105 protein-coding genes and 1 pseudogene are annotated in these 106,748 nt (G+C 35.5%); 65 read left to right on the forward strand and 41 right to left on the reverse strand.

What is annotated here, in order from left to right:
- Positions 1 to 347 precede the first annotated feature (347 nt).
- The 9 genes and pseudogenes from ilvA to ilvD form a co-directional block, all read right to left on the reverse strand.
- Positions 348 to 1,616 (reverse strand): threonine ammonia-lyase IlvA, encoded by a 1,269-nt coding sequence (gene ilvA, locus HMPREF2603_RS01980; protein ID WP_057510853.1) that lies wholly within the window; start codon positions 1,614 to 1,616, stop codon positions 348 to 350.
- Between the two features lie 12 nt (positions 1,617 to 1,628).
- Positions 1,629 to 2,210, reverse strand: coding sequence for a 3-isopropylmalate dehydratase small subunit (gene leuD, locus HMPREF2603_RS01985; protein ID WP_070501890.1), 582 nt, complete (start codon positions 2,208 to 2,210; stop codon positions 1,629 to 1,631).
- Positions 2,203 to 3,585: a 3-isopropylmalate dehydratase large subunit gene (gene leuC, locus HMPREF2603_RS01990; RefSeq protein WP_002481741.1), complete on the reverse strand. Its 1,383-nt coding sequence runs from the start codon at positions 3,583 to 3,585 to the stop codon at positions 2,203 to 2,205. The genes leuD and leuC overlap by 8 nt, the downstream gene beginning before the upstream one ends.
- 15 nt (positions 3,586 to 3,600) lie before the next feature.
- Complete coding sequence (gene leuB, locus HMPREF2603_RS01995; RefSeq protein ID WP_070501892.1) at positions 3,601 to 4,641, reverse strand: 3-isopropylmalate dehydrogenase; 1,041 nt, start codon at positions 4,639 to 4,641, stop codon at positions 3,601 to 3,603.
- On the reverse strand, positions 4,638 to 6,170 hold the full coding sequence (locus tag HMPREF2603_RS02000) for a 2-isopropylmalate synthase (RefSeq protein ID WP_060804012.1): 1,533 nt from the start codon (positions 6,168 to 6,170) through the stop codon (positions 4,638 to 4,640). The genes leuB and HMPREF2603_RS02000 overlap by 4 nt, the downstream gene beginning before the upstream one ends.
- A 25-nt stretch (positions 6,171 to 6,195) precedes the next feature.
- The gene (gene ilvC / locus HMPREF2603_RS02005; protein ID WP_002481738.1) at positions 6,196 to 7,200 is read right to left on the reverse strand and encodes a ketol-acid reductoisomerase; all 1,005 of its coding nucleotides are present in this window, start codon (positions 7,198 to 7,200) and stop codon (positions 6,196 to 6,198) included.
- Positions 7,201 to 7,258: 58 nt separating this feature from the next.
- Positions 7,259 to 7,732, reverse strand: a complete 474-nt coding sequence (ilvN, locus tag HMPREF2603_RS02010) for an acetolactate synthase small subunit (protein ID WP_002481737.1) — start codon at positions 7,730 to 7,732, stop codon at positions 7,259 to 7,261.
- On the reverse strand, positions 7,729 to 9,456 hold the full coding sequence (gene ilvB, locus HMPREF2603_RS02015; protein WP_037556616.1) for a biosynthetic-type acetolactate synthase large subunit: 1,728 nt from the start codon (positions 9,454 to 9,456) through the stop codon (positions 7,729 to 7,731). Before ilvB ends, ilvN begins: the two co-directional genes overlap by 4 nt.
- A 21-nt stretch (positions 9,457 to 9,477) precedes the next feature.
- Positions 9,478 to 11,168: pseudogene (ilvD, locus tag HMPREF2603_RS02020) on the reverse strand (dihydroxy-acid dehydratase).
- A 460-nt stretch (positions 11,169 to 11,628) separates the two neighbouring features.
- Between ilvD and tsaE the strand changes: the two are divergent.
- Genes tsaE through tsaD form a run of 4 tightly spaced genes read left to right on the forward strand, consistent with a single transcriptional unit; the run spans position 11,629 to position 14,201 of the window.
- Positions 11,629 to 12,102: a tRNA (adenosine(37)-N6)-threonylcarbamoyltransferase complex ATPase subunit type 1 TsaE gene (gene tsaE, locus HMPREF2603_RS02025; protein WP_070501894.1), complete on the forward strand. Its 474-nt coding sequence runs from the start codon at positions 11,629 to 11,631 to the stop codon at positions 12,100 to 12,102.
- Positions 12,071 to 12,736, forward strand: a complete 666-nt coding sequence (gene tsaB, locus HMPREF2603_RS02030) for a tRNA (adenosine(37)-N6)-threonylcarbamoyltransferase complex dimerization subunit type 1 TsaB (RefSeq protein WP_060804009.1) — start codon at positions 12,071 to 12,073, stop codon at positions 12,734 to 12,736. The genes tsaE and tsaB overlap by 32 nt, the downstream gene beginning before the upstream one ends.
- Positions 12,737 to 12,756: 20 nt before the next feature.
- The gene (gene rimI / locus HMPREF2603_RS02035; RefSeq protein ID WP_096754679.1) at positions 12,757 to 13,176 is read left to right on the forward strand and encodes a ribosomal protein S18-alanine N-acetyltransferase; all 420 of its coding nucleotides are present in this window, start codon (positions 12,757 to 12,759) and stop codon (positions 13,174 to 13,176) included.
- On the forward strand, positions 13,176 to 14,201 hold the full coding sequence (gene tsaD, locus HMPREF2603_RS02040; RefSeq protein ID WP_060804008.1) for a tRNA (adenosine(37)-N6)-threonylcarbamoyltransferase complex transferase subunit TsaD: 1,026 nt from the start codon (positions 13,176 to 13,178) through the stop codon (positions 14,199 to 14,201). The genes rimI and tsaD overlap by 1 nt, the downstream gene beginning before the upstream one ends.
- A 57-nt stretch (positions 14,202 to 14,258) precedes the next feature.
- Here tsaD and HMPREF2603_RS02045 read toward each other — a convergent pair whose 3' ends face one another.
- Together HMPREF2603_RS02045 and HMPREF2603_RS02050 are read right to left on the reverse strand one after the other, a co-directional pair.
- Positions 14,259 to 15,854, reverse strand: coding sequence for a MutS-related protein (locus HMPREF2603_RS02045; protein WP_070501896.1), 1,596 nt, complete (start codon positions 15,852 to 15,854; stop codon positions 14,259 to 14,261).
- Between the two features lie 339 nt (positions 15,855 to 16,193).
- The gene (locus HMPREF2603_RS02050; RefSeq protein WP_057510847.1) at positions 16,194 to 18,119 is read right to left on the reverse strand and encodes an ABC-F family ATP-binding cassette domain-containing protein; all 1,926 of its coding nucleotides are present in this window, start codon (positions 18,117 to 18,119) and stop codon (positions 16,194 to 16,196) included.
- Positions 18,120 to 18,682: 563 nt separating this feature from the next.
- Between HMPREF2603_RS02050 and HMPREF2603_RS02055 the strand changes: the two genes are divergently transcribed.
- Positions 18,683 to 19,324, forward strand: coding sequence for a redox-sensing transcriptional repressor Rex (locus HMPREF2603_RS02055; RefSeq protein ID WP_060804006.1), 642 nt, complete (start codon positions 18,683 to 18,685; stop codon positions 19,322 to 19,324).
- Positions 19,325 to 19,374: 50 nt separating this feature from the next.
- On the opposite strand, the gene HMPREF2603_RS02060 is transcribed toward HMPREF2603_RS02055, so the two are convergent.
- A complete protein-coding gene (locus HMPREF2603_RS02060) occupies positions 19,375 to 19,599 on the reverse strand; it encodes a sulfurtransferase TusA family protein (RefSeq protein WP_002481726.1) in 225 nt (74 codons plus the stop codon).
- Between the two features lie 55 nt (positions 19,600 to 19,654).
- Positions 19,655 to 20,743 carry a YeeE/YedE family protein gene (locus tag HMPREF2603_RS02065; RefSeq protein WP_070501898.1) on the reverse strand — a complete coding sequence of 363 codons (1,089 nt, stop codon included), beginning with the start codon at positions 20,741 to 20,743 and terminating at the stop codon, positions 19,655 to 19,657.
- Between the two features lie 235 nt (positions 20,744 to 20,978).
- Here HMPREF2603_RS02065 and HMPREF2603_RS02070 point away from each other — a divergent pair, with 235 nt between their 5' ends.
- Positions 20,979 to 22,463 carry a GH32 C-terminal domain-containing protein gene (locus HMPREF2603_RS02070; RefSeq protein WP_002481724.1) on the forward strand — a complete coding sequence of 495 codons (1,485 nt, stop codon included), beginning with the start codon at positions 20,979 to 20,981 and terminating at the stop codon, positions 22,461 to 22,463.
- Positions 22,464 to 22,537: 74 nt separating this feature from the next.
- Here HMPREF2603_RS02070 and agrA read toward each other — a convergent pair whose 3' ends face one another.
- The 4 genes from agrA to HMPREF2603_RS02090 are packed head-to-tail and all read right to left on the reverse strand — an operon-like array spanning position 22,538 to position 25,313.
- Positions 22,538 to 23,254, reverse strand: a complete 717-nt coding sequence (gene agrA, locus HMPREF2603_RS02075) for a quorum-sensing response regulator AgrA (protein WP_002481723.1) — start codon at positions 23,252 to 23,254, stop codon at positions 22,538 to 22,540.
- Positions 23,255 to 23,256: 2 nt separating this feature from the next.
- Positions 23,257 to 24,558: a quorum-sensing sensor histidine kinase AgrC gene (gene agrC / locus HMPREF2603_RS13800; RefSeq protein ID WP_070463420.1), complete on the reverse strand. Its 1,302-nt coding sequence runs from the start codon at positions 24,556 to 24,558 to the stop codon at positions 23,257 to 23,259.
- A 39-nt stretch (positions 24,559 to 24,597) separates the two neighbouring features.
- On the reverse strand, positions 24,598 to 24,735 hold the full coding sequence (gene agrD, locus HMPREF2603_RS02085) for a cyclic lactone autoinducer peptide AgrD (protein ID WP_023015908.1): 138 nt from the start codon (positions 24,733 to 24,735) through the stop codon (positions 24,598 to 24,600).
- Entirely contained in the window at positions 24,735 to 25,313 is a 579-nt protein-coding gene (locus tag HMPREF2603_RS02090; RefSeq protein WP_060804003.1) for an accessory gene regulator AgrB, read from the reverse strand. Before HMPREF2603_RS02090 ends, agrD begins: the two co-directional genes overlap by 1 nt.
- 311 nt (positions 25,314 to 25,624) lie before the next feature.
- Between HMPREF2603_RS02090 and HMPREF2603_RS13315 the strand changes: the two genes are divergently transcribed.
- Positions 25,625 to 25,789, forward strand: coding sequence for a delta-lysin family phenol-soluble modulin (locus tag HMPREF2603_RS13315; protein WP_158257062.1), 165 nt, complete (start codon positions 25,625 to 25,627; stop codon positions 25,787 to 25,789).
- A 304-nt stretch (positions 25,790 to 26,093) separates the two neighbouring features.
- Here HMPREF2603_RS13315 and HMPREF2603_RS02095 read toward each other — a convergent pair whose 3' ends face one another.
- Positions 26,094 to 26,894, reverse strand: a complete 801-nt coding sequence (locus HMPREF2603_RS02095) for a carbon-nitrogen family hydrolase (RefSeq protein WP_060804002.1) — start codon at positions 26,892 to 26,894, stop codon at positions 26,094 to 26,096.
- Between the two features lie 220 nt (positions 26,895 to 27,114).
- Here HMPREF2603_RS02095 and HMPREF2603_RS02100 point away from each other — a divergent pair, with 220 nt between their 5' ends.
- A complete protein-coding gene (locus tag HMPREF2603_RS02100) occupies positions 27,115 to 28,578 on the forward strand; it encodes an SdrH family protein (protein ID WP_060804001.1) in 1,464 nt (487 codons plus the stop codon).
- Between the two features lie 88 nt (positions 28,579 to 28,666).
- Here HMPREF2603_RS02100 and mroQ read toward each other — a convergent pair whose 3' ends face one another.
- Positions 28,667 to 29,410 (reverse strand): intramembrane glutamic endopeptidase MroQ, encoded by a 744-nt coding sequence (mroQ, locus tag HMPREF2603_RS02105; protein WP_060804000.1) that lies wholly within the window; start codon positions 29,408 to 29,410, stop codon positions 28,667 to 28,669.
- A gap of 216 nt (positions 29,411 to 29,626) precedes the next feature.
- On the opposite strand from mroQ, the gene groES reads away from it, so the two are divergent.
- Together groES and groL are read left to right on the forward strand one after the other, a co-directional pair.
- A complete protein-coding gene (gene groES / locus HMPREF2603_RS02110; protein WP_002481716.1) occupies positions 29,627 to 29,911 on the forward strand; it encodes a co-chaperone GroES in 285 nt (94 codons plus the stop codon).
- Positions 29,912 to 29,949: 38 nt separating this feature from the next.
- On the forward strand, positions 29,950 to 31,569 hold the full coding sequence (groL, locus tag HMPREF2603_RS02115) for a chaperonin GroEL (protein WP_002481715.1): 1,620 nt from the start codon (positions 29,950 to 29,952) through the stop codon (positions 31,567 to 31,569).
- Between the two features lie 103 nt (positions 31,570 to 31,672).
- On the opposite strand, the gene HMPREF2603_RS02120 is transcribed toward groL, so the two are convergent.
- Together HMPREF2603_RS02120 and HMPREF2603_RS02125 are read right to left on the reverse strand one after the other, a co-directional pair.
- On the reverse strand, positions 31,673 to 32,698 hold the full coding sequence (locus tag HMPREF2603_RS02120) for a threonine aldolase family protein (RefSeq protein WP_002481714.1): 1,026 nt from the start codon (positions 32,696 to 32,698) through the stop codon (positions 31,673 to 31,675).
- A 388-nt stretch (positions 32,699 to 33,086) separates the two neighbouring features.
- Positions 33,087 to 34,382, reverse strand: coding sequence for an aminotransferase class I/II-fold pyridoxal phosphate-dependent enzyme (locus HMPREF2603_RS02125; protein ID WP_070463423.1), 1,296 nt, complete (start codon positions 34,380 to 34,382; stop codon positions 33,087 to 33,089).
- Positions 34,383 to 34,574: 192 nt separating this feature from the next.
- On the opposite strand from HMPREF2603_RS02125, the gene HMPREF2603_RS02130 reads away from it, so the two are divergent.
- From HMPREF2603_RS02130 to pmtD, 6 genes are all read left to right on the forward strand, one after another.
- The gene (locus tag HMPREF2603_RS02130) at positions 34,575 to 34,766 is read left to right on the forward strand and encodes an SE1626 family protein (protein ID WP_002481712.1); all 192 of its coding nucleotides are present in this window, start codon (positions 34,575 to 34,577) and stop codon (positions 34,764 to 34,766) included.
- A 164-nt stretch (positions 34,767 to 34,930) separates the two neighbouring features.
- Positions 34,931 to 35,311, forward strand: coding sequence for a PSM export ABC transporter transcriptional regulator PmtR (gene pmtR, locus HMPREF2603_RS02135; RefSeq protein WP_002481711.1), 381 nt, complete (start codon positions 34,931 to 34,933; stop codon positions 35,309 to 35,311).
- The gene (gene pmtA, locus HMPREF2603_RS02140; RefSeq protein WP_060803979.1) at positions 35,308 to 36,198 is read left to right on the forward strand and encodes a phenol-soluble modulin export ABC transporter ATP-binding protein PmtA; all 891 of its coding nucleotides are present in this window, start codon (positions 35,308 to 35,310) and stop codon (positions 36,196 to 36,198) included. Before pmtR ends, pmtA begins: the two co-directional genes overlap by 4 nt.
- Positions 36,195 to 36,875, forward strand: a complete 681-nt coding sequence (gene pmtB / locus HMPREF2603_RS02145) for a phenol-soluble modulin export ABC transporter permease subunit PmtB (RefSeq protein WP_060803978.1) — start codon at positions 36,195 to 36,197, stop codon at positions 36,873 to 36,875. The genes pmtA and pmtB overlap by 4 nt, the downstream gene beginning before the upstream one ends.
- A 22-nt stretch (positions 36,876 to 36,897) precedes the next feature.
- Positions 36,898 to 37,785 (forward strand): phenol-soluble modulin export ABC transporter ATP-binding protein PmtC, encoded by an 888-nt coding sequence (gene pmtC / locus HMPREF2603_RS02150; RefSeq protein WP_002481708.1) that lies wholly within the window; start codon positions 36,898 to 36,900, stop codon positions 37,783 to 37,785.
- Positions 37,782 to 38,510: a phenol-soluble modulin export ABC transporter permease subunit PmtD gene (gene pmtD / locus HMPREF2603_RS02155; RefSeq protein WP_060803977.1), complete on the forward strand. Its 729-nt coding sequence runs from the start codon at positions 37,782 to 37,784 to the stop codon at positions 38,508 to 38,510. The genes pmtC and pmtD overlap by 4 nt, the downstream gene beginning before the upstream one ends.
- A gap of 50 nt (positions 38,511 to 38,560) precedes the next feature.
- Here the strand turns inward: pmtD and HMPREF2603_RS02160 are convergent, their stop codons facing one another.
- Positions 38,561 to 39,124 carry a thioredoxin family protein gene (locus HMPREF2603_RS02160; RefSeq protein WP_002481706.1) on the reverse strand — a complete coding sequence of 188 codons (564 nt, stop codon included), beginning with the start codon at positions 39,122 to 39,124 and terminating at the stop codon, positions 38,561 to 38,563.
- 221 nt (positions 39,125 to 39,345) lie between these two features.
- On the opposite strand from HMPREF2603_RS02160, the gene HMPREF2603_RS02165 reads away from it, so the two are divergent.
- The 3 genes from HMPREF2603_RS02165 (at position 39,346) to HMPREF2603_RS02175 (ending at position 41,373) form a co-directional block, all read left to right on the forward strand.
- Entirely contained in the window at positions 39,346 to 39,831 is a 486-nt protein-coding gene (locus HMPREF2603_RS02165) for a hypothetical protein (protein WP_226956295.1), read from the forward strand.
- Between the two features lie 148 nt (positions 39,832 to 39,979).
- A complete protein-coding gene (locus tag HMPREF2603_RS02170; RefSeq protein ID WP_002481704.1) occupies positions 39,980 to 40,540 on the forward strand; it encodes an HAAS signaling domain-containing protein in 561 nt (186 codons plus the stop codon).
- Positions 40,537 to 41,373 (forward strand): DUF4097 family beta strand repeat-containing protein, encoded by an 837-nt coding sequence (locus HMPREF2603_RS02175; RefSeq protein WP_060803976.1) that lies wholly within the window; start codon positions 40,537 to 40,539, stop codon positions 41,371 to 41,373. Before HMPREF2603_RS02170 ends, HMPREF2603_RS02175 begins: the two co-directional genes overlap by 4 nt.
- A 77-nt stretch (positions 41,374 to 41,450) precedes the next feature.
- Here HMPREF2603_RS02175 and HMPREF2603_RS02180 read toward each other — a convergent pair whose 3' ends face one another.
- The 3 genes from HMPREF2603_RS02180 to HMPREF2603_RS02190 all read right to left on the reverse strand — a co-directional run bounded on the left by HMPREF2603_RS02180 (position 41,451) and on the right by HMPREF2603_RS02190 (position 44,537).
- On the reverse strand, positions 41,451 to 42,131 hold the full coding sequence (locus HMPREF2603_RS02180) for an ABC transporter ATP-binding protein (protein WP_060803975.1): 681 nt from the start codon (positions 42,129 to 42,131) through the stop codon (positions 41,451 to 41,453).
- Between the two features lie 18 nt (positions 42,132 to 42,149).
- Positions 42,150 to 43,199: an ABC transporter permease gene (locus HMPREF2603_RS02185; RefSeq protein ID WP_060803974.1), complete on the reverse strand. Its 1,050-nt coding sequence runs from the start codon at positions 43,197 to 43,199 to the stop codon at positions 42,150 to 42,152.
- Between the two features lie 294 nt (positions 43,200 to 43,493).
- The gene (locus HMPREF2603_RS02190) at positions 43,494 to 44,537 is read right to left on the reverse strand and encodes a C45 family autoproteolytic acyltransferase/hydrolase (RefSeq protein ID WP_002481700.1); all 1,044 of its coding nucleotides are present in this window, start codon (positions 44,535 to 44,537) and stop codon (positions 43,494 to 43,496) included.
- A 406-nt stretch (positions 44,538 to 44,943) separates the two neighbouring features.
- On the opposite strand from HMPREF2603_RS02190, the gene HMPREF2603_RS02195 reads away from it, so the two are divergent.
- Positions 44,944 to 45,120 (forward strand): hypothetical protein, encoded by a 177-nt coding sequence (locus HMPREF2603_RS02195; protein WP_096754678.1) that lies wholly within the window; start codon positions 44,944 to 44,946, stop codon positions 45,118 to 45,120.
- A gap of 72 nt (positions 45,121 to 45,192) precedes the next feature.
- Here HMPREF2603_RS02195 and HMPREF2603_RS02200 read toward each other — a convergent pair whose 3' ends face one another.
- A complete protein-coding gene (locus tag HMPREF2603_RS02200) occupies positions 45,193 to 45,603 on the reverse strand; it encodes a YolD-like family protein (RefSeq protein WP_023015882.1) in 411 nt (136 codons plus the stop codon).
- 167 nt (positions 45,604 to 45,770) lie between these two features.
- Here HMPREF2603_RS02200 and HMPREF2603_RS02205 point away from each other — a divergent pair, with 167 nt between their 5' ends.
- Both HMPREF2603_RS02205 and HMPREF2603_RS02210 read left to right on the forward strand, forming a co-directional pair.
- Positions 45,771 to 46,805, forward strand: coding sequence for a 6-phosphogluconolactonase (locus tag HMPREF2603_RS02205; protein WP_002481697.1), 1,035 nt, complete (start codon positions 45,771 to 45,773; stop codon positions 46,803 to 46,805).
- A gap of 256 nt (positions 46,806 to 47,061) precedes the next feature.
- Positions 47,062 to 48,624 (forward strand): SLC13 family permease, encoded by a 1,563-nt coding sequence (locus HMPREF2603_RS02210; RefSeq protein WP_002481696.1) that lies wholly within the window; start codon positions 47,062 to 47,064, stop codon positions 48,622 to 48,624.
- Between the two features lie 65 nt (positions 48,625 to 48,689).
- On the opposite strand, the gene HMPREF2603_RS02215 is transcribed toward HMPREF2603_RS02210, so the two are convergent.
- The gene (locus HMPREF2603_RS02215; protein WP_002481695.1) at positions 48,690 to 49,808 is read right to left on the reverse strand and encodes a glycosyl hydrolase family 28-related protein; all 1,119 of its coding nucleotides are present in this window, start codon (positions 49,806 to 49,808) and stop codon (positions 48,690 to 48,692) included.
- A gap of 119 nt (positions 49,809 to 49,927) precedes the next feature.
- Here HMPREF2603_RS02215 and HMPREF2603_RS02220 point away from each other — a divergent pair, with 119 nt between their 5' ends.
- From HMPREF2603_RS02220 to HMPREF2603_RS02230, 3 genes are all read left to right on the forward strand, one after another.
- Positions 49,928 to 50,479, forward strand: a complete 552-nt coding sequence (locus tag HMPREF2603_RS02220; RefSeq protein WP_060803973.1) for a cysteine hydrolase family protein — start codon at positions 49,928 to 49,930, stop codon at positions 50,477 to 50,479.
- Between the two features lie 75 nt (positions 50,480 to 50,554).
- Positions 50,555 to 51,481 (forward strand): manganese-dependent inorganic pyrophosphatase, encoded by a 927-nt coding sequence (locus HMPREF2603_RS02225; RefSeq protein WP_002481693.1) that lies wholly within the window; start codon positions 50,555 to 50,557, stop codon positions 51,479 to 51,481.
- A 218-nt stretch (positions 51,482 to 51,699) separates the two neighbouring features.
- Entirely contained in the window at positions 51,700 to 53,076 is a 1,377-nt protein-coding gene (locus HMPREF2603_RS02230; protein WP_023015878.1) for an aldehyde dehydrogenase, read from the forward strand.
- Between the two features lie 93 nt (positions 53,077 to 53,169).
- Here the strand turns inward: HMPREF2603_RS02230 and HMPREF2603_RS02235 are convergent, their stop codons facing one another.
- On the reverse strand, positions 53,170 to 53,976 hold the full coding sequence (locus HMPREF2603_RS02235; protein WP_060803972.1) for a prephenate dehydratase: 807 nt from the start codon (positions 53,974 to 53,976) through the stop codon (positions 53,170 to 53,172).
- A gap of 31 nt (positions 53,977 to 54,007) precedes the next feature.
- A complete protein-coding gene (locus HMPREF2603_RS02240; protein ID WP_002481690.1) occupies positions 54,008 to 55,087 on the reverse strand; it encodes a nitric oxide synthase oxygenase in 1,080 nt (359 codons plus the stop codon).
- Positions 55,088 to 55,337: 250 nt separating this feature from the next.
- On the opposite strand from HMPREF2603_RS02240, the gene HMPREF2603_RS02245 reads away from it, so the two are divergent.
- The 11 genes from HMPREF2603_RS02245 (at position 55,338) to HMPREF2603_RS02295 (ending at position 67,811) form a co-directional block, all read left to right on the forward strand.
- On the forward strand, positions 55,338 to 56,807 hold the full coding sequence (locus HMPREF2603_RS02245; protein ID WP_060803971.1) for a nicotinate phosphoribosyltransferase: 1,470 nt from the start codon (positions 55,338 to 55,340) through the stop codon (positions 56,805 to 56,807).
- Entirely contained in the window at positions 56,800 to 57,645 is an 846-nt protein-coding gene (gene nadE / locus HMPREF2603_RS02250) for an ammonia-dependent NAD(+) synthetase (RefSeq protein WP_002481688.1), read from the forward strand. Before HMPREF2603_RS02245 ends, nadE begins: the two co-directional genes overlap by 8 nt.
- Before the next feature lie 90 nt (positions 57,646 to 57,735).
- The gene (locus HMPREF2603_RS02255; RefSeq protein ID WP_371099748.1) at positions 57,736 to 58,275 is read left to right on the forward strand and encodes a DUF2179 domain-containing protein; all 540 of its coding nucleotides are present in this window, start codon (positions 57,736 to 57,738) and stop codon (positions 58,273 to 58,275) included.
- The gene (locus HMPREF2603_RS02260) at positions 58,265 to 58,438 is read left to right on the forward strand and encodes an NETI motif-containing protein (protein WP_002481686.1); all 174 of its coding nucleotides are present in this window, start codon (positions 58,265 to 58,267) and stop codon (positions 58,436 to 58,438) included. The genes HMPREF2603_RS02255 and HMPREF2603_RS02260 overlap by 11 nt, the downstream gene beginning before the upstream one ends.
- A gap of 212 nt (positions 58,439 to 58,650) precedes the next feature.
- Positions 58,651 to 59,949, forward strand: a complete 1,299-nt coding sequence (gene purB / locus HMPREF2603_RS02265; protein ID WP_002481685.1) for an adenylosuccinate lyase — start codon at positions 58,651 to 58,653, stop codon at positions 59,947 to 59,949.
- A gap of 115 nt (positions 59,950 to 60,064) precedes the next feature.
- Complete coding sequence (locus HMPREF2603_RS02270) at positions 60,065 to 60,367, forward strand: YerC/YecD family TrpR-related protein (protein WP_023015874.1); 303 nt, start codon at positions 60,065 to 60,067, stop codon at positions 60,365 to 60,367.
- Between the two features lie 130 nt (positions 60,368 to 60,497).
- Positions 60,498 to 61,187, forward strand: coding sequence for a heptaprenylglyceryl phosphate synthase (locus HMPREF2603_RS02275; protein ID WP_060803970.1), 690 nt, complete (start codon positions 60,498 to 60,500; stop codon positions 61,185 to 61,187).
- Position 61,188: 1 nt separating this feature from the next.
- Positions 61,189 to 63,384, forward strand: a complete 2,196-nt coding sequence (pcrA, locus tag HMPREF2603_RS02280) for a DNA helicase PcrA (RefSeq protein WP_060803969.1) — start codon at positions 61,189 to 61,191, stop codon at positions 63,382 to 63,384.
- 3 nt (positions 63,385 to 63,387) lie between these two features.
- Positions 63,388 to 65,391 carry an NAD-dependent DNA ligase LigA gene (ligA, locus tag HMPREF2603_RS02285; RefSeq protein ID WP_002481681.1) on the forward strand — a complete coding sequence of 668 codons (2,004 nt, stop codon included), beginning with the start codon at positions 63,388 to 63,390 and terminating at the stop codon, positions 65,389 to 65,391.
- A 19-nt stretch (positions 65,392 to 65,410) separates the two neighbouring features.
- Positions 65,411 to 66,610, forward strand: coding sequence for a CamS family sex pheromone protein (locus HMPREF2603_RS02290; RefSeq protein ID WP_002481680.1), 1,200 nt, complete (start codon positions 65,411 to 65,413; stop codon positions 66,608 to 66,610).
- Between the two features lie 157 nt (positions 66,611 to 66,767).
- A complete protein-coding gene (locus HMPREF2603_RS02295) occupies positions 66,768 to 67,811 on the forward strand; it encodes an NAD-dependent formate dehydrogenase (protein ID WP_060803968.1) in 1,044 nt (347 codons plus the stop codon).
- A gap of 105 nt (positions 67,812 to 67,916) precedes the next feature.
- On the opposite strand, the gene putP is transcribed toward HMPREF2603_RS02295, so the two are convergent.
- A complete protein-coding gene (gene putP / locus HMPREF2603_RS02300) occupies positions 67,917 to 69,455 on the reverse strand; it encodes a sodium/proline symporter PutP (RefSeq protein ID WP_060803967.1) in 1,539 nt (512 codons plus the stop codon).
- Positions 69,456 to 69,841: 386 nt separating this feature from the next.
- Between putP and gatC the strand changes: the two genes are divergently transcribed.
- The 5 genes from gatC to rlmD all read left to right on the forward strand — a co-directional run bounded on the left by gatC (position 69,842) and on the right by rlmD (position 75,553).
- Positions 69,842 to 70,144 carry an Asp-tRNA(Asn)/Glu-tRNA(Gln) amidotransferase subunit GatC gene (gene gatC / locus HMPREF2603_RS02305; protein WP_002481677.1) on the forward strand — a complete coding sequence of 101 codons (303 nt, stop codon included), beginning with the start codon at positions 69,842 to 69,844 and terminating at the stop codon, positions 70,142 to 70,144.
- On the forward strand, positions 70,144 to 71,601 hold the full coding sequence (gene gatA, locus HMPREF2603_RS02310) for an Asp-tRNA(Asn)/Glu-tRNA(Gln) amidotransferase subunit GatA (RefSeq protein ID WP_002481676.1): 1,458 nt from the start codon (positions 70,144 to 70,146) through the stop codon (positions 71,599 to 71,601). Before gatC ends, gatA begins: the two co-directional genes overlap by 1 nt.
- 12 nt (positions 71,602 to 71,613) lie before the next feature.
- On the forward strand, positions 71,614 to 73,041 hold the full coding sequence (gatB, locus tag HMPREF2603_RS02315) for an Asp-tRNA(Asn)/Glu-tRNA(Gln) amidotransferase subunit GatB (RefSeq protein WP_060803966.1): 1,428 nt from the start codon (positions 71,614 to 71,616) through the stop codon (positions 73,039 to 73,041).
- 165 nt (positions 73,042 to 73,206) lie between these two features.
- A complete protein-coding gene (locus HMPREF2603_RS02320; protein ID WP_002481674.1) occupies positions 73,207 to 74,127 on the forward strand; it encodes a diacylglycerol kinase in 921 nt (306 codons plus the stop codon).
- Positions 74,128 to 74,194: 67 nt separating this feature from the next.
- Positions 74,195 to 75,553, forward strand: a complete 1,359-nt coding sequence (gene rlmD / locus HMPREF2603_RS02325) for a 23S rRNA (uracil(1939)-C(5))-methyltransferase RlmD (protein ID WP_060803965.1) — start codon at positions 74,195 to 74,197, stop codon at positions 75,551 to 75,553.
- A gap of 120 nt (positions 75,554 to 75,673) precedes the next feature.
- Here the strand turns inward: rlmD and HMPREF2603_RS13320 are convergent, their stop codons facing one another.
- Positions 75,674 to 75,820 carry a hypothetical protein gene (locus HMPREF2603_RS13320; protein ID WP_156423341.1) on the reverse strand — a complete coding sequence of 49 codons (147 nt, stop codon included), beginning with the start codon at positions 75,818 to 75,820 and terminating at the stop codon, positions 75,674 to 75,676.
- A 268-nt stretch (positions 75,821 to 76,088) separates the two neighbouring features.
- Between HMPREF2603_RS13320 and dinB the strand changes: the two genes are divergently transcribed.
- Entirely contained in the window at positions 76,089 to 77,159 is a 1,071-nt protein-coding gene (gene dinB, locus HMPREF2603_RS02330; RefSeq protein WP_002481671.1) for a DNA polymerase IV, read from the forward strand.
- A 44-nt stretch (positions 77,160 to 77,203) separates the two neighbouring features.
- Here the strand turns inward: dinB and HMPREF2603_RS02335 are convergent, their stop codons facing one another.
- Positions 77,204 to 77,761, reverse strand: a complete 558-nt coding sequence (locus HMPREF2603_RS02335) for a 3'-5' exonuclease (protein WP_060803964.1) — start codon at positions 77,759 to 77,761, stop codon at positions 77,204 to 77,206.
- Positions 77,762 to 77,925: 164 nt separating this feature from the next.
- Between HMPREF2603_RS02335 and HMPREF2603_RS02340 the strand changes: the two genes are divergently transcribed.
- Both HMPREF2603_RS02340 and HMPREF2603_RS02345 read left to right on the forward strand, forming a co-directional pair.
- A complete protein-coding gene (locus HMPREF2603_RS02340) occupies positions 77,926 to 79,242 on the forward strand; it encodes a lipid II isoglutaminyl synthase subunit MurT (protein ID WP_060803963.1) in 1,317 nt (438 codons plus the stop codon).
- On the forward strand, positions 79,239 to 79,958 hold the full coding sequence (locus tag HMPREF2603_RS02345; RefSeq protein ID WP_023015863.1) for a lipid II isoglutaminyl synthase subunit GatD: 720 nt from the start codon (positions 79,239 to 79,241) through the stop codon (positions 79,956 to 79,958). Before HMPREF2603_RS02340 ends, HMPREF2603_RS02345 begins: the two co-directional genes overlap by 4 nt.
- A gap of 82 nt (positions 79,959 to 80,040) precedes the next feature.
- Here HMPREF2603_RS02345 and HMPREF2603_RS02350 read toward each other — a convergent pair whose 3' ends face one another.
- Positions 80,041 to 81,027 carry an FUSC family protein gene (locus HMPREF2603_RS02350; RefSeq protein ID WP_002481667.1) on the reverse strand — a complete coding sequence of 329 codons (987 nt, stop codon included), beginning with the start codon at positions 81,025 to 81,027 and terminating at the stop codon, positions 80,041 to 80,043.
- Positions 81,028 to 81,246: 219 nt separating this feature from the next.
- On the opposite strand from HMPREF2603_RS02350, the gene map reads away from it, so the two are divergent.
- From map to HMPREF2603_RS02375, 5 genes are all read left to right on the forward strand, one after another.
- Positions 81,247 to 82,011 (forward strand): type I methionyl aminopeptidase, encoded by a 765-nt coding sequence (map, locus tag HMPREF2603_RS02355; protein ID WP_060803962.1) that lies wholly within the window; start codon positions 81,247 to 81,249, stop codon positions 82,009 to 82,011.
- Between the two features lie 115 nt (positions 82,012 to 82,126).
- Entirely contained in the window at positions 82,127 to 82,522 is a 396-nt protein-coding gene (locus tag HMPREF2603_RS02360) for a hypothetical protein (RefSeq protein ID WP_002481665.1), read from the forward strand.
- A gap of 15 nt (positions 82,523 to 82,537) precedes the next feature.
- On the forward strand, positions 82,538 to 83,239 hold the full coding sequence (liaF, locus tag HMPREF2603_RS02365; RefSeq protein ID WP_002481664.1) for a cell wall-active antibiotics response protein VraT: 702 nt from the start codon (positions 82,538 to 82,540) through the stop codon (positions 83,237 to 83,239).
- Positions 83,236 to 84,279, forward strand: a complete 1,044-nt coding sequence (locus HMPREF2603_RS02370; RefSeq protein WP_002481663.1) for a sensor histidine kinase VraS — start codon at positions 83,236 to 83,238, stop codon at positions 84,277 to 84,279. The genes liaF and HMPREF2603_RS02370 overlap by 4 nt, the downstream gene beginning before the upstream one ends.
- Positions 84,269 to 84,898 carry a response regulator transcription factor VraR gene (locus HMPREF2603_RS02375; protein WP_002481662.1) on the forward strand — a complete coding sequence of 210 codons (630 nt, stop codon included), beginning with the start codon at positions 84,269 to 84,271 and terminating at the stop codon, positions 84,896 to 84,898. The genes HMPREF2603_RS02370 and HMPREF2603_RS02375 overlap by 11 nt, the downstream gene beginning before the upstream one ends.
- A gap of 70 nt (positions 84,899 to 84,968) precedes the next feature.
- Here HMPREF2603_RS02375 and HMPREF2603_RS02380 read toward each other — a convergent pair whose 3' ends face one another.
- The 4 genes from HMPREF2603_RS02380 to HMPREF2603_RS02395 form a co-directional block, all read right to left on the reverse strand.
- The gene (locus tag HMPREF2603_RS02380) at positions 84,969 to 85,547 is read right to left on the reverse strand and encodes a beta-class carbonic anhydrase (protein ID WP_002481661.1); all 579 of its coding nucleotides are present in this window, start codon (positions 85,545 to 85,547) and stop codon (positions 84,969 to 84,971) included.
- A 207-nt stretch (positions 85,548 to 85,754) separates the two neighbouring features.
- Positions 85,755 to 86,831: a YihY/virulence factor BrkB family protein gene (locus HMPREF2603_RS02385; protein WP_002481660.1), complete on the reverse strand. Its 1,077-nt coding sequence runs from the start codon at positions 86,829 to 86,831 to the stop codon at positions 85,755 to 85,757.
- 130 nt (positions 86,832 to 86,961) lie between these two features.
- Positions 86,962 to 87,252, reverse strand: a complete 291-nt coding sequence (locus HMPREF2603_RS02390; protein ID WP_002481659.1) for a hypothetical protein — start codon at positions 87,250 to 87,252, stop codon at positions 86,962 to 86,964.
- Between the two features lie 7 nt (positions 87,253 to 87,259).
- Positions 87,260 to 87,724, reverse strand: coding sequence for a low molecular weight protein-tyrosine-phosphatase (locus HMPREF2603_RS02395; protein ID WP_023015860.1), 465 nt, complete (start codon positions 87,722 to 87,724; stop codon positions 87,260 to 87,262).
- Between the two features lie 223 nt (positions 87,725 to 87,947).
- On the opposite strand from HMPREF2603_RS02395, the gene HMPREF2603_RS02400 reads away from it, so the two are divergent.
- From HMPREF2603_RS02400 to HMPREF2603_RS02410, 3 genes are read left to right on the forward strand one after another with little or no spacing between them, the layout of a single operon-like run.
- Complete coding sequence (locus HMPREF2603_RS02400; RefSeq protein WP_002481657.1) at positions 87,948 to 88,154, forward strand: DUF1128 family protein; 207 nt, start codon at positions 87,948 to 87,950, stop codon at positions 88,152 to 88,154.
- Positions 88,155 to 88,190: 36 nt separating this feature from the next.
- On the forward strand, positions 88,191 to 89,429 hold the full coding sequence (locus HMPREF2603_RS02405) for an aminopeptidase (RefSeq protein WP_023015859.1): 1,239 nt from the start codon (positions 88,191 to 88,193) through the stop codon (positions 89,427 to 89,429).
- A gap of 58 nt (positions 89,430 to 89,487) precedes the next feature.
- Entirely contained in the window at positions 89,488 to 89,985 is a 498-nt protein-coding gene (locus HMPREF2603_RS02410) for an acyl-CoA thioesterase (RefSeq protein ID WP_031262747.1), read from the forward strand.
- A 68-nt stretch (positions 89,986 to 90,053) separates the two neighbouring features.
- Here the strand turns inward: HMPREF2603_RS02410 and yfkAB are convergent, their stop codons facing one another.
- A complete protein-coding gene (yfkAB, locus tag HMPREF2603_RS02415; RefSeq protein WP_002481654.1) occupies positions 90,054 to 91,205 on the reverse strand; it encodes a radical SAM/CxCxxxxC motif protein YfkAB in 1,152 nt (383 codons plus the stop codon).
- 172 nt (positions 91,206 to 91,377) lie between these two features.
- Between yfkAB and HMPREF2603_RS13325 the strand changes: the two genes are divergently transcribed.
- From HMPREF2603_RS13325 to HMPREF2603_RS02445, 7 genes are all read left to right on the forward strand, one after another.
- Positions 91,378 to 91,545: an SE1561 family protein gene (locus tag HMPREF2603_RS13325; protein WP_096754677.1), complete on the forward strand. Its 168-nt coding sequence runs from the start codon at positions 91,378 to 91,380 to the stop codon at positions 91,543 to 91,545.
- A gap of 116 nt (positions 91,546 to 91,661) precedes the next feature.
- Positions 91,662 to 92,189 (forward strand): type 1 glutamine amidotransferase domain-containing protein, encoded by a 528-nt coding sequence (locus HMPREF2603_RS02420; protein ID WP_002481652.1) that lies wholly within the window; start codon positions 91,662 to 91,664, stop codon positions 92,187 to 92,189.
- 179 nt (positions 92,190 to 92,368) lie between these two features.
- Positions 92,369 to 93,181, forward strand: a complete 813-nt coding sequence (gene sgtB, locus HMPREF2603_RS02425) for a monofunctional peptidoglycan glycosyltransferase SgtB (RefSeq protein ID WP_060803961.1) — start codon at positions 92,369 to 92,371, stop codon at positions 93,179 to 93,181.
- Between the two features lie 176 nt (positions 93,182 to 93,357).
- On the forward strand, positions 93,358 to 94,161 hold the full coding sequence (recX, locus tag HMPREF2603_RS02430; RefSeq protein WP_023015857.1) for a recombination regulator RecX: 804 nt from the start codon (positions 93,358 to 93,360) through the stop codon (positions 94,159 to 94,161).
- Positions 94,154 to 94,468: a YfhH family protein gene (locus HMPREF2603_RS02435; protein ID WP_002481649.1), complete on the forward strand. Its 315-nt coding sequence runs from the start codon at positions 94,154 to 94,156 to the stop codon at positions 94,466 to 94,468. The genes recX and HMPREF2603_RS02435 overlap by 8 nt, the downstream gene beginning before the upstream one ends.
- A gap of 15 nt (positions 94,469 to 94,483) precedes the next feature.
- Positions 94,484 to 96,010 (forward strand): ATP-binding cassette domain-containing protein, encoded by a 1,527-nt coding sequence (locus HMPREF2603_RS02440; RefSeq protein ID WP_060803960.1) that lies wholly within the window; start codon positions 94,484 to 94,486, stop codon positions 96,008 to 96,010.
- 10 nt (positions 96,011 to 96,020) lie between these two features.
- Positions 96,021 to 96,860, forward strand: coding sequence for a hypothetical protein (locus HMPREF2603_RS02445; protein WP_060803959.1), 840 nt, complete (start codon positions 96,021 to 96,023; stop codon positions 96,858 to 96,860).
- An 88-nt stretch (positions 96,861 to 96,948) separates the two neighbouring features.
- Here the strand turns inward: HMPREF2603_RS02445 and HMPREF2603_RS02450 are convergent, their stop codons facing one another.
- Positions 96,949 to 97,932 (reverse strand): metal-dependent hydrolase, encoded by a 984-nt coding sequence (locus HMPREF2603_RS02450; RefSeq protein WP_002481646.1) that lies wholly within the window; start codon positions 97,930 to 97,932, stop codon positions 96,949 to 96,951.
- 119 nt (positions 97,933 to 98,051) lie between these two features.
- Here HMPREF2603_RS02450 and mutY point away from each other — a divergent pair, with 119 nt between their 5' ends.
- From mutY to HMPREF2603_RS02465, 3 genes are all read left to right on the forward strand, one after another.
- Positions 98,052 to 99,098: an A/G-specific adenine glycosylase gene (gene mutY, locus HMPREF2603_RS02455; protein WP_060803958.1), complete on the forward strand. Its 1,047-nt coding sequence runs from the start codon at positions 98,052 to 98,054 to the stop codon at positions 99,096 to 99,098.
- Between the two features lie 72 nt (positions 99,099 to 99,170).
- Positions 99,171 to 99,713 (forward strand): nucleoside tri-diphosphate phosphatase, encoded by a 543-nt coding sequence (locus HMPREF2603_RS02460; RefSeq protein ID WP_002481644.1) that lies wholly within the window; start codon positions 99,171 to 99,173, stop codon positions 99,711 to 99,713.
- Between the two features lie 158 nt (positions 99,714 to 99,871).
- Positions 99,872 to 101,608: an ABC transporter ATP-binding protein gene (locus tag HMPREF2603_RS02465; protein WP_002481643.1), complete on the forward strand. Its 1,737-nt coding sequence runs from the start codon at positions 99,872 to 99,874 to the stop codon at positions 101,606 to 101,608.
- Between the two features lie 50 nt (positions 101,609 to 101,658).
- Here HMPREF2603_RS02465 and HMPREF2603_RS02470 read toward each other — a convergent pair whose 3' ends face one another.
- On the reverse strand, positions 101,659 to 102,759 hold the full coding sequence (locus HMPREF2603_RS02470; protein WP_002481642.1) for an FUSC family protein: 1,101 nt from the start codon (positions 102,757 to 102,759) through the stop codon (positions 101,659 to 101,661).
- Between the two features lie 107 nt (positions 102,760 to 102,866).
- Positions 102,867 to 104,156, reverse strand: a complete 1,290-nt coding sequence (locus tag HMPREF2603_RS02475; RefSeq protein ID WP_060803957.1) for a glutamate-1-semialdehyde 2,1-aminomutase — start codon at positions 104,154 to 104,156, stop codon at positions 102,867 to 102,869.
- Positions 104,157 to 104,237: 81 nt separating this feature from the next.
- On the opposite strand from HMPREF2603_RS02475, the gene bcp reads away from it, so the two are divergent.
- The 3 genes from bcp (at position 104,238) to perR (ending at position 106,195) form a co-directional block, all read left to right on the forward strand.
- Positions 104,238 to 104,693 carry a thioredoxin-dependent thiol peroxidase gene (gene bcp, locus HMPREF2603_RS02480; protein ID WP_002481640.1) on the forward strand — a complete coding sequence of 152 codons (456 nt, stop codon included), beginning with the start codon at positions 104,238 to 104,240 and terminating at the stop codon, positions 104,691 to 104,693.
- Positions 104,694 to 104,698: 5 nt separating this feature from the next.
- Positions 104,699 to 105,649 carry a phosphoglycerate dehydrogenase gene (locus tag HMPREF2603_RS02485; protein ID WP_023015853.1) on the forward strand — a complete coding sequence of 317 codons (951 nt, stop codon included), beginning with the start codon at positions 104,699 to 104,701 and terminating at the stop codon, positions 105,647 to 105,649.
- 93 nt (positions 105,650 to 105,742) lie between these two features.
- Positions 105,743 to 106,195 carry a peroxide-responsive transcriptional repressor PerR gene (gene perR, locus HMPREF2603_RS02490; protein ID WP_060803956.1) on the forward strand — a complete coding sequence of 151 codons (453 nt, stop codon included), beginning with the start codon at positions 105,743 to 105,745 and terminating at the stop codon, positions 106,193 to 106,195.
- Positions 106,196 to 106,748 lie beyond the last annotated feature (553 nt).

Here is a 106,748-nt window from a genome sequence, read left to right on the forward strand (position 1 = left end):
AAATTTACTTACTATCTAGTTTTGAATGTATAATCCGTATATTATATATTTTGGATGCGATGAGCCGCATTGAGATCTCAGGTTTGAGGTCTTTTTTTTATGATTTTTTATAAGAGAAATTGATATAGTTCATAAGATACATATAAAACATTACATACTGTTTTAAATAGGTATATAGAAAGCATTTTTAATCAGCATTAGTTAAAGACTCATTCAATAAACGAGAATTTAGCTTAAGATGTGTAAGTGGAGAAGCTGTGCGGAAAATTAAGAGGCATATGTATATAAAGAAAAAGCAGGAGAAACCATAAGTCATTTTAGAATTATGGCATCTCCTGCTTTTTAGATTAAATCAATAATGAATACAACATTTTGTTTTCATTAATATAGATATTTGATGGATCAAACTCATGTACTTTTTCTTTCAAACGCGTTAAGTCATCATGGTTATTTAATTGAATACCTATGATAACTGTACCTGTGTTTTGAGAAGATTTTTTCAAGTACTCGAATTTAGTAATATCATCATTTGGTCCTAATACTTCATTTACGAACTCTCTTAACGCACCAGGACGTTGAGGGAAGTTGAAAATGAAGTAGTGTTTCATTTCTTCATATAAAAGTGAGCGTTCTTCGATTTCTTTCATACGGTTGATATCGTTGTTACCACCGCTGATAATACAAACTACTGTTTTGCCTTTGATTTGATCACGATATTGTTCTAGAGCTGAGACGCTTAATGCACCTGCAGGTTCTGCGACAATGGCTTGTTTAGAATACATATCTAAGATTGTAGAACATACAGCACCTTCATCGATTTGAAGATAATCATCAACGACTTTTTTCGCAATTTCAAATGTAATTTTGCCGACTTGTGCAACAGATGCACCGTCTACAAACTTATCAATTTCTGGTAATTTCACTCTGTGATGTTCTAAGACAACTGAAGTATACATACTTGCAGCACCTTTAGGTTCAACACCTACAATTTTTGTTTGAGGAGACTTCTCTTTAAAGTAAGTACCTACACCAGAAATTAATCCGCCGCCACCAATTGCGGCAAATAGATAATCTACATCGATATTGCTTTCTTGTGCTTCTTTTAAAATTTCCGCTGCGATTGTACCTTGACCTGCAATTGTATTGACATTGTCAAATGGGTCAATAAAGTTCATCGCATGTTTTTCAGTATATTCTAGGGCTTCTTTTAAACAATCATCAAATGTATCACCAACCAAGATTACTTCAACATTTTCTCCACCAAAGAATTTAACTTGATTAATTTTTTGAAGGGGAGTTGTCACAGGCATAAAGATGACTGCTTTTAATCCTAATCGTTGTGCAGTAAATGCGACACCTTGTGCATGGTTGCCGGCACTCGCACATGTAATACCTTTTGCTTTTTCGCTTTCGCTCAATACTTGAATTGCGTTATAAGCACCTCTTAGTTTAAAAGAACGTACCCATTGCAGATCCTCTCTTTTTAAATATACATTACAGTCATACTTTAAAGATAAATAATGATCTTTCTCTAAAGGCGTTTCTTTGACAATCGGCTGTAATGATAAAAAAGCCTCTTCTATGTCTTTAGCTGATACAGCAGTTTGTACAGTCATTTCGCTCACTCCTTAATTGTGTTGGTATTTCTGTTCGTATTGTTCAATTTGGTCTTCGTATGCCAATGTGACGGCAATATCATCTAGTCCTTGAACAAGTTTGTTCTTCCAAGTTGAATCAATATCAAAATGTAATTCGCGATCAGGTATTTTGATTACCTGATTCGGAAGGTCAATTTCGAGCTCTTTATATTTCGCAAGGAACTCGCGATCTTCTTTTTCTAGTGCGATAGGTAATAATGCATTTTTCGTGCAGTTCATGTAGAAAATATCACTGAAGCTGCCCGCAATAATAATATTGATGCCATAATCTTTTAATGCCCAAGCTGCGTGTTCACGACTAGAACCGCAACCAAAGTTATCACCTGTGATAAGAATTGAAGCACCTTTATATTGAGGTTGGTTTAATTCGAATTCAGGGTTATCTGAACCATCTTCTAGATAACGCCACTCATCAAAGGCGTAAGGACCAAGTCCTGTTTTAGAAACGCCTTTGAGATGGACTTTTGGGATAATTTGGTCTGTATCAATATTATCGTGAAATAAAATAGCAGTTTTACCTGTATATTGTGTAATCGGTTCGATTTTAAGCATGTTCAAGCGCCTCCCATTTTCTGACGTCTACGAAGCGTCCTTCAATCGCAGCAGCTGCTGCCATAGCAGGGGATACAAGATGTGTTCTTGCACCTTTACCTTGACGACCTTCGAAGTTACGGTTGCTGGTAGAAGCACAGTGGACACCAGCTGGTACTTGGTCAGGGTTCATACCGAGACACATTGAGCAGCCAGGTTCACGCCATTCAAAGCCTGCATCTTTAAAGATTTTATCAAGTCCTAATGCTTCAGCTTGATGTTTAACACTTCTTGAACCAGGTACAACAATTGCTGTGATATTTGGATGTACTTTATGTCCTTTAACAAATTTGCTTGCTTCTTGTAAGTCAGAAAGGCGCGCATTTGTACAAGAGCCTAAGAATACATAACCAAGTTCAATATCTTCAGCTTTTTCACCTGGTTTTAAATCCATGTAGTGATAAGCACGTTCGTCATTGACGTTTTGAATTTCTGGGAAAGGTGTATTGAAGCTTACACCCATTTCAGGACTAGTACCCCAAGTTACTTGTGGTTCTAGGTCAGATACATCTAACTCAATCACACGATCAAATTGTGCATCCTTATCACTATAAAGTGATTGCCAATATTCTGCAGTTTCCTCATCAATATCAGCGTAAGGACGACCTTTGACATATTCTAGCGTTGTTTCATCTGGTTCAACTAAACCATATTTTGCGCCGGCTTCAATCGCCATATTACAGATTGTCATTCTCGCATCCATTGATAGATTACGAATTGTAGAACCTGCAAATTCAAGCGCATAACCTGTACCGAAATCTACACCATATTGATTGATGAGGTGTAAGATAATATCTTTCGCATATACACCTTTAGGCAACTCACCATTAATATCAATTAAAAGATTCTTCGGTTTAGTTTGCCATAATGTTTGTGTCGCAAAAACATGTTCAACTTCACTCGTTCCGATACCGAAAGCAATGGCACCGAAAGCACCGTGTGTTGCTGTGTGAGAGTCACCGCAAACAATGGTTTTACCAGGTTGCGTTAATCCCATTTCTGGTCCAACCATATGTACGATACCTTGTTCTTCAGTACCATTATCAAACAGTCGAACCCCAAACTCTGCACAGTTCTTTTGAAGCGTCTTGATTTGTGTTGCTGCAATTTCATCTTTGATGTTGAAAATATCTTCTGTCGGTACGTTATGATCAATTGTCGCAAACGTTAAATCCGGACGTCTCAGTGGTCTGTGTTGAATTCTTAATCCTTCAAAGGCTTGAGGTGATGTCACTTCATGGATTAAATGCAAGTCAATGTATAATAATTGCGGTTCACCTGCATTTCCTGTGAGAACATGTCTATTCCATATTTTATCGAACAAAGTTTGTCCCATTTCAATCACCATCCTTTAAAGTTGTTGTAAAATTTTCTCGAAGATTTCTGAAGTATGTGCTTTTCCGCCTAAATCAGGTGTCGTAAAGCCTTCTTTCAGTAAACCATAAACAATCTTTTCTAATTCTTCTGCCGCTTCTGCTTGATTAAATGTTTCTCTGAAACACATTGCTAATGAAAGCACCATACCTGTCGGATTCGCAATATCTTGACCCGCAATGTCAGGTGCTGATCCATGAATTGGTTCATAAAGTTTTGTACCTTTTTGTCCATAGCTGACAGAAGGGGATACACCTAATGAACCTGGAATGACAGAAGCTTCATCGCTTAAAATATCACCGAATAAGTTTTCAGTTACAATCACATCAAATTGTGTTGGACGCGTAATCAAATGCATACTGCATGCATCAACAAGTAGATGTTCTACTTCCACATCAGGATATGAAGCAGATACTTTATCAACTGTTTTACGCCATAATTTACTTGATGCTAATACATTTTCTTTGTCCACTGAAGTTAATTTCTTACGTCTTGATTGTGCAAGTTTGAACGCTGCGTGTGCAATACGTTCAACTTCTGCTTTAGTATATGTTAATGAATCAATTGCATGATCTTCAGCTAATTCTTTCGGTTCACCGAAGTATAAACCGCCTGTTAATTCTCTGACAATCACTAAATCAGTACCTTGTACACGTTCTGCTTTAAGAGGAGAGAATTCAGTCGCGCCTTCAACTACAGCAGTAGGGCGGATATTTGCGAATAACTCTAAGTTCTTTCTTAAAGCAAGTAAGCCAGCTTCAGGTCGTTTTGGGCTGTTTGTCCATTTTGGACCGCCGATTGCACCTAAAAGAATCGCATCAGATTGTTTACAAGCTTCAAGCGTAGATGATGGAAGCGGGTCGCCATAGTTATCTATAGCGGCCCCTCCAAAATCATAAGTTTCTAATTCATAATCAATGTTATATTTTCCACTTAATTTTTCTAATATTTTCAAAGTACCTTCAAGTATTTCTGGACCTATACCATCGCCTGGGAGGGCAGTGATTTTATAACTCATGCGTTCACCTCATTATTAACTGATGCATCAGCAATATGATTAGAATAAGCTTCCACATAAGCTTTACATGAAGCAAGCAATACGTCATGGTCGATACCGATACCGTAGTAAGAGCGTCCATCAATGCTAAGTTCAACGTTAACTTGTGCTTGTGCATCTGAACCTTCAGTTACTGAAGAAATTTGATAGTTCAACAATTCAGATTCAGCATCGAAGATTAAGTCTACTGCATTGTATACTGCAAGAATAGAACCTGTTCCTGTTGCTGCTGATTGATATTGTTTGCCGTCATTATCACGAAGTTGAACGACTGCACTTTGTACACCTTCAGCCACAAATTGTAGTTGAAGATTTTCAACATGATAAGCAGCATTTGTTTCATGGTAATGACCTTGAACAAGGGCATGTACGTCATAATCAGAAACATTTTTCTTTTTATCAGCAATAGATTTGAACTGTTTGAACAATTCAACTTGTTTTTCTGGACTGATTTCGTAGCCAAGTTGTTTTAACTTTTCAGCGAAAGCATGTTTACCAGACAATTTACCAAGAGGCAATTCAGATGTTTGGATACCCACTAATTGTGGCGTCATGATTTCGTATGTTTCACGGTTTTTCAAGAAGCCGTCTTGGTGGATACCTGATTCATGACTGAATGCGTTTTGACCGATAACAGCTTTATTTCGAGGTACTGGAATACCAGCGAAACGAGAAATTAAATCAGAAGTTTCTTTAGTACGTCCAAGCTCAAGTCTTGTTTCAATACCATAGTGATTTTTACGTACGTATAAACCAAGCGCAACTTCTTCAAGTGCAGTATTACCAGCACGTTCACCGATACCGTTAATTGTACCTTCAACACGTTTTGCACCATTTTCGATGGCAGCCATACTGTTTGCAACAGCTAAGCCTAGGTCATCGTGGCAGTGTGCACTATAGATAATTTCTTGATCAGATTTAACATTTTCAAGCAATACTTTAAAGATATTTCCGAATTCAGTTGGATAGCTATAACCTACTGTATCAGGAATGTTGATAATTGTTGCACCTGCGTCTACAGCTGTTTGCACACTTTTGATTAAGAAATCTAAATCAGTACGTGTTGCATCTTCGGGTGAGAATTGTACAACATCGAATAAAGATTTGCCATAAGCAACATTTTCAGTAATTTGCTCTAGCACTTCTTCTTGAGTCATTTTCAATTTATGCTCTAAATGAATAGGGCTAGTAGCGATAAATACATGTAATTGCGGATATTTTGCTTCTTTAGTTGCTTCGTACACAGCATCGATGTCGCTTTTCTTACATCTTGCTAAGCCTACTACAGCAGTTTTAGTTAAAGCTTGTGAAATAGCTTGAACTGATTTAAAGCTACCTTCACTAGAAGCAGGGAATCCAGCTTCAATTACATCGACACCCCATTTTTCAAGTTGCTTTGCGATAGTCAGTCTTTCATCAAAGGAAAAACTGACTCCGGGCGTTTGTTCACCGTCTCTTAGTGTTGTATCAAAAATTTGAATATGACTCATAAATAATCAACCTCCTGATTTAGTATTATTCTTCAATAGTTTTATTTTCAACGAATGGCATCATTTCACGAAGTTTTTTACCAACTTCTTGGATTTGGTGACCTTGTGCTGCTTTACGTAGTTTGTAGAATTCTTCGAATCCATTTTCATTATCTTTAATGAAGTTGTTAGCGAATGTACCGTTTTGGATATCAGTTAATACAGCTTTCATGTTTTCTTTAACATCTGGTGTGATAACACGTGGACCTGAAACATAGTCACCGTATTCAGCAGTGTTTGAAATTGAATAACGCATAGTTTCCATACCGCCTTCGTACATTAAGTCAGCGATCAATTTCATTTCATGTAATACTTCGAAGTAAGCAAGTTCTGGTTGGTAACCAGCTTCAACTAATGTTTCGAAACCGTTTTGGATTAATTGAGTAACACCACCGCAAAGTACTGCTTGTTCACCGAATAAGTCTGTTTCAGTTTCTTCTTTGAATGTAGTTTCAATGACACCAGCTTTAGTTGCGCCGATACCTTTTGCATAGCTTAATGCGATATCAAAAGCGTTACCAGTTGCATCTTGGCCTACACCAAATAATGCAGGAACTGAGCTGCCTTCAGTGAATGTACGTCTTACAAGGTGACCAGGGCCTTTAGGAGCTACTAAGAATACATCTACGTCACTTGGTGGTTTGATTACATCGAAGTGGATGTTGAAACCATGTGCAAATGCTAATGCATTACCAGCTTCTAGGTTAGGAGCGATTTCTTCGTCGTATACTTTACCTTGGATTTCATCTGGTAATAATACCATGATTACGTCTGCTTGTTTTACTGCTTCTCCAACTGGATATACATCGAATCCATCTTTTTTAGCTCTGTCGAAAGAATGTCCTGGGCGGATACCGATTATAACGTCATAGCCGTTGTCTTTAAGGTTTTTAGCATGTGCGTGACCTTGAGAACCGTAGCCTAATACCGCGATTTTTTTACCTTCTAAAGCGTCTTTTTTCACTGATTCGTCATAATAAACTGTTGTCATAATAAATTCCTCCAAAAATTTGTTTTATTTTAAATTCTCAATTTTGTGAAAATTCAAATTATAATAATGCTGCAGTTCCTGTTCTAGAAACTTGTTCAATCTGTTGTGATGATAGTGCATGTAATACATCATCAAGTGCTTGTTGTGTACCTGATGCTTGTAAATAAGTATGACCATCTTCTTCTTTTAATACTGAAACTAGCGCATCACTGTGATTGATCAAGTTGTCTAATTCTGTTTTATCTGCAGGTGTTGCAATTTTAGCAAGTAATAATTCCACACTGTAGACGTTGTTATCTGTGATATTTTCTACAGAAAGTACATTAATTTGTTTTTCTAAATGGAGCATGAGTGATTGTACTTTTGATGCTTCATCTAACTCAGCTACGAATGTCATATCAGAAATACCAGGTTGAATACTTGGTGTAACACAAAGTGTTACGATATTAAACTGACGTCTTAAAAAGGTACTTGTCAGTCGGTTTAATGTACCAGATTTATCTAATACTTGCGTCTTGAATGTATATCTCATAGGACACCCTCCATTTCGTTGTTCGCTTTACCGCTTGGTACCATCGGTAAAACTGGTTCTTTAGGTGAAATTCTTACTTCGATTAAAGCAGGGCCTTTGTGCGCAAATGCTGCTTCTAAATCTGCTTCAAGTGTTTTAGGATCATCTACTAAGAATGCTTTCACACCATATGCTTCTGATAATTGTTGGAAATCTGGTTGGCCATTGAATACTGAATGAGAGAAACGTTGTTTAAAGAATTTATCTTGCCATTGTTTAACCATTCCTAGTGTGCCGTTATTGATAAGGACGATTTTGATATCTAAACCATACTCATTTAAGATTGCCATTTCTTGGTTGGTCATTTGGAAACCGCCATCTCCAACGAAACAAACAACTGTTTTATCAGGTTGTGCTAATTTAGCACCGATAGCAGAAGGGATGCCGAAGCCCATTGTTCCAAGACCACCGCTTGTTACTAATTGATTATCATGTTTGAATGGATAGAATTGCGCTGCCCACATTTGGTGTTGGCCGACATCTGTTGTAACTAGCGCTTCTCCATTTGTAATTTTACCGATATACTCGATGGCTTGTTGAGGTTTGATAAATACATCTGCTTCTTCATCTGTATATGCAAATGGATGAGATTTCTGATTATTCACACAATAGTCAACCCAGTCCTTATGTTGGTCGTAAGTATTAGTTTCTGTAAGCAATGCTTCAAGCATTAATTTACAGTCAGCTACTACGCCCAAATCTGTTTTGATGATTTTGTTGATTTCAGAAGGATCGATGTCTACATGAACAACCTTAGCGTTTTCTGCAAATTTATCTGGGTTACTTGCAAGGCGGTCATCGAAGCGGCTGCCAAAGTTGATAAGCAAGTCGCAATCAGAAAGTGCCATGTTGCTTGCGTAAGATCCGTGCATACCGCCCATACCTAAGAATAGGGGATTGCTGTAAGGAATTGTGCCTAACCCATGTAAAGTTGTGACTACTGGAATTTGATGGCGTTCAGCAAATGTAGTCAGAAGTGGACCTGATTCTGAATGTCTCACGCCTGCACCAGCTAAAATGACTGGTTTCTTCGCTGATTTCAACCATTCTAGCACAGTTTGTACATCTTGAGGGTTCGGTGCATCAGCTAAACGATATCCTGGTAAATCAAGCTCGTCACATACATCAACATCAGATTGTAGAATGCCGACATCTTTAGGGAAGTCGATGACTACTGGGCCTTTACGACCTGTATTTGCAATGTGAAACGCTTGATGTACCACTTCAGGAATTTCGTCTGGATGTTTAACTTGGAAGTTGTGTTTAGTGATAGGTGTTGTCATTGAAAGTAAATCCGCTTCTTGGAATGCATCTTTACCGATACCTGGTGTTGCCACTTGTCCTGTAAATACTACAAGTGGCAATGAATCACTAAATGCGTCTGCAATACCTGTAATAACGTTTGTTGCTCCTGGACCGCTGGTAACTACAACTACGCCAGGTTTGCCAGAAACTCTGGCATAACCTTCCGCAGCGTGTACAGCACCTTGTTCATGTCGTGCTAAGATATGTTTGATTTTACCATCGTAAAATGTATCATAGAGCGGTAGCACGGCACCTCCTGGATAACCGAAAAGCAACTCTGTGCCTTCTTTCAACAGTGCTTCTACCAACAATTCCGAACCGCTTCTACTCGTTTTCGTGGCTGCTTGTGTACTGTTTGCTTCTTCATTATGTTTAGTCATTTGTGGGTTAGACATAAAGCATCACTCCTCAATTAGATATTCTGGTACTCTCATAACACCGCCCGTATTTGCACTTGTAACAAGTGCTGTATAACGTGCTAAGTAACCTGTTTTCACTTTGGCTTTAAATGGTTTGACTTCTGTTTTACGTTTGTTCATTTCTTCTTCTGAAACATCTACATCTAATGTTCTGTTTGTTAAGTCGATGACGATTTCATCACCGTCACGAATTAATCCGATTGGTCCGCCTGATGCTGCTTCAGGTGAAATGTGTCCGACTGCGATACCTCTTGTTGCTCCTGAGAATCTTCCGTCAGTGATTAATGCAACATCTTTACCTAAGCCGCGACCTACGATAGATGAAGTAGGGGCTAACATCTCAGGCATTCCTGGTCCGCCTTTAGGGCCTTCATAACGAATAACTACAACGTGACCTTCACGTACAGTGTGGTTATCAATTGCTTCAACAGCTTCATCATGAGAGTCGAAACAAATGGCTTTTCCTTTAAAGACTTTGATTTCAGGATCTACACCGCCGACTTTGATAACTGCACCATTTGGAGCTAAGTTACCATATAAGATTGAAAGGCCACCTTCTTTATCGTACGGATTATCAAGTGGATGGATGACATCTGTGTTTTTGATTTCTTTGCCTTGGTTGTTTTCGCGAAGTGTTTTACCTGTAACAGTCACTCTGTCAGGGTGCAATGTACCTTCTTTTTTCATTAATTCATTGATGATAGCAGGAACACCGCCGGCTTCATGAACATCGTGCATAGAATAAGAAGAACTTGGTGCGATTTTAGATAAATAAGGTGTACGTTTAGCAATTTCATTGATACGGCTTAAGTCATAATCAACACCCGCTTCATTTGCGATTGCAAGTGTGTGAAGTACTGTGTTTGTTGAACCGCCCATCGCCATATCTAATATGAATGCATCATCTAATGCTTCTTTTGTAACGATATCACGTGGTTTCAAATCATTTTTAATATTGTCTACTAATTGGAAAGCGGCTTGTCGAATCATTTCTCGACGTTGGTCTGATACGGCTAATGCTGTACCATTATATGGAAGTGCTAGTCCTAATACTTCCATTAAACAGTTCATTGAGTTTGCTGTGAACATACCTGCGCAAGAACCGCAAGTAGGGCAAGCATTTTGTTCCATATCTAAAAATTCTTCTTTTGTCATTGAACCGCCTTTAAAGGCACCAACTGCTTCGAACATAGATGAAAGAGTTAAGGCTTTACCTGTTGTAGATAAACCAGCTTTCATCGGTCCGCCTGAACAGAAGATAGCAGGTACGTTTGTTCTAACTGCTGCCATTAACATTCCTGGTGTGATTTTGTCACAGTTTGGAATGTAGAAGACACCGTCGAACCAATGTGCGTTGATAACTGTTTCAGCTGCATCTGCGATGATTTCACGAGATGGTAATGAATAACGCATTCCAATGTGTCCCATTGCGATACCATCGTCAACACCGATTGTGTTGAATTCAAAATTGCGCCTGCTTCTCGGATAGCTTCTTTTGCAATATCTGCTAATTCTCTTAAGTGAACATGTCCTGGAACGATATCGATATAAGAGTTACAAATCGCTACGAATGGTTTGTTCATATCTGTTGGATCTTTGATTTGTCCTGTGGCATGAAGTAAACTTCTGGCCGGAGCCTGTTGGTCTCCTTTTTTGATTGTGTCGCTTCTCAATATAATTCCCCCCGAAGATTCAAATAAAAAAACGTCCCAATAATTATTGGGACGTCAATGGAAGTCCCATTCAATCGGAAATAGGACTTAAACATTTAGTAATGGTTTTTACTAAAGTTCGAGTCCTAGCAAATTAATAAAATGACTAAAATATTTGTTGTTGTCGGTAGAGTATTTGCTTGTGTTCTGTTAGTCATTTCAATTTGCTCCTTTCGAATGGTTTTATGAATAAATTTGAATTGTCTAAAAATTTGATAAACTTAATTTACTACATGTCCAGAGGGATGTCAACCGGATTTCTGAAAATTTTTTAATTTCACACATGAAAACGTTTTTAATAATTACATATTTTATTTTTAAAGCAAACAATCATTATAGTCAAAAGCAGTTGCATGCCATGTTACAATATAGAAGACGAAATTTCTGTACGCATACAGAATAGAAAATAGGAGACTTGAAAATGATAACAATCAACAATATTGATCAAATGAATCAATTTGCTGAAATACTGACAAAGCATTTACAACCCAAAGATCTAATTTTATTAAATGGTAATTTAGGTGCAGGAAAGACAACATTAAGTCAATTCATCGGTAAGCATTTAGGAGTGAAACGTACAATTAACTCTCCAACCTTCAATATTATTAAATCTTATAAAGGAACGAACATGAAATTTCATCATATGGATTGCTATCGCTTAGAAGATTCTGATGAAGACTTAGGGTTCGATGAATATTTTGATGATCATGCAGTAACCGTTATTGAATGGAGTACATTTATTCAAGACTTATTGCCAGATAATCATTTAACGATTAATCTTACTGCAGTAGATGAAAATAAAAGAGAAATTACAATAGAAGTACAAGGTGCGCATTATACACAACTGAAGGAGGACGTCACACGTGATTTACTTGCTGCTGGATACATCCAATAAGCCTATGTCGCTTGCAGTGATGCAAGATGAAAATATATTAGTAGAACATACCACAAATATTAAACGTAATCATTCTGTTCAACTGATGCCGGCGATTCAAAAAATCATTGAAGAAGCAGGTATCACTAAAAGAGATATTAATGCAATTATCGTTGCTAAAGGTCCTGGTTCATACACTGGATTAAGAATTGGTGTTACGACTGCTAAAACGTTAGCTTATGCATTAAATACAGAGTTATATGGCGTTTCATCTTTAGAAGCCTTAGCTGCAACTTTACCTGATACACAGACTGAACAGTTAATTGTTCCCGTGTTTGATGCAAGACGAGAAGCGGTTTATACAGGTGTTTATCAATACCAAGAAGGTCGACTTGTTAACTTATTAGAAGACCAATATATGTTGATTACAGATTTAAATGATTACCTGAATCAACAACAACAGCCACACGTTTTTGTCGGTCATGATTTAGAAAATATTACTGAGTTGCTAAATGGACCGATAATTCATCAACTTCCTAAAGCCGGCGTGATGCAAAGTTTAATTACGCAACCAGAAAATATCCATACCTTTAAACCAGACTATCTTAAACTTTCTGAGGCAGAACGCAATTGGTTAAAAACGCAACAGAATTAAATGGCTTGAATATACGATTGATGACTGTAGAGGATGTGCCGAAGGTCTTTGATTTAGAACGCTTGTGTTTTAATGATAGCTCTTGGACTATTGATGCTTTTTATCATGAAGTCGAACGTAATCAATTTGCACGTTATTTTGTGATGGAATATGAGCAAGAGATTATTGGTTATATCGGTATATGGACCGTCATTGATCAAGCACAAATTACGACAGTTGCGGTAACTGAAAAGATGCGCGGGTATGGATTAGGAAAGTTAATTGTGGAGTATGCGATGAATTTCGCTAGACAGACATGTGAGGTTATGAGTTTAGAAGTACGTATTGAAAACAGCATTGCGCGTCGTGTTTATGAATCATTAGGGTTCAATTACGGCGGCAAACGAAAAAATTATTATGGAGAAGGCGAGGATGCACTCGTAATGTGGGTGGATTTATAATGGAAAAAGATACATTAATTTTAGCAATAGAATCAAGCTGTGATGAAACAAGTGCCAGTGTGATTAAAAATGGCAAAGAAATCTTAAGCAATACTGTGCTGAGCCAAATTGAAAGTCATAAACGTTTCGGCGGCGTGGTCCCTGAAGTAGCGAGCCGTCATCATGTGGAAGGTATCACACAAACGATAGATGAGGCCTTAACAACAACGCATACAGATATGGAAGCAATAGATGCGGTTGCGGTGACAGAAGGTCCAGGCTTAATCGGTGCACTTTTAATCGGAGTCAATGCAGCAAAAGCATTAGCATATGCATATGATAAACCATTAATCCCGGTGCATCATATTGCAGGTCATATCTATGCGAATAATTTAGAAGAACCATTCGAGTTTCCGTTGATGGCACTGATAGTATCAGGTGGTCATACGGAGTTAGTTTATATGAAAGACCATTTAAACTTTGAAGTTATCGGTGAAACAAGAGACGATGCAGTCGGTGAAGCTTATGATAAAGTGGCACGTACAATCGGCTTGCCGTATCCCGGCGGACCGAAAGTCGATCAACTCGCAACAAAAGGGGAAGATGTCTACGACTTCCCACGTGTATGGCTAGAACCGGATAGTTTTGATTTTAGCTTCAGTGGTTTAAAAAGTGCAGTTATCAATAAGCTGCATAACTTGAAACAAAAGAATGAAGAAATTATTCCTGAAAATGTTGCGGCAAGTTTCCAAAATAGTGTCGTTGAAGTTTTAGTACACAAGGCGATTAAAGCATGTGAAACGTATCAAGTGAATCAGTTAATAGTCGCAGGTGGTGTCGCAAGCAACAAAGGTTTACGAAAAGCACTTAAAGAAGCATGTGCAGAACATCAGATTAAATTATCAATTCCAAGTCCGAAGTTATGTACTGACAATGCGGCGATGATTGGTGCAGCAGGTCATTATTTATATGAAGCTGGATTAAAAGCTGATTTAGATTTAAATGGTAAAAGCAGTATTGATATTGAAGAATTTTCAGTAGAATAATTGAATAAAAAGAAATATTGATAAAAGAAAAAGTAGAGAAGCGGTTATTTTGCTTCTCTACTTTTTTGTGTTTTTTAATGCATTTTGATAAACAGCATCAGGAAAGTGCATTAAGCGTAATAATTCAATTGCATTACGAGTATCTGCTTTACCTGGTTTGATTTTATAGTCAAAATAAATTTCATCATCTTTAATCGTTTCATTAAAATGATAATTCGCAAAATCCTGTTCAAGTAGTTGTGATAATTCAATATCATGCGTTGCCGCAATGATTCTGTATTTGGGATGTTCTGCAAGGTAATTTAAAACTGATTCAGAAGCAGCAATGCGCTCTGTTGTATTCGTTCCCTTAAATATTTCATCGATAAAGCAATAACAATAAGTGTTTGTTTGATCCATTAAGCGTAAGATAGATTTCAATTCTGCGATGAAGTAACTATCTCCGCTCAGTACATCATCTTGATTTGCCATAGAAGTTAAAATCATACCAGGCTTATATTTGAATTGAGTCGCTAATGCTGTATCAACAGTTTGCGCTAATACTAAATTGAGTGCTACAGCTTTCATGAACGTCGATTTACCTGATGCGTTCGAACCTGTCAGTAAGATGTTTCGCTGAATGTTTAAATCATTTGGGACAGGTGTCTCAAGTAAAGGGTGAACTAACGCGTTGAATTCTAATTCAGGTTGTTGTGTGACTTCAGGATGTGTATATGATTCTAAAGTTTCTTGCCATAAAGCAATCGCATAATGATTGTCAATTTCACTGACATAGTCATAACAAGCCATCAGTTCATCTTGATGCTTAGTAAAGGTATTTTGAACTGAATTGAAAATAACATAATCTAACATGAAAGCGAGTTTAATAAATTCTGCCATCGCACCGCCTTCGTTATCAGGTGAAACTTTACCTAGTAGGGGACTGAATCGTTTGGCTTTCGCGAAATGTTTGAAATTCACATCAAGTTCAGGTGCTTGTTCAAGTTGATGAATACGTTCAGCTTTTTTAATGACATTAACAGAATAAAAGGTTGCGTTGATATATTCAGAGTAGTGTTTGGATAATTTACCGCTTAGAAAGATATTCAACACAATCGTAAAGAGTAATATTAATAAGCCTGGGCCCTTTAGAATACGTACAAGTATCAAACCTATAATAGGAAGCAAAGGACATAGATAATAAATATTTTGCATTTTAATTGGTTTGATTTGATCCGGAAACATTGGATAAATTGTTTTGCCAATTTGTGATAAATGTACAGACACACTTTGACGAAATGTTTTATGATTTTTGAACTTGTTAATCAAACTTTGGTTGTTAACTTTAAACATGCCTCGAAGTGTTGCGTATAAGCGCATTTCACCAATTGCGGTGAAATTATAATTGAGTTGTTGAAACACGTCGTCTAAATTTAAATCGGACCATGTTTTATCATCGAGTGTATGTTCATTTTGCTGATGATATGTATCGTATTGATAGCGATAATGTTGATTGGGACGTATGAAGCTTTCAGATTTAGCGCGTGCATCCCATAATGAACGTATACGTTGTGCAGCGCGGTATTTTTGGTAGTAAGTGAGTATGATATAAAGCGCTGTAATCACTAGCCACATGAAGATTAAAAATAAGAAAATATTAAGTACACTATCCATGAATAATACCTCTCTATTTATATGAATTATTTATAGTATCTCATAATAATGAGCAGTCGCCAATTTTGATTGAGTTGTTGTTTTGTCAATAGCGAACATGCGTACTTATCAACAATAAGTGAATAACTTGTGGATAAGTGTGGGTAAATAGGTGAATAACTGTGGAAAGTGATGTGAATAGTCTTTAAAATGGTGTCTTTTTACCTGTGGATAAAGTGGATAACTCTGTGGATAGTTGATGTTAAGGGATTTTTAATGTTGATAATTTTGTTAAGGAATTGTAATAAAAGAGGACTAAAAATGAAGTGTTCATTTCTAGTCCTCGGTAACCTTTATGGTTTATATTATTTTTTCTTGTAATTCTTCCCACGTTTCCATAACTTGTTCGAGTTGGTGTTCGATAGTGTCTTTTTCTTCAGCTAACTGTGCAGCTTTTTCTGGATCATTAAATACTTCTGGTTGTGTTAATTGATGATCGATGGTTTCGATTTGTTCTTCGAACTTTTCAATTTCTGCTTCACAGTTTTCAATTTGGCGTTCTAACTGACGTAGTTCTCTACGCTGTGCTTTTTGATTTTCGTATGAATTCGTATTTTCTTCAGTCGAGATTTGTGCTGCTTGTTGTGCTTCATTTTTTGCGGCAATCGCGGCTTTCTCTTCAGTTTTATCTAAATAATATTGATAATTGCCTGCGTAAACAGTACCGCCATCTGGTTGCATATCGAAAACTTTATTTGCCAGTTGATTAATAAAGTAACGGTCATGTGAAACGAAGATTAAAGTACCTTCAAAATCTTGAAGTGCTTGTTCTAACATTTCTTTAGAATCGATATCTAAGTGGTTGGTAGGCTCGTCAAGAATTAAGACATTATTACGTTCTAACATCAATAATGCCAATTGTAAACGGGCTTTTTCACCACCTGATAAATCATTGATGATTTTTTTTACATCATCTTGAACAAATAAGAAACGACCTAATACTGCACGTACATCTTTTTCTGGCATGGTAGGGTATTGGTCCCATACATAGTCTAAAATGGTTTTATTAGATTTGAATTCTGCTTGTTTTTGATCGTAGTAACCGACACGTAAATTTGCGCCATGAATAATTTCGCCGCCTAATTTAGGAATACGGTCGGCTACAGTTTTAATGAATGTTGATTTTCCGATACCGTTCGGTCCAATGACTGCTAAATGATTTCCTTTAGTGATTTCCATTGTGATAGGTGCAATCACAGGCTCTGCATAACCGATTTCTAAGTTTCTAATATGGTATACGTCATTACCTGTATTACGATCAAAATCGAATTGGATATTAGCGCTGCGAGCATCTAACATCGGTTTATCGATACGTTCAATTTTTTCTAAAACTTTTCGACGACTTTTAGCCATTCCGCTTGTTGATGCACGTGTGATATTTTTTTCGACAAATGTTTCTAGTCGTTTAATTTCAGCTTGTTGACGTTCGTATTCTTGCATACGTTTTTGATAGTATTGATCACGTTGTGTGATAAATTTACTATAGTTGCCGACATAGTGTTGAACTGCACCGAGTGCGACATCGTAGATTTGGTTGACCGTTTTATCTAAGAAGAACCGGTCGTGACTGATAATAACGATAGCACCTTTAAAGTAATTCAAATAATCTTCGAGCCATTGTGTTGTTTCCATATCTAAATGGTTGGTCGGCTCATCGAGTAATAATAAATCAGGTTCACTCAATAACATTTGTGCAAGTGACAAACGCGTTTTTTGACCACCGCTGAAATCATTTACTGAACGATTGAAATCTTCTTCGTTAAAATCTAGTCCGTGTAAGACCGTTTTAATCTTGCTTTCAAATTGATACCCCTCTAAGCGTTCAAATTGGTTAGACAAAGCTTCATATCTTGCCATATGGTCTTTGAAAGTCTCAGATTCATATTCATCAGCATGATTGGCTAACCAATTAGTTTCCGCCTGCATCTCTTGTTCCATTTGTTTAAGATACGCAAAAGGTTTAGACATCTCTTCCCATACGGTATGGTCAGTATCTAAGGTCATTTGTTGTGTTAAATAACCGACTTTTAAATTTTTGATTTTCGAGACATTGCCGCTATCATAACCATCCACACCAGCAATGATTTTCATTAATGTTGATTTGCCAGCGCCATTTCTGCCGACAATGCCTATTTTTTCATGACTCTTTACTTCAAAGTGGACATCACTAAAGATTTCTTCCCCGTCGAAGGATTTTGAGACATTGTTTAGTTGTAGTAATATCATTCAAATTTATACGAGATTTGTCTATAAATATCTCGTAGTCCTCCTTCCTAAAAAGCGTCGCTTAGTTACTATTATAAGCGCAATTGACATGAATTCCTAACATATCACGCGAAATTAAAAGATTGAATATTTTATCAGAAATTTGTGTCAATACACATTTAATACAGACCATTAATTATTATTTGTTTAAAAAAATGTGTTCAAAACAAAATTCTAATCGTATAATAGTTAGTACATTGCTGTAATTTACAAATGCAATTATGGATGTTTTAGTGTAATAAAGAGCGTATTCACTAAAATGTTGATAATACAGTCATTCCAATTTCTGAAATCATACGGTATACTTAAATAATAAAAAATGATTCCAGAAACAAGCTGAGTATTGTTGTACAGCATTATTAACTATGATAATACTATAATCTGCTAATAGTCGATAAAATGACTACTTTTCACAACTCCATGGCTAAATTAACATAACTTCATACGATTAAAAGTATAGTTTTATTATGGTTGAACTGAATAAAGTTTGGGATAGTAGTTAGAAAGATTTGGAGGAAAATAAATTGGCTAATCAAAACAATAAAATTCCTCGCGCGACTTTGAAACGATTACCCTTATATTACCGATTCGTGAATACCCTTCAAGAAAAAGGGATAGATAGAGTGAATTCTAAAACAATCAGTGAAGCATTGGATATTGATTCAGCTACCATCAGAAGAGATTTTTCATATTTTGGTGAGCTGGGTAAAAAAGGTTATGGTTACAATGTGGAGAGTTTATTAGAATTCTTTAAAGGCGAAATCAGCGAAAGTGATGTAATTCGTATTGGTTTAGTCGGCGTAGGGAACTTAGGGAAAGCATTGCTTTCATATAACTTCTCAATCCACGATGATATGGTGATTACAGAAGCGTTTGATATTGACGCGGATGTAGTCGGTACGCAAATTGGAAAAGTTGAAGTTAAAGACATGGATGCCATTCATGATATTTTGAAAAAAGGCAATTTAGATGTAGTGATTATCACAACACCTGGAAGAGCAGCACAAGAAGTTGCTGATCAACTTGTCGCTAGTAACGTAAAAGGCATTTTAAACTTTACACCTTCACGTATCGATGTACCTGATAATGTATCAGTACATCATATTGATTTAGGGGTAGAATTACAGTCTTTACTCTTCTTTATGAATAATATGAATCGTAAATAAAGAAAAGGAGTTTGCTTGAATTTTCATTCAATGCAAACTCCTTTTTTAGTTTAGGCTTTTTGAACTGTTATTGTCCAAGAAGCATCTCCTAATTGTTCGTAATTTGTTACAGGGTAAGATTTTTCAGCTGCCCAGTTTGGGATAGCTTCTGTCGCTTGTGTGCAGTCAAAGTCAATTTTCAATTCGTCTCCGACTTCTAATTCTTCCATTTTCTTCTGTGCTTCGATAAGAGGGAAAGGACAAACCATTCCGACTGTTCCTAGTTCGTATACCATAGTTTCATTCTCCTTTGTTTAAAACTTTTAATTCGTTATGGCTATTTTAACTTAATTATGATTGTGTTGCAGGTCTTGAAGCAGTTGTTTTAGCAGGTGCTTTACGTAATGCTTTCATTGGTTTAATAAAGATAAAGTAACTCATTAACCAAGTACCTAAAATCATTGATGCAAGAGCAATCCAGCCTTGCCAAGATAATGCTGCTGTTGCAACTAAGCCGTTACCAATTGAGCAACCGCCGGCAACTGAAGCGCCGAATCCCATTAATGCACCGCCGATAACACTATTTCTTAAAGTCTTTTTATCTGGTAATCTCCAAGCAAATTCACGTGAACCTTTAGCTGCAATATAAGATCCGATGAAAATACCTAAGACTAAGAATACACCCCAGTCTAAGAATGATGTTTTACCTGTGATGATAAATTGTACTAAATTTGAAGAAGGTGTAGTGATACCTAAACCACCTTCACGGCCTGCTGAATAACTCATTGGCCAAGCAAGTAACGCAATTAATCCAACAACAATTGCTGCTACGAATGGGTGGAATTTCTTTTCAAAGAAGAAGTGACGTACACCTGTGAATTTTTGTTTTAATTTAGGGACTGCAATTTTCGGTTTAGGTTTACGTACTGTTTTAACCACAAAGAACACTGTAATTGCTGTAATGACAATGACCCAAACCCAAGCAGGAATACCTGTACTTGTTGACATATCTGCATTAACATTAGTTTTTGAATTAAGACCTTCCATCACTGGTTTTAACAATCCTGCTTTAGTAATAGCTGAGAATACTGCATAAGCAACTAAAGCTAACCAGCTGCCGATAAGACCTTCACCAGCACGGTAGTAAGTACCAGTGGCACAACCGCCAGCTAATACAATTTCAACACCGAAAACAAATGATCCAACAATTGTTCCGATAATTGGGAATGTTCCGTTATCTAAAGGTTTGCCAATTATCGCTGTGAAAGCTAATAAGCCAATTGCTTGAACAGAAATTGCAATGAGTAAAGCGTAAAACATTTTATTATTTTTTTGAACATACATATCTCTAAATCCGCCGGCTAAACAAAATCGTGTCCGCTGCATTACAAATCCTAGTAAACTCCCCACAATTAGACCGCTGATAATCATCCAAATCATTTAATCCCTCTTTTCCGATAATGTTGATAAGGTTTATCCTAATATACAATTGACCAAATTGCAAGGGTATAATTTTACCCTAAATTATTAATTGATTAAGCACAAGTATTATCTTATAAAATTGATATAAATGTCATAGATAGAAATCCGTATGAAAAAGAGGATAGGTGGGCGTATATAAATATGCTAAAATAAAAGAAATGATGATAAACGTTTAATTAGGAGGACATGGTTGATGCAAGATTGGATAAATGAAGTAGAAACGCAACGAATAGAACAACTACCAGCTGAAAGAATTGCTGAACTCAAAGACAAGTTCGCTTCTTCACCGTATAAACAAACATTCCATTTACAGCCGCCATTTGGTTCAGCGGGTAAACCGAATGGTCTATTATTTGATGGCAAGCATTATTTAATAAGTCATGTATGGTATCCATTTACGATTAATAATGGATTAAGCTATAGTTACGCATATCAAACTCCTGATTTAATACAAAATCCTACAGAACAGATTATGTTAAAACCAGACGGATTATTTGATGATGAGGGGATTAAAGGCGGCAGTGCGATAGAGATCAATCAGCAGACACATTTTATATACTCAGCAAAAAGTAAAGATGCTGTTATTGAAGCACCTTTCACGCAACTGCATGCAGTGAAAAATCATACAGGTGAAATCGAAAAATATGAGCAACCTATCAATTTTGAAGTGCCTGAAGGCTATGTTCAAAATGTACAAGACCCAAAAGTGTTTGAAAAAGATGGAGCACGTTTTGCATTGTTAAGTGCACAAACAGAAAAAGGACAAGGAAGATTATTAGCTTATCATGCTGACGATCTCAACCAATGGCAATTGATTGCACCCGTCCATACAAATCTTTCTCACTTTGGTGATTTTTGGCATGCATCTGATTATTTCACTATGAACGGTTATGACATTTTAACTTTTACAGCTGAAAATACGGAACACGCATTTAAAGCAGGTTACTTAATGGGGCATTTACATTTCCATAACTTTAAGATGAATCATGGCGATTTCAAATTGTGGGATGACGGCTTTGGTTTTGTCTTCCCTCAAACGTTCGAAGATGCTGAAGGTTCGCGTGTCTTAATTGGTTTATTAAAAACAGAAGGCGAATATGAACATTTGCCTGAAATTGCACAAGTTCCTTGTCTTTCTATTCCAAGACAACTTACTATGCACAACGGAAAGATATATCAAACACCACACTCCAGCTTAAAACAATTAAGATATAACGAAGAAACAGCATTAGGTTATGCCAATAAATTTGCGAAACAGCTCCACCCTTATGAAGGCGACAACTTTGAACTGCAGATTGAAATTTTGGAAAATGATGCGACTGAAATCTATTTTGAAGTAAAAGTCTCAAAATGGAATTCGACAAAAGTGACGTATAACACACATTCTCGTTTAGTGACATTAGATTGCAGTGAAAGTGGAGAAGTACCGCTTGCAAATGTTGAAACGAAATGTTCAGTACAATTGAGTCGAGATTTAGAGCATTTACAAATTTTTGTAGACCAGTCTAGTATTGAAGTTTTCTGTAATCATGGTGAGCGTGTTATGTCTTCACGCATTTTCCCTCCAGAGAATAGTAAAGGAATACGTGTAGGTACAGAATCAGGTCAAGCATATTTAAAATTCACGAAATATGATTTGCATGGTATATATGAAGTAGAAGATAACTCGGAGCAATAAATTATAAGTGGAAATATAAAAAGAATAAGTAGAAAAGAAGGGCTGAAATCAATTGCGATTTCAGCCCTGTTTGATTAGATTTTCTTTAAATTTCTTACTGAGATATAACAGTGTTCACCATTTTTAAAGTAGACCTCACGTTCTTTAGATATTACTTCTTCGATGTTATTGCGATTAATGACGTAACTATTGTGACAACGGAAGAAGCGGTCATCTAATTGGCTTAAATCTTTTAAGTTGCCATAAAATTCGATTTGACGATTGTCTAAATGCGCAATTAAGCGATGTGATTTTGCCGAGGATTCAAAGAACATGACATCATCGTAATTAACATAGACTGAGTTACTACCACGTTTTAACTCAATTGTTTCGAGACTAGATTCTTTTGAAAGCAACTGTAGTCTCGTCAATGCAGTTTCGATACAATCAATAATTCGAGATTTCATTTCTGAAGGGTCATCTTTAAAAATAAAGTCCATGGCTGCTACTTTATAAACGAAAGTAAGATAAGTGAGTTCACTGTGGCTAGTAATAAAGATAATACTGCCGACAGAATCATAGTTTCTAAGTTCGCTGCCAAGCTTAATACCGTTAATATCAGAATCTAACTGAATATCTAAGAAGTAACAACAAATCTCATTTGTAGCTTTAGCGAATTCTAATACCTCATAAGGATCACCCGTTGAGAGCGCCACTTCTAAAGGTTTTTCTTCAATCATAATATAATTTTCAATGATGGATTCAATGTGTTCACGCTGTTGTACATCATCTTCGCATATAATAATCTTCACGTTTATTTCACATCCTCGTGCTCTGTATTCATGATTTCAAGTTTTTGTATAAAGTAATGGTTTTCAATCACAGTATCTAATAAGACATTATCCGTTTGATCAATAATTTCTCTTAAAGTTGATAGCCCTAAACCTCGATTTGGACCTTTAGTAGAGAAGTTCTCTTTAAATAGTTCATGAACTTTAGGGATATCTTTAGCACACTTATTCATCACAATAATCATCACGGCATCCTTATTTTTCATAAAGCCGATTTGAATTAAAGGATCATCGATTTCAGTGGAAGCTTCAATTGCATTATCCAAAATAATCCCCATTACTCTCGATAAGTCAATCATGTCTAATGAAATATGATGTATCTCATCAGGTACTTCAACACTTACTCTGATATTATTTTCTTGTGCTTGAATAATTTTAGTCGTCAACAAACCTTTTAACTCTCGAATTTGTAAACGTTCAAGTCCATTGATTTTAAAAGAATTCGTCTGCATATTATCTTTAAGTGGAACAATATGCTCCTCAAAATAAGCTCTTAAACCAGGCATATCGTCATCACGAATAAACTCAGACATGGAAAGTAATATATTCACATAATCATGTCTGAACTTGCGCATGTCGTTATTAATCTTTTCAATACGTAAGGTGTATTTATAATAATTCTCTATTTCTTCAACTTGTCTCTTATACTTCATTTCTCGTAATACCGTGAAGCTGATTACTAACACTAAAACAACTACGGCAAGAATGAATGAAATGTATAATATGACCATCAACTGTAAGTTTTTAAAAGTACTAATATTTTTTGGCATAAATGTAAACAAGGAAATGAAGATACTAGCTAAAAAAATAGAGACAACTGACAAATAAAGCTTATTGGTTGATAAATAAGACTTCTTTAATTTTTGTATTATAAAACGGACCAAGTAAGCTAATATAAGTGATGTAACAGTAAATAAAAATAAGTATACTGCATAAACAATAATAATATTAGTTTTTTCTTGATCAAGTATTAAGAATGAAGAGATGGCAGAAAGGTTCCCTAAATAAATAATGAGAACACTTCCTACCATTGTTAAAATAGAATATAATTTTGTTTTTCGATAAAGATATATAGTGTCAATAAGAATGATAATGAACAACGTAAATCTGTTTAAAACAATATAAATTAGACCGCTAATAATAGTAATAAAGCCAATTGTCATCTTTTCTTTTGGTGTATATTTAAAGTTTAGTATGACTTTAGAGATAATAAATAACATCAATCCTTGATAGGACGATATTAAAATGCCGCTTAATAATTCCATGTTTAAACACACTCTCTATAACGATGAAATTTGAAGTTCTTATTTGTCTTCTTCTAATAATTCTTTCGGTACAGTTGGTTCATCTAAAAACCCTAGGCATGGGTTATACTTAGCTAAGTTTCCAATTTTCTCAAAGATAAAAGCGAATAATTTAAAGATACCATTTAATAAGTCCATTACAATACATCCTTTCTGTTTTTAGGGAAAAATATTGGCAATTGTGAACCGCCTTGTAATGTGATACCTAGCAAAATCATTTGTTGGTAAGCATTAGGAACAAGGAATGAAATTGCAAACATTAATGTTGCAAGAATGATTGCCGTGATTTTCTTTTTCTTAATCAGTCGTGTGGGAATTGGTTGCTTAACTGTAGCAGCAGGTGCATAAATACAAAGTAAAATGACTGCGATTGCTGCAAGAGTAATCATAATGTTGATTGGTACATGATACGTTGCTAAGAGCCATGGCAACATTACGAATAAAACAATACTTTCTATATAGCATGCAAGTGTTGATTTGGCATGCGCACCGTGTGCAAAGTGTCGGATAATAAAATAGCTTAAATGAACAGTTAGTGTGTATAAGAAAACATGGAATAGAAGAGCAAGTCCATAAACGACAATCGTTTTGAAAAGGTTATTGAAAAAGACTTCTAGGCCAAGCTTTATTTTTAAATAAGCGATACGGTCTAGATTGTTTCTTTTTTGAAGGGCTTGAGCCCAACGATCAACCTGCTTATAAAAAGCCTTTTGCATAGCCTCACTCTCCTCACTGACATTATACAACTAAAAAGGATATTTTATTGATTCATTGCCTAACTGTTCGTTTTTTATTCCAAACTGTAGAAAATCTACTATTATCGTCATTTTAACATATATTTATAGACAGTTATGATTGAAATATCATAAGTTAGGGATTATTTAACATTAACTTTAGAAATGATGTTTTAATGAAGATGTATCACAGAGATGTGATAAGAATTCAGGTAACACATTACATAAACATATCGTGTTTGAAGTCAATGTGGTTACCTTACTTCATCTTAATATTTCAAAGAAATTGGTTTATGGCATCGTTAATATTCTTCGTAGGTCTAACATGCCTTAGACTAACTGATCATCCTATATTGAAAAGAAAGGGGGCAATACACATGGCAGGAGATATCGTAGGCACTATCGGTGAATTCGTAAAATTAATCATCGAAACAGTTCAAAAATTCACTCAAAAATAATTCCTTATTTATTGTCCTTTGAGTATAAGCACTAAATTGTTTAATCCTTAAAGCAGGAATCGGTGTTTGTCCTTGCATTGATTCCTGCATCTCTCATATATGTATATCGGAAATGAAGCGTTCGGTATGCATATCATTGTAGTTAAATTATCGTGAGTAACATTAAATTTATCAAATATCGGTAAATTCACTAAATTTTTTTCATAATTAATAACATCCCCAAAAATAGATAGAAAAATAACTGTAAACATTCCCTTAATAATAAGTAAAACCCATGAGTTCCTCCCAAACTCATGGGTTATTTTTATTGATCATATTTATAAAGGTGAGGGCGTCTATTATCAAAGACAGGAATATTTTGTCGTTGCTGCTTAACTTCATCAAGATTAATATCTACAGTTAAGACTTCTTCTTCAGTTCCTGCTTCAGCTAAGATTTCTCCATTCGGATTAATCACAAGAGAATGACCCGCGTATTCTGTGCCACCATCTTTTTCAAAACCGCAAGTATTACAAGCGATAACGAAGATATCATTTTCAATCGCTCGGCTTTGGAGCAATGTACGCCAATGATTTAAACGTGCCATCGGCCATTCAGCTACATAGAATAAAATATCTGCACCTTCAATAGAAGGGTGTCGTGCAATTTCAGGGAATCGTAAGTCATAGCAAATGATTTGTGACGCACGCACTTGTTCATTAAGGTTAAAGACATAAGGAACAGTTTCACCGCCAGTTAAGTATAAATGCTCATCTAACATAGGAACGAGATGTACTTTATCGTATTGATAAATCAATTCGCCTTGTGCGTTAACTGTGAATGCAGTATTAAAAGTATTGCCTTTTTTCTTATTAGAAACTGATCCAGCAACAATTGTAACGTTATAAGCACGGCTTAGCTTTTGAATGAATGATAGACTCTCTTTTAAATCATCATCTGATAAAGTAGATAATTGTTCTAGTGCGTAACTGTTATTCCACATTTCAGGTAAAACAGCGACGTCTGTATCAGATTCAAGGTTTTTTGAAAATAGTGATTCAATCTTATCTTGGTTAGCTTTCGCATTACCATGTGCAAGATTGAATTGAAAAAGTTGAACTTTCATTGATAATCCTCTCCATTCTTTTATTAATATTACTGTACTAAAGTACGTTATGAATTTCCAATATTGATAATAATCTGATATTTAAGAGCTTTATTTGGATTATTACAAATTATTAAGTATATTAACACTTCTTTTCATTCTAATATACATATAGAATTTAAAGATAAGTTCTTATATACTTAAGTTGATTGCTATATTTGATAAAAGGAGGTGCGTTAAAATGAAAAAGAAAGTATACAAAAAATTAACATTGACCATCGCTGCAACTGGGCTGCTATTACCAAGTACAGTAACACATGCCGCAGAACAAGCACAAAATAATCAACAAGTACCTGTTTCAAAACAAACAGAAACAACTAAAACACAATCAGATGGTTTAAATAATCAAAGCGCGCCTGAAGAAGAAACGTTAACTCAAAGTCCGAGTGACACTTCAAATGAAAGTACTTCATCTAGTGTTCAGCCAAACCAACAGAGTGATACTACAATACAAAAAGAAGACCAAACAACAACACAATCAAATAATACATCGACAAATGAGGAGACAAATACAACACAAGAAGACACTTCACAAGATACGACAAAACCTCAACCAAACGATCAACCTGGAGGCAGTTCAACAGGTGCAGAAAGTTCGGACAACCCAAATGACAGCAGTAATAATACTGAAACCCAACCCGAACCTACAAATCCAGAAGAACCAAATCCAGAGGAACCAAAACCTGAAGAAACAAATCCAGAAGAAAAACCATCTTCAGGCGATAATACAGAAAAACCTGAAGATAATAGTGAAAATGATAAAGGACAAGGTGGCGGTACGATTCCACAAAGAGGAGAGGGCGGTTCACATCCAGTTGAACCATCACCTGAAAAACCTGTGCCAGACGAACCAACACCAGAGGAGCCTGAACCAGGAGAACCATCAATGCCAGATGGACCCACTACACCAGAAACACCAGAACAAGGCCCATCAGACAATAATTTACCAAGCAACAATAAATCTGGACAAAATTCATATCAACCGAATCAACAAGTCACGCCAACTTCAAGCTATCATCCATCAGCTGACTATATACCGAACAGTTCTAATTTCGCTTCGGCAACACCTTCTTTAAATGGAGGCTTAAATGAACAGCAAGCTTCGGATGAAGTAATGCCTTTTTCAAATTTAGGTTTAATTGGTGACCGTTATGGCCATTTGATTACAGGGTCATTTAGATATAATCCGTTTATTGTTCATCAAGTGGGTATGATCAGTGATGATACGCAGTCTACTGAAGATGATGTTCATGCAGTGTTGCAACCGCAAAATTTTAGTAATAATAGTAATTTAAATAATTTACAGCAAAGTACGGGCTATTTCAAATATCAGTATTTCAGTCCTATGAGAGCGCAACAATATTATGCAAATCTAGACTTGCAAATTTTAGGATTAGTAACAAGTGACTTAGGCTCAATGCCAGATTTAAAAGAAGTAAAACGAGATAAGCATGCTGAAGCTAAACAGACAACCAAACCTTCAGAAGATACAAAACAAAATGCAGATAAAGCGAAAAAGAAACAAGAAGAAAAAACAACTGATAATCAGAAATACCCACGCTTACTCAACACTTTGTTAATTGTATTCGGGGTTGCATTTATCTGGTGTATTGTATTAATGATTATGAAACGAAAGAAGCAATAATATAGTATTTAGATTAGTAACTATATTAATAGAACCTAATTCAAAAAAATCACGCAACAAGTTCGAGAGTAACCTGTTGCGTGATTTTTTAATATCCAATCATATGAAAAATAAATGATACAGATTCTTGCATTTTTTTAAGATCGTCTGCGAATAATAATTGAATGACGACCACGTAACTATTCATGAAGATATGAATTAAAATGGGTACGGCAATACGCTTGGTGTAAATATAAAAACCAGCTAAAATAAAGCCCATACCAAAATAAATTAAAATAAAGTTTGGGTCGTTATGTGCCATAGCGAATAATGCTGAGCTGACTGTGCCAGCAATGATAAAACGTATGACTTTATTACCTCTAAGAATATTGAAAATCTCACCGAAGATAACCTTTCTGAATACGAATTCTTCTAAGAAAGGTCCAGCAATTGCCACGAGTACAATAAAAATAGGTGCTTCTTGAATAATTTTCATAATGCCGGTTGTATTCGGGCTTGGCTGATCGATTTTAAATACAAAATGATTTAATAGAGAAGCAATAATTTGATATAACAGTACGACAATGAGCCCTACAATGGCCCAAAGAATGACATAACGTTTTTGGACTTTCGGTTGTAATTCTAAACGTGTTTTGTTTTTGATTTTATAATTCATCCACAAAATGACCAATGCTGCTAAAATCATTAAAATGACTTGTGTGTATGATGTCGTAAGCATAAGTTGCTTGCCTTTAAAATGATCAAACAAACCAGCACGATACAACATCTGTGGACCGAACAATGCAAGTCCATAAACGATCAAGGTTAGGAATGAAAACCATAGTCGTGACATAATGTAACTCCTCCATACTATCTAGTTGCTATATTCATTTTAAACTAAAAGTTTGTGCGAGGAAAATAAAATTCTAATTGCTTGATGTATTGACCAATTTTGATTAATATAGAAAGTGGATTAGCACTCAGGATATGAGAGTGCTAAACAAAACTTGATATGTAAATAAATCAAATATGAAATAAACAATTGCAACAGATTAGAGGAGGAACGACCATGCTTAAACCATTAGGGAATCGCGTGATAATTCAAAGAGTTGAAAGTGAACAAACAACTAAGAGCGGAATCGTATTAACTGATAAAGCGAAAGAAAAATCTAATGAAGGTAAAGTTATCGCAGTCGGACCAGGCAGAACTTTAGATAATGGTACTGTTATTACGCCTGAAGTTAAAGAAGGCGACACTGTGGTATTTGAACAATATGCCGGAAGTGAAGTACAAGTCGGTGAAGACAAATACCTTGTTATCAGTGAAGAAGAAATTCTAGCTATCGTACAATAATACATCAATCATAACAAATAACAGGAGGCTATAAACATATGGCTAAAGAAATAAAATTTTCTGAAGATGCACGTCAATCAATGCTTCGCGGTGTAGATCAACTTGCGAATGCAGTCAAAGTAACAATCGGACCTAAAGGTCGTAACGTGGTGCTAGACAAAGAATTTACTGCACCTTTAATTACAAATGACGGGGTAACGATTGCGAAAGAAATTGAACTAGAAGATCCATATGAAAATATGGGGGCAAAATTAGTGCAAGAAGTTGCGAATAAAACAAATGAAATTGCTGGGGACGGTACAACAACAGCTACAGTACTTGCACAAGCAATGATTCAAGAAGGATTAAAAAACGTAACAAGCGGTGCGAACCCTGTTGGTTTACGTAAAGGTATTGATTTAGCAGTAGGTGAAGCGGTACAAGCTTTGCATGATCAATCTCAAAAAGTTGAAAATAAAAATGAAATTGCACAAGTTGGTGCTATTTCAGCAGCCGATGAAGAAATCGGCCGATACATTTCAGAAGCAATGGATAAAGTTGGTAATGACGGTGTTATCAGTATTGAAGAATCAAACGGCTTCAACACAGAATTAGACGTAGTTGAAGGTATGCAATTTGATAGAGGTTACCAATCTCCATATATGGTAACTGACTCTGAAAAAATGGAAGCTGTATTAGAACGTCCATATATCTTAGTGACTGATAAAAAAATCAGCTCATTCCAAGATATTCTTCCATTATTAGAACAAATTGTTCAATCTAATCGCCCAATTTTAATCATTGCTGACGAAGTAGAAGGCGATGCTTTAACAAACATCGTATTAAACCGTATGCGTGGAACATTTACTGCAGTCGCAGTTAAAGCACCAGGTTTCGGTGATCGTCGTAAATCAATGTTAGAAGACATTTCAATTTTAACAGGTGCACAGTTCATCACTGATGACTTAGGTTATGACTTGAAAGATGCATCTATTGATATGTTAGGTACAGCAAATAAAGTGGAAGTTACTAAAGACAATACAACAATTGTTAACGGTGATGGAGATAAAAATTCTATCGATGCACGTGTATCACAAATCAAATCACAAATTGAAGAAACTAACTCAGATTTCGACCGTGAAAAATTACAAGAACGTTTAGCTAAATTAACTGGCGGCGTAGCAGTAATTAAAGTCGGTGCTGCAAGTGAAACAGAATTAAAAGAACGTAAATTACGTATCGAAGACGCATTGAACTCTACACGTGCAGCAGTAGAAGAAGGTATTGTTGCTGGTGGCGGTACAGCATTAGTGAATGTATACAAACGTGTCAGCGAAATTGAAGCTGAAGGTGATGTTGAAACAGGTATTAATATCGTCTTAAAAGCATTAGAAGCACCTGTACGTCAAATTGCTGAAAATGCTGGTTTAGAAGGTTCAATTATCGTTGAAAAATTAAAACATGCAGATCCAGGTGTTGGTTACAACGCAGCTACTGGTGAATGGGTGAATATGTTAGATGCAGGTATCGTAGACCCTACAAAAGTAACACGTTCAGCATTACAAAATGCTGCAAGTGTAGCAGCAATGTTCTTAACAACAGAAGCTGTAGTAGCTAAAATTCCTGAAGAAAATAATGATGCAGGCAACCCAGGAATGGGCATGCCAGGCATGATGTAAGAGATATCATAAATAAAGCAGTTTAATTCATAAACTGCTATCGATAAAAAAGGCGCTTCATTAGTATGTATAGCTAATGAAGTGTCTTTTTGATAAATTTTACTTAAATATGTGCTTTAAGGTAGGCGATATGTTCTTCACGTGTTGCCCAGCTGGTCGCAAAGCGTACGATTTTATGCGTCTCGTTATACTTCTCCCAACAAGTGAATTTTATATATTCACTCAATCTTTCAATTGTTTCATTGTTCATAATAAAGAATTGCTGATTGGTTGGTGAATCTAAATAGAGTTGGTAGCCTTTTTCAACAAATGCTTGTTTTAATTGCATTGCCATATCCACTGCATGTCGACTGATATCTAAATATAAGTTATTTGTAAATAATTCAGCAAACTGAACACCGATTAAGCGGCTTTTCGCAAGTAAGGCACCGTGTTGTTTAACAATAGATGTAAAGTGCCTCGGCTCATTGTTGCTTGTGAAGACAATAGCTTCACCACATAAAGCTCCGATTTTAGTACCACCTATGTAAAAGACATCTGCATATTTGGCAATATCCTTAATATCTAAATCAGCTTCATCACTGACTAAACCATAACCTAAACGCGCGCCATCAATGTATAATGGGATCTCATATGTTTTACACATGTTTGAGATGCTTTCTAATTCTGATTTTGTGTATAAGGTTCCGTATTCAGTAGGATAAGAAATATAAACCATACCTGGATAAACCATATGTTTATAGTTTGAGTCTTCATAGAAGTCATCAATATAATTTTTTACTTGATCAGCAGTGATTTTACCATTGTCAGAAGGTACCGTTAATACTTTATGACCACTGAATTCAATCGCACCGGATTCATGTACACTGATGTGACCAGTGTCCCCGGCAATGACACCTTCGTATTTGTTTAGCATTGCGTTAATTACAACTTGATTCGTTTGTGTTCCACCGACTAGAAAATAAATAGCAGCTTCTGGCATATCGATAGCTTGTCTGATTTTACTAATTGCATCAGCAGTAAATGTATCATTGCCGTATCCAGACTCCTGTACGTAATTAGTTTGAACTAATTTTTCTAAAACTTTTTCATGTGCACCTTCTAGATAGTCATTTTCAAAAGATATCATGGGTCCTTCCTCCAATTCATAGTATTTTTTATAATGCAATTCTAGCTGCAAAGCAAAAGAGGCATAAGTAGTACTAATATTCAGAAAACATTATTTAGAATTCAAGAACTAATGTACCAAAATCACATCTTTTCAAAAGTCTTATACAGTTAGAGAATGTTTTAATAATAATGCGGTTAGTTGATTGTGTCAACCACAAGATAATACTTTTATATTTTAATCTTGCAAAGCTTTGGGCTGTTAATACTGTAAAATAGAGGAGTTATATAAATTATAGCGATTTTTTGACAATTCATATTATGGCAGTAAAACAGACGCTTTTTTAAGTGATCATACATAAAAAACTCTGATGGACTAAGCAGTCGATCAGAGTTTAGCTAATTATTTATTATTGTTGTAAGTCAGCGATACCTTTTGCGATAGATTCGAACACATGAGGGATATCGTCTTTTTCGATACAGCTGAAAGCAACACGGATATCAGTTTTGTTCAAAGCAATTGTACCGATAGAATATGCTTCGATTAAGTGTTTACGTAATGCTTCCGCATCAACACCTTTAACTTGAATTGCCATGAAATAACCAGAGTTGAAATCATAAGGTGTCCAGTAAGCTTTAAATTGCTCATCATATACCACTGATTTTGTGACTTCATAACGTTCGCGTAAAGTATCGATGTGACGTTGCACATCCGCTTCAAACGCTTCACGATGTTCAGGTTGCAATACATATTGAACTGCACTTTGTGAAGGCATAGGACCGCTTGAGATATTACTACGGATTAAACCTTTAACTTTAGCTTCTAAGACAGCTTTAGTAATTTCATCATTAATACCGAAAGTAATAAAGCCGACACGTAAGCCCCAAGCAAAGAATTCTTTAGTTGCGCCGTCTAATCTCACCGGTAAGATATTTTCTGATTCAAGCTGTGTTAATGCTGAGAATAATGATTGCGTATAAACATCTTCATAGAATAGACCATAATACGCATCATCAACAATTGTAATTACTTTAGTACCGCGATCAGCTAAGTCTTTAATTGCTTTAGCGATAACATCAACTTGATCTGCAGTTGGTGTATAGCCTGTTGGGTTATTTGGGTAATTCAACAATAAGATGACTTTGTCTTGATCATAATTTTCTAAAGCTTCAACAAAACCATCAGTTGTGTAGCGATTTTGTTCATCAAAGATAGAATATGTTTGAATATCAGCACCATGACGCGTATTAAAAATTAATTTATAGTTGCCCCAGTTTTGTACAGGTAATAATAACGTATCACCAGCATTAACGAATAAGTCAGCTAAAATAGATAAGCCATGTGTTAATGCGTTTGTCACGATAGGTCTAGAAATTTGTTTTTGTTCTAAATCAGGATTTTCTTTTAGAATTTTTTCTTCCCATAACGCACGTAATGTTTCTAATCCTTGCGGTGGCGCATAAGGGAAAATTTCATCTGGATCTAGATGTTGGTATAAATCGTAGATTGTATCAGAGTGTAATTTTCCATTATCATCTGTCGCCATACCAATTGTTGCGTTATACTTTGTTGCTTTAGCTTCTGCTGATTGAGATAAAATGCCTTTAGGATAAAACATGTGTTTACCTAAGTCAGACAGCATGTCCAATATCACAGGGTTAGATTGTGTAAGTTGCTCATTTAAATCAAGCGCTAATGGATTCATAATAATTCCGCCTCACTTTTTAAAGTCTTCATACATTACTATATTATCTTGAATGAGCTTAAATAGAAAGTAGAGAACGACGATTTTCAGAAAATATGGTCGATTATTCTAAATGTATCCTTAAAAATAGAAAAACTAACCATGAATACCCAATAATTATTTGATATACTGATTATATTTGAGGTGAAAATATTGAAACATTTGACTAAAATTTTTGTGATTATCGCAATTCTAGCGTTTTTAGCTGGTGCTTATTTTCAATTTATTGAAGATGAAGGCGCAAGTATTAAAATGTTTTTAGCGGCCATCATGTTCATGATTTGTGCTTTTATCAGTCGTAATAATGATCGGAAGAAAAGAGAACAGTATAAACGTAAAAAGTAACTGCACAATGCACTTGTGCAGTTACTTTTTTATTGCTTCTGTGTATATACAATATATATAGGAAAGACTGATATTTGAGTGATTATGTAAAGATTACGTTAAAATCATAGACATAACTGTTATATCTGTGTATACTGTGTATATACAGTTAGGGAGGAAGTTAGATGAAAATACTGCTTAAGAATAATAGTGAATATCCGATATATGAACAAATCAAGCAGCAGATTAAAGAAAATATACTCAAAGGTTATATTTCTCCCGGTGATCATCTTCCCTCTATGAGAGAACTTGCGAAAGACTTACGCGTAAGTTTAATTACGACCAAACGTGCTTATGAAGATTTGGAGAAAGATGGGTTTGTGACCACAATCAGGGGAAAGGGTACTTACGTTAAAGAGCAAGACAATGCGATATTGAAAGAAAAGCAATTTATAGTCATCGAAGATTTAACGAAATCATTAGTAAAAGAAGCAAAAACAATCGGTATGCCGCTTGAAGAGTTGAATGAAATCTTAGCATTAATCTATGAGGAGGAAAATGAATGATAGAAAAAGCTATCGATGTACAGTCACTTTCGTATCATCATAAAAACTTCGAGCTTAAAGATATTTCATTTCATGTTCCAAAAGGTTATGTGACAGGTTTCATTGGCGCTAATGGTGCAGGTAAAACAACCATTATTCGTTTATTGATGAACTTGATTCATCGAGAATCTGGATATATTGAAATGCTTGGACATGAAATGCCGAAACAAGAAAGAGAAATCAAAGAACAAATCGGTTTTATTTATTCGGAATTATACTTGAATGAAAAATGGACAATCGAAAAAGTAGAGCGATGTATTGGACCGATGTATCGCAATTGGAATCATGATATTTTTCACCACTACATAGAACGATTTAAACTTCCGCTTAAGAAGAAGATTAAGACGTTTTCAACAGGAATGAAGATGAAACTTTCCTTTGCGATTGCATTCAGTCATCATGCGAAGTTGTTCATTTTAGATGAACCGACAGCAGGATTAGACCCTATCGCAAGAAATGAAGTACTAGAAATCATCCAAGAAGAACTTATTAATGAAGATGTTTCAGTTTTCTTTTCAACACATATAATTTCAGATATTGAGAAAATCGCAGATCATCTTGTTTATCTTAAAGATGGGCAAATTATCTTCAATGAACCGAAATATGTATTGTTGGATGATTACCAATTAATACGTGGTAGTGTTGAAGACTTGGATGATGAATTAAAAAATTACATTATCAATTTGAAAATTAAACAAACGGGTTATGTAGGATTAACGAAAGAAGCGGATGCTTTCAAAGAAATCTTTGGTGACCGAGTAGAAATTTCTAAACCGACCATTGAAGAATTGATGGTTAATGTAGAAAAGGGTGGCTTAGATGAAGCAAAGCTTGGTGAAGTGTTATGAAGACATTGCTCAAAAGAAACTTACTATTAAGAAAATATACTTTAATTGTTTATGCATTGATGATTATACTTGCGCCAGTTGTATTGCCATTGATTAAAGGTGATTCGGTATGGAGTGTTATTATTAAAAATATCTTTGCGGCGCTTGTTATGTTTATCATTATTTTTGATAGCGGACAAGTCTTCAGATTGCAATTTAAATTAGGCGGTAATAAAGCTTATTACTTCAATCACAGCTTACCTTTTTCAGCACGTCAGCAGTTAAATACACATTATTTAACAACACTCTTGTTGGCATTAGCAGGTGCAATCGTGTTGATTGTGTATAATGACGTGCCGCAAGGTGCAGAGATTAATAGTATTGAACTGATGACGCCTTTGACATTTATCGCAATTAACCTTTTGGGTCACGCACTCGCTTTCCCCAAAAGTTCTGAAGTAAGAAGGGATTTTATTCCTTATTGGGGCTATATCGTTGTTGCGAATATTGTTGTACCGATTTTAATCGCAATTGGTTTCTTGTTGATCGCAGTTGTGACAGAACGTTTTGATATGATGTCAGACAAAATGGTGGAAGTTTATATCAATAGGTTTGTGCTTTGGTCTGGCTTATTATGTATCGTAATTTTTGTGGGAACATATTTTTATCAGCTTAAAAAAATTAATTCAAATCAATAGTCATTTAAAAGGAGGTCTTTTGATGAAACTTGAACATATTACAAAACAATACGGTTCTAACAAGGTATTAGATAATATTGATTTTAAATTTGATCAAAGCCGTATTGTCGGTTTGATTGGGAAAAACGGTGTAGGTAAAACGACATTAATGAAAGTCATGAACGGCAACATTATTAATTACTCAGGAAAGGTAAATTTAGGTCCTGATGAACGCGTCGGTTATTTAATTGAGCACCCTAAACTTTATGATAATAAATCAGGCTTATATAATTTGAAAATCTTTGCGCAAGTCTTAGGTAAAGGCTACGACAAAGCTTATGCACAAAGTATTATTGATGCATTCGGCATGGCGCCTTACATCAAAAAGAAAGTCAAAAAATACTCTATGGGTATGAAACAAAAACTTGCGATTGCAGTGTCATTGATGAATAAACCGAAATATTTAATTTTAGATGAACCGACAAACGGTATGGATCCAGATGGTTCAATTGATGTGCTTGAGACCATTCAGCGATTAGTTAAAGAGTTAGATATGAAAATTTTGATTTCGAGTCATAAATTAGAAGACATTGAATTAATTTGTGACCGTGCAGTGTTCTTAAGAGATGGCCATTTTGTACAAGATGTGGATATGGCGAAAGGGACACCGACAGATGTGACAGTCTTGGAATTAGGAAAAGACTTATCAGATGAGAAATTTAAAGAGGTTTTAGATTATTTGACGATTCATTTCAGTATCTTACAAAGTCATAAAGATTCTGGTGAAATTTCATTAAAATCAATCAAAGATTACAAAGAATTATTAAAAGGACTTGCAGGATTAGACGTCTTCCCAGAATACATTGAAACACGTAAACAATCATTACGTGATACGTACTTCAATATTAATCAAAGAGGTGAGAAAAAGTGAATCTATTCCAACTCGTAAAACATGACATTATCAGTATCTTAAGAAGTCCATTAACGTATTTAGCACTTATTTTAACATTACTTCCAATTATCGGGATGACAGCATTGATTAATCAACAAATGCATAAAGTAGATGGAGATATTATTATGGCCATGGGCAGCTGGTTCTTCTCTATAGTTGGATTACTGTTTATGATTAAAACAATCACAAGAGATATCTCTCAAGGTACGATTCAATTATATTTAAACAAAACGAGCAATCGTATAAAGTATTTTATTGCGAAAGTCTTATCTATCGCATTTATCGCGATTTTAATCACAGTGCTTTTAGATGTGCTTGTTTTAATTATTCAAGCCGTTACAAAAGGACCTGATGTGAAAGATGAGAAGATGTTGCAGATTTTATGGTTCTACTTTATTTTCTTATTATTCTTTGGTCTGTTGTTATTCTTGGTAGCGTTAATCGTACCAAAACCAGCATTGATTTATGCGTTAGGTATATTCTTAGTCTTGATTGTGCCATTTGCGGAACCATTTCTACCTATGATTCCGAAAATTGGAGATGATATCCAAAAAGCATTGAAATATATTCCGTTCAGTTATTTAACGAACAAAACAACGACAGGGCACTTTAAATTCAGTAATTGGCAATGGTTTATTTCAACGGCTTCGATTGTTGTCTTATTTGTTGCTAATACGCTATACATTACAAAAAAAGATATTTAATCAAAAAAGCCGGAATGCTAGTTCATGTACTCTAGCTTCCGGCAGTTTTATTATGGGTTCAGTAATTTGTTCATGATAGAGTTGTAAACTTCTTTCCAAAGATTTGAATCTGTTTTGAAGCGGTTGCTGATGACAACATGAGTTTGTTGTACGGCTTCATCATAATTTTCATCATCTTTATCTGGAAGTAATTTTTTTCTAGTTTCTTCAACGAAGACTTGTGCAGCTTTTGCGCGTGGGCCCCATACATTTTCTTGTTCGTATTGATCATTTAAGAATACGAAAATTGGAATCGCACGTGCTTTACCATTCGTTAAATATTGATCAATCAAGTCTGTGTCTTGGTCCCTATGAAAGACGCGTACTTCGAGGTCTAACAATTCGCTGATATGTTTTAAGATCGCAATATTCATCATGGCATCCCCACACCAATCTTCAGAAATTGCGAGTACTTTACGATATGACTTTTGCTTGACTTGTTCGATACGTGAATCATCTTCAGGTACTGTAAAACTTTCATAAATCTTAAGTAGACCTTCTTGATTTTCTTTCATCTCAGAGATATACGTATCTAAATCTTGAGCATTTTGAAAATATGTTTCTAGTTTTGTCATCGATAAAACCCCCTTTGTTAATTGATAATATTATATCAACAAATGATTCAGAATTAAAAGGAAAGGTTGTGAAAATTCTAAAGATTATATAGTGTTGCAAATGTAGTTAATATATTTTGAAGAAAAAGTAATATATAAGTGAAATAGCACCGTGCAATTTCTAAAAATAGTAGTATGATAAATATGTGCGAAAAATACATACGAAAGAGCAGTAAAAAGGAGTGATTCTTTTGAAGTATAAATTAGTCGCAGTACTTATGTTTTCAACGATAAGTGTAATAACTTTATTGATTTCAGGGTATATGAGTAGTACAAAATCAGTTGATTTATCAGAAATGACAATTAACAACATGAAGATGAATCAATCATTTAATCCAAAGGGTTTTAATGAAAATCATAATATTCAAGTCGACCGCTTTGCGTTTTATTACAATGATAAGCATCCTAATTTTGTGGTGAAAGTTGATAAGGCACATCATAAAATTAATGGAATGGTTGTTATTAAGGATAAACAAATTGAAACGAACATGGGCTTTAAAGTAGGGGATGATATCAGCGATGTCATTCAAGCACTAGGCAGCAGTTACCAATTAACAGAAGGTAAGAATGGTTATAAAACGTTGAATTACGTTGATAAAGAAAATCATTTAAAACTTAAAGTCTTATATCAAGATGATGAAATTAAACGAATTGAATATTTCAAATGAGAATTCTAATTAAAGATGGCGTACTTGAAAGGCAATTTAAGCGGCCATCTTTTTACATAAGATAATATTTTCTTTAGGCCAAAGGGGAAACATTTTAAAAGCTTTGCAAGTTAAAGTATAATTCAAGTAGATTTTGGAGGTGGCCATTGTGAATAAAATTACATTTTTAAATGATTTAGAAAGTGAATTAAGATGGTTGCCTAGAGACGAAAAAGATAAAATTATGTATGAATACGAAGATGTGTTCTACGAAGGTGAAAGAGAAGGGCGCTCAGAACACGATATTCTAAATGAAATGGAAAGCCCGAAAAAAATAGCGAAAGAAATTTATGCGCAAAAAGCTATCAAGAATGCTGAATATGCGCCGAACGCACAAAATGTCACCAAAGCTGTTCTCGCTACGTTAGGTCTAGGCATTTTATCTTTAATTATCATATTGATTCCATTATTCTTTGTGGTTATATTTATGATTATATTATTGCTTGCTTCGCTCGTACTTTTATTATCTCCAATCATTTTATTTGTAGCGAATGTGATGAGCGGATTTTCACAATTTGTTTTCAGCGATTTCCTATTTGCCTTTAGTTACACAGGTCTTGGAATTATCTTTATTGTCTTTATCTTCAAGTTGGTTGAAGTGATTTATAAATTAATTCTGAAGTATTTACGTTGGAATTTGAAATTGATTAGAGGGAGCATAAGCGCATGAGAAAACTTTTATTAATTGGCATGATCACGTTTGTTGCTTTCTTCTCACTCGGCACTTTAGTCTGGTTTGTTCATGATCAAAGTAATTTGCCAGAGGAGCGTGTTGAAAAGACATTTCATAATAAAGACATTCAAGATATTTCAATCAGCGGCAATCGTGCAGACATCAAAATTGTACAAGGTAAGGAATTGAAGCTTAAATATAAAGGACAACGTCCTATTAATTTCTCAGAACATAATCATATCCTTAAAATTTCTGAAGATAAAAAGGATGAAATAGCGCCTAATATTAATCCATACAAAAGAACGAAACAAGAAATGATTGTCGAGGTACCAAAGAAACAATTAAATGATATTAATATTTCAACAGATATCGGCGCAATTAAATTGGATGGTGTACAAGCTGCGACAACCACAATTTGGAATAACATATCAGATGTACATATTAAAGATTCCAAGTTGGAAAGTGTAGATATGAAATCAGAGAGCAGTAAGTTGGCATTTGAAAATAGTACTTTAAAAAACGGCAATTTCAAAATTCATTCTGGCGGTATCAGTGGAGATCATTCATTAGTAAAAGAAAGTATTTTTATATTAGGTACGGGTCATATCAATTTCTCAAAGATGGCGAATTCTTGTGATATTAAAGCCTCAACGAAAAGTGGCAATATTACATTAAGCTATTTACATCCGCCGAAAGATACATTGTTAAGATTAAACCCTGCTGAAGGTAAGAAGTTGGTAAAAAATCCTCACTTTAAAAATGATAAAGTCGGTAAGGGTGAAAATGTTTTAGAATTCTATACGAATAAAGGTAATATCACAATAGTATAATGAACGTTTCAACCAAAAAACGATTTTCATCAAATGTTAGATGAAAATCGTTTTTCTTTGTCTATATTTCTATTCAATTATAATGTGCTGGATTCTGTTTGTTGTGCTAAAACGCCGTCTTCCATTTGGTATACTTTATCGCAGAATTTCATTAAACGTTCATCGTGTGTTACGACAAGACAGGTTTTATTTAATTCCTTGGTTTCTTTCTTTAAGATGTTCATGACTTCCATCGCATTTTCAGTATCTAGTGAAGCGGTAGGTTCATCAGCTAAGATAATAGATGGATTTGTATACAATGCTTTGACAATCGCAACACGTTGTTTCTGGCCGCCAGAAATTTCGCTTGGCAGCTTATTTTGAACTTCACTTAAACCTAATCGTTCTAATAAGTTAGTCAGTGCTTTATCACTTAGCACATCTTTCTTTTGTTTTTTCAACAAGGTAAATTGCTGTTTGACTGTTAAAAAAGGAACCAAGTTTGTGGCTTGCAAGATAAAGCCGATTTCGTTCATACGCGTATGTGCTAATTGCTTTTGAGAAAGATGTGTAATGGCTTGGCCATTCACATAAATTTCACCTTCAGTCGGTGTTTGTAATGCTCCGGCCATCGTCAAGAACGTACTTTTTCCTGATCCAGAGGGGCCGATGATGCCGACGAGTTCGGTCTTATTAAATTGTACTGTCGTTGGTTTAACAGCTTCGATAATTTTATTACCATCTTTAAAACGCTTCGTGACGTCTTTAAACTCTAACATTAGTATTTTCACTCCTTTTTATCCAATGGCTTTTAATGGGTCTACTTTACGGATCGTTAAAATAGAGAACAGACTTCCAATGAGTGATACAACAATCAAGACAAGTCCATAGATAATTAATGTCACAGGATTAAATGCGACAGGCACAGCATTCGGTAAAAAGGCACCTGTGATTAGTGTCAGTGCTAACCCGATTAATGTACCGATTAAAGAAATCATAAAGGTTTGTGCTAAAACGACTTTAGCTAAGTAACCATTTGTGAAACCTTGTGCTTTCAATACACCGAATAAGTTTGTTTTTTGAAGTGTAATGACATATAAGAAAATACTGATGACTGTTGCTGAAATAATAAATAAGAAAGTAATCATAAAGTTAAGTGTCAGATTTTGTGCAGTGTAACCAGGTAAATTTTCAACGAAGTTTTCAATGCTGACTGCTTCTAAATCAGAATTGAGTGATTTATCTTTCCAATCTTTGTCACGAACCACCACAGCATTCGTTTTATCTTTGGTTAATTTCGGGTTGATACTTTGAATTGTATTATAATTACCGAATAATACAGGTGATGCGTTATATTTTGCGCTTTCCGTAAATCCAACAATTTTCAGCTTTTCATCTGATTGGGATAAAGATAATTTATCGCCGATTTTAAAGCCTTTATCTTTTAAAGTTTCATCTGCGATGACCTCATTATCTTTATTAAATTTATGTCCTTCTAGTAATTTAGGAATTAAGAAGGATTGTTTGGATACGCCGAATAAGAGGGCATTTTCTTCTTTTTGACCATTAGAAACAATAACGGCAGATTGTTTGAGTAACGCGGATTCTTTAAATTGATTTTTTGTTTCTTTTGTATCGAAGACAGATTGAGCGACAGTTTGATTCGCATCTTTATTTAAGACAATCGCATCTGCATGCCATTTATCTATACCTTCACGGTTCATATTAATTAAACCGCTCGCAAGGCCTGAAAGTAAAAAGAGCAGGTAACTGATCATAATCAGCACACCGATGATTAATCCGAATTTTAATTTATTTCGTTTCATCTCGTTCCAAGCTAAAAACATAGGAGAACTCCTCTCGAGTATTTAATTTTGAATGTTGAGTTGATTATGATTGAAGACTATCAACTTAATTAATCAATTATAACTTATATAACTCAAATATGAAAAATAAAACAAAATGTATCAAACTTTTTTTGCGAATACTTTTAATAAAAGAAGTGGGTTGGGAGTTAATTTAGATTGGGATAAAGAATTTCAAGATATTCTTAAATCAAGTAAAGTCTTGCTTTTTCTAATAGAGCAGATAAAAATAAAAGCGAAAAGACTTTAGCACAGTGTCTTTCCGCTTTTAATCTATTATTCAGATGCGAAGGCAATGTCTGTATCAATTTCGCCATGAAGAGAGGTAATATCTAGTTCGTTGTGGTTAAGCCATTGATTAAAATCAATGCATACAGGTGTTTGATTTTCGCCTAAACTGATCCAAGCTTTCATTGTTTCTGGTTGATACATAGATGTATGAATAGTACCAGACCAGCTGCTGAAGAGCTTACTGTAAATTTCATATTGCGGATCATTAAAAACTTCAAAAGCTTTCATTTTATCCATATGGATATCTGTTTGTTTTAAAGTTTTAGCTAATCGTGCTTTAGATTCTTTGGTGTAGTTACGATTTTCATGCGTCAGCAACTTGAAATGGTTAGTGCACGTACGATCATAACGTACATCTAGACCTCTAGGTGTCACTTCTACAATCGCGTGTTGATTATGTTTATCCATCATAATGTAACTGAATGAACTACGATGAGGAATTTCTTTTAATAAACGAATGGCTTCATCTGTATCACGACAAAGTTCTAAAATTAAGCGTCCAATCATATAACAAACAAACCCGTCTTGCGGATGTTTACGATGCATAAAATTATAGCCCATAGCGAGACCCGCAGAATTAAGCCCATCCATTCTGCCTGTGACGCGAGAAGTAGGACCAATTTGGGCTAATCCACCGTCATTTGGTTCATATAATAAATAGCGACCATCATATGTGGCAGGGTGATAGTCATAATTGCGCACTAAATAATTGTCGCCAAGAAAGACTGTACAGCCGCTGTCTTTCTTAATAGGTGTAAAACGATAATGTGCAAAATTAAAAACAATTTGTCTAATCGGTAATTCAAGCACTTCACGCATACCCATTAATTCTTCCCAAATTTGCGGTGCATATTGTTGGAAGATTGCATGTGTTTCATTAACATCGATATCAAAGCGTGGTAAGCGTTTCTTCCATTCTTTTTCTCTATTTTGCATGAGTTTAGTTGTTTTCATCCACTTGCCTGTTTCAACACCTAAATCATAATGTGATCCTCGAAATGTCATAATATCTGAGTGTACTTTTTGCATTCAAAATAACCCCTTAATGTTTCTCTTGATAATGTTACAAGAATGTAATTATTTATTAATAGACTTGGGAAATCAAACCATATTATAATATATATGTAGAGAAAAAACTGTAAATACGGTTTGTAAATGTCACTTGAAACGAAGATAGATTACGTTTAGAGGTGATTCATATGGTACAAGATTATTATAATAAAGCATATGCCGCTGTTTACAGATGGTGGAGAGGCGCGTAATACGTAATTCTTGTGATTTTAAGAGGTTAACCTTTTTCGGTTAGCCTCTTTTTAGTATAATGGCTTTAGACATGCTTTAGCTTTTTTAATATAGGGTATATGTTTTAATGACCAATTTAAGTATGCTATTATTAGAGCATGCAGGCGATTATTTTTATAGAGGTGAAATCAAAATGTTAGACTTTATTAAAGGCTTTTTTAAATTCTTCTTCAGTTTAGCACTTATCGTGTCAGTTGTAGTTGGCGTAGGTGTGGCTGTATTTGCTTTCATCTTCAAGAAAGACTTTGAAGATATCGAAAGAAGAACAAAAGAAATCGTTGCTGATATTGAATCAGGCAACAGTAATTAATTGTAATAGAATTAATGTAAAAGCACTTGCTGAGTTGAATTCAGCAAGTGCTTTTTTCATGAGCCTAAAAGGCTAAGAAGCGTTACGACATAATGTGATTTGGACAATATCAAGCAAAGAAAGTTTAATTTGCTGCTGTTGTTTCAAATTGATACCGATTAAGACTTGATCTAAGTAATTGATTTTGTCTGGCATCATTTTGATAGTTTGTATCCAACCTCCTTTAAAGTAGCGCACACGAATGGGACATTGTTCTTGAAATGCGATATGAATCTGTTGGTTCAATTCATGAATTTGATCTTCAGATAAAATAGGGCGTTCTATCTTAGTTTGATCTACCGCATATTGATGCAGACGTTCAAACTGTTCGGGCAATGTTGCAAAAGGTGCCCATTTCACCATGCCTCTGCCCATCGGGATATTCGCATCGAGCTCCTCCCGTGGAATTTTTCGATAATCTGTTTCTTCTTTAGACGTTTCCATCACTATCACCTGCTTGAGTAAGAGTTGATAATTTCATTATACGAACACTTGTTCGTATTTTCAACTGTAATTAATAGTTTAGCAGAAGAAAACCGTTTCAGAATTGAACTATTATCATTTTTCAGAATAATCCCGTACAATAGGAGGTAAGATGAGGAGGTAATAATATGACGAAATCAGGTTATATTGGATCTTACACAAAGAAAGAGGGTAAAGGGATTTACCGCTTCGTACTAGACGAAGACAAAGCAGCAGTCACTGAAGTTGCGACTGCCTATGAAATTGAGGCTTCTACTTTTATTGCACGCCACAATCAATTTTTATATGCGATTACGAAAGAAGGCGAACGCTGCGGTGTCGCAAGTTTCAGAGTTGAAAATGACGGCACATTGACTTTACTTAATAAATGCTTAGACTCTGTCGAAGGCACAGGATGTTATATTTCTGTATCAGAAGATGGCAATTATTTATTTGAAGCGGTCTATGGTGCAGGACTTTTACGTTTATACGAATTAGATGCAGCAACAGGTGAAGTTGTACGTTTGATTGAAGAGTTGGAACATAAATATCCGACAGGCCCGCATGAACGTCAAGAACATGCACATGTCCATTATGTGCAACAAACTCCAGATAAAAAATATGTTGCTGCATGCGATTTAGGTACAGACAGAGTAGTCAGCTACACATATGATGAAGAAGGCTATCATGAAGCAGCGGTATCTGAATTTACTGCAGGTTATGGCCCACGCCATATCGCATTCCATGAAAATCAACCTTATGCATATGTTGTACATGAACTTTCAAATAAAGTGAGTGTTACCAAATATGATGACGGCCATTTTGAAGAAGTAGGCGTTTATGTAACGATTCCAGATGACTTCAGAGAAGCAACGAAACTGGCTGCAGTACATTTATCTCATGACCAACGTTTCTTATATGTCAGCAACCGTGGTCACGACAGTATTGCAGTATTCGAAGTCAGCGACAAAGGTGACACATTAAAATTAGTTGAAATCGTGAAAACTGGCGGTGAATTCCCACGTGACTTCAATATTTCAGATGATGATCAATATATTGTATGTGCACATCAAGAAGGGGATTCTCCAGTGACTGTTTTAAAACGTAATAAAGAAACAGGCCAACTGACATTAACAGATGACAAACAACATGCTGCAGAAGGTGTCTGTGTCATTTTTGATTAAAGTAAAACAGTTGTAAATGTATAGAGTAACCAGCATCTTTTGATAGGTGCTGGTTTTTTTATGGAATTGTTATAAGAATTATTTATCATATGAATTATAAAAGGTTATGTAACCGTTTGCATGATTTTGGTTAAATATACGGATTTTTGTGATAAAATTAAAAAAACAACATGTACAGGGGTGCTTTAAATCAGTATCAGATTTAATTTTCGATTGATTTAAAGTAAAACATGTTGAATTCAAGGGGGGATTGGTTATGCGTCATTCACAACAAACAACTTTTCGCATACCGGGACGTCTGACATTCTTTTCTCAACCAAAGAAACAAAAATCTTATAACTTAGGCCAATTAATAGGTTTGATTTTAGGACCTGTACTCTTTGCGTTGATTTTAATGTTTGTACATCCTGAAGGTTTATCACATCAAGGGGTTTTCGTTTTAGCAAGTACTGCATGGATTGCGGTGTGGTGGATTACAGAAGCGATTCCTATTCCGGCAACCAGCTTAATGCCATTAGTGCTGATGCCGATAGGTCATGTCATGGATCCTGCACAAGTTACTTCTGAATATGGTAATGATATTATTTTCTTATTCTTAGGCGGCTTCGTGCTTGCGATTGCGATGGAAAGATGGAACTTACATACACGCGTAGCTTTAATTATTATCAATAGTATCGGAACAAGTACTGGGAAAATTTTATTAGGCTTTATGTTAGCAACTGGCGGCTTATCAATGTTTGTATCTAATACAGCAGCAGTAATGATTATGATTCCAATCGGCTTAGCGATTATCGCAGAAGCGAAAGCTTTAAACGATAAAGAACATCATAAACACAATTTATCTAAATTTGAAAAGTCATTAGTCCTTGCGATCGGTTATGCAGGAACGATTGGCGGTATGGGAACATTGATTGGAACACCGCCTTTAATTATTTTGAAAGGGCAATACCATACAGCATTCGGTGAAGAAATCAGCTTTGCGAAATGGATGTTGATTGGTATTCCGACAGTTATTATCTTATTATTCTTGGCTTGGGTTTACTTACGTTTTGTTGCCTTTAAACAAGAATTGAAACATTTGCCTGGCGGTGATGATTTAATCAAAACCAAGTTGAAAGAATTAGGCAAAGTCACATTTGAAGAGAAAGTTGTTTTCACTGTCTTTACCACAGCAAGTATTTTATGGATTATCAGAGAGTTTTTACTCAAACAATGGGGACCGACCTCACTTGTTCAAGATGGTACGATTGCGATGTTCGTGTCAATTATATTATTCATTATTCCAGCTAAAAATAATAAAAAATACAAACGCATTATTGACTGGGAAGTTGCGAAAGAATTGCCATGGGGCGTACTGATCTTATTCGGAGGCGGTTTAGCTTTAGCAAAAGGTATTTCAGAGAGCGGCTTAGCGAAATGGTTAGGTGCACAATTGACAGCATTAAATGGTGTCAGTCCTTTACTCATCGTGATTGTAATCACTATGTTTGTGTTATTCTTAACAGAAGTTACATCCAATACAGCGACTGCGACTATGATTTTACCAATTTTAGCAACACTATCTGTCGCAATCGGCGTGCACCCATTATTATTAATGGTGCCAGCCGCAATGGCTTCAAACTGTGCTTACATGATGCCAGTCGGTACACCACCGAACGCCATTGTCTTCGGGACAGGTTTGATTTCTATTAAGAAAATGGCAAGTGTCGGCTTCTGGGTCAACTTAATCAGTGCAGTTCTCATTATATTAGTAGTTTATTTCTTAATGCCATATGCATTAGGTATAGATATTAGCGAACCATTAAAACCACTTAAATAATAATAAAGGAGATAGGCTAAAGTATTGTACTTTAAACCTATCTCCTTCTTTTATGTTGATTTTAATTATGATTTAAGTGTTGGTGATTGATAGATGTGTGAAAGGTTGCGACGTTTGATTTGTGCAGGTTTTAGTTCGGGTTGATCAAAATACAGACCATCAATATCATGCAATGTTAAAGTTTGTGATGTATCAAACTGATTCTCAGCAATTAATACATCTTTGTGCTGCGTATTATAGTAACCGCGAATATGAATCGCGTCTTTGGTCATAGGCCCTTCAAACTGGTTATTAATAATATAAAGTTCACGACCGCCTTGAGCTCCCATACGTTGTCCAGTCAGTACATCTGCAGTGTTTTTATCATCTTTCGTGCCTAAAAAACGCACGCCGCCAGCACAATTTAAGAAATGATTATCCATGATATATAAGCTGTGTGCTTTAAAAGGTGTCAACGCAAAATCTTGTGTCTGATGGAATGTGTTGCGATAGATAAAAATATCGTGATAAAACTGATTGTGACGTGTTGCATGTGAACCGATTGCGCGATTCCAACTCTTGAAGCCTGGTGTTTCTGAAGGACCGAAATAGCATTCAGAAACCATAGTGTTTCTTGTAATTGTACCATCTCGCGTTCCGAATTTAGGGAAAGCACCTGGTACTTGAATATCAAGTTGTATTGCTTCAGAAAAGCTGCGATCACCATCAATATCTAAAAAGCCTTCGAAACTGCAGCGTGTGATCAGCGTATCTTCAACACCGCATGCATCAATTGCGTGACCGCCGACGATGTCTTTGAAGCGGATATTATATAATACAATACTTTGTGCGTGACCTAAGCACATCGCAGTGTTGTTGTCTGGAATACGACTGCCATTCATATCGAATGTACCGCCGATAATTGTGATATGGCTATTGCCGGTATAACCATGATAAAGTCCATTTCGCATCCCATTTTTAAGTAATGCATCTTTGCCTTGACGCTTAATAATTGCTTCTTCATGTAAGAATAGTGTCGTGCCTTCATAAATCGTTAAGGCACGTTTGACATGAAATTCTCCTTTCGGCACAAAAATCATACTGCCTGGATGTTGTTTTGCGAGATTTAATGCATGCTGTAATGCTTTTGTATCCTTATGTTTATTTTGACCTGTTAATCCGAATTCAGTTGGGTATATCAACATGGTTTTGACCTGCTTTCTTTATTTCATTAGTTGTATAAAACGGGGTAAACTCGATAATTTGTCAAATTTAGGTTATCCTATTAATTAACAAGATATCACAAAATTGGGGGTAACGCATTATGGCAAAAAAAGCTTTAATTGTTGTAGATTATTCATATGATTTTGTCGCACCGGACGGCAAGTTGACTTGTGGAGAACCTGGTCAGGCGCTAGACAATTTTATCGCAGAACGTATGGAAGCGTATGATAAAGAAGGGGAAGCAATCTTTGTCATGATGGATCTGCATTATGAAAACGATCCGTATCATCCAGAAAGTAAATTATTCCCGCCGCATAATATCCAAGGCACTTCAGGAAGAGATTTATACGGTAAAGTTAAAGATGTTTATGAAAAAATTGAATCACATGAACATGTGCATTATTTAGATAAACGCCGCTACGATTCTTTCTTTGGTACACCTTTAGATAGTTTATTACGTGAACGCGGTATTATTGAAATCGAAATTGTTGGTGTATGTACAGATATTTGTGTACTGCATACAGCTATTTCCGGTTATAATAAAGGGTATGCAATCACTATACCGACAAAAGGTGTTGCATCGTTTAATCCAGAAGGTCATAACTTTGCGTTAGAACATTTTAAAAATGTCTTAGGTGCGAAGGTAGAATAACAGAATAGACTCGTGATAAAATAGGATTAAATAGGTATGAATTACAATAATTAATGACAAGGAGTGTCTCAGGACATGGAAAGTACTTATATTTTCGGGCATAAAAGTCCAGATACAGACGCAATTAACTCTGCCATCATTATGGCTGAATTTGAACAATTAAACGGCAATACTTCTGCGAAAGCATATCGCTTAGGTGAAGTGGGCCCTGAAACGCAATATGCTTTAGATTACTTTAAAGTAGAAGCACCAGAATTATTATCAGATGATTTAACAGGTAAAGACGTTATTTTAGTAGACCATAACGAATTCCAACAAAGTGCAGATTCAATTGAAGGTGCCAATATCCGCCACGTTGTGGATCACCACAGAATCGCTAACTTCCACACAGCTGGTCCGTTATGCTACCGTGCAGAACCACTAGGTTGCACAGCAACAATTTTATACAAAATGTTCAATGAAAAAGGTTTTGATATCAAACCGGAAATTGCTGGTTTAATGTTATCTGCCATCATTTCAGACAGCTTATTATTCAAATCACCAACTTGCACTGAGCAAGATAAAGACGCAGCAAAAGCATTAGAAAAAATTGCTGGTGTAGATGCACAAGAATACGGTTTAGAAATGTTAAAAGCAGGTGCTTCTACATTGAATAAAACAGCAGTTGAATTAATCAATGCAGATGCAAAATCATTCAACATGGGTGATTACACAGTACGTATCGGCCAAGTTAACACAGTAGACTTAAATGAAATTTTAGGCCGTCAAGCTGAGTTAGAACAAGCTATCACTGAAACATTAAATAATGCTGAATATGATATCTTCGTATTAGTTGCGACAGATATTTTAAATAGTGATTCAGCTATCTTAGTATTAGGTGAAGACAAAGATAAAATTGCGCAAGCATTTGGTGTTGAGTTAGATAACAACACAGCATTCTTACCAGGTGTAGTATCTCGTAAGAAACAAATCGTACCGCCAATCACTGAAACATTATCATAAGCAGTTAGACGCTGTTTATGCATGAATATAGATTAAACTGGAATGGGCTAAGATGATAAACAAACAAGCATTCATTGTGTCATCTTGCTTTTTCCAGTTTTTTATTATAAATTTTGGTAATTGAAGTGTTGGTAAAAGTAATAAAATCATTATAAAAGATTAAAATTAGGGTAAAATTGAGTAACAAGGATAATTGTACGAAAGGAGTTAGAGAACCTTTGAAATCAATCGAGGAAAAATTTAAAGACTGCCAAGGGTATTTTAAAACGCATATTACTAAAGATATTAAATACCGTAGAAAACAACTTAAAGCATTGAAACATGCGATTAATAAATATGAAAATCAACTTTTAGCCGCATTGCATTTAGACTTAGGAAAAAATAAAGTAGAAGCGTATGCGACCGAAATCGGTGTCGTATTAAAAAGTATCAGTGCCGCTCGTAAAGATATACATAAATGGGCGAAAACGAAACAAGTGAACACGCCGCTCTATTTGTTCCCGAGTAAAAGTTATATTAAAAAAGAACCATTAGGCACAGTTTTGATTATCGGACCTTTCAACTATCCAGTTCAACTTGTATTTGAACCTTTAATTGGTGCGATCGCAGCTGGTAATACAGCAATTATCAAACCTTCAGAGCTGACACCGAATGTAGCTTCTGTGATTACAAAAGTCATTGAAGAAGCATTTGAATCAGCTTATATTACTTCAGTTGAAGGCGGTGTTGAAGAGACACAAGTCTTGTTAGAACAACCATTTGATTATATTTTCTTTACAGGCAGTGAACGTGTCGGACGTATTGTATATGAAGCAGCAAGTCGTCATTTGACACCTGTGACGTTAGAACTTGGCGGCAAGTCACCGGTTATTGTAGATGAGACAGCAAATTTGAAAGTCGCAAGTGAACGTATTGCGTTTGGAAAATTTATCAATGCGGGTCAAACGTGTGTAGCTCCTGACTATATCTTGGTCCATGAGTCGGTCAAAGCAGACTTGATCAAGGCCTTGCAAGGTACTATTAAAGAGTTCTATGGCAAAGAACCGGATAAAAGTGAAGATTTCGGACGCATTGTGAATGATAAGCATTTTGAGCGTTTACAAGCGTTGATTCAGGACAATCAAGATAAAGTGGCTATCGGCGGTGAAACACATGAACCTTCACGTTATATTGCGCCAACGGTATTAGATAACGTGACTCCACAAGATTCAGTGATGGAAGAAGAAATCTTTGGACCGATTTTACCGTTGTTGACGTATCAAACATTTGATGAAGCGGTCGAATTTATTCAAGCACGAACACGTCCGTTATCACTCTATTTGTTCAGTGAAGATGAAAATAATACGGATCGTGTCTTAAATGAACTATCCTTTGGCGGCGGTGCTATCAATGATACGTTAATGCAGTTAGCGAATCCAAATCTGCCATTCGGCGGTGTAGGCGCTTCTGGTTTCGGTAAGTATCATGGTAAGTATTCGTTCTATACGTTCACACACGAGAAATCATATATTTATAAAACTACACGCTTAGAATCTGGAATAATATTCCCGCCTTACAAAGGGAAATTCTCTTATATTAAAAATTTATTCAAATAGTAAAATGAACTATCTGATTGAAGTAGAATAACAATAATAAAACTGGGTCGAACTTTGAAAGCAAGGTTCGACCCAGTTTATTTAGAATATATCTTATTTAGTTTGTTTCTTGAAAGAACCGATGATTTTCACTTGATAATCTAAGGTTTCAAGTATTTTAATCACTTTGTCTAATTCAGAATTAAGCGTAGCATCGGCTTGGACAAAGAAGCGATATCTGCCTAATTGTGTTTTAAGCGGACGTGATTCAATCCAAGATAAGTTGATATTGAAAATTGCGAATGTATTTAAAATATTCGCAAGCAACCCGGCTCTATCTTGTTCTGGTGTAATCATTAATACAGTGTCTGTCGCATCTTCAGCGATAGTTAAGTGATTACCTATGATTAAGAAGCGGGTCACATTATGTGGAAAATCTTCAATATTTTGTTCAATTGCTTCTAGACGATGATCTTCATTGATAACTAGCGGTGCAATCGCGCCCGTATGTTCATCAATAAAATCTAAACTTTGAACGGTACTTTCTGAATAGCCGATTTGAAATTGATGACGCTGGATAAATTGGTTAGTTTGACTGATTGCAGGTGCGATAGAATATACTGTATCAATCGCTTCGATTGGTGTACCAGCTAAAGCATATAATCCGAATTGGATATTTAAATGGATTTCACCAATGGCGTATATATTTTGATGTGCTAAGCCATCTGCGATGATGTTGATTGTTCCTTCAATTGAATTCTCAATCGGTACAATACCAATGCTATCTGAGTCATTTTGAACCGCTTGAACGACTTCATATAAGTTGGATTTTGGATGATAGTCAGCTTCTGTTTCTGTTAAATACTTTTTAGAAGCAAGATATGAAAATGTACCCCTTGGACCTAAATAATATAAATTCATTTTTGCATTTCCCCTTTGATGTGACGCACAGTTAATGGAAAGGGCACCCAGTTGTTTCTGCTGGTTTCTTATAAAAGAAATTTGGTTCTTTCATCACATTTTTATACCCATGATGATAGTTTGAAACCAGAGTAGGTGACAGTGATGGTACGAGCCAAGACCATTTTCCAGTAACTTCACGATTGGCTTTTGCTTCATTGGATTCAAAGTGTTCGAATTGTTTAGCAGCTGTTAGGTGATCGACAATCGATGCGCCTACTTTTTTAAACGAATGATACACTGCATCATTCAGTTCTACCATAATACGATCTTTATTGAATGAAGTATTTTTAAGTGTATCAAATTCAAACGCTTCTGCAACTTTTTCTATTAAATTATAGCGGTATGTGTCAGTAAAATTACGTACAGCAATTTCATTTACCATATACCAGCCATTAAATGGTACTGTTGGATAAGTAATACCGCCGATTTTTAAATCCATACTAGAAATAATCGGTACCGCATACCATTTCAATCCTAAGTCAGCGAGTTTAGGGTAATGGCGGTGTTCGATTGGAACTTCTAGGACCAGTTCTTCAGGTAAATCATGCAGGCGCGGGAAGCGCTCACCAGGCAATTTATAAATCAATGGTAAGACATCAAAATCTGTACCTGCACCTTGCCAACCTAAGTGTTGTGCAGTTTTAGTCATCTCGCGTTCCGCAGGATCCCCAGCATCTTCATAACCTGCATAGCGAATTAATTGATTATTATAGATGATAGGCGGATGATCTTCTTCTTGCGCATAAATCGTAATGTAAGATTGAATTTTTCCACCGTTTGTCGCTTCGTCTAAATGTTTGTGGATAGATTCGATAAAGGCATCATTGTCTTTGACGTCACGTGCATCTTGAACGATTAACGTTTCCCAAAATAATCGTCCGATACAACGATTGGAATTACGCCAGGCCATACGTGCACCATATGTTAGTTCTTCCGTCGTATGGTGATACGTGCCAGTTTCGTTAATTTCCTTTTCGATTGCTTCTAATCTCTCTTGAATAACATTTTCGTCATAATTCAACTCTCGATACATTGTGTGAATAAATTCAGTCGCTTTCTCTAATAACATTTTCTTCACCTCATCTTTATTATAGGAGTAATAAGGGAAAACCCCTAGTAAAGATGTCACACAAAATATAGAAATCCAACTAAATCTGACAAAATTATTACATTAATAAAAAAGTATTTACAAAATTAATTGATTTAATTTCAATTTCGGTACAATTGTACGAAGAATGACATACCCCCTAACGGGGAATGTATAAAAGCCTATAAGAATGTGATAAACTAAACAAAAAAGGTTGATTGGGGAGAAAGTTATGTATCAATTTAGAGATGACAGCTTAATGCTTCATAATGACTTATACCAAATTAATATGGTTGAAAGTTATTGGTATGATAATGTTCATGAAAGAAAGGCGGTCTTTGATTTATATTTCCGCAAGATGCCATTCGACAGCGGTTATGCTGTATTTAATGGATTACGCAGAATTATTCAATTTATCGAAAATTTCCATTTTACTGAAACGGATTTAACATATTTAAAATCTATTGGTTACCAAGATGACTTTTTAGATTATTTGAAAGACTTGCGCTTTACTGGAAACATTCGAGCAATGGAAGAGGGCGAAGTATGTTTTAATAATGAGCCTTTAGTAAGGGTAGAGGCACCATTAATTCAAGCACAATTAATTGAAACGATTTTATTAAATATCGTTAACTTCCATACGTTGATTGCGACAAAAGCAAGCAGGATTAAACAAGTCGCACCTAACGACTTATTAATGGAATTTGGTACAAGACGTGCACAAGAAGAAGACGCAGCATTATGGGGAGCAAGAGCAGCTATTATCGGCGGCTTTGATTCTACAAGTAATGTCAGAGCGGGTAAATTATTCGGTATTCCTGTATCCGGTACACATGCGCATGCTTTTGTACAAACTTATGGTGATGAATATGTTGCATTTAAAAAATATGCAGAGCGTCATAAAGACTGTGTCTTTTTAGTAGATACTTTCCATACGTTAAAATCAGGTGTGCCGACAGCGATTAAAGTGGCACAAGAATTAGGCGATAAAATCAACTTTATCGGTATACGTTTAGATTCAGGTGATATTGCTTACTTATCTAAAGAAGCACGTAAAATGTTAGATGAAGCAGGTTTCACTGATGCGAAAATCATTGCATCTAACGATTTAGACGAAGAAACAATCATGAGTTTGAAAGCACAAGGTGCGAAAGTCGACTCATGGGGTGTAGGTACGAAGTTAATCACAGGTTATGATCAACCAGCATTAGGAGCAGTTTATAAACTTGTTGCTGTTGAAGATGAATCAGGTGAGTACCAAGACCGTATTAAACTATCAAACAATGCGGAGAAAGTAACAACACCTGGTAAGAAAAATGTTTATCGTATTATTAATAAAGCAACAGGTAAAGCAGAAGGGGATTATATTACACTTGCACATGAAGATCCATATGCAGAACAACCATTGAAATTGTTCCACCCGGTGCATACGTATAAAAGTAAGAAAGTAAAATCATTCGAAGCGATTGATTTGCATAAAGATATCTATACTGAAGGTAAATTAGTTTATGAATTACCACACGAAAAAACAGCCCAAGCCTTCTTAAAAACAAATTTAGAACATCTATGGGAAGAAAACAAACGTTTCTTGAACCCTCAAGAGTACCCTGTTGATTTAAGTAAAGCATGTTGGGATAACAAACAACAAAAAATCTTTGAAGTCGCAGAAGATGTCAAAGAAATGGAGGAACGACATGAGTAGTGAATTGCAGGATATTATTGTTAAAGAAATGAAAGTTAAACCATCCATCGATAGTGAAAGTGAAGTCCATGAACTCATTCACTTTATTAAACACTATGTTCAAAGTCATGGTTTTATCCAATCGTTAGTATTGGGGATTTCAGGCGGCCAAGATTCAACACTTGCCGGTCGTTTGTGTCAAATTGCGGTAGAACAGTTACGAGAAGAAGGCAGAAACGTACGCTTTATCGCAGTTAAGTTACCATATGGTGTACAAAAAGACGCAGATGAAGTTGAAGATGCTTTGAAGTTCATTCAACCAGATGAAACTGTCACGGTTAATATTAAACCGGCAGTTGATCAAAGTGTTAATGCATTGAATGAAGCTGGATTTGAATTAACAGACTTTCAACGCGGTAATGAAAAAGCACGTGAACGTATGAAAGTTCAATTTGCGATTGCGGCAAACCAAAGCGGTATTGTCATCGGAACTGATCATTCTGCAGAAAATATTACAGGCTTCTTCACAAAATATGGCGATGGCGCTGCAGATATAGCGCCTCTATTCGGCTTAAATAAGCGACAAGGGCGTCAATTATTGGCATACTTAAATGCACCGAAACATCTTTATGAAAAAGTGCCGACTGCTGATTTAGAAGATGACAAACCGCAACTTCCAGATGAAGAAGCATTAGGCGTGACTTATGATGCGATTGATGATTATTTAGAAGGCAAACCTGTGTCTGAAAAAGATCAAAAAGTAATTGAAGGCCACTACTTAAGAAATGCGCATAAGCGAGAATTAGCATACACACGCTACACTTGGCCAAAATCAGAATCATCGAAAGAAAAAGAGTGACAAATAATCAGTCGACTGATAAAATAAGCTAGATTTCAATTTGAAAAGAGGTAATATATTTTGTCAGTAATTTCAGCAAACCCATGGCTGATGCTGCTCTCAATTTTTATCATTAACGTTGCTTATGTGACATGTCTCACAGTTCGTACGATTCTTACCTTAAAAGGTTACCGTTATGTCGCAGCAGCGGTTAGTTTCCTTGAAGTGTTAATCTATATTATCGGATTAGGCTTAGTGATGGCTAACTTGGATAAATTCCAAAATATTGTAGCTTATGCGTTTGGTTTCTCTGTCGGCATTATTGTCGGTATGAAAATTGAAGAGAAACTTGCATTAGGTTATTCTGTAGTCAATGTGACAACAGCCAATTACGAATTAGATTTACCGACACAACTTAGAAATTTAGGTTACGGTGTCACACACTTCCCAGCTTATGGTCGAGACGGCGAACGTTTAGTCATGCAAATTCTGACACCAAGACGCTTTGAACTTAAGTTGATGGATACGATCAAACAACTTGATGACAAAGCATTCGTCATTGCCTATGAAGCACGAACATTACATGGCGGCTTCTGGGTTAAAGGTATTAGAAGTAAACGATTGAAGGCGTATGATACAGATGAAATTTGAAGTAGCAGAAAACGAAACGATTCAAGAATGTTTAGCACGTATGCGTGAAGCAGGCTATATGCCAGTGAAGCGGTTTGAGAAACCAGTCTATCGTGAAAATAAAGACGGCAGTATAGAAGTTGAGCGTCAACATATACAATTTGTCGGTAAGAAAATTCAATAAATGTGCAGAAAGCCCAATTTGTATTTTGAAATGAAATACGAGTTGGGCTTTTTAGATAAAAGTTTGGAAAGCCTTATACATTTGAAAAAAATTCTGTTAAAATAGAGAGTATAAGAGTAAAAAGTCGAACGTTTTGCAGGATATTTTGAAGAATGTACATGTTCTGTGAGCGTCCACATTTAAAATCAAACTTTAAGATAGGAGTTTATGAAATGATTGAACGTTATTCTCGTGAAGAAATGTCACAAATCTGGACAGACCAAAATCGTTATGAAGCATGGTTGGAGGTTGAAATCCTAGCATGTGAAGCTTGGAGTGAATTAGGTTTTATCCCGAAAGAAGACGTTAAAAAAATCCGTGAAAATGCGCGTGTAGATGTAGACCGTGCGAAAGAAATTGAATTAGAAACTCGTCATGACGTTGTTGCTTTCACACGTCAAGTTTCTGAAACTTTAGGAGAAGAACGTAAGTGGGTGCACTATGGTTTAACTTCAACAGACGTTGTAGATACAGCGTTAAGCTACCAAATCAAACAAGCAAACGATATTTTGGAAAAAGACATTGAACGTTTTATCGAAGTATTAGCTGCGAAAGCGAAAAAATATAAATATACATTAATGATGGGTCGTACACATGGTGTGCATGCTGAACCGACAACATTCGGCGTGAAAATGGCATTATGGTATCAAGAAATGGTACGTAACTTTAAACGTTTTAAAGAAGTACGTAAAGAAATCGAAGTAGGTAAAATGAGTGGTGCAGTCGGAACATTCGCAAATATCCCACCTGAAATCGAAGCATACGTTACAAAACACTTAGGTCTTGATTTTGCGCCTGTATCAACACAAACATTACAACGTGACCGTCATGCGTATTACATCGCAACATTAGCTTTAATCGCAACTTCTATGGAGAAATTTGCAGTTGAAGTACGTAACTTGCAAAAAACAGAAACACGAGAAGTAGAAGAAGCATTCGCGAAAGGCCAAAAAGGTTCTTCAGCAATGCCGCATAAACGTAACCCGATCGGTTCAGAAAATATTACAGGTATTTCACGTGTCATCCGTGGTTACATTACAACAGCATACGAAAACGTTCCATTATGGCATGAACGTGATATTTCACACTCATCTGCAGAACGTATTATGTTACCAGATGTGACAATCGCATTAGATTATGCATTAAATCGTTTCACAAACATTATCGACCGTTTAACAGTCTTTGAAGATAATATGATGGCTAACATCAACAAAACATTCGGTTTAATTTATTCACAACGTGTGTTATTATCATTAATTAACAAAGGTATGGTACGTGAACAAGCTTATGACTTAGTTCAACCAAAAGCGATGGAATCTTGGGAAACTAAAACACCATTCAGAGAATTGCTTGAACAAGATTCACAAATTACAGATGTATTAAGCAAAGAAGACTTAGACAAAGCCTTCGATCCAAAACACCACTTAAATCAAGTGGATACAATTTTCGAACGTGCTGGTTTAGCTGACTAATGTTTACCATAAATTTGTATATCGCAACAATTTCTTAAGGGTCATGACTACACTTTAATGTATTAGTACGTTAAAATAGGATAAAGATGAACACAAAGAACAGGAGTTGTTTGATATGCAAATTGAGAAGTTACGCGGTAAAGCATTAGATGAGCTGTTTGATGCGATTCTAACGCTTGAAAATAGAGAAGAGTGTTACCAGTTTTTTGATGACTTATGTACTGTAAATGAAATTCAATCGTTATCACAAAGACTTCAAGTTGCTAAAATGATTAAACAAGGCTATACGTATGCAACGATTGAAAAAGAAACAGGTGCTTCTACAGCGACAATTTCCAGAGTAAAACGCTCCTTACAATGGGGTAACGACGCTTATACTGTCGTATTAGATCGCATGAATATCGAAACAAATGACTAGTTCAAAACAGAGCCTGCACATCTTATGATGTGAGAGGTTCTGTTTTTCTTTGTTTAGACATATCCGTTTAGAATCTAAGTGGTAAAAATGATATAATCAAATGTATGTTTAAAAGAAGGGAAACGGTAAAATGTACGACATAAAAAAGTGGCAACATGTATTTAAATTAGATCCTGCAAAGACAATCAATGATGAAGATTTAGATAAAATCTGTATGTCAAATACAGATGCAATTGTGATTGGCGGAACTGATAATGTGACTGAAGACAATGTCATTCAATTGATGAGTCGTGTCCGTCGTTATCCGCTTCCACTCGTCCTTGAAATTTCCAACTTAGAAAGCATCATGCCTGGTTTTGACTTCTACTTTGTCCCGATGGTCTTAAACAGCCCGGATGTACAATACCAAAATGGCTTATTGCTAGAAGCACTTAAAGACTACGGTCATATGATGGATTTTGATGAAATCAAATTTCAAGGGTACATCATATTAAATCCTGATTCTAAAGCAGCGGTAAAAACACAAGCCAAAACAGATTTAGATGAATCAGATATTGAAGCTTACGCATTGATGACGGATAAAGTCTTTCAATTTCCAATCATGTACATAGAATATAGCGGCACGTTCGGAGATATGGAAATGGTTCGTACCGCAAAACAAAATGTTGAACAAGCACATGTGTTTTATGGCGGCGGTATCCGCTCATTAAGCGATGCGCAAGTTGCGGCGAAAGAAGCAGATACGATTGTCGTCGGCAATTTAGTCTATACCGATATCAAACAAGCATTGAAAACAGTTAAAATAAAGGAGTTATCTTAAGATGAATGCGTTATTAGACAATATGAATACTGAACAAAGCGAAGCAGTCCGTACAACTGAAGGACCACTGCTGATTATGGCCGGAGCAGGCTCAGGGAAAACGCGTGTTCTAACGCATCGTATCGCGTACTTATTAGATGAAAAAGGCGTTTCTCCTTATAACGTCTTAGCAATTACTTTCACAAATAAAGCAGCACGAGAAATGAAAGAACGTGTTGAAAAATTAGTAGGAGAAGAAGCACAAGTTATTTGGATGTCAACGTTCCACTCTATGTGTGTACGTATTTTAAGAAGAGACGCAGATCGTATCGGCATTGAGCGCAACTTTACGATTTTAGATCCGACAGATCAAAAGTCAGTCATTAAAGATGTGTTGAAAACAGAGAACATTGACAGTAAACGTTATGATCCGCGTATGTTCTTATCTGCGATCAGTAATATGAAAAACGAACTTAAAACAGTTGAAGACGCAGAAATTGAAGCAACAGACTTTATGTCTGACATGGTGGCACGTGTGTATGCAGGTTATCAACGTCAGCTTTCTCGAAATGAAGCGCTCGATTTCGATGATTTGATTATGACTACAATCAATCTTTTTAAACGAGTACCAGACGTTTTAGAATACTATCAAAATAAATTCCAATATATCCACGTGGATGAGTATCAAGATACTAACAGAGCACAATATACGCTTGTGAAACTATTAGCGGATAAATTTAAAAATTTATGTGTCGTAGGTGACTCTGACCAATCCATTTATGGTTGGCGTGGTGCTGATATTCAAAACATCTTGTCATTCGAGGAAGATTATCCGAATGCGAGAACGATTTTCCTTGAACAAAACTATCGTTCAACGAAAGTCATTTTAAATGCGGCCAATGAAGTAATTAAAAATAATACAGAACGTAAGCCGAAAGGGCTATGGACTGCGAACCAAGAAGGTAAAAAAATTAATTATTACCAAGCACAAAGCGAAAGTGATGAAGCACAATATGTCGTAAAAGAAATTATGCGTCAGCAACGTGAAAACAATAAATCCTTCAATGATATTGCGATTTTATATCGTACGAATGCACAATCTCGTGTGCTTGAAGAAACATTTATGAAATCGAATATTCCATATACAATGGTCGGCGGTCACAAGTTCTATGACCGTAAAGAGATCAAGGACTTATTAAGTTATTTACGTTTAATCGCAAATAGTAATGATGATATCAGTTTACAACGTATTATTAACGTACCAAAACGTGGTATCGGACCATCTTCTGTTGAAAAAATTCAAGCGTATGCCAGACAAAATGATTTAAGTATGTTTGATGCCTTAGCTGAAGCAGATTTTATCGGTTTAACCAAAAAAGTGACTAAACAAGCGATAGATTTCTATACATTGATTTCAAATTTAATCCAAGAACAAGAATTCTTAGAAGTCAGTGAAATTGTAGAAGAAGTCTTAAATAAATCAGGGTATAAAGAAATGTTGGAACGTGACCAGACTTTAGAAGCACGCAGCCGTTTAGAAAACATTGAAGAGTTTATGTCTGTTCCTATGGATTATGAGAAAAACACACCACTTGAAGAACAATCATTAATCAATTTCCTAACGGATTTATCATTAGTCGCAGATATCGATGAAGCGGATATTGAAAACGGTGTGACATTGATGACGATGCACTCTGCGAAAGGTTTGGAATTCCCGGTAGTCTTTATTATGGGTATGGAAGAATCAATCTTCCCTCATATCCGTTCTATTTTGAGTGATGATGATCACGAAATGGAAGAAGAACGCAGAATTTGTTATGTGGCGATTACACGTGCGGAAGAAGAGTTGTATTTAACACATGCGACGAGCAGAACGTTATTTGGTAAAACACAATCTAACTCAGCTTCAAGATTCTTAAAAGAAATTCCTGAAGATTTATTGAATAAGCCTGCAAGAACAGAGAGTCGTTATGCAGGAGCTTCCAGCAGTCAAAGACCTGTTAAACGCGGTCCAAGCAGACGTACAACGAAACGTTCAGAAGTGGCATCTGGAACATGGAACGTCGGTGATAAAGTGGTTCACAAAGCATGGGGAGAAGGTATGGTCAGCAATGTGAATGAGAAAAACGGTACGGTTGAACTCGATATTATCTTTAAATCTCAAGGACTGAAACGTTTACTTGCGAACTTTGCGCCGATTAAAAAGAAGGAGGACTAAGGGATGAACGATTTAGCCAATAGAGTTGAAACACTGCATCGCTTATTGAATCAATATAATCATGAATATTATGTGATGGATAATCCATCTGTACCAGATAGTGAGTATGATAAATTACTCCATGAATTGATTCATATCGAAGAAGAACATCCTGAATTTAAAACAGAAGATTCTCCGACAGTACGTGTAGGCGGCGAAGCACAAGCTACTTTTAATAAAGTGCGCCATGATACACCAATGTTAAGTTTAGCTAATGCTTTCAATGAAGAAGATTTACGTCGTTTTGATGCCCGTGTACGTGAACATGCGGGAAAAGTTGAGTACATGTGCGAATTGAAAATTGATGGTTTAGCGGTATCTTTAAAATATGAAAACGGTAGATTTGTGCAAGGGTTGACGCGTGGTGACGGAACGATTGGTGAGGATATTACAGAGAACTTGCGTACAATTCGAGCGATTCCATTAAAAATTAAAAAGCCGTTAACTTTTGAGGTGCGTGGGGAAGCATTCATGCCGAAAGCTTCTTTTGAGCGTTTGAATAAAGAGAAGGAAGAAGCGGGCGAACAAGCTTTTGCGAACCCACGAAACGCAGCGGCCGGCTCATTACGTCAATTAGATTCAAAATTAGCAGCAAAACGCCGTTTAAGTATTTTCTTATACAGCGTCAATGACTTTACAAACTTCCATGCGACATCACAAAGTGAAGCTTTAGATGAATTAGATGAGTTAGGTTTTAAAACCAATCAAAACCGTAAACGTGAGTCAGATATTGAAGGCGTATTGGAATACATCAAGTATTGGACTGAAAAACGCCAAGACTTATCCTATGATATTGATGGTATTGTGATTAAGGTTAATGATCTTGAAGAGCAAGATGAGCTAGGGTATACACAAAAATCACCAAGATGGGCAATTGCCTATAAATTTCCAGCTGAAGAAGTAGTAACGACTTTGCATGATATCGAGTTAAGTGTCGGACGTACGGGTGTAGTCACACCGACAGCAGTATTAGAACCTGTTCGTGTTGCTGGAACGACTGTTTCTCGTGCTTCACTGCACAATGAAGATTTAATTCATGAAAAAGATATTCGTATCGGGGACAGTGTAGTGATTAAAAAAGCAGGCGATATTATTCCGGAAGTTGTGCGCAGTTTACCTGATCGCAGACCAGAAGGAACTGAAACTTATCATATGCCGACACATTGTCCAAGTTGCGGTCATGAATTAGTTCGTTTAGATGGAGAAGTCGCATTACGTTGTATTAATCCTAAATGCCCAGCACAACTTGTCGAAGGTATGATTCACTTCGTATCACGCCAAGCGATGAATATCGATGGTTTAGGTACGAAACTGATTATGCAGTTGTACGATAATGAAATTATTAAAGATGTAGCAGATTTATATTACCTTACAAAAGATGATTTGTTGCCGTTAGAACGTATGGGTGAGAAAAAAGCAGATAATCTTTTAAATGCGATTGAAGCGTCAAAAGAAAATTCATTTGAACATTTATTATTCGGTTTAGGCATCAGACATTTAGGTGTTAAAGCCAGCCAAGTAATCGCAGAACGTTTTGACAACATGGAGCGTTTGTTTGAAGTAACGGAAGAAGAATTGCTTGAAATCCATGATATCGGAGATAAGCTAGCGACTTCATTAATTACTTATTTAAATAATGAAGATATCATTGCTTTAATTGATAAACTTCGTGCAAAAAATGTTAATATGAAGTATAAAGGTATCAGAACTTCAGAGATAGAATCTGATTCAGAATTTAATGGTCTGACTGTTGTATTAACAGGTAAACTGCACAATATGACACGTACAGAAGCATCTAAATGGTTGGAAGCACAAGGTGCAAAAACAACAAGCAGTGTGACTAAGAATACGGATTTAGTCATCGCTGGTGAAGATGCTGGATCTAAATTGACGAAAGCAGAAAAACTAGGCACAGAAATTTGGTCTGAAGCAGACTTTATCCAAAAACAAAATGAAGTTGACCAATAAACAATAGAGGAGATAGGGCATGAAGAAAACAAGTGTATTACTCATCTCTCTCTTATTGATTCTCACGGCGTGTGGCAATAAGGATGAGCAACAAAAATCAACAAAAGAACAAGAAAGTCAATCAGATTCAAGTACTGTTAAGCACATTGCGACAGATAAGAATGTTCAAGGTGATGACTATAGAACGATTCTTCCATTTAAAGAAAGTCAAGCAAGAGGTATGTTGCAGCAAACGATGGCGAATGGCTATAACGGTGATGACTTTGAAGATGGTTTATTAGAACAAAGTAAGACAGTTTTTCCAACTGACGAATACTTATACCAAGATGGTCAGTTTTTAGATAAAAAAACAATTAATGCTTATCTTGGACCTAAATACACAAAATCTGAAATCGAAAAAATGGATAAAGATGAAAAAGAAGAGAAAAATGCGAATGAAAATCTTGGTTTAAATCCATCTCGCCATGGCGAAAAGGATGAAGAAAAAATCGCAGAAAATTCACCTGCTTATCTTTCTAACATCTTAGAACAAGATTTCTACGGCAATAGTGACACCAAAGGTAAAAAAATTAAAGGCATGACTATTGGTCTTGCGATGAACAGTGAATATTATTACCAAAAAGAAAAAGACGGACCAACCTTCAGTAAGAAATTAGACCGTGCGAAAGTCGAAAAAGAAGGTAAAAAAATGGCCGATGAAATGTTGCAACGTTTACGTGAACATAAAGCATTGAAAAATATTCCAATTCACTTTGCGATTTATATTCAATCTGGAGAAAATGATATTATTCCAGGAGAATTTGTTGCAGGTGCAACGGCAGATGATGGTCAAACACGTATCAACAGTTGGAAAGATATTAATGAGAAATCAGTGTTGTTACCTTCATCAGAAGCAGCTGATTTGAATGAGAATTTAAACAATAACTTCAAACAGTTCAATGATAATTTGCAGTCATATTTCCCTAACTTTACACAAGCAGTAGGTAAAACGAAATTTGATGGCAAAAAACCGAAAAACCTTATTATTGAAGTACCGATTGATTACTATGGCAAAGCTGAATTAACTGGTATTACACAATTTATTGCACAACAAGCTGACAAATACTTCAGCAATATTGATGCCTATGAAATTCATATTAAAGATGGTAACCAAGCACGTGCTTTAATCACAAAAGGTAAAGATGATAAAAAACAAAATGTGCATATCTATAAAAGATAAATGAATAGATAAAATTATGATAAAGATGTCTTCGCATAGAAGGCATCTTTTTATATTTTTTGACAATATATTGAAGTACTACCTGGTACAGTTTAATACAAATTTTGATGGGAAAAAGTACAATGATGTATCAAAATTAGAAAAAGGTGATATATAAATGAAAATTGTAGCACTATTTCCAGAAGCCACAAAAGGGCAAACAGAAAACAACGTGTTAGATGACTATACTGCGTTAAATCTACGTCCTTTTTTAGAAGAACGTGGACATGAATTGGTCGTATTGAAAGATGGAGAAGATGATTTAGATCAACATCTTAAAGATATGGACGTTGTTATTAGCGCGCCATTTTACCCTGCATATATGACAAAAGAACGTATTGAACAAGCACCTAACTTAAAATTAGCAATCACTGCAGGTGTAGGTTCTGACCATGTGGATTTAGAAGCAGCAAGCGAACATGATATTTCAGTGGTAGAAGTCACAGACTCAAACACGGTTAGTGTAGCTGAACATATTGTGATGACAACATTAATCTTAGTTAGAAATTACGAGGAAGGTCATCGCCAATCAGAAGAGGGTGGTTGGAACTTAACACAAGTAACGAACCATGCCTTTGAACTTCAAAATAAAACGATTGGTATTTTTGGTTTAGGCAGAATTGGTCGTTTAGTTGGAGAACGTTTAAAACCGTTTAACGTAGATATTATTCACTATAGACGTTCTAGCCAAGAAGATACAGACTTCTCAAAATATGTGAATTTTGATGAGTTAGTGCATAAAAGTGATGTGTTGATTATTACAACACCACTTACCCCTGAAACAGATGATTTATTTGATTATAATACAATCAGTCAAATGAAAGATGGCAGCTATATTGTAAACTGTGCACGCGGTAAGATAGTAAACAAAGAAGAAGTAGTTAAAATGATAGAAGAAAATCATCTTCAAGGCTATGGTGGAGATGTATGGTATCCACAACCTGCACCTTCAGATCATCCGTGGAGAACGATGCCGCGTAATGCGATGACTATTCATTATTCAGGTATGGTTGTTGAAGCACAATTACGTATTGAAAAAGGTGTTAAAGATTTATTAACACACTTCTTTGATGAAACGCCATTCCCTAAGGAAGATGTGATTGTGAATGGTGGTCAAATCACTAGCCAATCTTATGCGAAACATGATGATTCAAACAACTAAGCTATAAGCTTAGCAGATTAAGTGAAAAGGAAATGCAACTATTTATAACACAAATAGGGCAGGAACGAGAAGTTCCTGCCCTTTGTATTGATAATGATTTTTTAATTAGCTATGCAAAATTTGTTTAACTTCATCTAATTCATTGACTGTACGTGTACTTGGTTTTTGTGTAAACTTGCTGACCAAGTAAGTAACTACGACACTCATAATAAACCCTGGAATGATTTCATACATACCGAAGATTTCTGAAACATCAGCCATTGGTTTGATGAAGACAATCCAAACAATAACAGTTAATGCGCCTGCTATCATACCACTGACTGCGCCAGCTCTTGTTAAACCTTTCCAATAAAGTGAGAACAAAACAAGTGGACTAAATGAAGCTCCGAAGCCTGCCCAAGCGTTACCAACTAAGTTTAAAATCGTATCGTTAGGTGACCATGCGATCCAAATTGCGACAATCGCTACAGCCATAACACTCAAACGACCGACTAATACAAATTCTTTTTCGTGTTTTTGTGCGTTTGCTTTTTTACCACGAATCAATTTATAGAAGTCTTCAGTTAATGAACTTGATGTTACAAGCAGTTGTGAAGAAATCGTGCTCATAATTGCTGCTAAAATGGCTGCTAATAAGAAGCCACCGACTAATGGATGGAATAAAATCTGACTCATGATAATAAATAGTGTTTCTGGATCGTGAAGTGTAACATTGTAGTCTGGCACAAATGCGATACCAGTCAAACCGACTAAACATGCACCCGCAAGTCCGACTGCCATCCATAAAATTCCGACACGACGCGCAGTTGGTAAGAGCTTAAAAGATTTAATCGACATAAAACGAACGATAATGTGAGGTTGACCGAAGTAACCTAACCCCCACGAGAAGAGTGAGATAATACCTAAAACAGTAGTTCCTCTGAATAAGTCCAAATTAGTAGGTTTCATATCTGCGATTTGTGAGAATGTATCCCAACCATTTAATTTTAATAAGGCTACGATTGGAACCATAACCATCGCAATCAACATGATGACACCTTGGAAGAAGTCAGTAATTGAAACAGCTAAGTAACCGCCTAAAAAAGTGTAAAAAATAACGATAACAGCTACCATAATCAAGCCGTATCGATAATTCAGTCCGAATGCAGTTTCAAATAATTTACCTCCAGATACAAACCCGGAATGCGTATATAACGTAAAGAAAACGACAATAATGAGACCAGAGATAATTTTAATAATGTTTGAATGATCATCTAATCTATTTTTGAAAAAGTCTGGCAAGGTAATCGCATTGCCTGCAATTTCTGTGTAAACACGTAATCTTGGTGCGACAATAAAGTAATTCAAATATGCTCCCAGTGTTAAACCGATCGTAATCCAAATTGCGGATAATCCTGTCGCATAGACAGAACCAGGCAATCCCATAATCATCCAGCCGCTCATATCAGAAGCTCCGGCTGACAGCGCTGTAATGTACGGGCCGATGTTTCGGCCTCCCAACATATATTCGCTTAAATTTCCCGTTGACTGTTTGTAACCATAGATACCGATGATAACTAGAATGATAAAGTATACACCAATCATGATGTATGTTTGCCAGTCAGCATCGATTTGGCTACTCACTGAAGTACCTAAAATAAACATCGTGGTTTCCCCCTTTTTCTCATTGATGATTCAATGTATACGCATTATTATACAACAATTCTGAAAAAAGGGAATAGTTATTTTATAACATTGTTAAATATAAACCGCTCAACTGTGGCATTTTAAACGCTTTCTGTAATGAAAAGGTTTTCAATGCTTTAAAGCACATTAGTAGTATTTTTATAATTTTGAATGTATAAACGTTCATATTACATCAAAGCTTCTGTTGAATTAATGGTAATGATTTGCAATTGAAGTTCAGAATGATTAAGTTAAAGGGGAGTCATTACCTGATATGTGGGTATTTTGAACTAAAAAATTTAGATTTTTGACAGTTTTTTTGATACAATTTTATGATGAAGTATTAATAAGGAGGCAGTTCATTAATGGCTAGAGTATCACGTGAAGAAGTTGAACATATTGCAAATTTGTCTAAACTTCATATTTCACCAGAGGAAACAACAGAAATGCAAGACACATTAGAAACAATCCTAAACTTTGCCCAACAAATCGATACAGCTGATACAAGCGATGTAGAACCGACGTATCACGTATTAGATTTACAAAATGTATTAAGAGAGGATAAAGCAGTTAAAGGCATTCCTCAAGAGCTTGCGCTCAAAAATGCAAAAGAAACAGAAGATGGTCAATTTAAAGTACCATCAGTTATCAACGGGGAGGATGCGTAATGTCTATTCGTTATGAATCAGTTGAAAAGTTAAGCGAAATGATTAAGAACAAAGAAATCAAACCTTCTGAAGTTGTAAAAGATATTTATGATGCAATTGAAGAAACAGATCCGACAATTAAATCATTCTTAGCTTTAGATAAAGAGAATGCAATCAAGAAAGCTGAAGAGCTGGATGAATTGCAAGCGAAAGACCAAATGGAAGGTAAACTCTTCGGTATCCCAATGGGTATCAAAGATAACATTATTACAGAAGGTCTAGAAACAACATGTGCAAGTAAAATGTTAGAAGGCTTTGTACCGATTTATGAATCAACAGTAATGAAAAAATTACATGCTGAAAATGCAGTATTAATCGGTAAATTAAATATGGACGAATTTGCAATGGGTGGTTCAACTGAAACTTCTTACTTCAAGAAAACAGTTAACCCATTCGATCATAAAGCAGTGCCAGGTGGATCATCAGGTGGTTCAGCAGCAGCTGTAGCAGCAGGTTTAGTTCCATTCTCATTAGGTTCAGATACTGGTGGATCTATTCGTCAACCAGCAGCATACTGCGGTATCGTGGGTATGAAACCGACATACGGTCGTGTATCACGTTTTGGTTTAGTTGCATTCGCATCTTCATTAGACCAAATCGGACCTTTAACACGTAATGTTAAAGATAATGCAATTGTTTTAGAAACAATTGTAGGTGTAGATAAAAACGATTCTACAAGTGCTCCAGTTGAAGATAATGACTTCACTTCAGATATCGGTAAAGATATTAAAGGTATGAAAATTGCTTTACCTAAAGAATATTTAGGTGAAGGTGTATCTGATGAAGTGAAAGAAGCGGTACGTAACGCTGTTGAAATTTTAGAAGGTGAAGGTGCAATCGTAGAAGAAGTATCATTACCAAATACTGGCTATGGTATTCCATCTTACTATGTTATTGCATCATCAGAAGCTTCATCTAACTTATCTCGTTTCGATGGTATTCGTTATGGTTACCATTCAAAAGAAGCACAAACATTAGATGAACTTTATAAATTCTCACGTAGTGAAGGCTTCGGTAAAGAAGTTAAACGTCGTATTTTACTTGGTACATTCGCGTTAAGTTCAGGTTACTACGATGCTTACTACAAAAAATCACAAAAAGTCAGAACGTTAATTCGTCAAGACTTTGACAAAGTATTTGAAGACTATGATGTAGTCGTTGGTCCTACAACACCAACAGCTGCCTTCAACTTAGGTGAAGAAATCAATGATCCGTTGACAATGTATGCAAACGACTTATTAACTACTCCAGTTAACCTTGCCGGCTTACCAGGTATTTCAGTACCTTGCGGACAAACTAATAACAGACCGATCGGATTACAGTTTATCGGCAAACCGTTTGATGAAAAAACACTTTACCGTGTCGCTCATCAATTCGAACAACAATACAACTTACATGATGCATATCAAAATTTATAAGGAGTGTTAATGATGCATTTTGAAACAGTCATTGGACTAGAAGTCCACGTTGAACTGAAAACAGATTCTAAAATGTTCTCTCCATCACCAGCACATTTCGGAGCAGAACCAAACACAAATACGAATGTGATCGACTTAGCATACCCTGGTGTGCTTCCAGTTGTAAACGAACGTGCCGTTGACTGGGCAATGCGTGCTGCAATGGCATTAAATATGGAAATTGCGACTGAATCTAAATTCGATCGTAAAAACTATTTCTATCCAGATAACCCGAAAGCTTACCAAATTTCACAATTTGACCAACCTATCGGGGAACATGGTTACATTGATATCGAAGTAGATGGTGAAACAAAACGTATCGGTATCACACGCCTTCATATGGAAGAAGATGCGGGCAAATCAACACATAAAGATGGTTATTCATTAGTAGACTTAAACCGTCAAGGTACACCGTTAATCGAAATCGTATCTGAGCCCGATATCCGTTCACCTCAAGAAGCTTATGCTTACCTTGAAAAATTACGTTCAATTATTCAATATACTGGCGTATCTGACGGTAAAATGGAAGAAGGTTCATTACGTTGTGACGCTAACATTTCATTACGTCCATATAGTCAAGAAGAATTCGGTACAAAAGCTGAATTGAAAAACTTGAACTCATTCAACTATGTACGTAAAGGTTTAGAATATGAAGAAAAACGCCAAGAAGAAGAACTATTAAATGGCGGCGAAGTACTTCAAGAAACACGTCGTTTCGATGAGTCTACTGGTAAAACTATCTTAATGCGTGTTAAAGAAGGTTCAGATGACTATCGTTACTTCCCAGAACCAGACATCGTACCATTATACATTGACGATGCATGGAAAGAACGTGTACGTCAAACAATTCCAGAATTACCAGACGTACGTAAGAAAAAATATGTTGAAGAATTCGGATTACCTGCGTATGATGCGCATGTCTTAACATTAACGAAAGAAATGTCTGATTTCTTCGAAGAAGCAGTTGAGCATGGCGCTGATGTAAAATTAACTTCTAACTGGTTAATGGGTGGCGTTAATGAGTACTTGAACAAAAACCAAGTTGAACTTCAAGATACAAAATTAACACCTGAAAACTTAGCTGGTATGATTAAGTTGATTGAAGACGGCACTATGAGCAGTAAAATTGCGAAAAAAGTCTTCCCAGAATTAGCTGAAAATGGCGGAGATGCTAAACAAATCATGGAAGATAAAGGTTTAGTTCAAATCTCAGATGAGTCTGTATTATTAAACTTCGTAACAGAAGCATTAGATAATAACCCTCAATCTGTTGAAGACTTCAAAAACGGTAAAGGCCGTGCGAAAGGCTTCTTAGTCGGTCAAATTATGAAAGCGTCTAAAGGTCAAGCCAACCCTCAAATCGTTAACAAATTATTACAACAAGAATTAGATAAACGCTAATTGATTGTATAACCTGCAGTGATTACTGATTGTAATCTCTGCGGGTTTTTTATTTTGATAAGGTGGTTTCAAAAACGAATTTCATTGATTTCAACCATTAATACTTTCAACTGAAGCGGAAATCATTTAAAATTGAAATTGAGTAAAAATGATGAGGGATTATTTATGAGAAAACGAGCTAGAATTATTTATAATCCGACTTCAGGCAAGGAATTGTTTAAAAAAATGCTTCCAGAAGTCTTGATTAAAATGGAACAAGCAGGATTTGAAACAAGTGCATATGCAACGCAAAAAGCAGGAGATGCGACGATTGAAGCAAAACGCGCATTGCATGAAGATTATGAAATGCTCATCGTTGCTGGTGGTGACGGCACATTAAACGAAGTGGTTAATGGGATAGCCGAACATCCGAATCGTCCTAAAATCGGTGTTATTCCAATGGGAACGGTAAATGATTTTGGTCGTGCCTTACATTTACCCACTGATATATTAAGTGCAGTAGATGTCATTATTAAAGGACATACAGTTAAAGTAGATATCGGTAAAATGAATAGCCGATATTTTATTAATTTAGCTGCAGGTGGACGTATTACTGAAGTCTCTTATGAAACTTCTAGTAAATTAAAAACATTTGTTGGACCATTTGCTTACTACATCAAAGGTATGGAAATGTTGCCGCAAATGAAAAATGTAGATGTCCGTATTGAATATGATCAAAAAGTCTTCCAAGGTGAGATCCTGTTGTTTTTACTTGGATTGACGAATTCAATGGCAGGCTTTGAAAAATTAGTGCCAGATGCGAAATTAGACGACGGTTATTTTACGTTGATTATCGTTGAAAAAGCGAATTTAGCAGAACTGGGTCATATCATGACTTTAGCTTCAAGAGGGGAACATATTAAACATCCGAAAGTCACATATGAGAAAGCAAAATCAGTTAATGTATCATCTTTTGAACAAATGCCACTTAATGTAGATGGGGAGTATGGTGGTCAATTACCTGCCAATTTCTTAAATTTAAAGCAGCATATTGAAGTATATACACCAGCTAATGTAGATAATAAAGAATTAATCGAACAAGATTAGAGAAGTAAGCAGATGAAAGGTTAGGACTTAATCAAAAGCCTGACCTTTTTTCTATGGAGGTTACAGTGTGGAAACATTAAAGAAAAATCAAATCTTTACAGGCGAGGTTATCGACTTAACTCATGAAGGACATGGTGTAGTCAAAATAGACCGTTACCCAGTCTTTGTGCCGAATGCCTTGCCTAATGAAGAAATTGAATATAAATTAATCAAAGTAAATAAAAACTTTGCGATTGGTAAATTATTAGAGATTCATAAAGAAAGTGCTGAACGTGTGATGCCTCCATGTGTTTACTATAACAAATGCGGAGGCTGCCAGCTGCAACACTTAGATTATCAATCACAATTAACAATGAAACGTAATCAAGTTGTGAATCTATTTCACCGTAAAGGAAAGTTTGAGCAAACGGTTATCAATGATACGATCGGCATGATGAATCCTTGGAACTATCGAAATAAATCACAAATTCCTGTCGGCTTGAATAAAGAACAAGATGCGATCATGGGCTTCTATCGCCAACGCAGTCACGATATTATTGATATGGATGAATGTATTATTCAAGACAGCATTCAAAACCAATTGATGCGTTCGATTCGTGCCTTACTGAAAGAGCATGACGTATCCATTTATAATGAAAGAAAGAAACAAGGTTTATTACGTCATGTCATTATTCGAGTAGGCCATGTCTCACGTGAAGTGATGATTATTTTTGTGACGAACGGTAAAAAGTTTAAACAAGCTAAACCGATTGTTGAGAAATTGGTCAATGCGATGCCGAATATTAAGAGTGTCATTCAAAATATCAATGAAACACATTCAAATGTGATAATGGGCAAAACATCAAAAACATTATATGGTAAAGATGAAATTATTGATGAGTTGGATTCAGTGGAATTTGAAATCAGCGATCAGTCATTCTATCAAATCAATTCATCACAAACAGTTAAATTATATAATCAAGCGATGAAATACGCACAATTAACAGGCGAAGAAACAGTACTTGATACGTATTGCGGTATAGGTACTATTGGATTATATATGGCAGATAAAGCGAAACATGTCTATGGTGTTGAAGTCGTTCCTGCCGCAATTGAAGATGCGAAGAAAAATGCGCAATTGAATGGCTACGATAATACAACTTTTGTCTGCGGTAAAGCTGAATCAGTGATTTTAGACTGGAAACAACAAGGCATTCAACCTGATGTTGTCATGGTCGATCCGCCACGTAAGGGTTGTGACGAAACATTCTTAAACACACTGTTAGAATTAAATCCGAAACGCATTGTCTATATTTCATGCAATCCAGCTACACAACAACGTGATGCCCAAATTCTTGCGCAAAACTATGCGGTAAAAGAAATCACGCCTGTCGATATGTTCCCACAAACAACACACATTGAGACAGTAGCATTGTTTGAAAGATAATAATCAAAAATTATGTATATCGAAACAACGAGGTTTTTTCACATAGAAGATGCCTCGTTTATTTTGTGCAGTTATGTATAAGAAAGAGGCTAAGTGTGACCCCGGCCTCTTTGTTGAATATTAGTTATCATTATTTTCTTTTGAAGTCGTTTCTCCGCCTTTGCGGTCGATTTCTTGGAAATGTTCTGAACTGTATTCTTGTGCTGTTTTTTCTCCAACTTTATGTCCAACTTCTTCGTGACTCATTTTGTTTTCATCGTTTGTCATATTGAATCCTCCTTCTAACATGATTTGGCGACTAAAGAACAATTAAGTACTCGAGTCTAGTTAGTTATATCTTTTTATAATAAAGTTAAATAAAAAACAAATGAATTCTTTTTGTTAAGGTAATGTAAATGTAATATAATTAATAATTACTGAAATCAATTATCGTATTTTAGTGAAATTCAAACATGTCATAGGTAATAAATAATTAAAGCTTACCAAGATAATATATAATAGATGATAAGTACATTGTTTAATGGAGGTGAATGGTATGGAAGAGCGACGTATTGTGCATATCGATATGGATTATTTTTATGCGCAAGTAGAAGTGAGGGATAATCCTAAATTGAGAGGGAAGCCTGTCATTGTCGGAGGAAAGGCAAGTGGCCGAGGCGTTGTGACAACGGCCTCATATGAAGCGAGAAAGTATGGGGTGCATTCTGCGATGCCAATGGCACAAGCACATAAACTTTGTCCGAATGGTTATTATATTCAACCTCGCTTTGATGTTTACAGAGCAACCTCTAAAGAAATTATGGATATCTTTAAAAGTTATACTGAAGTCGTTGAACCGTTATCGCTAGATGAAGCTTATTTAGATATCACGCATCTGGTACGTCCGGATCTTCCAGCATCTGCCATTGCACAGTATATTAGAAATGATATTTGGGAAAAGACCGGATTAACCGCTTCAGCCGGCATTTCCTACAATAAATTCCTCGCTAAACTCGCCAGTGGTATGAATAAACCGAACGGTATGATGATTATTAATTATCAAAATGTCCACGAGATATTAATGAACTTAGATATCGGCGGTTTCCCAGGTGTCGGTAAAGCGACCAAAGCCATTATGCATGAACATGGCATCTACAACGGTAAAGACTTATATGAAAAAGATGAACGCGAATTAATACGGATATTTGGTAAACGTGGGCATGGATTATACGAGAAGGCCAGAGGACGCGGCACTAATATTGTTAAAGCACATCGTATCCGTAAATCAGTCGGCACTGAAAGAACCTTTACAACTGACGTTAATGATGATGAAGAAATATTATTGAAAGTCAGAGAGTTAAGTGAGAAGACAGCAGAACGATTGAGTCGTATTCAAAAATCAGGCAAAACTGTAACGGTAAAAATTAAAACACATCAATTTGAAACATTATCGAGACAACGTAGCTTAAGAGATCCGGTTAGAAATGAGATTGATATTTATAATATTGCTTATACACTTTACAACGAACTTAAAGATCCAGAGGTACCCATCAGGCTAATTGGAGTAACAGTGGGTAATTTAGAAAAAACAGAATATCAAAATATGTCGATATATGATTTTCTTTAGAAAAAAATAACCGGTTGAACATTTATTCAGGTAAGTTCAATCGGTTATCCTTTATCTGTTAAATTTTTACCATAGACTGCAAGCATGTCAGATAAACTGTTGTAGTGCTTCAGTAATCTGAAAGTTATCATGGCACAAGCTTTCGCATCATTTAAAGCATCATGGTGTCCATGAAAATCTAAATGATAATAATCCATCATGTATTTTAAACCGTATCGTCGGTTATTAATGGTTCTACGAGCAAGTTGTAGTGAACAGAAGTAAGTCATATTAGGTGTCTGTAAACCTAAGGCTTGAATGCTGGCATGCATTACTGTCATATCAAATGCGGCATTATGCGCAACAACTGGTAAATTATCTATAAACTGCATCATGTAAGGAAACACAAAATTGAAGTCAGGCGCTGTTTCAACATCTTGAGGTTTAATGCCATGTACATTGATGTTTTGATTAGAAAAGTAGTCCTTAGGATTCACTAATGTATAAAACGTTTCAATAATTTCATTTTCAACTACTTTAACCATACCGACGGAACAAATACTTGTACGCTTACCGTTTGCGGTTTCAAAGTCCAACGCAACAAATGCATTTTGGTGTTTCAAAAGTAATTCGACCTTTCTATATGTGATGATTTAAGTAATAAAATACTACTGGATAGGAAAGTGAGAGTCAAGTGTTTGACTTTGATAGTGTTTATAGAATATTTTTAATTAAAGTCTGAGACGTGTTATAATTATTCAGGTTGATATTTAGAGGAGTGAAGCGAATGAGACAATGGACGGCGATCAACTTAGCCAAGTTAGCGCGCAGAGCCAGCCGTGCTGTAGGGAAACGCGGTACAGATTTACCAGGGCAAGTAGCCAGAAGAATTGATAAAAATATATTACGAAATTTAGCAGAACAAGTCGATGATGTTGTATTTATTAGTGGTACAAACGGTAAAACAACCACGTCGAATTTAATAGGTCATACATTAAAGGCCAATAATATAAAAATAATTCATAATAATGAAGGTGCGAATATGGCTGCAGGGATTACATCTGCATTCATCGTACAATCTCAATCAGATACAAAAATCGCGATTATTGAAATCGATGAAGGTTCTATACCAAGAGTGTTAAAAGAAATGACACCGACAATGATGGTCTTCACGAACTTCTTCCGCGATCAAATAGATCGCTTCGGTGAAATTGATATTATGGTTAACAACATCGCAGAAGCCATCAGTCATAAAGGCATTAAACTATTATTGAATGCCGATGATCCATTTGTGAGTCGTTTAAAAATTGCGAGTGAATCTAATGTCTATTACGGCATGAAAGCACATGCACATGAGTTTGAACAAAGTACGATGAATGAAAGCAAATATTGTCCGAACTGTGGTCGCTTATTAGTGTATGATTATATTCACTATAATCAAATCGGTCATTATCATTGCGAATGTGGTTTTAAACGTGAGCAACCGAAGTATGAAGTGTCTAAGTTCACAGTATCACCTTTTATTCATTTAACGATTGGTGATACAACATTCGATATGAAAATTGCTGGTGACTTTAATGCTTATAACGCCATCGCAGCGTATAGTGTTTTACGTGAATTAGGTTTAAATGATGAATCTATCCGTAAAGGCTTTGAAACATATACATCAGATAATGGACGTATGCAGTATTTCAAATCAGGTTCAAAAGAAGCTATGATTAATTTGGCGAAAAACCCAGCAGGGATGAATGCAAGTTTATCTATGGGCGAACAGCTTGAAGGCAAAAAAGTCTATGTCATCAGCTTAAATGACCATGCGGCAGATGGCAGAGATATTTCATGGATTTACGATGCTGACTTTGAAAAACTAAGCGAACAAGATATTGAAGCAATTATTGTCACAGGTAATCGTGCTGAAGAATTACAATTACGTTTAAAACTTGCTGAAGTGGATGTACCAGTTATTGTAGAACGTGATATTTATAAAGCGACAGCTAAAACAATGGATTATCCAAGTAAAACTGTCGCAATTCCGAACTATACATCACTTGCGCCGATGTTAGAGCAATTAAACCGTTCGTTTGAAATGAGGGAACAAAGATGAATGAATTAACGTTATATCATTTTATGACAGATAAATTGAATTTATATAGCGATATCGGTAATATCATCGCATTAAAACAACGCGCAAAATGGCGCAATATCAAATTGAACGTTGTTGAAGTCAATGAAACAGAAGGTGTAACTTTTGATGGATGTGATATCTTCTTTATCGGCGGCGGCAGTGACCGTGAACAAGCGCTTGCGACGAAAGAATTAAGTAAAATCAAAAGTAAATTGAAAGATGCCATAGAAGAAGGAATGCCTGGATTAACAATTTGCGGCGGTTATCAATTCTTAGGTAATAAGTACATCACACCTGATGGGACAGAGCTTGAAGGCCTAGGTATTTTAGATTTTTATACACAATCTAAAAAAGAACGTCTGACAGGTGATATTGTCATTGAAAGTGATACATTCGGAACAATTGTCGGTTTTGAAAATCACGGCGGCAGAACGTATCATAACTATGATACATTAGGAAAAGTAACGCATGGATTTGGTAATAACGATGAAGACGGTAAAGAAGGCATTCATTATAAAAACTTGTTAGGCACTTATTTACATGGCCCTATTTTACCGAAGAACCATGAAATTACAGATTACTTATTAGAGCAAGCATGTATTCGTAAAGGTATTCCATTTGAACCGCGTCAATTGGATAATACTGCGGAAGAAGCGGCTAAACAAGCCATTGTCGATCGCTTTGAAAATAAATAAGAAATACAAGATAGCACTAAAAGCTATAATATAAATAAAAAGGTCACTTTTTGAAAATCAGTTCAAAAAGTGACCTTTTCTGTTAAGCATAACGTTCATCGAGAATACGATAAGTCATGAGAATTTCATAAATGATATGGCTTTTAACTTGTTGTTTTTCAAATTCATCTAAACGAATCACACTGCGTTTTAATATTTCAGCATCTTCATCTACACGTTCAAAACCACCTGTTTCTATAATTTCACTGATACTTTCTGCGATGTTCAAGATAGCTGTTTGTTCAGCTTTCGTGAAGTGAAACTTAGTGTTCTTAGGCAAATAGACAATGTTAGATAAATGGGTAATAAACAGGCGATCTGTATGTGCACGATTAGACAGTGCTTTAAGTTTAACCCAATCTTCTTGGTCTTTGTGGTATTCTAATTCGTCTTTTTGGTAACGAATTAATGTGTCTACTCGCAAGATGGCTGAAAGTAATTTTTCTAATTTTTGATTAGTTTTAGTAGAATTAAATTTTTCATTCACCAATTCTTTTAAACGTAGACTATAGAGATGATACATATCTGTTTCAACTTTTTGTGCGTTCTCAGCAACTTGATGATAGTATTTTGGCGGTAAAACAATTAAGTTTACCAAACCAGCTGTAACTAAACCGATGACCGCTGTTAAAAGTCGTGAGAAGAAATTAAATAAATAATGATCTCCAATACCTGGTATCATGGCCATAGCGGTTAAAGTCGCAACTGTAATACCATCATGTAATTTTAATTTTGCGCAAATAAAGATTGTACAGGTGGCGCTCATCGCATAAGCAAGTGCTGATTTATCACTGAAAATATACGTAAAGAGTACAGCTAAGAGCGCACCGATAACAGTCGCAGGCAAACGTTTATATCCTTTTTTGAGTGATGCTTTTGCGGTTGGTTCAATGGTGACGATGGCGCTTAAAGTGGCATAAATCGGGTTAAGATTGAGCGCCATGCAAAAGAAGGCTGTCAAAAATGTGGCAAGTCCAGTTTTGATAGTTCTTGCGCCGATAATTTTGCGATACCATTTGTCTTGTGTCATAAAAAAATTTACCTCACTTGATGTCGGCAACTTTGTTGCAACATAGTTCCATTTGCAGTTATTAACGAATGAACTGCTTCTTACAGATTTAGTATAACAAACATTTTTTGCTATAATAAGAAAGAATGAGTGTTAATTATGATAATTTCGTATCATAATGAGACATATAAGCGCACGTGCGCTGCATTATCAATTATTGAATAAGGAAAGGGATCGCACATGATTGTAAAAACAGAAGAAGAATTATTAGGCTTAAAAGAAATCGGATATATTTGTGCATTAGTCAGAGATACAATGCAAGAAGCAACAAAACCGGGTGTAACAACTAAAGAATTAGATAACATTGCTAAAGATTTATTTGAACAACACGGTGCTTTGTCTGCACCTATCCATGATGAAAATTTCCCTGGTCAAACTTGTATCAGTGTAAATGAAGAAGTGGCACATGGTATTCCAGGTAAACGCAAAATCCGTGAAGGGGATTTAGTTAATATAGATGTATCTGCATTAAAAAATGGATATTATGCAGATACTGGTATTTCATTTGTTGTGGGTGAACCAAGTGACCCGATGAAACAAAAAGTATGTGAAGTTGCTGAAGAAGCGTTTGACAATGCAATGAAAAAAGTCAAACCAGGTAGCAAACTAAGTCAAATCGGTAAAGCAGTACACGCAACTGCACGTAAAAATGATTTGAAAGTTATCCGTAACTTAACAGGTCATGGTGTAGGCAGTTCACTACATGAAGCACCTAATTACGTTCTAAACTACTATGATCCAAAAGATAAAACATTACTAAAAGAAGGTACTGTGATTGCAGTAGAACCTTTCATTTCTTCTAATGCAACATTTGTAACTGAAGGTAAAAATGAATGGGCTTTTGAAACAAGCGATAAAAGTTATGTCGCACAAATCGAACATACGGTTATTGTGACGAAAGATGGTCCATTATTAACAACGAAAATAGATAAAACAGAAGAATAATTCCTTGGTATCATGGGAATTAGGACTAAAGTATGAAAGTAAAATGGTTCCAGAGCCTATCGTGAGGCGTCTGGAATTATTTTATAATGGAATCAATCATAAATGAGGTGATTCCATGAATATCATAGCAATTTATTTAGACAAACTTTATCACACTACAGTTAAATACAGTATTACGAATTGCCAAGCGCATTTAAACAGAAAGTTACATTCAACTAAACAATATATCGCTTATTTAAACCGCAAAAGACAAAATATCGTGGCATATATTGAACAATTGACGACTGAAGTAGAAAATAAATACATCGATTTGATGGATCAATATCAAATCAGTAATGTACAACGCATGGAAAATATTAATAATGCAGAGTTGTCTGCATTAATGCATGACTTAAACGAAGCAGAATCTGATTGTGCAAGAATTGAAGCAGATTTATCAGAGCAAAATAAAACACGTATTACGCTTGAAAGAGAATGTGATATGATTGCACAAATGAGTTTAGTTGCATAGAAAAGGTGGCGAAACATGACCAATAAGTATATCTCAACTGAGATGTTGATAATATTTACAGCATTAATGATTATAGCCAATTTTTACTATATCTTTTTTGAAAAAATCGGCTTTATTCTCGTATTATTATTAGGGATTATCTTAATGTACGTAGGCTATCTTTATTTCCATAAAGTCCGAGGTCTGTTGGCCTTTTGGATTGGTGTATTAATGATTGCCTTTACACTGCTCTCTAACAAATATACGATTATTATTCTTTTTATTTTCTTAGTGCTGATTATTATTCGTTATATCGTCTTCAAATTTAAACCGATGAAGATTATTGCTTCTGATGAAGAAGTTACTTCACCGCAATTTATTAAACAAAAATGGTTCGGTAATCAAAGAACTCCTGTTTATGTTTATAAGTGGGAAGACTTGCAAATTCAACATGGCATTGGCGATATCCATATTGATTTAACGAAAGCAGCAAATATTAAAGAAAATAACACGATTGTGATGAGACACTTCATTGGTAAGATTCAAATTATTGTGCCGATGAATTACAATATCAATCTTCACGCAGCAGCATTTTATGGTAATGCGACTGTGAATCAGAATACGGTTAAGATTGAAAATAATCATATCCAAATGACTGAAGAAACAAAAGAAGAAAACTATAACATCAATATTTATACTTCGACATTTATTGGTGATGTTGAGGTGGTTTATAGATGAACCACTATATCAGAGCCATCGGTTCGATGCTGATATTGAACTATAGTATATTAGCGATTTTCTTTTTTATAGACAAAGTATTCGTCAACATCATCTACTTTCAAGGAATGTTTTACACGCAGATTTTCGGCATTCCTGTTTTCTTATTTTTAAATATTATAGTGATTTTGATGAGTATTATTGTTGGTTCTGTGTTAGCGTATAAAGTGAACGAACAAAATGATTGGATTAAAACACAAATTGAACATTCCATTGAAGGGGAAGTTGTCGGTATTAATGATCAAAATATCGAACTCTACCAAGAAACTTTGGATATCTATCATACACTTGTGCCATTAAACCAAGAGTTACATCGACTACGTATTAAAACACAAGATTTGACCAACGAAACATATAATTTAAATGACGTTAAAGTGAAGAAAATTATAGAAGATGAACGCCAGCGTTTAGCTAGAGAATTGCATGATTCAGTTAGTCAGCAATTATTTGCGGCAAGTATGATGTTATCGGCGATTAAGGAATCACCACTTGAACCGCCGCTTGATCAGCAAATTCCGACACTAGAAAAGATGGTACAAGATTCGCAACTAGAAATGCGTGCATTGTTATTACATTTAAGACCGCTTGGCTTAAAAGATCGCTCACTTGGGGAAGGAATTAAAGATCTTGTTGTGGACTTACAAAAGAAAGTGCCTATGAAAGTAGTTTATGATATTGAAGACTTTGAGGTACCAAAAGGCATAGAAGATCATTTATTCCGTATCACCCAAGAAGGGATTTCCAATACACTGCGACATGCAGAAGGCACAAAATTAACGATAGATTTATTTAATAAAGATGATTATCTGTTATTGCGTATTCAAGATGATGGTAAAGGCTTTGATGTAGATGAAAAAATGGAGAAAAGCTATGGATTGAAGAATATGCGAGAGCGAGCATTAGAAATCGGGGCAACACTGCATATTGTTTCTTTGCCTGGGGCAGGGACAAGAATTGAAGTGAAGGCTCCATTGAATAAGGAGGAAAATGATGGCGATTAAAGTATTATTTGTCGATGACCACGAAATGGTTCGTATCGGCATCTCAAGTTATTTATCTACACAACCTGATATAGAAGTCGTCGGGGAAGGCAAATCAGGTAAAGAAGCAATTGAAAAAGCTCATGAATTGCAGCCTGATTTAATCTTGATGGATTTGTTGATGGAAGACATGGATGGCGTAGAAGCTACAATGCAGATTAAAAAAGATTTACCTCAGATTAAAGTATTGATGCTGACAAGTTATATTGAGGATAATGAAGTGTATCGTGCTTTAGACGCTGGGGTAGACAGTTATATTCTAAAAACGACGAGCGCAAGTGATATCGCAGAAGCGATTCGTAAAACATATCGTAACGAAGCGGTGTTTGAAGCGGAAGTACTTGTTAAAATGCGTAATCGCATGAATCAACGTGCTGAATTATATGAATTATTAACAGATAGAGAAATGGAAATTTTATTGTTAATCGCAAAAGGTTATTCTAACCAAGAAATCGCTAGTGCGTCACATATTACGATTAAAACAGTTAAAACACATGTGAGTAATATATTAAGCAAGCTAGAAGTTCAAGACAGAACACAAGCTGTTATTTACGCATTCCAACATGATTTAATTCAATAAAAGAAAAGGCAAGATTGAAAATGAGTGCTTTCAATCTTGCCTTTGTATTATCCATAATACAGTTTATGTACTATTTATTTTTTTCTGCCAGTTCATAGCCATCTTGGATTAATTCTAATTCGCCAGTATGCGGATCAATCACAAGACCATGAATTGGTACTTTTTTATCAAATAATGGATGATGATAAAGCATATCAATATTATGTTTAACATTATCACTTGCGTTTTCGAAGCCTTCTAAGAAGTTGTCCACGTCTACACCAGAGTGTTTGATAATATCAAACGTTTCATCAGTAACGCCACGTTCTTTCATTGCATCTTTTACAGTATTTACGTCTAAACTACCCATGCCGCAGTCTTTGTGTGCCATAATAATAATTTCTTCAGCACCTAATGCATAAATACCAACTAATAAACTTTTAATTGTAGAACCGTATGGATGCGTAATAATAGCGCCTGCATTTTTGACTACTTTTAAATCTCCGTTATTAAAACCTAAAGCTTTTGTGCCTAAGTCTTGTAAACGTGTATCCATACAAGTGAATAATACTGCTTTTTTATTTGGTTTTTTACTTGTGGAATAGTTTTCAAACTCTTTGTTTTCCACAAATTCCTTATTGTAAGATAAAATACTGTCTAATAATGTCATCTTATTTACACTTCCTGTATCCTGAATTTAGTTGTTTTGTTATATCAAGATGAATTGACTGTCATGACTAGTTCACAAAAATGTCACTAACCAAATATTATCATACCCTAATGAATACATAAAATAACATGTTTTTAAAAAATAAAAGAAAAAGAGCAACATCAACTTTGATTTTATACAAAGTGACTTGCTCTTTAAGTAATATGATTATCTTTCAGTATGAGGATTCTGCATTTCTGCACGTTCAAATTCACGTTCTTCAAGTGAATCTCCGTGTTTCAATGTTCTGCGTTGGTTAATAATCGCATTGATCTCAGCACCGACAATGATGATGAAACCAGTGATATATAGCCATAACATTAACACGATGATACCACCGATACTGCCGTATGTTTTAGAGTAGTTTGAGAAGTTTGAAACATAGAAACCAAACGCTGCAGTACCTAGAATCCATACTATTGATGCGAAAAGTGCACCTGGTAATACAGATTTGAATTTAATTTTGATATTCGGTGCTAGGGCATATAGTGTTGAGAATAATAAGAAAATCACGATAAATGGTAATAAGAATCGTAAAATACTAAATACCCATTTCACTTGGCTATCAAGTCCAAGCGGACCAAATAATAAATGACCGATTTGTTGACCGAAAACTGGTAAGATTAAGGCCGCAATAAATACTGCACCCATAATCACAGTGAATAGCACACTGATTAATTTCAATACGATAGGGTTTCTGCCGTCTTCAACATCATATGCTACGTTGAACGCGTTCATTAAGGCTGTCATACCATTTGAGGCAGACCAAAGTGCCAAAATCAAACCTACTGATAAAATACCGCCGCTGGCATTTTTCATAATATCTTCGATAATACCTGTCAGTAGATCCGCTGTAGAAGCAGGTGCATTTTTTGCAATCATACCGACAATTTTATTTCTATCGATTTGGAATAATGGTAAAAGTGAAAGCAAGAATAGCAACATAGGGAACAGTGATAACATAAAGTAATATGAAAGCTGTGCTGCTAAGCCTGTCGCATCATCTTTACCAATTCGATAAATTAAAAATGAAAAGAAATTGGAATCTTTCGTATATTTAGCAGGTTTGTTATTTCTAGCTACAAAGAATGTCTGATTTGATTTTTTTGGTGACTTAGATTTGAATTCTTGGGGTGCCACATAATTATTATGATCTTCGTGTGTAATACCCTCAGACTTTTCTTTTACTTTTTGAAAAATCCCTTCTTTTTTATTATTTTTGTCTTTTTCATTTGAATGAGACATAACATGTACTCCTTTATTACTATATTCAGTTGGTCAATGAGTTGAAAAAAGGGGGATAGAACTTAGATGAGTAAAACTCACTTAAGTTTATCCCTATAGTCAACGCATTGTAATGCTCTTAAACCTATAATTAGTTTAAGTGTTTATCGTTTTGTTTACGCTCTTGTAACGTGTTTTTCGCATTTTTCAATGCACGTTCTAATTCTGGGTTATTGCGACGAATTTCTTCGATAGCATCTTTCCAGTAAAGAACTTCTTCTTTGATTACGCTGATTTTTGAAGGTCCTCTGTCAGAACGTTTACCTTCTTTTAAGTTCTGAATACTGCTTTTTAATGCATTTCGCGTATTTTTGTCAGCTAATGTAATTGCTCCGCCGACTAAAGCGCCTAATAAAATGCCTGGTACTAATTTGTTATTCATAATTTATCTACCCCTCTTTAGAATTTGTGTCTTTAAGAATGTAATCAATTAAATTATCACATGATGATTGTACCATATCGAATACACCCTCAAAATTATTTGTATAGTAAGGATCAGGTACATCTTGTTCTTCCATATCGCTGAATTCCAACAATTTGAATAATTGGCCCTTCAACTCTGGATTGATACGCTTAATGTTATCCACATTACTTTGATCCATCGCAATAATGTAATCAAAGTCATCCGTAGATTCAAATAGTTCACTGATCATACCGTCAAAAGGTATGTTGTGAGTATTTAGAATGCGTTGTGTTCCTTCGTGAGGTGCTTGGCCTAAATTCCAACTGCCTGTACCGCGTGAGACAACTTCAATGCCTTCTATACCGCGGTCTTTCAGACGTTGTTTCATAATTGCTTCAGCCATTGGAGAACGACAAATATTGCCTAAACAGACAAATGCTACTGTAGTCATATTTTACCTCCAAATTATTTTTCAGCCGGATAAATAAAGCGTATGATGAACATAGATACAAGGTATACCTAACGTTCCATAGATAATATTTACCCGAACTCTGATGAAATAACCCATATAATATTATCTTATCGGTTTTTAACCAACATCTAAAGAGTAAATTATCAAAAGTTTTCAGGAATTGTTGAGTTTGATAATATATAAACATAAAGAGGTGATTTAAATGTCAGAAACAAATAGAGATATGATCATTGATATCAGAGAGAAACTAAACGTGGTAAACGTTAATCTAATCGATCCTGATAAATTTGAAGATGCAGATGAAGCTAAAATCAAAGAAATTCATAGCTTTGTTACTTCAAAAGAAAAATTTTCACCAAGTGAAGTGACTGCCATCGCATCTGAATTAGGCGAACTACGACAATCGTAAGAACAAACAGCAGTCAGAATAAGGAGGAACTTTGTTATGTCACAATTACAAGAAAAGCTAAAACAATATGCACAACTTATCGTAGATGTCGGTATGAATGTGCAAGAGGGGCAACCAGTATTTATTCGTTCATCAGTAGATGCTTTAGAATTAACGCATGATATCGTTGAGGCAGCATACAAACGCGGCGCTTCTGATGTAAGAGTAAAATATGCAGATGATACATTAAGACGTTTAAAATTTGAACATGAATCTGTAGAATACTTCGAAGAAAATGATTTGAAAGATTATGATATTGAAGAACGTATGGATTATGTAAAACGTGGTGCTGCGAACTTAGCTTTAATGAGTTCTGACCCTGATTTATTAAGTAATGCAGATAGTGCTAAAAAAGCAGCTTTCGGCAAAGCTTATTCAAAAGGATTCAAAGGATATATGGAAGCAATTCAAAATAATGACTTACCATGGTGTGTAGTCGTATATCCGAACAAAGCATGGGCACAACGTGTCTATCCTGAATTAGATGCTGAAGCAGCTTATGAAAAATTCATTGATGAATTATTAGACATTGTTCGTGTAGATGGTAATGATCCGATTGAAAACTGGAATCAACATATCCAAAACTTAAGTGAACACGCTAAATATCTACAAAACAAACAATATTCAGCACTTCACTATGTTTCAGAAGGTACAGATTTAACAATTGGCTTGCCTAAGAATCATTTATGGCAAGATGCGACAAGTTTCACAAATGATGGACAAGAATTTATTGCCAATATCCCAACTGAAGAGGTATTTACAGCCCCTGATCGTAATCGTGTAAACGGTCATGTGACAAATAAACTTCCGCTCAGCTATAACGGAACGCTGATCGATGGCTTTACGCTTACATTTAAAGATGGCAAAGTTGTAGATTTTTCTGCTGAAAAAGGGGAAGAAGTATTACGTGACTTACTTGATACTGATGAAGGTTCAAGATATCTAGGGGAAGTCGCGTTAGTTCCAGACGATTCACCGATTTCAAATCGTAATCGTGTCTTTTATAACACATTGTTAGATGAAAATGCTTCTTGCCACATCGCATTAGGCGCTGGTTATCCGTTTACGATAATTGGCGGTACAGAAATGACACGTGAACAATTAACAGAAGAAGGTTTAAATGATGCGTTTATTCATGAAGACTTCATGATTGGCAGCGCAGATTTAACGATTTATGGTATCACGCAAGATGGGGAAGAAGAGATTGTGTTTAAAGACGGTAACTGGGCTTACTAAAATAAATATAATCAATTCATAAAGGAGATCAATTGTGGAACAAAGAGAAAGTAAACCAATGTCAGCATCAAAAACTGTAAAAGATCGTCAAGTATATCCGCAAGATACGAATCATCATCATACTATGTTCGGTGGACTCTTAATGGCGAACATTGATGAAATTGCGGCAATCTGCGCTATGAAACACAGCAGTACGCCAGTTGTTACAGCTTCTACAGATTCAGTGGACTTTTTATTACCTATTCGTAATGGAGATATTATTTCATATGAAGCAATGGTTTCATACGCTGGTTCAAGTTCAATGGAAGTTTGTGTACAAATCATTCTTCAAGATATCATCAATGATAAAAAACATATGGCAGCACTCAGCTTCTTAACATTTGTAGCGTTAGATGAAAACGGCAAACCAACAGAAGTACCAGATGTTTATCCTGAAGGTGAAATTCAAGAATGGTTCCATAGTACTGCGCCTGCACGTGTAAAACGCAGAAAAGAACGTCGTCAAGAAAGTAAAGATACCTTAGAGTTCTTAACGAGAAGACGACATATTGAATAAAATAAGCAATTAAAAATGGCATCTCAACATAAAATGAAGTGTTGAGATGCCATTTTGTATTATTAACGTTATTGTTGCTGGAAGATGCGATGCATCATTTTTTCTTTTTCTCGGAAATCAGTATTTGGATAATACATATTTTTTACAAGTAAGTTCGGTCCTAAGCAATGTACCGGTGCACAATGACAATTCAAACTTTGTGCTAAGTCTGAAGCGAGCCATTTGTCGAAAACATCTGTAAGACGATCGGTTTGGATATTAGAAATAGAACCTGTCTCATCGCCGAAGTCCGTCACAATCACATCGCCAGTAAAGACATTGACGTTCAAACGGCTGCGGCCGTCTGGATCATTACGTAAGCTGACGTTTTTTGCTGAACGCAGTTGTTTGAATAATTGTGCATCGTCTTCATCTTGAATGCATGGATAAATCGGTAGTGTCCCAAACAACATCCATACAGATTCGTCACGAATTTCTAAAAGGTGACGTATAGTTTCTTTAATTTCTTTCAAACTAAGTACGTTAAGCTGACTCGCAAAATCAGATGGATACATCGGATGAATTTCATGTCGACTGCATTTCATATCATTTACCACTTCACGATGAATTTTTTCAAGGTAAGGTTTCGTGCTTTGGTTCAACATCGTTTCAGCAGAGACAAACATGCCTTGTTCAGATAATGTTCTAGAATTCTCAATCATTTGTTCATAAAGTTTGAGTTTTGCTTTAAGCGGCGGCTGTTTTTCCATTGCGCCGAATCCAACTGTAGCGAATTCATCCGTTGTTCCCCAGTTGTGTGAAATATGCATCACGTCTATGTATTCAGCAATATCTAAATAGCGATCTTGCGGCAAAGTTAAATTAGAGTTCATTTGTGTATAAATACCGCGATCATAGGCATATTTTAATAGCGGTTTAACCACATTTCGAATTGATTTCTTAGAAAACATCGGTTCGCCGCCTGTAATAGATAGGGTACGTAAATTAGGAATTTCATCTAAACGTTTAAACATTAATTCCATTGGAAGCGGTTCAGGATCTCTTGTTTGTAAGGTATAACCGACAGCACAATGACTGCAGCGCATATTACATAAATTCGTTGTGGTGAATTCAATATTGCTTAACTGCAAGCTGCCGAACGCTTCGACATCGTTGTATGCCTCCCAAGGATCATTTGCTATAGTAATCGGCTTTTTAATATTCGTAGATTGGCCAATCATAATTTTGCCTTCTTTCTGTACAATGTATTTCTTAATAAAAAAGGGGTAATGTGAAGTGAAAGATTCAAATCACAAAAGATGAGTCATTCCATATTATTAATATTCTAGTGAATTTTGTCAATCGCATGTTAGAATAGGATTATATTTTTAAAGAAGGAGCCTTATCATGAAAATGAGCGAAAATGAATTAATTACGAACATTAAAACGAGATTATCTGAATTTGTAGATGAAATTGATCATGTGGATCCAGATAAAGTCAGTGTTGAAGATGTTGATGAATGGATTGGTTTACTGGACCAATTAGAAGAAAAAGTAAAACTTTATCAACGTGAGAAGTAAGGTCTCATACTTTCTATGTTTAAATCATGACATTTTGGTCTATACAATAAGTACAATCAAAGACAAAAGTAATTCTGAATACAATTTATTGTATAGAATAGAAAGGTGATAAATAAATGGCACAAACAGTAGCAATTATTTTAGGTAATGACTTTGAGGATATTGAATTAACTAGTCCAAAAGAAGCAATCGAAGAAGCAGGCTACAATACAGTGATTATCGGCTCAGAAGCTGGAGAAGAAGTCGTAGGTAAACACGGTACAAAAGCTAAAGTTGATGTAGATATCGGCTCAGCTGAACCAAGCGATTATTCAGCATTATTAATTCCAGGCGGATTCTCACCAGACCATTTACGTGGAGACGTAGAAGGAAGATATGGTACATTCGCAAAAGCATTTATCAAAGAAGATGACCCAATCTTTGCGATTTGCCATGGTCCACAAGTATTAATTGATACTGATGATTTAAATGGCCGTACGTTAACAGCGGTATTAAACGTACGTAAAGACTTAGAAAACGCAGGTGCACATGTTAAAGATGAATCAGTAGTCGTTGATAAAAATCTTGTAACAAGCCGTACACCTGATGATTTAGATGACTTCAACAAAGCAATTGTTGACGCATTAAAAAATAATGAAAAATAAGCAGTTATAAGCTTAGCCGGAATATCTATGAGATATTCCGGTTTTTTACATATCCAGGAGTATCCATGTGTACTACTCAAGACCGATTTTGTGTCAAAACGTATAATTCTTATTTCATATCAAACAGTTCTCAATTATAATATGTGTGAAATACTAAAATAGATTGAGGAGATCTGTGTATGAAAAGAAGCAAAAGGCTATCGAGGTCTCAACGTGAGACAACAAGAGGCACACAGAATACACCCCATTATAATACTTATTATCAACCCGTAGGTACACCGCCGAGAAAAAGAAAAAGCAAAGGGCTATTTTTAAAATTACTTATTGGACTCATTATTGTAATTGCACTCTTCTTTGGTGTGATGTATGCATTGTCATCACGTGCCAATGTAGAGGACTTAAAAATCATTGAAAATAAATCTACGTTTGTTCCAATCGATGATATGCCGAATTATACTAAAGGCGCTTTTATCGCTATGGAAGATGAGCGATTCTATGACCATGGCGCATTTGATGTGAAAGGTATATTTAGAGCACTGTTCACGACTTTAAGTGATCAATCGGTACAAGGTGGCAGTACAATCAGTCAACAAGTTGTTAAGAATTATTATTATGGAAATGAACAAAGTTTTACACGGAAAGTGAAAGAAATATTGGTCGCATCGCGTATGGAACGGGAATATTCTAAAGAAGAGATATTGAGCTTTTACGTTAATAATATTTATTTTGGTGATAATCAATATACTATTGAAAGTGCTGCAAATCATTACTTTGGTACAACGACCGTCGCAAACAGTCAAAATATGCCGACGATTAGTGTGCTTCAAAGTGCCATTTTAGCAAGTAAAATTAATGCGCCAAGTGTATATGATGTCAATAATATGTCACAGAACTATATTAACCGTGTCAAAATCAATTTAGAAAAGATGAAGCAGCAAGGTTATATCAACGATGAACAATATAAAACAGCATTAGCTCAGTTAGGCGTTTAATGCGATTTCAGGCAATCAGTATATTCAGCTGCATTGCCTTTTTTATATGCCGCATGCTTAAAAGAGACAATGTATGTTACTTGTGTAAATTCAGGAGGATAATGCTATAAAAGTACATGCATTTGTTTTACAATAAGTATCGATACCGTTATGAATTTAAGAGAAGAGGTGAGACCATGCCTAAAATTACAATGATTGAAGTTCAAAAGAAAAATAAAGAGCGGTTTAATTTATACTTAGACGGTGCCTTTGAGATGGGTATCGATATGGATACTTTAGTACACTTTAATTTAAAAAAAGGCGATGCGCTCACTGCTGAAGATATGATGCATATTCAAAAGTATGAGCATTATCGCTTAGGGTTACATTACGCTGTTCAATATCTTTCATATCGTAAAAGAACTGAACAAGAAGTCATTACACATTTACAAAAACATGAAATCAATGAGGTAGCTATTGCAGAAGTCATTGCTTATTGTCATCAAGAAGGCTATATTGATCATCAAGATTATGCGGAAAGTTTAAAAAATACTATGATTCGGACTACTGATAAAGGGCCTGAAATTTACAAACAAAAGCTTTATAAAGCCGGAGTCGAAAAGAATATTATTGAAGATTATGGCGAACGTTATGAACAAGAACAACCGCTTGAAGATATCGTTGCGCTTGCTGATAAATTGATGCATCAAAAGAAAGGGCCGATGAAGAAGCGGACAGATAAAGTGAAACAATCATTATTACAAAAAGGCTATTCATTCGAGATGATTAATGAAGCGATGCAAGCCTTAGATTTTGAACCAGATACAGATGAAATTGATGCTTTATTGCAAAAGGAATTAGAAAAAGTGTATCGTAAAAATGAACGCAAATATAGCGGGCAACAACTTGTGATGAAAACAATAGAAGCACTTCTCAGAAAAGGCTATGAGTATGATACAATTAAAGATAAATTAAGAGAAAGCGGGATTAGTGATGACTGAGAAAAGTTTAAGCGAAATGACTAAGAGTGAAATTCTAAATGAAATACAAAAATATAAAGAAAAAATGCGTAAAGCAGAAATGAACGGCATTTTAAATGAATATGATGTCTACCGTACAAAAGTCATCATTGCGGAAAGTTACTTAGTAGATACAGATAAAATTGAATTCGGTAAACTTTATGAATTAAATGATGGTACGAAACGTTATATGCGTGTAGATCGTTTGAAAGGTGTCTTTGCATGGGGCAAAATCCTGCATAGCGGGCTAAGTGAAGAAGGCATCCCAGTCGCATTATTAAAACTTTAGAAGGATGTAGAAATTATGGCGAGTTCGATTGTATTAAAATTACTGAATATTACACATTATTATCGTAAAAAGAATAGAAAAAAATGGTATCTGCCGTATGGTTATGATGCTGAAGATATCGAATTGAATAATGTGTCACTTCACTTATATCAAGGAGAATCATTAGGTATTATAGGGGAGCCTGGTGCGTCGAAAACGTTAATCGGCAGAATCTTAGCCGGTGAAGTTAAACCTGATAAAGGGCGTATCCGACGTAACGGCAGTTTATATTTCGGAGATATCGAAGATAAACATTTACACGAAGAAACGGTGACTGCACTTGTTCAAAATGCAGTGGAATTATTTACATATACGGTTTCTGGATATAAAGTCGAACAAATTTTGCGCTATGCTGATTTATATGAGCAGAAAGATAAGCTAGTTTACCAGTTAACTGATCGTGAGTATGCACAATTAATTGTAAGTTTAGCACGTACGTCTAAAGCAGATATCATTATCTTTAATCATGTATTAAGTGAATTGGATGATGCATTTATGGAGAAAGCCATAACACTTTCTCAAGATTACATAGATGATGAACTTACAATGATTACAATCGATGATAATTTAAAGATTATCCAGGCAGTATGTAACTATGCCGTATGGATTTCACATGGCCAATTACGTATGGAAGGTCCATTGAGTCGTGTGTTGCCTGCATTTAAAGAACATGAACGAGACCGTCAATCATTAAAAACTGAAGAAGAAAAAGCGCAGTTTGATGTAGACTGGAAAGAAAAACGTACGCGTATTCCTGAAATGTCTTATAACTTCAAACGAATTGAACGTTATAAACACGCAAAACCGACACCTTTCTTGGCACGTGTTATCGGTTGGAGTGTTTTGTTACTGGTCGGCTTTATTTTTACAGCGGTATTGTTGTTTAACAATTTAGGGATTGTGCATTTTGCGCAAAACACTGAACAAAGTAAATTACAAGCTCAGAAAAAAGGTGTATTTGATGAGACTTTGACCTACGGTATTGTGATGAATAACAATATTGAAGTTAAAGGGATTGACCATAAACAAAAAGTGAAGCTGCCGAAATATACATTTGTGACGATTACTGGAGAAAATGATAATAAATATCGACTGGTTATCGATGATAAATCTTATGTAATTGGTAAAAATAAATTATATCATTTCAATCCAGCAGGTCTTTATGAAAGACATAGTAAAGATACACTCGAAGATTACATGAAATCTAATTATATTAATTATATAGATTTCTATAATAGTCACTTAGGACAATCTCATAAGAAAGCAGTTAAAAGTTTAGTTCCTGAGAAAGATCAACGTTTTGTTGCGCCAGTCACACAACAGCCTGTAGATTTATTGTTCAATGATAATGATCATTTAACAGGATTTGTATTCCCGATTGTTGATAAAGACAAATTAAAAGATAAGTTTGATATTCAAGGGGATTACTGGGTCACAAAATCAGGCAATGGTTACTTTATTGCTGATTTGAAAGATAATAAATGGATTTATATAGAATTGTAGGTGAGACCGTTTGATAGATAAATTGATAAATTTTTATTATAGCTTGCCGCAAATGATGAAACATTTAATGGGGAGTTTGAAGCGGAATTGGAGATGGTTCGCGATTCCGCTTGTAGCTTCAGTGTTGTTATTACTCGTAATGTTGCTGTTTTTAAAAATCATTAATGCGACAGAAGAAACACAAGCTGTGTGGTATTACCGCTTCATCGGTTTCATCACATTATCTTGGACACTTGTTACTTTATATTTCAACACAATGCGTTATCGCAGAGATTATTATGAATATAAGAGCTATGACTATCCAACCGCTTTTAAAAGTATTATCTATACACTGATTTTTTCAGTAGGATTATTACTTTCTATCGCATTAGTTGTCCTGGTCAAACCCGTCAACTTAGATAGTTCATTTTGGGCTATTGGCTTTTACTGGGTCATGTGGAATTTATTTGTGATGATTGTTTCGCAAGTATTAGGTTTAGTAAGAATGATCAGCCGTTACAATATTTTTGATATGACACTCTATATCGTATTTGCGGTTATGTTCATTATCGTACCGATCTTTTTCATTCCAGGTCCACATAAATCAATTTGGATGCATATTTTAATGTTGAATCCATTATTTTATTTAGTTTCTGGTATTGAAGAAGCTGTGATTATCGGTGTTAATAGTTTGGGCAATATACCTTATCATTTCTTCTTTATTGTATGGTTAGGGATCGCAAGTCTATTATTATATATTCTAAGACCACATATCGCATATGAGAAGTTTAGAATGACAACTAATCGTTCTATTCATTTAAAAAATACGGCTGAACCTGAAAAGGTGAAAAACTCCAATTTTGATCATTAATCAAATGAGTTTAGGTATATTAAAATAATCATAGAAAAAATAAAACGAGAACAAAGTGTAGTTGATACATTTTGTTCTCGTTCTTTTATTAATGTGTATAAAGTTTTTTCATCAATTTCTGTTCACTAAAGACCCAACCTGTGTATGAATGGGTGATATTTAAGTCTTGGTCCAAATGTACAATCGCTACGAAAGAATAGTGATCTTTGTTTAAATAACGTAAGTCGATGAAGCGGACTTCAAGAATATTATCGCTTAAACGACGAGTATCCCATCTGTATATAGAAGAGAAGTTTAAAAACGCTTTGATATTAGGGTCGTTACGTAATACCTGCATTAATTCTTCATCAGGGAATGGTTGACGTTTCACTTTATCAGCGAAAACGACGTTTGTCCCATAACTGCGTCCGACATAGTCGTGAGTTTGTGTTTGAACTGCGACACGCCATTCCATAAATTTCATAGTAGGTGCCACAAATACTTTAACTAAGTGTGCATTATCTTGACTGCTGACCATACGTAAAACACGTTTTCGAATCGTGGCTTGGAAGATAAAACGTACAATATAATAAATTACTAATACGATGAAAATTGGAATATACACCGCAAAAGCATTTAAGCCAAAAGCCCATAGCACAATGCCTAAACACCATAAAATAAAGATGTAAGGATCAAAGGTATTAATGACACTCAATTGTATCCATTTATTTGAGAAAGGCCGCAACGCTTGCGTACCGTAGGAATTAAATATATCTACAAAGACGTGTAAAAAGACTGCAAGTTGTGCCCATAGCCAAATATGCAATGGATTAATATGGCTGAAAAAGGTAAAAACGAGTAAGGTTATAAGTATCGGCCATAATATAGTGAAAGGTATTGAATGTGTGATACCTCTATGATTAGATATATAAACAGCATTATTTTTTAGTTTTAATACAGTGTCGCTGTCAGGAATTAAAGAACCTGCGATTAAGGTTGTAGCCGCAGCACCAAAATGATCTGACAGGGTCGGGTCATGCATGGCTAGCGCAGTAAGCCCAATGCCCATGACGATATGTGTGCCTGTATCCATAATTGTTCACTCATTTCAATTAATCTTACATATAGTATAAAACATAATGACAAATAACTAAATCAATTCACCCTTAATTAAAGGGTGTGTTGACAAGAGAGAAGGAGAACTATTGAAGAATGAAACAGCAAAATAGTTTCAAAAGAGATTTATTAGATTGGTTTGAAACCAATCAACGTGAAATGCCTTGGCGAGAAACGACTAATCCTTATTATATCTGGATCAGTGAAGTTATGCTTCAACAGACACAAGTTAAAACAGTGATAGATTATTATCATCGTTTCACAGAACGTTTTCCGACAGTTGAAGATTTAAGTCAAGCATCACAAGATGAAGTTTTAAAATATTGGGAAGGATTAGGCTATTATAGTCGTGCGCGCAATTTTCACCATGCAGTGCAAGAAGTTGCGACACAATATAACGGTAATGTCCCAAGCAATCCGGATTTGTTCGGACGATTAAAAGGTGTGGGACCTTATACACAAGCAGCGGTGATGAGTATTGCGTTTGACTTACCATTGCCAACCGTTGATGGTAATGTCTTTCGTGTGTGGTCTCGCTTAAATAATGATTTCAGTGATACTACAAAACAATCTGTCCGCAAAAAATTCGAAAGTGAATTGCGTCCTTATGTCACAACACATGCAGGCCAATTTAACCAAGCTATGATGGAACTTGGCGCATTAATTTGTACACCGAAATCACCGCTTTGTTTATTATGTCCGGTTCAATCACACTGCGAAGCATTAGAAGAGGGGACGATTGATCAACTACCCGTCAAACCTAAAAAGATTAAAAAGAAGACAATTAAACAAAATTGTTATGTCATTTATAATCAAAATGATGAAGTGTTAATTGAACAACGTACAGAAAAGCTATTACATGGAATGTGGGAGTTCCCGATGTATGAAGCAACTTATAGTGAAGAACAGCTTCATGATTTATTACAACAAGATATATCTATTAGTGAGACACCGATATTTAAGTTAAAACATCAATTCACACATTTAACTTGGGACATTCATGTCTATCAAGTTGACGATGTTATAGATGAGTCACAAACACAATTAAGTGATCGCTTTGTATGGATGCGTTTAGAGGATAGAGATCACTACAACTTTCCAGCATCGATGCATAAAGTATTAAACTATTTAACAACGAAGTAGTTAAGTCTGAGTTTAAAAAAGCATTATGTTATAATTGTGATTGTGAAAAATAGCCAGGAGGAGGTGTGGAACATGGTAAAAGAGTCCATACCGAAAGAAGGAGAACGTATTAAAATACAAAGTTACAAGCACGATGGCAACATTCATAGAGTTTGGTCAGAAACTACGATTTTAAAAGGGACAGACCATGTTGTGATTGGGGGCAATGACCACACGCTTGTAACCGAAAGCGATGGACGTACATGGATTACCAGAGAACCAGCAATCGTCTATTTCCACTCGGAATATTGGTTTAATGTCATCTGTATGTTCAGAGAAGACGGTGTATATTATTATTGCAACTTATCGTCACCATTTGTTTGTGATGAAGAAGCATTGAAATATATTGATTATGATTTAGATATCAAAGTTTATCCGAATGGTAAATATCATTTGTTGGATGAAGACGAGTACCAACAACATATGCAGCAAATGAACTATCCTAAAGATATAGATGCGATTTTACGCAGGAATGTTGATATCTTACAACAATGGATTGAACAAAAGAAAGGTCCGTTTGCGCCAGACTTTATTAAAGTTTGGAGAGAACGCTTTAAAAAGCTGAGACAAGGTTAGCATATCAAGCAGATTGCTTTATTACGTCTTGTGTTTTTAATTATAATAACTTTGGTATGAATAATAATCGTAATACGAGGTTGGGACATCGCAATAAAATGTCTCGCCTCGTTGATTTATTTCGCATTAGAAAAGGATAGAAAGGGAGGATTGCCTCAATGATACGCAGGTATTTAAAGTTTGTTAAGCCGTATAAATGGCGGATAGCAGCTACCATTATTATCGGTATCATTAAATTCGGCATTCCGATGTTGATTCCATTATTAATCAAATATGTAATTGATGATGTCATCAACAATCCGAGCATGGGCACGCAAGACAAATTAAGCCACTTGGGTATCGCAATCGGGATTGCCTTTTTTATATTTGCAGTCGTACGTCCACCGATAGAATATATGCGTCAGTATTTAGCGCAGTGGACCAGCAACAAAATACTTTATGATATTCGTAGACGTTTATATGATCACTTGCAAGCACTAAGTGCACGCTTCTATGCCAACAACAAAGCAGGTGAAGTGATTTCACGTGTTATCAATGACGTTGAGCAGACTAAAGACTTTATTTTAACAGGACTAATGAACATCTGGTTAGACTGTGTGACAATTATTATCGCATTATCAATCATGTTTGTACTTGATGTTAAATTGACATTAGCCGCTATGATTATATTCCCGTTCTACATTTTAACGGTTTATTACTTCTTCGGAAGATTACGTAGTCTAACACGTGAAAGATCTCAAGCTTTAGCAGAAGTACAAGGGTTCTTACACGAACGTGTACAAGGTATTTCGGTAATTAAAAGTTTCGCAATTGAACAAAATGAAGCGCAAAACTTTGATAAGAAAAACAGTAAATTCTTACATCGTGCTTTTAAACACACACGTTGGAATGCTTATTCTTTCGCAGCAATCAATACGGTAACTGATATTGGACCGATTATTGTAATTGGCGTCGGTGGTTATTTAGCAGTAACAGGTTCCATTACAGTTGGTACGTTAGCTGCGTTCGTCAGCTATTTAGAACAACTTTTCGGACCTCTACGTCGTCTTGTTTCTTCATTTACAACATTGACACAAAGTTTCGCTTCTATGGACCGTGTTTTCCATTTATTAGATGAAGACTATGATGTAAAAGATGAACCTTATGCGAAACCGCTCAAAATCACAGAAGGTAACATCTCTTTAGATCATGTATCTTTCCGATACAATCCACATGCACCTAAAGTGTTAGATGATATTTCGTTAAATGTGAATCATGGCGAAACCGTCGCCTTTGTAGGAATGTCTGGTGGAGGTAAATCGACATTAATCAACTTGATTCCTCGATTTTATGATTCTACAGATGGAACGATTACTATAGATGGTTATAATGTAAAAGACTTTTTATTATCTAGCTTGCGTGAGCAAATCGGTTTAGTTCAACAAGATAATATCTTATTCTCAGACACAATCAGAGAAAATATCTTACTAGGTAAACCAGGTGCGAGTGATGAAGATGTGATAGAAGCGGCTAAACTCGCAAACGCACACGATTTCATTATGAGTCTGCCTGAAGGTTATGAAACTGAAGTAGGGGAACGTGGTGTGAAATTATCAGGTGGTCAAAAACAACGTATTTCACTTGCACGTATATTCTTAAATAATCCGCCGATTATTATTTTAGACGAGGCAACAAGTGCGTTAGACCTAGAAAGTGAAGCAATCATTCAAGAAGCTTTAGCACATTTAAGTGAAAATAGAACAACATTAATCGTTGCCCATCGCTTATCTACAATCACTCATGCAGATAAAATTGTAGTAGTTGAAAACGGACAAATTATTGAAGTCGGTACGCATCAAGAGTTATTAGCTAAACAAGGTGCATACCATCATCTTTATACAATTCAAGATTTATAATAAAGAAAGAGCAGAAACGCCCTCAGCGGAGGACAGTTTCTGCTCTCTTTTTATAAGTCTAAGTCTTCTTCTTCAATTTCAATGTTAGAGTCATCTGTATGGAATTGGAAATAACTCATGACCAAACGGTCTAAGTGTGCTAAATCATAACTGAATTCCTCGATTGCTGAGATAATCTGCATGACATTAGAAATTGAATACTCAGAGGTTTCAGTGTTCAGGACCATTTCATTTTTAAATGCTTCCATTAACTCAATTTTTTGCGGAATGTCCACAGGAGCTTGGAAATTCTCGAAATCGTGTCTTGCTTTTTGAGCGATGCTTAACATAATTTGGTCATATGAAGTCATTAAATCATCTAGTTCAAATTTGATTTGCAATCGAAGATCAGTACTCATATTATGCAAATCATGTTGGTAACGATGCATACGTCTCAAAACATCATAGGCACTTTTTGTAGTTGTCACAACTTGTTTGAAAATTATCTTTTTACGATTTAATTCTGGCCAATTTTTTCTAAAGAAAGGACGTTCTTCTTTATAATAATTGAATAATTGTTCCAGATTTTTCAAACGTTCTTTAATACTCTTTGTATCTTCTTTAACATGGTAAAACTCTGTTGTATCGTTAATAACCAATTTAATCCAAATGAAAATATCAGAAGCGATATTCATTGAATTATAATAAAGCTTTGTTTCGTATTTAGGTGGAAAGAAGGCGACATTGACAGTGAAAGCACTGAAAACACCAATCATCACTAACACGAAACGATAAAACGCTGATGCATAGAAGTTACCTGTTTCTCCACCTTGACCCATGATGATAAGGGCAGTAACTGTGGCTAAGGTTGCAACATGTTGAAGTTTTAATTGGAATAATAAAGCAATTAAGACTATAACTGTTGCGCCCATGATAATAATACTATCGCCAAATAAACTGACCATCGATACAGATAAAATTGCACCGATTAAGTTACCTTGAAACTGTTCTTTTATAGTTTTATAAGAACGATATACACTTGGCTGCATTGCTACAATTGCACCGATACCTGCTACGGTAGGAATGCCTGCACTCTTTGGCAGCAGTGATGCAATTAACATCGCTAGGACAATCGCAATACCTGTTTTAAATATTCTTGCACCTAGTTTCAAATGAGTGTGCTCCTTTATTCCTATTTATGCACATTTGCTTGGAAGTGGTTTCCAAAAACAAAAACGTATATTAAAGTTTATACACTGAATCAATGTGTTTTTCAAGTTTATTTCATTTGAGAGAATGCATAGTCTGCAGCACGTAATGTTTCTTCAATATCTTCATCTGTGTGTTCTGTTGTTAAGAACCAAGCTTCAAATTTAGAAGGTGCTAAGTTGATGCCTTGATGCAACATTAATTTGAAGAATTTCGCAAATGCATCGCCATCAGAATTTTCTGCTTGCTCATAATGTGTTACTTTTTCGTCAGTAAAGTAAAGTGTTAATGAACCATAAACACGGTTTACTGTAGCTGTGATACCATGTTTTTCAATTAATTCATTTAAACCATCTTCTAATTTTTTACCAAGACGATCTAATTCTTCGTAAACACCTTCTTGTTCTAAAACTTCTAATAAAGCGATGCCTGCTTTCATTGAAAGTGGATTACCAGCCATTGTTCCCGCTTGATATGCAGGGCCTAAAGGTGCAACTTGTTCCATAATGTCTTGACGTCCACCGTAACCGCCGATTGGTAAACCGCCACCGACGATTTTACCGAATGCTGTTAAGTCAGGGTATACGTTCAACAAGTCTTCAGCAGCACCGTAGTGGAAGCGGAATGCTGTGATAACTTCATCATAAATTACAAGACCGCCATATTGATGGGTGATTTCATTTACTTCTTCAAGGAAGCCGGGAAGCGGTTCAACCATACCGAAGTTACCGATAATAGGTTCAACTAATACTGCTGCGATTTGATCGCCCCAATGTTTCATTGCTTCTTTGTAAGACTCGATATCATTAAAAGGTACTGTAATTACTTCTTGAGCCACGCTCTTAGGTACGCCGGCTGAATCAGGAGAACCTAATTGAGAAGGGCCGCTACCTGCAGCAACAAGTACTAAATCTGAGTGTCCGTGGTAAGATCCAGCGAATTTAATAATTTTATCGCGATTTGTATATGCACGTGCGACACGAATTGTTGTCATGACAGCTTCAGTACCAGAGTTGACAAAACGCATTTTTTCTAAAGATGGAATTGCTTCACGCAATTTTTTAGCAAATTCGATTTCTAGCTCAGTCGGTGTACCATAAAGCACACCTTTAGCTGCTTGTTCTTGAATAGCCTTAGTAATATGTGGATGTGCATGTCCAGTAATAATTGGACCATATGCTTGAAGATAATCAATGTAACGATTGCCGTCTACATCATATAAATATTGACCTTTACCTTCTTTCATTACTACCGGTGCACCGCCGCCAACTGCTTTATATGAGCGAGAAGGGGAGTTGACACCGCCAAGGATGTATTCGTCTGACAAACTTTGAAGTCGTTCGCTTTCAGTGAATTTCATTTTTTATCAACCTCTTTTAATTTAATATTTCCGTTTACTATCGTATCATATAATTAACTATAAGAAGAAAAAGGTGAGCATATGTTGAAAAAAGGAGACAAATTCCCTGAATTTGCATTAGAAAATCAAGATGGAGAAGTCATTACTAACGACACAATCAAAGGCAGAAAGGCAATTCTTTATTTCTATCCTAGAGATAATACACCTGGATGCACAACAGAGGCTTGCGATTTCCGTGATAACATGGCAATGTTTAATGATTTAGATATTGCAGTATACGGAATCAGCGGAGATTCTAAAAAGAAACATCAAAACTTTATTGCTAAACATGATTTGAATTTTGATTTGCTAGTAGATGAGGATTATAAATTATCTGAAGCAACTGGCGTGTATCAATTGAAGAAAAGTTTTGGCAAAGAATCTATGGGCATTGTCAGAACTACTTTCGTTGTAGATGAAAATGGTGTCGTAGAACATGTAATCGAAAAAGTTAAAGTAAAAGAACAAATGAATCAATTAAAAGAAATGTTGGGGTGAAGTGTGTGAAGGTTCTTTCATTAAATAGATTAAAAGACTCAGAGCAGTTATTGGAAGAAACTTTTCCAGAAGTAGAATTTGTATTTCGAAAAAATGTAGATGAAATAAATGAGCAAGATAAACGAGATGCAGATGTTGTAATTGGTTATAGTGGCAAAGCTGATCAAGCTTTTTTTGAGGGTATGCCTAATTTAAAGTTTGTAGCTTGGTATGCGGCTGGTGTTAATTCACTACCATTACAATATTTTGCTGAACGTAATATTGTATTAACGAATGTATCAGGTATTCACGCAAAACAAATGAGTCAATTTGTATTTGCCTATATTTTAGACGATTATAAACAAATGAGAGTTTCTAGACAAAATCAAGATAATAAAGTTTATGATTCTACAATTACAGGCAGACGTGTAGATGGAGATACGTTACTAATTTTGGGGACAGGTAATATTCCTAAACAAATTTCCAAACTTGCACGTGCATTTGAAATGAAAATTATTGGTATTAATACAACTGGACATGAAGTTGATGGATTTGATGAAACATATCCTTTAAAGGAACTTGATCAAGTTTTGCCTAAAGCAGACGTTGTAGTTAATGTGCTGCCCGAAACTGAAGAGACGTACCATTTATTAGAAGATAAGCAATTTGACGCAATGAAAGAGACTGCATTATTTATTAATATCGGCAGAGGTACAATTGCTTCAGAAGAAACAATTGTTAAAGCGCTTAATGAGGGCAAAATTCGTCATGCTTATTTAGATGTTTTCGAAAAGGAACCTTTATCAGAGGATAATCCGTTATATCAATTAGATAATGTAAGTATTACTGCGCATATCACAGGAAATGGTAAAGAAAACTTTAAAGAGGCATCTCAAATTTTTATTAGAAACTTCAAACATTTTCTAAGTAATGGAGATGTCATTGAGAAAAAAGTAGATTTATCAAAAGGTTATTGATAAAATAATGTGCCAACATTGACATTTCAATGGTTCTACCGTTATATTAATATTAAGTAATAATAATTATTAAGTAGAAAGACGGTGGATTAGATGAGTGCAGAAATGGAATCTATTGAGCATCAATTAGAGGACTCTATTGCATCTTTAAGAAATGCCGGAATCAGAATTACACCGCAAAGACAAGCCATTCTTAGATTTTTGATTTCAAGTGAAACTCATCCAACAGCAGATGAAATTTATCAGGCACTGTCACCAGATTTTCCAAACATAAGTGTTGCGACGATATACAATAACTTACGTGTGTTTAAGAAAACAGGAATTGTGAATGAATTGACTTATGGAGATGCATCTAGTCGCTTTGATTTTAATACACATAATCACTATCACGTCATTTGTGAGAATTGCGGTAAGATAGTAGATTTTCATTATCCGCAATTACATGAAGTTGAACAATTAGCTCAACATGTGACAGGTTTTAACGTGTCACATCACAGAATGGAAATTTATGGATTATGTCCAGAATGCCAAAGTAAAGAACAATAAAACATTATTACCATTAATAGGAAAGCTGAATGTCATATGGCATTCAGCTTTTTATATTTGGTTTCGGATCATGTGAGTTTTAATCCTATGTAAAGTATTTAACAACGTTCCTTACAATAAGAAAGCTGATTTGAAGAGGGGGACAAAGTATTAATACACTCAAAGAGTAAGATGGTTGGACGTTTAATTACACCATATACATCAAAAATCTCATATGAATGAAATCGTGCGTACTATTAGTAATTTTATACATTTTTTATTATAGAAAATTATTGACTCTTAACTAAAGGCTTGATATGATGAATAGGTCGTTGAAACGGCGCAGTAAATTAAACATTGAGAATTAAAAGTTTGAATTAAAAACTTTAACAAAGTGTAAATTTTACTATTGATTATCAACAAGAAACATTATAGAATAGTTATTGTTGAAAAAAACGAAACAAGTTACTTCGAAAAAATAAATTTTAAAAAGTACTTGACTTCAAAATTCAAAAGCGGTATAATTGATTATTGTAACGCGAAAAAATGAACATTGAAAACTGAATGACAATAT

The sequence above is a fragment of the Staphylococcus sp. HMSC055C03 genome, assembly GCF_001809385.1.
Classification (GTDB): domain Bacteria; phylum Bacillota; class Bacilli; order Staphylococcales; family Staphylococcaceae; genus Staphylococcus; species Staphylococcus simulans.

Excerpts from the sequence above, each read along its gene's own strand:
- HMPREF2603_RS02100 (WP_060804001.1), top strand. The coding sequence starts at position 27,115 with ATGAAAAAGAAAGTATACAAAAAATTAACATTGACCATCGCTGCAACT.
- HMPREF2603_RS02000 (WP_060804012.1), bottom strand. The coding sequence starts at position 6,170 with ATGAGTCATATTCAAATTTTTGATACAACACTAAGAGACGGTGAACAA.
- HMPREF2603_RS13320 (WP_156423341.1), bottom strand. The coding sequence starts at position 75,820 with ATGACAAACGATGAAAACAAAATGAGTCACGAAGAAGTTGGACATAAA.
- HMPREF2603_RS02210 (WP_002481696.1), top strand. The coding sequence starts at position 47,062 with ATGCGTCATTCACAACAAACAACTTTTCGCATACCGGGACGTCTGACA.
- HMPREF2603_RS02410 (WP_031262747.1), top strand. The coding sequence starts at position 89,488 with ATGTCAGCATCAAAAACTGTAAAAGATCGTCAAGTATATCCGCAAGAT.
- HMPREF2603_RS02215 (WP_002481695.1), bottom strand. The coding sequence starts at position 49,808 with ATGTTGATATACCCAACTGAATTCGGATTAACAGGTCAAAATAAACAT.
- HMPREF2603_RS02190 (WP_002481700.1), bottom strand. The coding sequence starts at position 44,537 with ATGCAAAAAGTACACTCAGATATTATGACATTTCGAGGATCACATTAT.
- HMPREF2603_RS02460 (WP_002481644.1), top strand. The coding sequence starts at position 99,171 with ATGGTAAAAGAGTCCATACCGAAAGAAGGAGAACGTATTAAAATACAA.
- putP (WP_060803967.1), bottom strand. The coding sequence starts at position 69,455 with ATGTTTATTTTAGGTACTTCAGTGAGTAGCCAAATCGATGCTGACTGG.
- HMPREF2603_RS02220 (WP_060803973.1), top strand. The coding sequence starts at position 49,928 with ATGGCAAAAAAAGCTTTAATTGTTGTAGATTATTCATATGATTTTGTC.
- HMPREF2603_RS02340 (WP_060803963.1), top strand. The coding sequence starts at position 77,926 with ATGAGACAATGGACGGCGATCAACTTAGCCAAGTTAGCGCGCAGAGCC.
- HMPREF2603_RS02320 (WP_002481674.1), top strand. The coding sequence starts at position 73,207 with ATGAGAAAACGAGCTAGAATTATTTATAATCCGACTTCAGGCAAGGAA.
- HMPREF2603_RS02185 (WP_060803974.1), bottom strand. The coding sequence starts at position 43,199 with ATGTTTTTAGCTTGGAACGAGATGAAACGAAATAAATTAAAATTCGGA.
- HMPREF2603_RS02400 (WP_002481657.1), top strand. The coding sequence starts at position 87,948 with ATGTCAGAAACAAATAGAGATATGATCATTGATATCAGAGAGAAACTA.
- purB (WP_002481685.1), top strand. The coding sequence starts at position 58,651 with ATGATTGAACGTTATTCTCGTGAAGAAATGTCACAAATCTGGACAGAC.
- HMPREF2603_RS02420 (WP_002481652.1), top strand. The coding sequence starts at position 91,662 with ATGGCACAAACAGTAGCAATTATTTTAGGTAATGACTTTGAGGATATT.
- leuC (WP_002481741.1), bottom strand. The coding sequence starts at position 3,585 with ATGGGACAAACTTTGTTCGATAAAATATGGAATAGACATGTTCTCACA.
- gatC (WP_002481677.1), top strand. The coding sequence starts at position 69,842 with ATGGCTAGAGTATCACGTGAAGAAGTTGAACATATTGCAAATTTGTCT.
- HMPREF2603_RS02205 (WP_002481697.1), top strand. The coding sequence starts at position 45,771 with ATGACGAAATCAGGTTATATTGGATCTTACACAAAGAAAGAGGGTAAA.
- liaF (WP_002481664.1), top strand. The coding sequence starts at position 82,538 with ATGACCAATAAGTATATCTCAACTGAGATGTTGATAATATTTACAGCA.
- HMPREF2603_RS02405 (WP_023015859.1), top strand. The coding sequence starts at position 88,191 with ATGTCACAATTACAAGAAAAGCTAAAACAATATGCACAACTTATCGTA.
- ilvB (WP_037556616.1), bottom strand. The coding sequence starts at position 9,456 with ATGACTAAACATAATGAAGAAGCAAACAGTACACAAGCAGCCACGAAA.
- HMPREF2603_RS02295 (WP_060803968.1), top strand. The coding sequence starts at position 66,768 with ATGAAAATTGTAGCACTATTTCCAGAAGCCACAAAAGGGCAAACAGAA.
- map (WP_060803962.1), top strand. The coding sequence starts at position 81,247 with ATGATTGTAAAAACAGAAGAAGAATTATTAGGCTTAAAAGAAATCGGA.
- HMPREF2603_RS02440 (WP_060803960.1), top strand. The coding sequence starts at position 94,484 with ATGGCGAGTTCGATTGTATTAAAATTACTGAATATTACACATTATTAT.
- HMPREF2603_RS02390 (WP_002481659.1), bottom strand. The coding sequence starts at position 87,252 with ATGAATAACAAATTAGTACCAGGCATTTTATTAGGCGCTTTAGTCGGC.
- nadE (WP_002481688.1), top strand. The coding sequence starts at position 56,800 with ATGAGTAGTGAATTGCAGGATATTATTGTTAAAGAAATGAAAGTTAAA.
- HMPREF2603_RS02160 (WP_002481706.1), bottom strand. The coding sequence starts at position 39,124 with ATGACAAAACTAGAAACATATTTTCAAAATGCTCAAGATTTAGATACG.
- HMPREF2603_RS02195 (WP_096754678.1), top strand. The coding sequence starts at position 44,944 with ATGTTAGACTTTATTAAAGGCTTTTTTAAATTCTTCTTCAGTTTAGCA.
- HMPREF2603_RS02235 (WP_060803972.1), bottom strand. The coding sequence starts at position 53,976 with ATGAATTTATATTATTTAGGTCCAAGGGGTACATTTTCATATCTTGCT.
- HMPREF2603_RS02380 (WP_002481661.1), bottom strand. The coding sequence starts at position 85,547 with ATGACATTATTAGACAGTATTTTATCTTACAATAAGGAATTTGTGGAA.
- HMPREF2603_RS02200 (WP_023015882.1), bottom strand. The coding sequence starts at position 45,603 with ATGGAAACGTCTAAAGAAGAAACAGATTATCGAAAAATTCCACGGGAG.
- HMPREF2603_RS02065 (WP_070501898.1), bottom strand. The coding sequence starts at position 20,743 with ATGATTTGGATGATTATCAGCGGTCTAATTGTGGGGAGTTTACTAGGA.
- agrD (WP_023015908.1), bottom strand. The coding sequence starts at position 24,735 with ATGGACTTATTAAATGGTATCTTTAAATTATTCGCTTTTATCTTTGAG.
- HMPREF2603_RS02095 (WP_060804002.1), bottom strand. The coding sequence starts at position 26,894 with ATGAAAGTTCAACTTTTTCAATTCAATCTTGCACATGGTAATGCGAAA.
- dinB (WP_002481671.1), top strand. The coding sequence starts at position 76,089 with ATGGAAGAGCGACGTATTGTGCATATCGATATGGATTATTTTTATGCG.
- HMPREF2603_RS02060 (WP_002481726.1), bottom strand. The coding sequence starts at position 19,599 with ATGGTATACGAACTAGGAACAGTCGGAATGGTTTGTCCTTTCCCTCTT.
- HMPREF2603_RS02360 (WP_002481665.1), top strand. The coding sequence starts at position 82,127 with ATGAATATCATAGCAATTTATTTAGACAAACTTTATCACACTACAGTT.
- pcrA (WP_060803969.1), top strand. The coding sequence starts at position 61,189 with ATGAATGCGTTATTAGACAATATGAATACTGAACAAAGCGAAGCAGTC.
- HMPREF2603_RS02125 (WP_070463423.1), bottom strand. The coding sequence starts at position 34,382 with ATGAATCCATTAGCGCTTGATTTAAATGAGCAACTTACACAATCTAAC.
- leuD (WP_070501890.1), bottom strand. The coding sequence starts at position 2,210 with ATGCTTAAAATCGAACCGATTACACAATATACAGGTAAAACTGCTATT.
- HMPREF2603_RS02180 (WP_060803975.1), bottom strand. The coding sequence starts at position 42,131 with ATGTTAGAGTTTAAAGACGTCACGAAGCGTTTTAAAGATGGTAATAAA.
- pmtB (WP_060803978.1), top strand. The coding sequence starts at position 36,195 with ATGAAGACATTGCTCAAAAGAAACTTACTATTAAGAAAATATACTTTA.
- ilvA (WP_057510853.1), bottom strand. The coding sequence starts at position 1,616 with ATGACTGTACAAACTGCTGTATCAGCTAAAGACATAGAAGAGGCTTTT.
- sgtB (WP_060803961.1), top strand. The coding sequence starts at position 92,369 with ATGAAAAGAAGCAAAAGGCTATCGAGGTCTCAACGTGAGACAACAAGA.
- leuB (WP_070501892.1), bottom strand. The coding sequence starts at position 4,641 with ATGAGTTATAAAATCACTGCCCTCCCAGGCGATGGTATAGGTCCAGAA.
- HMPREF2603_RS02045 (WP_070501896.1), bottom strand. The coding sequence starts at position 15,854 with ATGGATAGTGTACTTAATATTTTCTTATTTTTAATCTTCATGTGGCTA.
- mroQ (WP_060804000.1), bottom strand. The coding sequence starts at position 29,410 with ATGTCACGACTATGGTTTTCATTCCTAACCTTGATCGTTTATGGACTT.
- mutY (WP_060803958.1), top strand. The coding sequence starts at position 98,052 with ATGAAACAGCAAAATAGTTTCAAAAGAGATTTATTAGATTGGTTTGAA.
- groL (WP_002481715.1), top strand. The coding sequence starts at position 29,950 with ATGGCTAAAGAAATAAAATTTTCTGAAGATGCACGTCAATCAATGCTT.
- HMPREF2603_RS02395 (WP_023015860.1), bottom strand. The coding sequence starts at position 87,724 with ATGACTACAGTAGCATTTGTCTGTTTAGGCAATATTTGTCGTTCTCCA.
- HMPREF2603_RS02255 (WP_371099748.1), top strand. The coding sequence starts at position 57,736 with ATGCTGCTCTCAATTTTTATCATTAACGTTGCTTATGTGACATGTCTC.
- HMPREF2603_RS02370 (WP_002481663.1), top strand. The coding sequence starts at position 83,236 with ATGAACCACTATATCAGAGCCATCGGTTCGATGCTGATATTGAACTAT.
- ilvC (WP_002481738.1), bottom strand. The coding sequence starts at position 7,200 with ATGACAACAGTTTATTATGACGAATCAGTGAAAAAAGACGCTTTAGAA.
- HMPREF2603_RS02050 (WP_057510847.1), bottom strand. The coding sequence starts at position 18,119 with ATGATATTACTACAACTAAACAATGTCTCAAAATCCTTCGACGGGGAA.
- HMPREF2603_RS02225 (WP_002481693.1), top strand. The coding sequence starts at position 50,555 with ATGGAAAGTACTTATATTTTCGGGCATAAAAGTCCAGATACAGACGCA.
- HMPREF2603_RS02070 (WP_002481724.1), top strand. The coding sequence starts at position 20,979 with ATGCAAGATTGGATAAATGAAGTAGAAACGCAACGAATAGAACAACTA.
- HMPREF2603_RS02275 (WP_060803970.1), top strand. The coding sequence starts at position 60,498 with ATGTACGACATAAAAAAGTGGCAACATGTATTTAAATTAGATCCTGCA.
- agrC (WP_070463420.1), bottom strand. The coding sequence starts at position 24,558 with ATGGAATTATTAAGCGGCATTTTAATATCGTCCTATCAAGGATTGATG.
- HMPREF2603_RS02350 (WP_002481667.1), bottom strand. The coding sequence starts at position 81,027 with ATGACACAAGACAAATGGTATCGCAAAATTATCGGCGCAAGAACTATC.
- HMPREF2603_RS02090 (WP_060804003.1), bottom strand. The coding sequence starts at position 25,313 with ATGCAAAAGGCTTTTTATAAGCAGGTTGATCGTTGGGCTCAAGCCCTT.
- gatA (WP_002481676.1), top strand. The coding sequence starts at position 70,144 with ATGTCTATTCGTTATGAATCAGTTGAAAAGTTAAGCGAAATGATTAAG.
- pmtR (WP_002481711.1), top strand. The coding sequence starts at position 34,931 with ATGAAAATACTGCTTAAGAATAATAGTGAATATCCGATATATGAACAA.
- HMPREF2603_RS02260 (WP_002481686.1), top strand. The coding sequence starts at position 58,265 with ATGAAATTTGAAGTAGCAGAAAACGAAACGATTCAAGAATGTTTAGCA.
- pmtA (WP_060803979.1), top strand. The coding sequence starts at position 35,308 with ATGATAGAAAAAGCTATCGATGTACAGTCACTTTCGTATCATCATAAA.
- tsaE (WP_070501894.1), top strand. The coding sequence starts at position 11,629 with ATGATAACAATCAACAATATTGATCAAATGAATCAATTTGCTGAAATA.
- HMPREF2603_RS02345 (WP_023015863.1), top strand. The coding sequence starts at position 79,239 with ATGAATGAATTAACGTTATATCATTTTATGACAGATAAATTGAATTTA.
- yfkAB (WP_002481654.1), bottom strand. The coding sequence starts at position 91,205 with ATGATTGGCCAATCTACGAATATTAAAAAGCCGATTACTATAGCAAAT.
- ligA (WP_002481681.1), top strand. The coding sequence starts at position 63,388 with ATGAACGATTTAGCCAATAGAGTTGAAACACTGCATCGCTTATTGAAT.
- perR (WP_060803956.1), top strand. The coding sequence starts at position 105,743 with ATGAGTGCAGAAATGGAATCTATTGAGCATCAATTAGAGGACTCTATT.
- HMPREF2603_RS02120 (WP_002481714.1), bottom strand. The coding sequence starts at position 32,698 with ATGATATCTTTTGAAAATGACTATCTAGAAGGTGCACATGAAAAAGTT.
- bcp (WP_002481640.1), top strand. The coding sequence starts at position 104,238 with ATGTTGAAAAAAGGAGACAAATTCCCTGAATTTGCATTAGAAAATCAA.
- HMPREF2603_RS02245 (WP_060803971.1), top strand. The coding sequence starts at position 55,338 with ATGTATCAATTTAGAGATGACAGCTTAATGCTTCATAATGACTTATAC.
- HMPREF2603_RS02375 (WP_002481662.1), top strand. The coding sequence starts at position 84,269 with ATGGCGATTAAAGTATTATTTGTCGATGACCACGAAATGGTTCGTATC.
- rimI (WP_096754679.1), top strand. The coding sequence starts at position 12,757 with ATGACTGTAGAGGATGTGCCGAAGGTCTTTGATTTAGAACGCTTGTGT.
- recX (WP_023015857.1), top strand. The coding sequence starts at position 93,358 with ATGCCTAAAATTACAATGATTGAAGTTCAAAAGAAAAATAAAGAGCGG.
- HMPREF2603_RS02465 (WP_002481643.1), top strand. The coding sequence starts at position 99,872 with ATGATACGCAGGTATTTAAAGTTTGTTAAGCCGTATAAATGGCGGATA.
- HMPREF2603_RS13315 (WP_158257062.1), top strand. The coding sequence starts at position 25,625 with ATGGCATCGTTAATATTCTTCGTAGGTCTAACATGCCTTAGACTAACT.
- HMPREF2603_RS02290 (WP_002481680.1), top strand. The coding sequence starts at position 65,411 with ATGAAGAAAACAAGTGTATTACTCATCTCTCTCTTATTGATTCTCACG.
- HMPREF2603_RS02435 (WP_002481649.1), top strand. The coding sequence starts at position 94,154 with ATGACTGAGAAAAGTTTAAGCGAAATGACTAAGAGTGAAATTCTAAAT.
- HMPREF2603_RS02475 (WP_060803957.1), bottom strand. The coding sequence starts at position 104,156 with ATGAAATTCACTGAAAGCGAACGACTTCAAAGTTTGTCAGACGAATAC.
- HMPREF2603_RS02270 (WP_023015874.1), top strand. The coding sequence starts at position 60,065 with ATGCAAATTGAGAAGTTACGCGGTAAAGCATTAGATGAGCTGTTTGAT.
- HMPREF2603_RS02385 (WP_002481660.1), bottom strand. The coding sequence starts at position 86,831 with ATGTCTCATTCAAATGAAAAAGACAAAAATAATAAAAAAGAAGGGATT.
- tsaD (WP_060804008.1), top strand. The coding sequence starts at position 13,176 with ATGGAAAAAGATACATTAATTTTAGCAATAGAATCAAGCTGTGATGAA.
- pmtC (WP_002481708.1), top strand. The coding sequence starts at position 36,898 with ATGAAACTTGAACATATTACAAAACAATACGGTTCTAACAAGGTATTA.
- ilvN (WP_002481737.1), bottom strand. The coding sequence starts at position 7,732 with ATGAGATATACATTCAAGACGCAAGTATTAGATAAATCTGGTACATTA.
- gatB (WP_060803966.1), top strand. The coding sequence starts at position 71,614 with ATGCATTTTGAAACAGTCATTGGACTAGAAGTCCACGTTGAACTGAAA.
- HMPREF2603_RS13325 (WP_096754677.1), top strand. The coding sequence starts at position 91,378 with ATGAGCGAAAATGAATTAATTACGAACATTAAAACGAGATTATCTGAA.
- HMPREF2603_RS02240 (WP_002481690.1), bottom strand. The coding sequence starts at position 55,087 with ATGTTATTAGAGAAAGCGACTGAATTTATTCACACAATGTATCGAGAG.
- HMPREF2603_RS02175 (WP_060803976.1), top strand. The coding sequence starts at position 40,537 with ATGAGAAAACTTTTATTAATTGGCATGATCACGTTTGTTGCTTTCTTC.
- groES (WP_002481716.1), top strand. The coding sequence starts at position 29,627 with ATGCTTAAACCATTAGGGAATCGCGTGATAATTCAAAGAGTTGAAAGT.
- HMPREF2603_RS02450 (WP_002481646.1), bottom strand. The coding sequence starts at position 97,932 with ATGGATACAGGCACACATATCGTCATGGGCATTGGGCTTACTGCGCTA.